This window comes from Halococcus saccharolyticus DSM 5350 (assembly GCF_000336915.1).
GTDB lineage: Archaea > Halobacteriota > Halobacteria > Halobacteriales > Halococcaceae > Halococcus > Halococcus saccharolyticus.
The window spans coordinates 115,017-202,192 of record NZ_AOMD01000015.1; the positions used below are offsets into that span (position 1 = coordinate 115,017).

General features: G+C 65.4%; 91 protein-coding genes, 1 tRNA gene and 1 other RNA gene (1 of these 93 only partly in view). 60 read left to right on the forward strand and 33 right to left on the reverse strand.

The window, feature by feature from the left end:
* Together C449_RS05250 and C449_RS05255 are read right to left on the reverse strand one after the other, a co-directional pair.
* Nucleotides 1-72, reverse strand: the 5' portion of a protein-coding gene (locus C449_RS05250; protein ID WP_006076926.1) for a hypothetical protein. The gene continues 393 nt to the left of window position 1, outside the view; 72 of the gene's 465 nt are visible here — the first part of the coding sequence; the start codon lies at nt 70-72; its stop codon lies off the left edge, out of view.
* Nucleotides 73-179: 107 nt separating this feature from the next.
* Nucleotides 180-1,442 carry an MgtC/SapB family protein gene (locus C449_RS05255; RefSeq protein WP_049913927.1) on the reverse strand — a complete coding sequence of 421 codons (1,263 nt, stop codon included), beginning with the start codon at nt 1,440-1,442 and terminating at the stop codon, nt 180-182.
* 138 nt (nt 1,443-1,580) lie between these two features.
* On the opposite strand from C449_RS05255, the gene thiC reads away from it, so the two are divergent.
* The 4 genes from thiC (at nt 1,581) to C449_RS05275 (ending at nt 4,330) form a co-directional block, all read left to right on the forward strand.
* Nucleotides 1,581-3,032, forward strand: coding sequence for a phosphomethylpyrimidine synthase ThiC (thiC, locus tag C449_RS05260; protein ID WP_049913910.1), 1,452 nt, complete (start codon nt 1,581-1,583; stop codon nt 3,030-3,032).
* A 112-nt stretch (nt 3,033-3,144) separates the two neighbouring features.
* On the forward strand, nt 3,145-3,588 hold the full coding sequence (locus C449_RS05265) for a hypothetical protein (protein WP_006076929.1): 444 nt from the start codon (nt 3,145-3,147) through the stop codon (nt 3,586-3,588).
* A gap of 93 nt (nt 3,589-3,681) precedes the next feature.
* A complete protein-coding gene (locus C449_RS05270; RefSeq protein WP_006076930.1) occupies nt 3,682-4,215 on the forward strand; it encodes a cob(I)yrinic acid a,c-diamide adenosyltransferase in 534 nt (177 codons plus the stop codon).
* A gap of 40 nt (nt 4,216-4,255) precedes the next feature.
* Nucleotides 4,256-4,330, forward strand: a tRNA-Val gene (locus C449_RS05275).
* Nucleotides 4,331-4,425: 95 nt separating this feature from the next.
* Here C449_RS05275 and C449_RS17735 read toward each other — a convergent pair.
* Entirely contained in the window at nt 4,426-5,319 is an 894-nt protein-coding gene (locus tag C449_RS17735; RefSeq protein WP_152415657.1) for a hypothetical protein, read from the reverse strand.
* 108 nt (nt 5,320-5,427) lie between these two features.
* On the opposite strand from C449_RS17735, the gene C449_RS05280 reads away from it, so the two are divergent.
* Entirely contained in the window at nt 5,428-6,324 is an 897-nt protein-coding gene (locus C449_RS05280; protein WP_080504899.1) for an IS5 family transposase, read from the forward strand.
* A 160-nt stretch (nt 6,325-6,484) separates the two neighbouring features.
* Here C449_RS05280 and C449_RS05285 read toward each other — a convergent pair whose 3' ends face one another.
* From C449_RS05285 to C449_RS05305, 5 genes are all read right to left on the reverse strand, one after another.
* Nucleotides 6,485-6,784, reverse strand: a complete 300-nt coding sequence (locus C449_RS05285; RefSeq protein ID WP_049913911.1) for a MazG nucleotide pyrophosphohydrolase domain-containing protein — start codon at nt 6,782-6,784, stop codon at nt 6,485-6,487.
* Nucleotides 6,785-6,919: 135 nt separating this feature from the next.
* A complete protein-coding gene (gene sucD / locus C449_RS05290) occupies nt 6,920-7,789 on the reverse strand; it encodes a succinate--CoA ligase subunit alpha (protein ID WP_006076933.1) in 870 nt (289 codons plus the stop codon).
* Entirely contained in the window at nt 7,786-8,931 is a 1,146-nt protein-coding gene (gene sucC / locus C449_RS05295; protein WP_006076934.1) for an ADP-forming succinate--CoA ligase subunit beta, read from the reverse strand. The genes sucD and sucC overlap by 4 nt, the downstream gene beginning before the upstream one ends.
* Nucleotides 8,932-8,972: 41 nt before the next feature.
* A complete protein-coding gene (locus C449_RS05300; protein WP_006076935.1) occupies nt 8,973-9,176 on the reverse strand; it encodes a hypothetical protein in 204 nt (67 codons plus the stop codon).
* Between the two features lie 37 nt (nt 9,177-9,213).
* Complete coding sequence (locus C449_RS05305; protein ID WP_006076936.1) at nt 9,214-9,873, reverse strand: glycerophosphodiester phosphodiesterase; 660 nt, start codon at nt 9,871-9,873, stop codon at nt 9,214-9,216.
* Nucleotides 9,874-9,997: 124 nt separating this feature from the next.
* On the opposite strand from C449_RS05305, the gene C449_RS05310 reads away from it, so the two are divergent.
* The 10 genes from C449_RS05310 (at nt 9,998) to C449_RS05355 (ending at nt 21,724) form a co-directional block, all read left to right on the forward strand.
* Nucleotides 9,998-10,981, forward strand: a complete 984-nt coding sequence (locus C449_RS05310; protein ID WP_006076937.1) for an NADPH:quinone reductase — start codon at nt 9,998-10,000, stop codon at nt 10,979-10,981.
* A 42-nt stretch (nt 10,982-11,023) separates the two neighbouring features.
* Nucleotides 11,024-11,731: an SDR family oxidoreductase gene (locus tag C449_RS05315; RefSeq protein ID WP_006076938.1), complete on the forward strand. Its 708-nt coding sequence runs from the start codon at nt 11,024-11,026 to the stop codon at nt 11,729-11,731.
* Nucleotides 11,732-11,794: 63 nt separating this feature from the next.
* Nucleotides 11,795-13,156: a sodium-dependent transporter gene (locus tag C449_RS05320; protein WP_006076939.1), complete on the forward strand. Its 1,362-nt coding sequence runs from the start codon at nt 11,795-11,797 to the stop codon at nt 13,154-13,156.
* 99 nt (nt 13,157-13,255) lie between these two features.
* The gene (locus C449_RS05325) at nt 13,256-14,812 is read left to right on the forward strand and encodes an acyl-CoA carboxylase subunit beta (protein ID WP_006076940.1); all 1,557 of its coding nucleotides are present in this window, start codon (nt 13,256-13,258) and stop codon (nt 14,810-14,812) included.
* Entirely contained in the window at nt 14,812-15,105 is a 294-nt protein-coding gene (locus C449_RS05330) for a hypothetical protein (protein WP_006076941.1), read from the forward strand. The genes C449_RS05325 and C449_RS05330 overlap by 1 nt, the downstream gene beginning before the upstream one ends.
* A 221-nt stretch (nt 15,106-15,326) precedes the next feature.
* Complete coding sequence (locus tag C449_RS05335) at nt 15,327-17,444, forward strand: PQQ-dependent sugar dehydrogenase (protein WP_006076942.1); 2,118 nt, start codon at nt 15,327-15,329, stop codon at nt 17,442-17,444.
* A gap of 215 nt (nt 17,445-17,659) precedes the next feature.
* Complete coding sequence (locus tag C449_RS05340; RefSeq protein ID WP_006076943.1) at nt 17,660-17,956, forward strand: helix-turn-helix domain-containing protein; 297 nt, start codon at nt 17,660-17,662, stop codon at nt 17,954-17,956.
* A 29-nt stretch (nt 17,957-17,985) separates the two neighbouring features.
* On the forward strand, nt 17,986-19,833 hold the full coding sequence (locus C449_RS05345; protein WP_006076944.1) for an ATP-binding protein: 1,848 nt from the start codon (nt 17,986-17,988) through the stop codon (nt 19,831-19,833).
* A 360-nt stretch (nt 19,834-20,193) separates the two neighbouring features.
* The gene (locus tag C449_RS05350) at nt 20,194-20,553 is read left to right on the forward strand and encodes a 4a-hydroxytetrahydrobiopterin dehydratase (protein ID WP_006076945.1); all 360 of its coding nucleotides are present in this window, start codon (nt 20,194-20,196) and stop codon (nt 20,551-20,553) included.
* A gap of 244 nt (nt 20,554-20,797) precedes the next feature.
* Nucleotides 20,798-21,724, forward strand: coding sequence for a biotin--[acetyl-CoA-carboxylase] ligase (locus C449_RS05355; RefSeq protein ID WP_006076946.1), 927 nt, complete (start codon nt 20,798-20,800; stop codon nt 21,722-21,724).
* A gap of 10 nt (nt 21,725-21,734) precedes the next feature.
* Here the strand turns inward: C449_RS05355 and C449_RS05360 are convergent, their stop codons facing one another.
* From C449_RS05360 to C449_RS18075, 4 genes are all read right to left on the reverse strand, one after another.
* A complete protein-coding gene (locus C449_RS05360) occupies nt 21,735-22,220 on the reverse strand; it encodes a universal stress protein (RefSeq protein ID WP_006076947.1) in 486 nt (161 codons plus the stop codon).
* A gap of 50 nt (nt 22,221-22,270) precedes the next feature.
* Nucleotides 22,271-23,308: an amidohydrolase family protein gene (locus tag C449_RS05365; protein WP_006076948.1), complete on the reverse strand. Its 1,038-nt coding sequence runs from the start codon at nt 23,306-23,308 to the stop codon at nt 22,271-22,273.
* Nucleotides 23,309-23,586: 278 nt separating this feature from the next.
* Nucleotides 23,587-24,834: an HD domain-containing protein gene (locus tag C449_RS05370; RefSeq protein ID WP_006076949.1), complete on the reverse strand. Its 1,248-nt coding sequence runs from the start codon at nt 24,832-24,834 to the stop codon at nt 23,587-23,589.
* A 78-nt stretch (nt 24,835-24,912) separates the two neighbouring features.
* Nucleotides 24,913-25,062, reverse strand: a complete 150-nt coding sequence (locus tag C449_RS18075) for a hypothetical protein (RefSeq protein ID WP_161606440.1) — start codon at nt 25,060-25,062, stop codon at nt 24,913-24,915.
* 246 nt (nt 25,063-25,308) lie between these two features.
* Here C449_RS18075 and C449_RS05375 point away from each other — a divergent pair, with 246 nt between their 5' ends.
* The 7 genes from C449_RS05375 to asd all read left to right on the forward strand — a co-directional run bounded on the left by C449_RS05375 (nt 25,309) and on the right by asd (nt 30,921).
* A complete protein-coding gene (locus C449_RS05375) occupies nt 25,309-26,160 on the forward strand; it encodes an SDR family oxidoreductase (protein WP_006076950.1) in 852 nt (283 codons plus the stop codon).
* A gap of 98 nt (nt 26,161-26,258) precedes the next feature.
* Entirely contained in the window at nt 26,259-27,287 is a 1,029-nt protein-coding gene (cofD, locus tag C449_RS05380) for a 2-phospho-L-lactate transferase (protein WP_006076952.1), read from the forward strand.
* On the forward strand, nt 27,287-28,063 hold the full coding sequence (locus C449_RS05385) for a tRNA-dihydrouridine synthase (RefSeq protein ID WP_006076953.1): 777 nt from the start codon (nt 27,287-27,289) through the stop codon (nt 28,061-28,063). The genes cofD and C449_RS05385 overlap by 1 nt, the downstream gene beginning before the upstream one ends.
* Nucleotides 28,060-28,914 (forward strand): triphosphoribosyl-dephospho-CoA synthase, encoded by an 855-nt coding sequence (locus C449_RS05390; RefSeq protein ID WP_006076954.1) that lies wholly within the window; start codon nt 28,060-28,062, stop codon nt 28,912-28,914. The genes C449_RS05385 and C449_RS05390 overlap by 4 nt, the downstream gene beginning before the upstream one ends.
* The gene (locus C449_RS05395; RefSeq protein WP_006076955.1) at nt 28,911-29,528 is read left to right on the forward strand and encodes a DUF447 domain-containing protein; all 618 of its coding nucleotides are present in this window, start codon (nt 28,911-28,913) and stop codon (nt 29,526-29,528) included. The genes C449_RS05390 and C449_RS05395 overlap by 4 nt, the downstream gene beginning before the upstream one ends.
* Nucleotides 29,529-29,579: 51 nt before the next feature.
* Nucleotides 29,580-29,771 (forward strand): 30S ribosomal protein S17e, encoded by a 192-nt coding sequence (locus C449_RS05400; RefSeq protein WP_006076956.1) that lies wholly within the window; start codon nt 29,580-29,582, stop codon nt 29,769-29,771.
* A 112-nt stretch (nt 29,772-29,883) separates the two neighbouring features.
* Entirely contained in the window at nt 29,884-30,921 is a 1,038-nt protein-coding gene (gene asd / locus C449_RS05405) for an aspartate-semialdehyde dehydrogenase (protein ID WP_006076957.1), read from the forward strand.
* A gap of 904 nt (nt 30,922-31,825) precedes the next feature.
* Here asd and C449_RS05410 read toward each other — a convergent pair.
* Nucleotides 31,826-32,857, reverse strand: a complete 1,032-nt coding sequence (locus tag C449_RS05410; RefSeq protein ID WP_006076958.1) for a D-2-hydroxyacid dehydrogenase — start codon at nt 32,855-32,857, stop codon at nt 31,826-31,828.
* Between the two features lie 83 nt (nt 32,858-32,940).
* On the opposite strand from C449_RS05410, the gene C449_RS05415 reads away from it, so the two are divergent.
* The 6 genes from C449_RS05415 to C449_RS05435 all read left to right on the forward strand — a co-directional run bounded on the left by C449_RS05415 (nt 32,941) and on the right by C449_RS05435 (nt 37,668).
* Complete coding sequence (locus C449_RS05415; protein WP_006076959.1) at nt 32,941-34,287, forward strand: NAD(P)/FAD-dependent oxidoreductase; 1,347 nt, start codon at nt 32,941-32,943, stop codon at nt 34,285-34,287.
* 335 nt (nt 34,288-34,622) lie between these two features.
* Complete coding sequence (locus C449_RS05420; RefSeq protein ID WP_006076961.1) at nt 34,623-34,835, forward strand: hypothetical protein; 213 nt, start codon at nt 34,623-34,625, stop codon at nt 34,833-34,835.
* Between the two features lie 39 nt (nt 34,836-34,874).
* Nucleotides 34,875-36,185, forward strand: coding sequence for a histidinol dehydrogenase (hisD, locus tag C449_RS05425; protein WP_006076962.1), 1,311 nt, complete (start codon nt 34,875-34,877; stop codon nt 36,183-36,185).
* 59 nt (nt 36,186-36,244) lie between these two features.
* A complete protein-coding gene (locus C449_RS18245; RefSeq protein WP_169316458.1) occupies nt 36,245-36,397 on the forward strand; it encodes a hypothetical protein in 153 nt (50 codons plus the stop codon).
* A 90-nt stretch (nt 36,398-36,487) separates the two neighbouring features.
* Nucleotides 36,488-36,856 carry a HesB/IscA family protein gene (locus C449_RS05430; protein ID WP_006076963.1) on the forward strand — a complete coding sequence of 123 codons (369 nt, stop codon included), beginning with the start codon at nt 36,488-36,490 and terminating at the stop codon, nt 36,854-36,856.
* 536 nt (nt 36,857-37,392) lie between these two features.
* A complete protein-coding gene (locus tag C449_RS05435; RefSeq protein ID WP_006076964.1) occupies nt 37,393-37,668 on the forward strand; it encodes a ubiquitin-like small modifier protein 1 in 276 nt (91 codons plus the stop codon).
* Between the two features lie 15 nt (nt 37,669-37,683).
* Here the strand turns inward: C449_RS05435 and C449_RS05440 are convergent, their stop codons facing one another.
* Entirely contained in the window at nt 37,684-38,409 is a 726-nt protein-coding gene (locus tag C449_RS05440) for a nucleoside phosphorylase (protein ID WP_006076966.1), read from the reverse strand.
* 96 nt (nt 38,410-38,505) lie between these two features.
* On the opposite strand from C449_RS05440, the gene C449_RS05445 reads away from it, so the two are divergent.
* Nucleotides 38,506-39,675 carry an enolase C-terminal domain-like protein gene (locus C449_RS05445; protein WP_006076967.1) on the forward strand — a complete coding sequence of 390 codons (1,170 nt, stop codon included), beginning with the start codon at nt 38,506-38,508 and terminating at the stop codon, nt 39,673-39,675.
* Nucleotides 39,676-39,723: 48 nt separating this feature from the next.
* On the opposite strand, the gene C449_RS17745 is transcribed toward C449_RS05445, so the two are convergent.
* Nucleotides 39,724-40,704 (reverse strand): laminin G, encoded by a 981-nt coding sequence (locus tag C449_RS17745; protein ID WP_169316459.1) that lies wholly within the window; start codon nt 40,702-40,704, stop codon nt 39,724-39,726.
* A gap of 112 nt (nt 40,705-40,816) precedes the next feature.
* On the opposite strand from C449_RS17745, the gene C449_RS05455 reads away from it, so the two are divergent.
* From C449_RS05455 to C449_RS18250, 5 genes are all read left to right on the forward strand, one after another.
* A complete protein-coding gene (locus C449_RS05455; protein WP_049913912.1) occupies nt 40,817-41,320 on the forward strand; it encodes a CBS domain-containing protein in 504 nt (167 codons plus the stop codon).
* A gap of 87 nt (nt 41,321-41,407) precedes the next feature.
* Nucleotides 41,408-42,277, forward strand: a complete 870-nt coding sequence (locus C449_RS05460) for an MBL fold metallo-hydrolase (RefSeq protein ID WP_006076970.1) — start codon at nt 41,408-41,410, stop codon at nt 42,275-42,277.
* A 103-nt stretch (nt 42,278-42,380) separates the two neighbouring features.
* On the forward strand, nt 42,381-43,175 hold the full coding sequence (locus C449_RS05465; protein WP_006076971.1) for an SDR family NAD(P)-dependent oxidoreductase: 795 nt from the start codon (nt 42,381-42,383) through the stop codon (nt 43,173-43,175).
* 78 nt (nt 43,176-43,253) lie between these two features.
* Entirely contained in the window at nt 43,254-44,351 is a 1,098-nt protein-coding gene (locus C449_RS05470) for an aminopeptidase (protein WP_006076972.1), read from the forward strand.
* Between the two features lie 157 nt (nt 44,352-44,508).
* Nucleotides 44,509-44,679, forward strand: coding sequence for a hypothetical protein (locus tag C449_RS18250; RefSeq protein ID WP_169316460.1), 171 nt, complete (start codon nt 44,509-44,511; stop codon nt 44,677-44,679).
* Between the two features lie 22 nt (nt 44,680-44,701).
* Here the strand turns inward: C449_RS18250 and C449_RS05475 are convergent, their stop codons facing one another.
* From C449_RS05475 to C449_RS05480, 3 genes are all read right to left on the reverse strand, one after another.
* On the reverse strand, nt 44,702-45,733 hold the full coding sequence (locus C449_RS05475; RefSeq protein WP_241430080.1) for a matrixin family metalloprotease: 1,032 nt from the start codon (nt 45,731-45,733) through the stop codon (nt 44,702-44,704).
* Nucleotides 45,734-46,101: 368 nt separating this feature from the next.
* An RNA gene (gene rnpB / locus C449_RS05690) (RNase P RNA component) lies at nt 46,102-46,536 on the reverse strand.
* Between the two features lie 41 nt (nt 46,537-46,577).
* Nucleotides 46,578-47,732 (reverse strand): nicotinate phosphoribosyltransferase, encoded by a 1,155-nt coding sequence (locus C449_RS05480; RefSeq protein ID WP_006076974.1) that lies wholly within the window; start codon nt 47,730-47,732, stop codon nt 46,578-46,580.
* Between the two features lie 118 nt (nt 47,733-47,850).
* Between C449_RS05480 and C449_RS05485 the strand changes: the two genes are divergently transcribed.
* The 6 genes from C449_RS05485 to C449_RS05505 all read left to right on the forward strand — a co-directional run bounded on the left by C449_RS05485 (nt 47,851) and on the right by C449_RS05505 (nt 54,708).
* Nucleotides 47,851-48,537: a helix-turn-helix domain-containing protein gene (locus tag C449_RS05485; RefSeq protein ID WP_152415659.1), complete on the forward strand. Its 687-nt coding sequence runs from the start codon at nt 47,851-47,853 to the stop codon at nt 48,535-48,537.
* 128 nt (nt 48,538-48,665) lie between these two features.
* Nucleotides 48,666-50,576, forward strand: a complete 1,911-nt coding sequence (locus C449_RS05490; RefSeq protein WP_006076977.1) for an ABC transporter substrate-binding protein — start codon at nt 48,666-48,668, stop codon at nt 50,574-50,576.
* Nucleotides 50,569-50,733 carry a hypothetical protein gene (locus C449_RS18080; RefSeq protein ID WP_161606441.1) on the forward strand — a complete coding sequence of 55 codons (165 nt, stop codon included), beginning with the start codon at nt 50,569-50,571 and terminating at the stop codon, nt 50,731-50,733. Before C449_RS05490 ends, C449_RS18080 begins: the two co-directional genes overlap by 8 nt.
* Nucleotides 50,730-51,716: an ABC transporter permease gene (locus C449_RS05495; protein ID WP_006076978.1), complete on the forward strand. Its 987-nt coding sequence runs from the start codon at nt 50,730-50,732 to the stop codon at nt 51,714-51,716. Before C449_RS18080 ends, C449_RS05495 begins: the two co-directional genes overlap by 4 nt.
* Nucleotides 51,716-52,627, forward strand: coding sequence for an ABC transporter permease (locus tag C449_RS05500; RefSeq protein WP_006076979.1), 912 nt, complete (start codon nt 51,716-51,718; stop codon nt 52,625-52,627). Before C449_RS05495 ends, C449_RS05500 begins: the two co-directional genes overlap by 1 nt.
* Entirely contained in the window at nt 52,624-54,708 is a 2,085-nt protein-coding gene (locus tag C449_RS05505; RefSeq protein WP_006076980.1) for a dipeptide ABC transporter ATP-binding protein, read from the forward strand. Before C449_RS05500 ends, C449_RS05505 begins: the two co-directional genes overlap by 4 nt.
* A gap of 27 nt (nt 54,709-54,735) precedes the next feature.
* On the opposite strand, the gene C449_RS05510 is transcribed toward C449_RS05505, so the two are convergent.
* Nucleotides 54,736-56,325 (reverse strand): Hvo_1808 family surface protein, encoded by a 1,590-nt coding sequence (locus C449_RS05510; protein WP_006076981.1) that lies wholly within the window; start codon nt 56,323-56,325, stop codon nt 54,736-54,738.
* Nucleotides 56,326-56,402: 77 nt separating this feature from the next.
* Here C449_RS05510 and C449_RS05515 point away from each other — a divergent pair, with 77 nt between their 5' ends.
* Entirely contained in the window at nt 56,403-56,975 is a 573-nt protein-coding gene (locus C449_RS05515; RefSeq protein WP_006076982.1) for a cysteine hydrolase family protein, read from the forward strand.
* Nucleotides 56,976-57,013: 38 nt separating this feature from the next.
* Here C449_RS05515 and C449_RS05520 read toward each other — a convergent pair whose 3' ends face one another.
* Nucleotides 57,014-57,472 carry a PaaI family thioesterase gene (locus C449_RS05520; protein ID WP_006076983.1) on the reverse strand — a complete coding sequence of 153 codons (459 nt, stop codon included), beginning with the start codon at nt 57,470-57,472 and terminating at the stop codon, nt 57,014-57,016.
* Between the two features lie 94 nt (nt 57,473-57,566).
* Here C449_RS05520 and C449_RS05525 point away from each other — a divergent pair, with 94 nt between their 5' ends.
* On the forward strand, nt 57,567-58,004 hold the full coding sequence (locus C449_RS05525; RefSeq protein ID WP_006076984.1) for a DUF4385 domain-containing protein: 438 nt from the start codon (nt 57,567-57,569) through the stop codon (nt 58,002-58,004).
* A gap of 256 nt (nt 58,005-58,260) precedes the next feature.
* On the opposite strand, the gene mvaD is transcribed toward C449_RS05525, so the two are convergent.
* Entirely contained in the window at nt 58,261-59,232 is a 972-nt protein-coding gene (gene mvaD, locus C449_RS05530) for a phosphomevalonate decarboxylase MvaD (RefSeq protein ID WP_006076985.1), read from the reverse strand.
* Nucleotides 59,233-59,806: 574 nt separating this feature from the next.
* Between mvaD and C449_RS05535 the strand changes: the two genes are divergently transcribed.
* Nucleotides 59,807-60,436, forward strand: a complete 630-nt coding sequence (locus C449_RS05535) for a DJ-1/PfpI family protein (protein ID WP_049913930.1) — start codon at nt 59,807-59,809, stop codon at nt 60,434-60,436.
* Between the two features lie 65 nt (nt 60,437-60,501).
* On the forward strand, nt 60,502-61,185 hold the full coding sequence (gene nth / locus C449_RS05540; RefSeq protein ID WP_006076987.1) for an endonuclease III: 684 nt from the start codon (nt 60,502-60,504) through the stop codon (nt 61,183-61,185).
* A 197-nt stretch (nt 61,186-61,382) separates the two neighbouring features.
* Here nth and C449_RS05545 read toward each other — a convergent pair whose 3' ends face one another.
* Complete coding sequence (locus C449_RS05545) at nt 61,383-61,871, reverse strand: DUF7321 family protein (RefSeq protein WP_006076988.1); 489 nt, start codon at nt 61,869-61,871, stop codon at nt 61,383-61,385.
* 92 nt (nt 61,872-61,963) lie between these two features.
* On the opposite strand from C449_RS05545, the gene C449_RS05550 reads away from it, so the two are divergent.
* From C449_RS05550 to C449_RS05585, 8 genes are read left to right on the forward strand one after another with little or no spacing between them, the layout of a single operon-like run.
* Nucleotides 61,964-62,842 carry a DUF7319 domain-containing protein gene (locus C449_RS05550; RefSeq protein ID WP_006076989.1) on the forward strand — a complete coding sequence of 293 codons (879 nt, stop codon included), beginning with the start codon at nt 61,964-61,966 and terminating at the stop codon, nt 62,840-62,842.
* A 59-nt stretch (nt 62,843-62,901) separates the two neighbouring features.
* A complete protein-coding gene (locus C449_RS05555) occupies nt 62,902-63,591 on the forward strand; it encodes a plastocyanin/azurin family copper-binding protein (RefSeq protein ID WP_049913915.1) in 690 nt (229 codons plus the stop codon).
* A complete protein-coding gene (locus C449_RS05560; protein ID WP_006076991.1) occupies nt 63,591-63,977 on the forward strand; it encodes a DUF7318 family protein in 387 nt (128 codons plus the stop codon). Before C449_RS05555 ends, C449_RS05560 begins: the two co-directional genes overlap by 1 nt.
* A gap of 3 nt (nt 63,978-63,980) precedes the next feature.
* Complete coding sequence (locus C449_RS05565; protein ID WP_006076992.1) at nt 63,981-64,871, forward strand: hypothetical protein; 891 nt, start codon at nt 63,981-63,983, stop codon at nt 64,869-64,871.
* Between the two features lie 3 nt (nt 64,872-64,874).
* Complete coding sequence (locus C449_RS05570) at nt 64,875-65,687, forward strand: cytochrome b (protein WP_006076993.1); 813 nt, start codon at nt 64,875-64,877, stop codon at nt 65,685-65,687.
* Between the two features lie 4 nt (nt 65,688-65,691).
* Nucleotides 65,692-66,492, forward strand: coding sequence for a cytochrome b (locus C449_RS05575; protein WP_006076994.1), 801 nt, complete (start codon nt 65,692-65,694; stop codon nt 66,490-66,492).
* A gap of 4 nt (nt 66,493-66,496) precedes the next feature.
* Nucleotides 66,497-66,874 carry a DUF7315 family membrane protein gene (locus tag C449_RS05580; protein ID WP_006076995.1) on the forward strand — a complete coding sequence of 126 codons (378 nt, stop codon included), beginning with the start codon at nt 66,497-66,499 and terminating at the stop codon, nt 66,872-66,874.
* Nucleotides 66,867-67,139, forward strand: a complete 273-nt coding sequence (locus tag C449_RS05585) for a DUF7314 family protein (protein WP_006076996.1) — start codon at nt 66,867-66,869, stop codon at nt 67,137-67,139. Before C449_RS05580 ends, C449_RS05585 begins: the two co-directional genes overlap by 8 nt.
* A 368-nt stretch (nt 67,140-67,507) precedes the next feature.
* Here C449_RS05585 and C449_RS05590 read toward each other — a convergent pair whose 3' ends face one another.
* Together C449_RS05590 and C449_RS05595 are read right to left on the reverse strand one after the other, a co-directional pair.
* The gene (locus C449_RS05590) at nt 67,508-68,371 is read right to left on the reverse strand and encodes a 2-oxoacid:ferredoxin oxidoreductase subunit beta (RefSeq protein WP_006076997.1); all 864 of its coding nucleotides are present in this window, start codon (nt 68,369-68,371) and stop codon (nt 67,508-67,510) included.
* On the reverse strand, nt 68,368-70,134 hold the full coding sequence (locus tag C449_RS05595; protein WP_006076998.1) for a 2-oxoacid:acceptor oxidoreductase subunit alpha: 1,767 nt from the start codon (nt 70,132-70,134) through the stop codon (nt 68,368-68,370). Before C449_RS05595 ends, C449_RS05590 begins: the two co-directional genes overlap by 4 nt.
* Before the next feature lie 191 nt (nt 70,135-70,325).
* Between C449_RS05595 and C449_RS05600 the strand changes: the two genes are divergently transcribed.
* The 4 genes from C449_RS05600 to C449_RS05620 all read left to right on the forward strand — a co-directional run bounded on the left by C449_RS05600 (nt 70,326) and on the right by C449_RS05620 (nt 73,562).
* On the forward strand, nt 70,326-70,967 hold the full coding sequence (locus tag C449_RS05600) for an FAD-dependent oxidoreductase (protein ID WP_049913916.1): 642 nt from the start codon (nt 70,326-70,328) through the stop codon (nt 70,965-70,967).
* A gap of 336 nt (nt 70,968-71,303) precedes the next feature.
* Entirely contained in the window at nt 71,304-71,927 is a 624-nt protein-coding gene (locus tag C449_RS05610; RefSeq protein WP_006077001.1) for a hypothetical protein, read from the forward strand.
* A gap of 4 nt (nt 71,928-71,931) precedes the next feature.
* Entirely contained in the window at nt 71,932-72,495 is a 564-nt protein-coding gene (locus tag C449_RS05615; RefSeq protein ID WP_006077002.1) for an NUDIX hydrolase, read from the forward strand.
* Between the two features lie 125 nt (nt 72,496-72,620).
* A complete protein-coding gene (locus tag C449_RS05620) occupies nt 72,621-73,562 on the forward strand; it encodes an alpha/beta fold hydrolase (RefSeq protein WP_006077003.1) in 942 nt (313 codons plus the stop codon).
* Nucleotides 73,563-73,586: 24 nt separating this feature from the next.
* Here the strand turns inward: C449_RS05620 and mce are convergent, their stop codons facing one another.
* The gene (mce, locus tag C449_RS05625; RefSeq protein WP_006077004.1) at nt 73,587-73,973 is read right to left on the reverse strand and encodes a methylmalonyl-CoA epimerase; all 387 of its coding nucleotides are present in this window, start codon (nt 73,971-73,973) and stop codon (nt 73,587-73,589) included.
* 249 nt (nt 73,974-74,222) lie between these two features.
* Here mce and C449_RS05630 point away from each other — a divergent pair, with 249 nt between their 5' ends.
* The gene (locus tag C449_RS05630) at nt 74,223-75,698 is read left to right on the forward strand and encodes a sodium:solute symporter family protein (RefSeq protein ID WP_006077005.1); all 1,476 of its coding nucleotides are present in this window, start codon (nt 74,223-74,225) and stop codon (nt 75,696-75,698) included.
* Nucleotides 75,699-75,764: 66 nt separating this feature from the next.
* Here C449_RS05630 and C449_RS05635 read toward each other — a convergent pair whose 3' ends face one another.
* The 4 genes from C449_RS05635 to C449_RS05650 all read right to left on the reverse strand — a co-directional run bounded on the left by C449_RS05635 (nt 75,765) and on the right by C449_RS05650 (nt 81,246).
* A complete protein-coding gene (locus C449_RS05635) occupies nt 75,765-77,447 on the reverse strand; it encodes an acyl-CoA mutase large subunit family protein (protein ID WP_006077006.1) in 1,683 nt (560 codons plus the stop codon).
* A 329-nt stretch (nt 77,448-77,776) separates the two neighbouring features.
* Entirely contained in the window at nt 77,777-79,078 is a 1,302-nt protein-coding gene (locus C449_RS05640) for an MFS transporter (RefSeq protein WP_049913932.1), read from the reverse strand.
* A 483-nt stretch (nt 79,079-79,561) separates the two neighbouring features.
* Complete coding sequence (locus C449_RS05645; protein WP_006077008.1) at nt 79,562-80,617, reverse strand: S66 family peptidase; 1,056 nt, start codon at nt 80,615-80,617, stop codon at nt 79,562-79,564.
* Between the two features lie 41 nt (nt 80,618-80,658).
* Nucleotides 80,659-81,246: a GNAT family N-acetyltransferase gene (locus tag C449_RS05650; protein ID WP_006077009.1), complete on the reverse strand. Its 588-nt coding sequence runs from the start codon at nt 81,244-81,246 to the stop codon at nt 80,659-80,661.
* A 99-nt stretch (nt 81,247-81,345) separates the two neighbouring features.
* On the opposite strand from C449_RS05650, the gene C449_RS05655 reads away from it, so the two are divergent.
* Entirely contained in the window at nt 81,346-83,370 is a 2,025-nt protein-coding gene (locus C449_RS05655) for an AMP-binding protein (RefSeq protein WP_006077010.1), read from the forward strand.
* Nucleotides 83,371-83,424: 54 nt separating this feature from the next.
* Here the strand turns inward: C449_RS05655 and C449_RS05660 are convergent, their stop codons facing one another.
* The 3 genes from C449_RS05660 to C449_RS05670 all read right to left on the reverse strand — a co-directional run bounded on the left by C449_RS05660 (nt 83,425) and on the right by C449_RS05670 (nt 85,305).
* Nucleotides 83,425-83,982: a GNAT family N-acetyltransferase gene (locus C449_RS05660; protein WP_006077011.1), complete on the reverse strand. Its 558-nt coding sequence runs from the start codon at nt 83,980-83,982 to the stop codon at nt 83,425-83,427.
* A 71-nt stretch (nt 83,983-84,053) separates the two neighbouring features.
* Nucleotides 84,054-84,761: a hypothetical protein gene (locus C449_RS05665; protein WP_006077012.1), complete on the reverse strand. Its 708-nt coding sequence runs from the start codon at nt 84,759-84,761 to the stop codon at nt 84,054-84,056.
* Between the two features lie 124 nt (nt 84,762-84,885).
* Nucleotides 84,886-85,305 carry a TRAM domain-containing protein gene (locus C449_RS05670; protein ID WP_006077013.1) on the reverse strand — a complete coding sequence of 140 codons (420 nt, stop codon included), beginning with the start codon at nt 85,303-85,305 and terminating at the stop codon, nt 84,886-84,888.
* A gap of 284 nt (nt 85,306-85,589) precedes the next feature.
* On the opposite strand from C449_RS05670, the gene C449_RS05675 reads away from it, so the two are divergent.
* Nucleotides 85,590-85,826, forward strand: coding sequence for a DUF7123 family protein (locus C449_RS05675; RefSeq protein WP_006077014.1), 237 nt, complete (start codon nt 85,590-85,592; stop codon nt 85,824-85,826).
* 382 nt (nt 85,827-86,208) lie between these two features.
* The gene (locus C449_RS05680; protein ID WP_006077015.1) at nt 86,209-86,742 is read left to right on the forward strand and encodes a GNAT family N-acetyltransferase; all 534 of its coding nucleotides are present in this window, start codon (nt 86,209-86,211) and stop codon (nt 86,740-86,742) included.
* A gap of 54 nt (nt 86,743-86,796) precedes the next feature.
* On the opposite strand, the gene nadE is transcribed toward C449_RS05680, so the two are convergent.
* Nucleotides 86,797-87,176, reverse strand: a 380-nt coding sequence (gene nadE / locus C449_RS05685; RefSeq protein WP_006077016.1) for an NAD(+) synthase, incomplete at its 5' end; no start/stop codon positions are given.

Below are 87,176 nucleotides of genomic sequence, written 5' to 3' on the forward strand. Positions count from 1 at the left end.
GACTGCGGCGACCCACCACGGTCGACCCACGAGATCCGTCACGATCTCGTGTCGCGTGTGACGCCAGTTCATGTCGTATAACTCACACCGGAACGTAATAAAACCTCGCGACCATCACGTGGCTGAACTAACGTCGCCGACGGACGAACGGAGATACCGGATAGAGCGGGATCGTCCTCTCACAGCGTCAGGACGACCGCCGCTGCGAGCGATCCGGTGAGGAGGATGCCGCTCCAGAGTGCGACTCGTGTGGCGAACTGCCGACTTGGGCCGGCGGCGGTCAGCGCGGCCTTGACACCGATGCTCGACGCCGTAGCGAGCAGGACGGCGATCACGGCGGTCTCGTAGCCGAGACTTCCTGTCCGATAGAGCGAGACGGTCGAGGCGGTCGCGCCGGCCGAGGAAACCAGTCCCGAGAGGACGGCGGTGACGTAGAAGCCGACCTCGCCGAACTGAGCTTGGGCGAACCCGCCGGCGAGGACCACCACTGCGAACATCGCGCCGAACGCGAGCACGTTCCGGAGCGAGAAGGGACTGTCGAGATCCATCGTCACCTGTTCGTCCCAGTCGGCGGTGACGGCCGCGATCGCGACGCTTCCAACGACGACGATCGCGAGCGGGACGACTGCGCCGACGAGCACGTTCGGGAGGGTGAACGCGAGCACGATCGCGAGGTTCCGCAGTGCCATCGCCGCGTCCGCGAGCAACACGGCGGCGACGGCGTAGGAGGTCATGGTCGGGCGCTGCCGAACCGAATCCAGCATCGTCCCGACCACGGCAGTCGAGGAGGCCAACCCCCCGAAAAAGCCCGTGACGGCGATCCCCCGGCCCCCATACGTTCTGACGATCGCGTAGTTCACGATTCCGATGGCGGCGACCGCGACCACCATCAGCCACACCACTCGGGGTTCGATCGCAACCGCGAGTTCGCCCGAGCCGATCGTGACGTCGCCGGTCGGCAGCAGCGGGTAGATCACGAACGCGAGAATGGCGAACTCGGTGGTCGAGCGGAGCTCCTCGCGCGAGAGCCCGCCCGCAAAACTGTGGAGTTCGCGCTTCAGTACGAGGAGAAGCGAGGACAGGACGGCGACGGTCACGCCCTCGATGACGTAGCCGGCGGCGGTCAGCGCACCGACGCCGTAGGCCACCAGCATCGAGACCGAGGTCGTGAGCGAGAGTCCGAGGTCCTCGTCCCGGAGGCCCTGCACCGCGAGCACCGCTCCCTGGACGATGACGAGCAGACCGCCGATCGCCAGCAGCCCCTCGCGATCGAGGGTGGTGAACACCGCGCCGAGCAGCGTGATGAGCGAGAACGTCCGGATGCCCGCGGGCTTGTCCGACCACTCGCGTTCGAGACCGAGAAACAGCCCGAGCGCGCCCGCGAGCGCGATCCTCGCGACGGGACTGTCGAGCGAGACGGCCACTTGAGCGACGAGGCTCACGCTTCGGCGTTCCTCCGCCGGCGTATAAACGTCCGTCGGCCTGTCGCTCGGCTTCAGCATTGTCGTGATCATCGCTGCACCGCCGCTCGCCCACGACAGCCGTCACGCTTATTACTGGATAGTATAACCTAGTTATCGATGGCACGAGCCCGAACGCAGCTTCGATCCGCCCGCGAGGGCACGATCACCCCGGCGATGGAGCGGGTGGCCGAGCGCGAGAACCGCGATCCCGAGTTCGTCCGCGAGCAGGTGGCCGCGGGCGAGGCAGTGATCCCGGCGAACCACGCCCACGAGGGCCTCGATCCGATGATCATCGGCCACGAGTTCGCCACGAAGGTCAACGCCAACATCGGCAACAGCGAGACCACGAGCGACCGCACCGAGGAACTCAGAAAACTCCACGCGGCGGTCCACTACGGCGCGGACACCGTGATGGACCTGAGCACCGGCGAGGATCTCGACACGATCCGCGAGGCGAACGTCGATCATTCGCCGGTGCCCATCGGAACGGTACCGATCTACGAGGCGGTCAAGCGTGCGGAGAGCCCCGAGGAGATCACTCACGAACTCCTGCTCAACGTGATCGAAAAGCAGGCCGAGCAGGGCGTCGACTACATGACGATCCACGCGGGCGTCCTGATGGAACATCTCCCGCTGACCGACGGCCGGGTGACGGGAATCGTCTCGCGTGGTGGCTCGATTCTCGCCCAGTGGATGGAGGAGAACGCGATGCAGAATCCTCTCTACACCGAGTTCGAGGCAATCTGTGAGATTTTCGCCGAGCACGACGTCACGTTCAGCCTCGGCGACGGCCTCCGCCCCGGAAGTTTGGCGGACGCGAGCGACGAGGCCCAGTTCGCCGAGTTGGATACACTCGGCGAACTCACCCGGACCGCGTGGGATCACGGGGTCCAGGTCATGGTTGAGGGGCCGGGCCACGTGCCGATGGACCAGATCCGGGACAACGTTGAGCGCCAGCAGGAGGTCTGTGACGGCGCGCCGTTCTACGTGCTCGGGCCGCTGGTGACCGACGTCGCACCGGGCTACGACCACATCACGAGCGCGATCGGCGCGACCGAGGCCGCCCGCGCGGGGGCGGCGATGCTCTGCTACGTCACGCCCAAGGAACACCTCGGACTGCCCGACGCCGAGGACGTTCGGGAGGGCCTCGCAGCCTACCGGATCGCGGCCCACGCCGGCGACGTAGCGAACGGGCTGCCCGGCGCGCGCGACTGGGACGACGCGCTCTCGCAGGCTCGGTACAACTTCGACTGGCGTGAGCAGTTCGATCTCGTGCTCGATCCCGATCGCGCCCGGAGCTCGCACGATCAGACTCTGCCGGGTGACAACTACAAGGAGGCACGCTTCTGCTCGATGTGTGGCGTCGAGTTCTGTTCGATGCGGATCGATCAGGATGCACGCGACGCCGACGGCGAGATGGGTGCGCTCGATGCGGGCGTCGATCTCGACGCCTCGCCGGCTGCGGCGGTCAACCTCCCGCCAGTGGGAACCCACGACACCAGCGCGGTGCCGGAGCTACCTGATCTCGATGGGGCGGTCCATAGCGACGGCGAGCCGGCGGACGACTGATTCACTGTCACTTTCGTTCTCCAACGTCGGCTGTCGCTTCGAGTGAGACACGCCGGATGACAGCATATGCAGCCACAACCCTTAGAAGCGGTAGAGAGTGTGTTACTGTTCTATGACGGAGACTCCAGAAACGAGTCCGATCGAGGAGCGCGACGAGAACGACCGAGAACTGGAAGAGCGCAGGGCGGACGAAACGGAAGCGCCGGTGGCCGATGGGCCACGGGCCGCCGACTTCGAGACGGTGACGGCGGAGCTGGCCGACGCGTTCGATATCGACGGCCGACGGGGCGAGACGATCACCGATCTCCGGACGACCGAGACCGACGACGGACGTCAGGTCGTCGCGACCGTCGAGAAATCCCGGTCGACGATGGTCACTCACCGTCTCGACGACGCGAAACGGAGCGGAAAGCGCGTGGGTGGCGGTGCGGCGATCCTCGCGTTTCTGGCCGGCGTGGCGTACGCAGTGTTCGCCGCACGACGACTGCTCGGGAGCGATGGCGACGAGACTCGTGAGGACGAGACGCCGCCCGAGGAGATCTCACTCGACGAGTAGCGGTCGACGCCCGTAGTGCTCACATTCGTGGACGAAACGCCCGGACGACTGCCGACCGACAGCGTATAAGTCGCCAGCGGTCGTTGTCGCGCCATGACGATCTACACGGGCCGGGGCGACGAGGGTCAGACCGATCTCCGGACGATGGATCGCGTCTCGAAGGCCAGTCCACGAATCGAGGCCTACGGGACGGTGGACGAAGTGAATGCGACTGTCGGGCGAGTCCGACCGACGGGTTACGACGATGTGGACGAGCAGCTCCGCGCGATCCAGAACCACCTCCATATCGTGCAGGCCGACTTCGCGAACCCCGACCCGGACACCGAGGACCCGCAGATGACCGCCGAGCGCACGGACCGTCTGGAGGAGTGGATGGACGCCTACGACGACGAACTCGAACCCCTCCAGTCGTTCATCCTCCCCGGCGGTGGCGACGCGGGCGCGCGCCTCCACCACGCCCGGGCGGTCTGCCGGCGGGCCGAGCGCCGCGCGGTCGCGCTCGCGAGCGAGGAGGAAATCAACGAGGCCGCGGTGGTTTACCTGAACCGCCTCTCGGACGCGCTGTTCACCCTGGCGCGCGTGGTGAACCAGCGCGACGGGGTGGCAGAGGAAGCGCCCGAGTACTGAAGACAACGTTTATACTTCGAGGTCGGGAACTGATGGATGCGGGTCGGTGATCTAGGCCGGTTATGATACCTCCTTCACACGGAGGAAGTCGGCGGTTCAAATCCGCCCCGACCCACTTCTGACGGCGCGACACGACGAGCGAAGCGAGGAGCCTGTGCTGCCAGAAATGGTCACGAAGGATTTGAGTCCGCAGAACCAGGGAGCAAAGGGCTACTTCCGGTCTTCATTGTCGGAGATATCATAATAATAGTCGGTGTGTAGAGCTTGCTCCCACCGGAGGAGACACAGAAGATTCAATATAATAAAGAATTGACCTAGTGGCTTTTCTTCTCCGTGATAGAGCCCATTCCGCCAATTCTGAATCACTCCATATGCCTGATCTGGTCCAGCACCTTCGCTGAAAGCAGCAACTTCGTGCCTAAAGTCTACTAAAATGTCTGAAAAACTACTCCGCACAACCTCTCTTTCTACGTGGAGCAATAATGCGCCAATGCTGCTAACATAGGTATCTTCGTCCTCACTATATGTATAATATTCCTCACCCTGACTAAGTCGTCGGATTCGTCCCTCTGGCTTCAGACGACCATCAAAACAGATATCTTCTCGTGATATTTCCTTCAAGAATGCTTCCAGCGAAGCGTACACTAAATAGTTGGCTAACAAGTGTGAGTTTGCACCGAGAAATGACTCCTCTTCTGGAGCGGACATTATACAACTAAGGACGGTAGACATCTTAACCATTTGATCAAAGTATTGCGTTCCTTCTGACCCTCTGGGGCGGACTTGTCTATAACTCTCTCGCCAGTATTCACGGTGATCTTCAGTAATCTTGGCTTGCCCGACCCGAGTCAACGGAATAGCTAACTTCAGAAGTTTCTTTGGCGAAAGCTCACCAATATCCTCAACAGAATTATCAAAGGACAGAAGAACGTTGTCTGTCGGGAATTCGTTAGAATCGAAAACGGAGGAAACGCCATTCGTGATACCCCATTTCAAGGGATAATCGACGCTCTCCTGATCTCCGATCCGAATCTCTAATCTCGAATCAGAGGGGTATCTTTGATGATAATTGTGGTACCGACGTTCAATCTCTTTCCACTCCATGATACTGATGACACTCGCATCAGTGTGTCTTTAATCGGCTCTGTAGTTTCGCTAGACGCGAAGGCTACGACTGCGTTATTGCCGTAGAAAGCGAAGAGACGGATTGGTTTGACATCCGAAATCCGTCTCTTCACGCGTGTTACGGTGGCTAAAGCTAAATCAGTTGTCGCTAATCCGAACGAACCCGCCGACCCCGAAGGGGGTGGCGGGTTCGCCGAATGGGCCATGCTCACGCTGCATGCACTTCGCATCGAACTAGGCAAATCCTACCGCGTCGCGGTGGATTTGCTCAGCGAGATGCCGGGTGTCCTCAACGAAATCGGTCTCACGCGTCTCCCACACTACACCGTTCTCCGCACATGGTTTGAGCGGATTCCAACCGAGACCTGGCGTGCGTTTCTCGGCGCGTCAGCCGAGAAACGCACTGGCCATGCTGCCATCGATTCGACCGGCTTTGACCGTGACCAGCCCAGCCGCCACTACGCCAACCGCACCCACTACCGCGTCCGGGCGCTGAAAGTCACCGCTCTCGTGGATGTCCAAACGCTGTATATCACCGACATCCACTCGACCACCTCGAAGAAACACGACGCGAAGATCGGCCCGCAGGTCGCCCGGCGCAACGCCGGCGACCTGCGGAGCCTCGCAGCCGATCGAGGCTATGACGCGAAAGCCTTCCGCGACGAACTTCGTGAAAACGGCATCAGACCGCTGATCAAGCATAGGATCATGAACCCACTCGATCACGCCCATAACGCCCGCATGGACGGTGATCGATACCACCAGCGTTCCATGTCAGAAACCGTCTTCTCGTCAATCAANGCCCATAACGCCCGCATGGACGGTGATCGATACCACCAGCGTTCCATGTCAGAAACCGTCTTCTCGTCAATCAAGCGCACGCTCGGCGCAGCCGTGCGTGCGCGAAGCTGGTGGTTGGAGTTCCGTGAAATGCTGCTGAAAGCCACCGTCTACAACCTCCGACGGAGCGTCCGATACACGTGAAATCAACCGCCGTGTACCGAAACTACAGAGCCCTTTAATCCAATGAACCAACATTCCTTCGAGCGAACCGTTGAGTTCGCCGGCTTGTGGTTGCCACCACCATCGCTCATCGAACGTTTGCACGATACGTCGTGCTCCGGTATGACTTCGATGACCGGGACTACGACGAGGGGTCTCCCGACTCCTCGATTCGCTGCTCGTATTTCTCCAGACTGGCGTCGAGCGCTTCGCTGGCGTCGATACCGGCCGAGTTCCCCATCTGGAGGGCCGTGAAGAGGACGTCCCCGAACTCGTCGGCAGTCACGGTTATCTCGCCTGGCGAATCCCCGTACTCTGCGGATTCGATGGCGTCTTCCGCTATTTCGCCGATCTCCTCGACCAGGTTCAGCAGTCGGAACTCGGTACTCATGTCGAGATCGTGTTCGTCCACGAACGTGGCGACTTTCTGTTGTTCGTCCATGAACCCCTCGACAGCGGCGAGCGACAAGAATTCAGGGGGTTCGAGCCGGTGTCCGGGTGGACGGTTTCTCGACGGAAACCTCGCCCCGTTCCAGGGGCCGTCTTCACTCTGCTCCCGGAAGTACGGGTATCTTGGTTACAGCAGCTCTTCGACGTTGTCGGCCACTTCCTCGGGCGTGTCGCCGACCGGGACGCCGGCCTCCGAGAGCGCCTCGATCTTGCTCTCAGCGGTGCCGGCTCCCGACCCGCTCACGATGGCTCCGGCGTGGCCCATCCGCTTGCCGGGCGGGGCAGTCCGGCCCGCGATGAACCCCGCTACGGGGGTGTCCATGTTCGCATCGATGTATTCGGCGGCTTCCTCCTCGTCGCTACCGCCGATCTCACCGCACATCACGATCGCGTCGGTCGCTGGATCGTCCTCGAACAGCGAGAGGGCGTCCACGAAGTCCGTTCCAATAATGGGATCGCCGCCGATCCCGATGGCGGTGGTCTGGCCCAGGCCGCGGTCGGTGAGGTTGTCGACGACCTGGTAGGTCAGCGTGCCCGATCGGGAGATCAGGCCGACGTTGCCCGACGAGAAGATGTTCCCCGGCAGGATGCCGAGCTTCGCCTCGCCCGGCGTGATGACGCCGGGGCAGTTCGGCCCGATGAGGTGGGTGTCGGTCTCGGAGAGGCGCTTGTACACCTTCGCCATGTCCTGAGCCGGAATGCCCTCGGTAATCGCCACCACCAGATCGACAGGAGAGTCGAGTGCCTCGAAGAGGGCGTCGGCCGCGAACGCGGGCGGGACGAGCACCACGGAGGCGTCGGCGTTCTCGGCTTCTGCGGCCCGACTCACCGTATCGTACACCGGCACACCGTGGACCTCTTCACCGCCGCGACCCGGGACCGCGCCGGCCACCACGTTCGTGCCGTACTCGATCATCTGGCCCGCGTGGAACTCGCCCTCGCCGCCGGTGATCCCCTGGACGACAACACGGGTATCGTCGTCGACGAGCACGCTCATCGGCTCTCACCTCCGGCGTGCTCGACGGCTTTCTGTACTGCGCCTTCGAGCGTCTCCTCCACGTCGAGTGCGTCTGTATTCAAGATCTCCATGCCCTCCTCCGCGTTGGTGCCCGCCAGCCGCACCACGATTGGCTTCGGGAGTTCGTCGAACTGTGCGATCGCGTCGTTGATCCCCTGGGCGACCTCGTCGCCGCGGGTGATCCCGCCGAAGATATTGAACACCACGCTGTCGACGTTCTCGTCGGAAAACACCATGTCGAGTGCGTTCGCCACGCGCTCGGCCTTCGCGCCGCCGCCGATGTCGAGGAAGTTCGCGGGCGCGCCGCCGTAGTAGTCCACCAGATCGAGCGTGGTCATCACGAGACCCGCGCCGTTACCGATGATCCCGACGTTGCCCTCCAGACGGACGTAGTCGAAGCCGTACTCGTTGGCCTTCGCCTCCAGATCGTCCTCGGCAGCCGCTTCCTCCATCTCGGCGAGGTCGGGGTGGCGAAAGAGCGCGTCGTCGTCGATGTTCATGACCGCGTCCGCACAGATCACCTCGCGGTCGCTCGTCACCATCACGGGGTTCACTTCGGTGTCCTCCGCGTCACTGTCCTCCCAGAGGTCGTACAGCGTCGAGAGCACGCCCGCGACGTCGCTGGCGACGTCATCCTCGACGCCGGCGTCGTACACCGCGCGCCGGGCCTGGTAGGGATGGAGCCCGAACGCAGGATCGACGTGCTCGCGCGCGATCGCCTCGGGGCTCTCCTCGGCGACTTCCTCGATGTTCACGCCGCCCTCCGAGGAGACCATCGCCACCGGCTTGCCCTCGCCGCGGTCCATCGTCACGCCGACGTAGAGCTCGTCGACGAAATCGACCGCGGCCTCGACCAGCACGCGATCGACGGTGTAGCCCTTGAGATCCATTCCGAGAATGGAATCGGCGGCCTCGCGAGCCTCGTCGTCGCTTTCGGCGAGTTCGATGCCGCCGGCCTTGCCGCGGCCGCCGACGTGGACCTGGGCCTTCACTGCGACGGGATACCCGATCGACTCGGCCGCCGCGAGCACCTCGTCGGTGCTCTCGGCCAGCTCGGCGTCCGGCGTCGGCAGTCCGGCCTCGGCGAAGACCTCCTTTGCCTGATACTCGTGAAGTCGCATCGCTTCGAGAGGGGGGTGCCGGCCGCTTAAATCCCGCCGATTCACTCCTCGATGTCGGCGTACAGCCGCACCAACCCACACTCGGGGCAGAGATGGGCAGCGGTACCGGTGTGCTCGTCGATACCGATCCGATCGAGCAGCCCGCCATCCCGATCGGTTTTCACGAACACGTCGTACTGGCCGCCGGCCGTGAGCTTCGTTTCCGTCATCGACACGTCACAGTCCGGACATCGCCGCTCGTTCATGCGGATCTCTCCAGTCCGCCGTTAGTTAAAATCGGTGTCAGAGCACGTCCGGCGAGTCGGCGATCACGCCGTCGACGCCCGCCCGGCGGAGGCGCTCGATGGCGATCGAGGTGTCGATGGTCCAGACGTTCACGTCCATCCCCGCGTCGTGGGCGCGGTCGATCGCGTCAGTTAGGAGCCAGTGGCCCCAATGGGGGTGGATATACGCACAGTCGAGCGCGAGCGCGTCGTCGAAGTCTTCATCGGCTCGGAGGCCGAAGAGGTAGGCGAGTTCCACAGTAGGGTCGTCGGTTTCGAGCGCGTCGAGCGTCGGCGCATCGAACGAGGAGACGATTACCTCGTTTTCCACTGTGGAGGCTGCCGCGGCCGCTTCGGTGGCGATACCGTGCTCCTTGCAGTCGATCACGATTCCGGTGTCTCCGGGGATCGCGTCGGCAGCGTCCGCGAGCGTCGGCACGCCGGTTCCCGTGTCGAGCACGTCGAGATCGGCGAGTTCGGCCGCCGAGAGTTCGTCGACCCGGCCGGTGGCGTCGGTGACTCGATCGACGGTCTCGTCGTGGATCACCACGAGTTCGCCCGAGCCACACCGCCGGACGTCGAGTTCGATCATGTCCGCGTTCGGGACCGCACGCTCGATCGCGACGAGCGTGTTCTCCGGATGACAATCCGCAAAACCCCGGTGGGCGATCAGCCGCATCGATTCCCGTTCCGGGTGCGGGAGCCAAAGACCTGCCGGAAGCAGGCCGGTGACGGAAGCGAGCCCGTGGTGGAGGCGGACCGCTCGGGAGTAGATTTTTGCTGTGCCTCGGTGACTGTCCGGTATGCGTGCCGTTCGCTTCCACGAATACGGCGGTCCCGACGTACTGACAGTCGACGAGATCGACCGACCCGATCCGGCAGGCCACGAGGTTCTGGTCGAGGTCCAGGCTGCCGGTGTCAACCCCGTCGACACCTACTTCCGCGAGGGATCGTACGAACCGTTCGAGCTACCGATGACGCCTGGGGTCGATCTCGCCGGCGAAATCGCTGCCGTCGGCGAGTACGTGGACGGGTTCGACGAGGGTGATCCCGTCTACGCCACCGGCCTCGGCCGGAACCACCACGGCGGCTACGCCGAGTACGCGACCGTTCCCGAGGACCGGATCGTCCGTCTTCCCGACGGGGTCGACGCGACCGCGGCCGGCGGCGCGGGCGTCGCCGCCGTCACCGCGTGGCGCGCGCTGATCGACCACGCGGGGCTCGAACCGGGCGAGACTTGCCTCGTCCATGGCGGTTCCGGCGGCGTGGGCCACGCCGCGGTCCAACTGGCCGCTGCAACCGGCGCACACGTTGTCACGACCGCCGCGCCGGAGTACCACGACCGGCTGCACGAACTCGGTGCGGACACAGTGTACGATTACTCGCGTGATGATCTCGCCGCCGTCGTCCGCGAAGCGAGCGCCGAGGGGGCCGGCGCTACCGGCGAGGGTGTCGACGTGATCCTCGACCACCGTCTCGACGACTACCTCCAGTTCGACGCCGAGGTCGCCGCGACGGGCGCGCGGGTGGTCGGCATCGGCGAGAACGATCCCGCGGTGGGGCTCGAAAACGACGGCGTCGCCCGAAGCAAGGACGTCAGCTACCAGTTCATGAGCATGTTCAACACGCCCGATCTCCGGGTGGGACTCCGTCGCATCGCCTACCTCATGGCCGAGGACGATCTGACGATCGACGTGGCGAGAGAGTACGGGCTCGACGAGGCTGACGAGGCCCAACGCGCCGTCTTGGAGGACAGCTTCCTCGGTAAACTCGTGCTCGTTCCCTGAGTCGGGATTGCGTTTATACGCCTTCGCCGCCTCCATCGAGTCATGTCGACCGACTTCGACCTCGGCGATCGAGTCGTACTCGTCACCGGTGCGAGCGGCGCGCTCGGCAGCGGGATCTGTGAGCGCTTTCAGGAGGCTGGCGCGACCGTCTGTGCGACCGATCTCGTTGCGCCCGACGACGATGACTCGCTGCTCGACGCCGACGACGTGGATTTCTACGAGGCCGATTTCACCGACGAGGCCGACGTCGAGCGCGTCGTCGAGGCGGTCGTCGACGCCCATGGAGAACTCGACGCGCTCTGTAACATTGCCGGAACGTGGCGCGGCGGCCAGCCGATCGACGAGACCGACACTGACGAGTTCGGAACGGTGTTCGACGTCAACCTGAAGACGATGTTCCTCGGCTCGAAGCACGCCATTCCCCATCTTCGCGAGTCCGACGGCGCGATCGTCTCGGTATCGGCGAAATCCTCGCTCGACGGTGGCGAGGGCGACGGTCCCTACCGCGCGGCGAAGGCTGGTGTCCGGCTGCTGACCGAAACGATCGCCGAAGAGAACCGAGGCGAACTGCGCGCGAACGCGATCATGCCGAAGGTGATCGACACGCCCGCGAACCGCGACATGCTGCCCGACGCCGACCACGAGTCCTGGCCCACCCCTGCGGAGATCGCCGAGGTCGTGCTGTTCCTGTGTAGCGACGCCGCCGGTGTCACGAGCGGTGCGGCGGTCCCTGTGTATGGGGAAGCGTAACGGGACACATGGCAACAAACGATTCGCGGAGTTTTTGAACCGGGACGCGAAATCCCGCCAGTCATGGCAGAACGCGAAACCTGGGCGACGAGACTCGGCTTCCTCCTCGCGGCGATCGGTAGTGCAGTGGGGTTGGGCAATATCTGGCGTTTTCCGTTTCAGACCTCGGCGAACGGTGGCTCGGCGTTCCTGATCGTTTACCTCCTCGCGGTGTTGGTGATCGGGCTGCCGGCGATCCTCGCGGAGTTCGTGATCGGCCGGCGGGCGAACACCAGTGCGATCGGGGCCTTCCGGAAGCTCGGCCGGCCGAGGTGGTGGTTCGTCGGCGCGGTCGGCGTGATCGCGGCCTTCTGGACCCTCTCGTACTACAGCGTGATCGGCGGATGGGTGATCCGATACATCGGCGGCAGCGTCACCGGCAGCGCGCTCGCCGCGCCCGAGGGGTACTTCGGGGCGATCTCTGTAGGACTGTCCTCGATCGGCACCCACGCGGTCTTCATGCTGATCACGATCGGAATCGTCGCGCTCGGGATCGAGGACGGTATCGAACTCGCGACGAAGGTGATGGTTCCCGCGATCGTCGTCATGCTGGTCGGGCTCGCGGTGTTCGCGGCGACGCTGCCCGGCGCAGGCGGGGGCTACGCTTTCTTCCTCGACCCCGACTTCGATGCCGTGATTTCGAACCTCGGAAGCGTGCTCCCCGCGGCGTTCGGTCAGGCACTGTTCAGCCTCTCGCTCGGGTTCAGCGTGATGATCACCTACGCCTCCTACCTCGGTGAGGACGACAGCCTCCCGGTCGACGGGTTCTCGATCGCGGTCTCGAACACCGCCATCGGCGTGCTCGCCGGGCTCGTGGTGCTCCCGTTGCTGTTCGCCCAGGGGATCGAAGCCGGCGGGGGTGGTCCCGGGGCGGTATTCGTTGCCATCCCGACCGCGCTTGCGGAGCTGCCCGGCGGCGGGCTGGTGGGTCAGGCGGTCGGGGTCGTCTTCTTCGGCGTCATTCTGATCGCGGCACTCTCGTCGGCGATCAGCCTGCTCGAAGCCGTCGTCGCCTACCTCGTCGACAACTACGGGTTCTCTCGACTTCCGACTGCGGCGGGACTCGGTGGAGTCATCTTCGTCCTCGGGATCCCCTCGGCGTACGACACCGCGTGGCTCAGCTGGTTCGACGGGATCGGCGTCACGCTTCTCCTCCCGCTCGCCGTGCTGCTTGCGGTGCTGTTCGTCGGCTGGGTGCTCGGCCGCGATGCGATCGACGAGCTCCGGACGGGATCGACGGGCGGCTCGCTCGCACCGATCTGGCTCTGGTGGCTCCGGACGGTGGTCCTCGCGGTGGTGGTGGTGGTCGTCCTGCTCAACTTCAACGACCTGTTCCTCACGCCCGAGGCGGGCGATTACTACATCGTCCCCGGACCGCTCCGATAGCTTCGCTCGGGCATCACGACCGCTCCGCGTCGTCCACCGGAATCCCTTTTCGGATGCCCTGCCACCGGCCCGTATGCACGGTGCCGAGGGCGTGAAACCATGACGGACGATCACGAGGATCCGATCGAGGAGCTCCGGGCACGGAAGCGCGCCGCCGAACTCGGCGGCGGCGAGGAGCGCATCGAGTCCCAGCACGAGAAGGGGAAGATGACCGCGCGCGAGCGGATCGACTACTTCCTCGACGACGACACCTTCCACGAGTTCGATCAGCTCCGAACCCACCGGAGCACGAACTTCGACATGGAGGAGCGAAAGATTCCGGGCGACGGCGTCGTCACAGGATATGGCGACGTCGACGGCCGGACGGTGTTCGTCTTCGCCCACGACTTCACGGTGTTTGGTGGATCATTGGGCGAGGTGTTCGCCCAGAAGGTCTGCAAGGTGATGGACGAGGCGATGGAGGTCGGCGCGCCGATCATCGGCCTGAACGATTCGGCGGGCGCACGCATCCAGGAGGGGATCGACTCCTTGGCCGGGTACGCCGAGGTGTTCCACCGAAACCAGCAGGCCTCGGGGGTCGTCCCCCAGATCTCGGCGATCATGGGGCCCTGCGCCGGCGGTGCGGTCTACTCGCCCGCCATCACGGATTTCATCTTCATGGTCGAGGAGACTTCTCACATGTTCATCACCGGTCCGGACGTGATCGAGACCGTCACCGGTGAGGAGGTCTCCTTCGAGGAGCTCGGTGGCGCGTCGACTCATACCGGCGAGAGCGGCGTCGCCCACTTCTCTGAGGCCGACGAGAAGCAGGCACTCGACGATATCCGGCGGCTGCTCTCGTATCTCCCCCAGAACAACGTCGAGGACCCGCCGCGCGTCGACCCGTGGGACGATCCCGACCGCCAGGACGACGAACTCAAAGATCTCGTTCCCGACGCACCCAGAAAGCCCTACGACATCACCGCCGTTATCGAGCGGATCGTCGACGAGGGGTCGTTCTTCTCGGTCGCGGATTCCTACGCTCGCAACCTCGTGACCGCGTTCGCGCGGCTCGACGGCCGGCCAGTGGGCGTGGTCGCGAACCAGCCCCGAGTCAACGCCGGTACGCTGGATATCGACGCCTCGCTCAAGGGATCGCGGTTCGTCCGGTTCTGTGATGCGTTCAACATCCCGCTCGTGACGTTCGTCGACGTGCCTGGCTTCATGCCCGGCACCGACCAGGAGAAAGGCGGGATCATCAAACACGGCGCAAAACTCCTGTATGCGTACTCTGAGGCCACGGTTCCCCTCCTCACCGTTATCACCAGAAAGGCCTACGGCGGCGCGTACGACGTGATGGCGTCGAAACACATCGAGGCCGACGTGAACTACGCGTGGCCCACCGCCGAAATCGCGGTGATGGGGCCCCAGGGTGCGGTCAACGTGCTCTACGACGACGAACTCGACGCGGCCGACGACACCGAGGCCCGCCGGGAGGAGCTGATCGACGAGTACCGAGACACTTTCGCGAACCCCTACACGGCGGCCGAGCGCGGGTTCGTCGACGACGTGATCGAACCCCACACCACCCGCCCGATCCTGATCGACGACCTCGAAATGCTGTCGAACAAGCGAAAGACCGGTCCCGACCGGAAACACGGGAACATTCCGCTGTAATGGCAACCGATCAATCCGCCGACGGACGGGATCGGATGGCGGAACTCGCGGCTGCGATCCCCGACGACGCCGACTCGGGCGAGGCTGCCGCGATCGCCGCGGCGCTCGGGGCGCATCTCCGCGACGAGGCCGCCGCGGCCGCCGAGGCAGCGACGGACGAGGAACCATCGTGGGAGGGGGATCGATGGCGGTTCGCGGGGCGCGTCTCGCAGTTGCAACACCGCGACGTGCGCGTTCCGCTCGACGCGCCGACCGATCCGTGGGCCGCCGCCGGACGGACCAACCGTCTGTAGTGCGGTCGAACGCGGTCGAGCGGTGACGAGGGCCGCCTGCCGCTGCTGCCATTACGGCCGGAACCGCGGTTTCTTTGAGGGGACATGACGAACCGGCAGCAAATGTGCCGTCGCCACACCGAACGGTCGGACGAGTCGTACCTGCACTCACCACCGATGCCCATTGGGAAATGTGATCGCTCACAGCTCGCGTGGACTGACCGCTATCCGTTTGCCGACCAATGACATCGCCGAATCGGTCGGCCGCCACTTCGTCGCGCCGTCGATTCCTCTCACTCACCGCGGTCGGCACGTTTGCTGGCGTCGGCGGGCTCGCAGGTGCCGAGGCCCAATCCCAACCCGAGGTCATCCGGCTCGGTGGCGAGGTCGCCGGCTGGCAGGGCCGTGCGCCCGAGCCGATTACGGGCGAAACCAACCCCACGCTGGACCTCGAACCGGAGACCGACTACCGCGTGGTCTGGGAGAATCTGGATGGGATAGGGCACAACTTCGCACTACTCGATTCCGAGGAAAACGTGCTCGAACGCACTGAGGTGATGAGCGAGGAGGGCGACACCCAATCCTTCGAGTTCACCGCGCGCGAGGAAATGGCGGAGTACGTCTGCGAGCCACACATCACCTCGATGCAGGGCTCGATCAGCTTCGGTGGCGGAGCGGGCGAGGGAACAACTCGAACGACGAGCGAGGACGACGATTCCGAGTCGTTCATCCCAACGGGGGCGACGGTGCGCGTCGAGACGGTCGCCGACGGCGACCTCGCTGCGCCGCTCGATTTCGAGATCGCCGCGGAGCAGCGGGATCGACAGTTCGTCGTCGACCGGGCCGGCCAGGTGTACGTCAACGAACCCGACGGCCTCCGCGAGGAGCCGTTCGTCGACGTGAGCGACCGGCTGGCCGAGATCACCGGCGAGATGGGGCTACTGGGTCTCGCCTTTCATCCCGATTTCGACGAAAATCGCCGGTTCTACCTGCGCTACAGCGCACCACGACGCGAAGACACTCCTGAGAACTTCGATCACACCGAGGTGCTCTCGGCCTTTCGAGCGAGTGAGGACTTGGAGCGGGGCCTCCCCGACTCCGAACGGACGCTTCTCGAAATCCCGTCGCCGTACGACACCCACAACTCCGGCGCGATCACGTTCGGTCCCGACGGGTATCTCTACGTGGGAATGGGCGACGGTGGCGGTGGCCACGACCGAGGGATTGGCCACGTCGCGGACTGGTACGAGCGCTTCGACGGCGGCAGCGGACCTGACGTGGCCGGAAACGGCCAGGACGTTACCGAGAACCTCCTGGGATCGATTCTCCGGATCGACGTCGACGGCGAGGAGGGGGACACGCCCTACGCGATCCCCGACGACAACCCCCTCGTCGGCGAGGACGGCTTCGACGAGCAGTATGCGTGGGGGTTTCGCAACCCGTGGCGAATGGGATTTTCGAACGGGAGGCTGTTCGTGGCCGACGTCGGCCAGAAGGGGTTTGAGGAGGTCAGCGTCGTCGAGAGCGGTGGCAACTACGGCTGGAACGTCCGTGAAGGAACTCACTGTTTCGAACCGGGTCCCGAGGGCAGCAAGACGCCACCCGAAGAGTGTCCCGAACGGACCCCGCCCGATGTCCGTGGTGGCGAACCACTGATCGATCCGGTCATCGAGTACCCGCACAGCTACGAGGATCGAGGCGTCGGCTCGGCGGTCATCGGCGGCTACGTCTACGAGAACGACACGATCGGGTCTCTTGAGGGCAAGTACGTTTTCGGCGACTATCGGAAACCGGTGGAGACCGACGAGCCGACCGGGTCGCTGTTCGCCGCCACACCGACCGACGACGGACTCTGGGACCTCGAGGAACTCGTGGTCGAGAACACCGAGAGCGGTCTGCTCGGTAGTTTCGTCCTCGCGTTCGGACGAGACGACGCTGGCGACCTCTACGTGCTCACGACTGACGACCCAGGTGCCGAGAACGAAAGCGGCGCGGTCCATCGTATCCGCCAGTCAGCGACGTCCACGCAGGCCCCGACCACAACCACGAACACCACAAATACGCCCTCCGAAGCCACAGGTGTGAACACGAGTGGAGGGACCAGTACGATGGCTGTCCAAACGCCGAGACGAACCTCCGCCGCGACGACCACGACGGACGCGATCGCGACAAACACGACGAGCAGCGAGACGAGCGATCCGGGAACCGACCGAACGAGTACGACGGCGGCCGGCGCGAACACCGCGGAAGCGACCGCTGGGACGAGCGGATCATCGGGTCCTGGCTTCGGCGTGCTCGCCGGTCTCGCCGGACTCGCGGGCGTCGCTGTACACCGTCTCATGGGGCGCGACGACACGTAGTCGCCCGCCGTTGCCCGTATCCGCTGACCGTGGCGACGGTCAGTTCCAACGGACTGTGAGGATGTGTCCTTCCAAGCCGTGATGATTGGTACGCTTCGCACGATCTCGTCTGGTCGCCAAGGACGTCACGCTCACCGCGATCGTGCGTCGCCTGCTCGCCCCGTCGAAAACCGGCTTCACAGCGGCTCGAACCGCGGGCGGATCGGCGATCCGGGATGGAAGGTCGCGCCGAGATCGACGCCAACGTCGTCGTGGTCGCGCCGGTCGCCAGGCTCACCGACCGCCAGCGCGAGGTCGTGGCGACGGCCGCAGAGCTGGGCTACTACGACGTCCCACGGACGGCCACGCTGGCCGACGTCGCCACGGTTCTCGGTGTTGCGGCGTCGACGGTCTCCGATCACCTCCGAAAGGCCGAGAGCGCGATGATGAGTAGCGTCGCCGAACCGCCTTCGTCGACCAGTCCGTCGACCCGTAGCGCGCGGTCGGTCGACGACTCCGAACCGAAGGTATGAGTAGGGCGACCGCGGAACCCCACTCACGAATGTTCGAGAAGGTCCTCGTCGCCAATCGAGGGGAGATCGCGATCCGGGTGATGCGCGCGTGTGAGGAACTCGGCGTCGATACCGTGGCGGTCTACTCCGAGGCCGACTCGGATGCGGGACACGTCCGGTACGCCGACGAAGCCTACAACATCGGTCCCGCCCGCGCGGCCGACTCCTACAACGATGGGGAGGCGGTCATCGGGGCGGCCGAGAAGGCCGACGCCGACGCGATCCACCCGGGATACGGGTTCATGGCCGAGAACGCCGACTTCGCCGCCCGTGTCGAGGAGACCGAGGGAGTCACCTGGATCGGCCCGTCCAGCGGCGCGATGGAGCGCCTCGGCGAGAAGACCCACGCCCGGCAAGTGATGGGTGAGGCCGACGTTCCGATCGTTCCCGGCACCACCGAAGCCGTCGAGGAGCCCGAACAGGTCCGCGAGTTCGGCGAGGAGCACGGTTTTCCCGTCCTCATCAAGGCCGAGGGCGGCGGTGGTGGGATGGGCCAGAAGGTCGTCCGCGGTCCCGACGAGGCCGAAGAACAGCTCGAAACAGCGAAACGTGAGGGAGAGGCGTACTTCTCGAACGATTCGGTCTATCTGGAGCGGTTCCTCGACAACGCTCGCCACGTCGAGGTCCAGATCCTCGCCGACCAACACGGCAACGTCCGCCACCTCGGCGAACGGGACTGCTCGCTCCAGCGACGCCAGCAGAAGGTCATCGAGGAAGGCCCCAGCCCCGCGCTCACCGACGATCTCAGGGAGAAAATCGCCGAGGCCGCCCGACGAGGTGCCGACGCCGGCGACTACTACAACGCCGGGACATTCGAGTTCCTCGTCGAGGACGAGGATCGCAACGACGACGGGCTGCTCGACGCCGACACCGACTTCTACTTCCTCGAAGTGAACACGCGGATCCAGGTCGAACACACCGTCACGGAAGAGCTCACCGACATCGACATCGTGAAGTGGCAGCTCCGGGTCGCCGCCGGCGAGGAACTCACATTCGCACAGGACGACGTCGAACTCGAAGGTCACGCGATGGAGTTCCGGATCAACGCCGAGAACGCCGCCAACGACTTCTCGCCCGCCACTGGCGGGGGGTTCGACGTCTACGACCCGCCGGGCGGCATCGGCGTCCGGGTCGACGACGCTCCCCGGCAGGGCGACGATCTCGTCACCGCCTACGATTCGATGGTCGCGAAGCTCATCACCTGGGGCGCAGACCGCGAGGAGTGCGTCGCCCGCGGGAAGCGCGCGCTCGCGGACTACACGATCGAGGGCTTCCCGACGATCGTCCCCTTCCATCGCCTGATGCTCACCGATGACGTGTTCCTCGACGGCAGACACACCACGAAGTACCTCGACGACGGCCTCGATCCCGAGCGGATCGACGCCGCCCAGGAGAAGTGGGGACTCGAAGACTCTTCGACGGACACGGGCGACGAAGAGGTCACGCGACGCGAGTTCGTGGTCGAGGTCAACGGCAAGCGCTTCGAGGTCGACCTCGAAGAGCGCGGCGCGCCGCCGATCCAGGCCGGCGGCTCCAGTGGCGGGGGCGGCAACACTCAACAGCTCGATTCGGCGGGGCCGAGCGACGGCGACAGCGACGACGCCGGGAGTGCGAGCACCGCCGAGGGCGAGCAAGTCACCGCCGAGATGCAGGGGACGATCCTCGACGTCAACGTCGAGGCCGGCGACGAGGTGTCCGCGGGCGACGTGCTCTGCGTGCTCGAAGCCATGAAGATGGAAAACGACGTAGTCGCCTCCCGTGGCGGCACCGTCGCCGAGGTCGCTGCGAGCGAGGGTGAGTCTGTCGACATGGGCGACGTGCTCGTTGTGCTCAACTAGGACCCACTTTTTTACTTCACCCCCGTTGCTCGCTGCGCTCGCAAGGGAGTTCACAAAAACCTGGACTAAAAACACCAGCTCACTCGCGTTGCGCGCTCGTTCGCAGTACAACTGCTGGTGTCGACCGCAACCGCTACCGCACCGCCGAAGCCCTCGCGCCCTAACGGGCGCTCGCCCTTCATCCGCCAGGAGAGCGACGCTCTCCTGAGCCTCGACTCACTCCGTTCGTCGAGACGCCAGGCCCGCACTGCAACCGCCGCCGTACTATCACCGCACCGCCACAGCCACCGCTCCGCAACCGCACGGCCGCCGTCCGGCGTGGGGCGAGCATACAAGTCAACTCGCTGCCAACCGTACTCCATGGCCGAATCCGAACTCGCCGAGCGCGAGTGCATCGCGTGTACGAGCGACGACGATCCACTGACAGGCAAGGAGATCGACGAGTTCTACGCCAACATCGACGGGTCGGTGTGGGAGGTCGTGGACGAGCACCACCTCGAAGGCACTTACCACTTCGAGGACTTCCGGGACGCCCTGGAGTTCACCTACGAGGTCGGCGAACTCGCCGAAGAGGAGTGGCACCACCCAGACCTCCACCTCTCGTGGGGCGAAGTCATCGTCGAGATGTGGACTCACAAGATCGACGGGCTATTTAAAACGGATTTCATCATGGCCGCCCGGATGGATCGCATCCACGAAGAGTACGCGCCCGACGAGTGACGGACCGGGAACGCCGAGACGCCGCGATCACTGTCGGTATCGCGTTCGGTGTCGGGCTGTGCCGCTGAAAGGGTGCTGCGTTCCGGTCGAACATGCGGACACAGCTCGCGATGCAGATCGGCACCGCGATCGGCTACTTCCTCGTCGCCGACCGCGACGACCGCTCGGCTGACGAAACGACGAACTCCGCGTAGACGATCCGCGTCGCACACCGATTTATGTCCCGACGATCGTAATCGCCAGTATGCAGGAGACCCGCCGCGAAGTCCTCGACGCCATCGCCGACGGCCCCATCTCCGGCCCTGATCTCGCCGCGAGGCTCGACGTCTCGCGCGCGGCGGTCTGGAAACACGTCGAGGCGCTCCGCGAGGCCGGCTTCGGGATCGAAAGCGACGATTCGGGATACCGACTCGATGGCGTCCCCGAGTACGGCGGCGAGGCGATCGAGTTCGATCTCGGTGCACCCTTCGAAATCGAGTATCACGACAGCCTGCCGAGTACCAACGCTCGGGCGCGCGAACTCGCCGCCGAGGGTGCGACCGATGTCGCGGTGGTCGCCGACGAGCAGACCGGCGGTCGGGGGCGGCTCGATCGGGGCTGGGTCTCGCCACCCGGCGGCGTCTGGCTGAGCGTACTCTGTCGGCCCGATCTGCCCCCGGCCCACGCACCGATCCTGACGCTCGCGGCGGCGGTTGCGGCTGCCGAGGCGGCCCGTGAGGCCGGCGTCGACGCCCGGATCAAGTGGCCGAACGACCTCCTCGTTCCCGGGGCGGACAGCGACGAAAAGCTCGCAGGCATCCTCACCGAGATGGAGGGCGAGGCCGATCGTGTCTCGTGGGTCGTCGTCGGTATCGGGATCAACGTCCGCGAAGACGGGCTTCCCGAGGGAGCGACCGGCTTGCTCGCCCACACCGACGCAGTCGATCGACGGATCTTCGTCCAGCGCCTCCTCGAACGGTTCGACACGCTTCGAGACGACCCCAAAGCGGTGATGCCGGCGTGGCGTGACCACGCACTCACGCTCGGGCAGCGGGTGCGAGTCGAGACCACGACCGACGAGATCGTTGGCGAGGCGGTCGACGTCGAGTTCCCCGGCAGTCTGGTCGTCGAGACCGATGACGGTCGTGTCCGCGTTCACACCGGCGACTGCGAGCATCTCCGGCCGGCGTAGAAAGCACCCGTTATCGACCGTTCTCCGTCCCGTCGGTCGCTTCGTCCGGCGAGGATTCGTCCGTTTGCTCCCCGTTGACTCGCACCGTGAGCACGGGTACCGACGAGGTACGAACGACCCGCTCGGCGACGCTGCCGAGCAACAGTCTGTCGATACCGCCGCGACCGTGGGTTCCCATCACGATCAGGTCACATCCCTCGCTCTCCGCGTACTCGACGATCTCCGTGCTCGGCGGGCCATCGACCAGCACACGCTCGATCGGGACGTCCCCGACGCGCTCTTCGGCTCGATCGAGCGCCGCCTCGCCCTGTTCGTTCAACATCGACCCGAGGCCCTCGATCGCGGTGTCGGCCGGTAACCCGGCATACCCTGCGGTGTTGACCACGTAGATTGCATGGAGTTCTGCATCGTGGATCGCCGCGAGTTCGGCAGCGTGATCGACCACGCGGTCCGCTCCGGGCGAGCCGTCGGTCGGCACGAGGATGCGATCGTACATGACGTCTGTGTCGACTTCGACCCCAGTCCTGTTAACTGTTCACGCCGGAATCAACGTTCCGCGGTCCTCGATTCCGGCAACACCACGCGTTCGACGTCGCTGACACCCGCCCGGCGGACGACCGCGCGGACAGGATCGCGCGCGCCGTGGAGATTGTTCGAGTCGCCGTCGAGCACGAGCATGCGCGCCTCGCGGCCCGGCTCGACGATGCCACAGTCGAAATTCAGGATGTCGGCCCCGTTGATCGTCGCCATCCGGAGCACCTCGTGTGCCGACACGTCCGTGAGCTTCGCCGTGAACTCCATCTCGCGGAACATCGACGGACTGTCGAGCATCGCGTTGTCAGTCCCGAGCGCGACTGTCGTCCGGTCCGTGAGCTCCTCGATCGGCCCGAGTCCGACCCCAGTCACGAGGTTCGAGCGTGGACAGACCACCACTGGACATTCCTCACGCCCGACACGATCGAGGTGGTCGGGTTCGGCGTGGACCATGTGGACCAAAAAATCGGGATCGAGATCGAGCGCGGGATCGATGTCGTGGGGATCGCGCTCGCCGGCGTGGATGCCGAACAGTTTGCCTGCCTCGCGGGTTGCCGCGCGCTCGCGGGCGAACTCGTCGTCGCGCGCGCCGCTCGCGCCGTACCCGTCGCTCGCTTCCATCGCCGCGACCGATCCGCGGCCGAGCACCGTTGCGTCGAGGGCCGATCCCGTGAGTGCCTCCTCGATCGCGCGAACCCCCTCAACGTCGCCCTCGCGGAACTCGCAGAACGCGCCCGTCCCGGTCTCGCGCATGAAGGCGATCGTCCGGCGCATGGCCGCGACGAGTTCCTCTCGACTCGTCTCCCGGAGGAGCTGGTGTTTCAGCCCGTCGGGCGGCGCGACGAGCTCGTCGAGCGAGAGGCCGCCGCCGGCCTCTTTCGCGATCGAGTCGCCGATGTGAGTGTGGGCGTTGACGAACGCCGGCAGGACGATGTTCGAGGAATCGACGGTGGCTTCCTCGATCGCGACGATTTCGTCGTCCTCGATCACGACCCGTCCCTCGATCGGTTCGAGTTCCCGCCCACAGAGAATCGTTCCCTCGATGATCATGTTTGCGCTCGGTCGTCGGCGGTCTTGAATCACACTGTCGATCACGAACCGGTCCAACGGTGAGCGGTTGGCGCGCGGGAGCACGCGAAGCGTGCGACTCGCGCGAGGGATGAGCGGAGCGACGTGAGCGAAGCGAACGGAGCGAGCGAATCGGCTGGGGAGGATGTGGCTTGCGGTCTCTCGTTTGCGTCGTGATTCGCTACAGACGAATCGTCGTTGTCACCGGATCCTTCGGTCAGTTGCTCGACTGCCACCGGCCGAGAACCCGTTATCTATCGTCACTCGGTCGAGAACTCGTCGAGCGTCGCGTGAATTCCTGGCCTGACGTCAGAGACGAGCGTGCCGTCGATGTCGAGGCCGAGCACCGAGACGGCGGCGGTGCCCACCTGTTCCGTGGCGTCGCCTGGCGCGTACACGCCGAGCCGCCACTGATCGCGCTGCGTCGTATTGAGCGCCTCGACGAGCGTCGACTGGCGACCGAGCGGCCGGATCTCGCCGCTCACCACCACCCGCGAGGAGGACTCGGTCATGCTCGGGCGCGCGGGCACGTCGAGGATCACGTCGCCGGCGTCGACCGCCGCCTGGTCGGCGATTGCTCGCTCCCACTCGCGGACGGTCGCGTGATCGGCGTCCACGATGTCGTCGGGCGTATCGCGGAGTTCGGCCCAGACCGCGCGCTTGTAGAGGTCGCGCCGGCCCAGCCGTGCGGCGTCCGCCGCGGTCCGGTCGTGGCTCCGGAGCGCCACGAGGAGGTCGTGGTCGTCCATTCGGCGGAGTGCCTCGGCGTCGATTGAGCTATTTTCGTCACCGTTGCCGCCGTCGAGCAATCGCTCGGTCGCGCGCCGGAGCATCGCCTTGCCGATCCTGGCGACGGGGTGGCTGTACACTGTGGGATTCATCAGCGCCCGCGCGAGCAGCAGCGACTCCGCGGTCTGGACGTTGCCCTCTGCGAGCGCGAGCTCGTCGTCGACGAATCGGAGCTCCCGGACGAGCCGGCCGTGGTCCACAGTGCCGTACGGCACGCCGGTGTGGTGAGCGTCCCGAACGAGGTAGTCCATCCGATCGACGTCGAGTTCACCCGACACCAACTGTCCGAGCCGGCCCTCGCCCGCGACGAGGCCCGCGATCCGGTCGGGATCGAGGTCGTGGGCTTCGAGGATTGTGGCGACCTCTCCAGTCGAGAGGAGTTCGTCGACGTCGTCGTGGAACTTCCCGGTACGGCGGTGGACGAGGGCTTCGAGGTTGTGGCTGTAGGGGCCGTGACCGACATCGTGGAGCAGCGCGGCCGCCCGGACACGCTCGGCCTGGCGACCCTCGATACCGAGCTGGGAGAGGGCGCGGTCGGCGAGGTGAAATACGCCGAGACTGTGCTCGAAGCGGGTGTGGTTGGCGGAGGGGTAGACGAGATCGACAGTCCCGAGCTGGCGGACGTGGCGGAGGCGCTGGACTGTCGCGGTGTCGAGGAGCTCCCGCGCGACGCCCGCGACCTCGATGTGATCGTGGACGCTGTCCTTGATCGTCTTCATCGGGAGCGACTTCAACGCGTTCGGTGAAAAAGTTGCGCGCCTGGCCCCTCGCCACCGTCTCGGTCGCAGTGCGTTCGCTCAGTCGATGTTCGCGATCGCCTCGTCGATGTCGAACGCCTCGGTGGTTTCGCTGCCGTCCTCGCCGCGCTCGACTTCCTCTTGGCCCTCGTCGATCTCGACCTCCGGGCCTTCCTCGTCGATGAACTCCGTGTGGACGCCCCAGGGCATTCACTGCCACCCCGTTGGCATGGACGCTGCTTCTCGCCCCGTGGTGGATCGCTGCGGGAGTTTCGAGCTCATGATTTGGTTGCTGGGACGTCACAGTAGTCGACGTGGCGATTTATACCCATCGAGACCCCGAACGCCGGTACTGTCGCTGCTCGTGAGCTACCCGGCGGTCCGTTCGTTATCGTCGCCTGGCGTTCGGTCCGACACCTCGAACAGCCTTATGCTCGATCCGCACCACGCGGGAGTATGTCCGACGTGGCTGCTCCGGATCTCGACGGTCGCACGGCGTTCATCACTGGGACGACGCGCGGGATCGGCAAGGCGATCGCGCTCTCGCTCGCCGAGCACGGCTGCAACGTCGTCTCGACTGGGAAGACCGTCGACGACACTGACGCCGATCTCGACGGGACGATCCACGAAACCGCCGCCGAATGTGAAGACCGTGGTGTCGCTTCCCACGCCATCCAGCTCGATCTCCGTGACGCCGACGAGGTCGCGGCCGCCGCCAGTGAGGCGATCGACGTCTTCGGCGAGGTCGATATCGTCGTCAACAACGCCAGCGCGATCGAAATCGCCAGCGTCGAGTCGATGCCTGCGAACCGCTTCGATCTCATGACCGAAGTCAACGTCCGTGGGACGTACCTCACGTCCCGCGCGTTCGTCCCGCATCTGCGCGAGATCGGTGGTGGGCAGATTTTGACGAACGCACCGCCGGTGACGATGGATCGCGGACCGGGAAAGGCCGCCTACGCGTGGTCGAAACTGGGGATGACGTTCGTCACGCTCTCGCTTGCCGGCGAACTCGAAGGCGACGGGATCGCGGCCAACGCGTTCTGGCCGGTGACCGCGATCGACACCCGCGCGACGCGATACTTCGGCATGGGCACCGAGGACGACTGGCGCTCGCCCGCCATCGTCGCGGACACGGTGCTCGAACTCCTCGATCGCGACATCGAATACACCGGCAACGCGGTCTACGACGAGGAGATCCTCCGCGAGGCTGGCGTCGACGATTTCGCCGAGTACAACCTCACCGAGGGTGATCCGGCACCGCTGTCCGCACGGATGTTCGATCCCGATTACGAACGGCCGGCGTAGCGAATTGCGATCCCGGATCGCTTCCAGACCGCCGCACACGATGCGCAGACGATGGGACGAGCACAAGCGTTTACTCCACTCACGGCTCACGCCGAGCTATGGTGACGTTTCTCTCCGGGGGCACAGGGACACCAAAACTGCTCCCCGGAGCCGAGTCGGTCTTCGATCCCGCCGACACCACCGTTATCTGCAACACCGGCGACGACGTCGCAATCGCGGGCCACCTCGTCTGCCCCGATCTCGACACCGTCCTGTTCGAGCGCGGCGGCGTCCTCGACCGCGAGCGGTGGTGGGGGATCGAGGGCGACAGTACCGAAACCCACGACGAACTCCGCGCGCTCTCAGAGGAAGCAGGGTTCGACGCCGGCCCACGCTACCTCTCCGACGAGCGACAGATCGAAGGACGAGACCTCGCGCGCTGGCGACGGTTCTCTGGCGTGGGGGAGTTCATGACCATCGGCGATCGTGACCGGGCTGTCCACCTCTTCCGAACGAGTCTGCTCGACGAGGGTCACTCACTCACCGAAACAACCGAACGGCTCGCCGACGCCTTCTCGCTCGATGTCTCGCTCCTGCCGATGAGCGACGATCCGGTGGCGACGATCATCCACACTCCCGAGGGGACGATGCACTTTCAAGAATTTTGGGTCGCTCACGGCGGCGAGCCGGCGGTCGAGGACGTCGAGTTTCGTGGGACGGACGACTTGGAACGCGGCGGTCGAAACGACAGTGCGGCCCCGACGGCCGCGGTACGCGACGCGCTCGCCGAGCCGGTGGTGATCGGCCCGTCGAACCCGGTGACCAGTCTTGGACCGTTGCTCGCACTCGACGACGTTCCCGAAGCGCTCGCCGAAACGACCGTGGTTGCGGTCTCGCCGTTCGTCGGCGAGGAACTCTTCTCGGGACCGGCGGCGAAGCTAATGGCGGCAGTCGGCGTCGAACCGAGCACCGCCGGCGTCGCCGAATCCTACCCGTTCGCCGACGCGTTCGTGATCGATGACGCCGATCCCACGGATCTCGGCCGGCCGACGGTGACGACCGATATCACGATCGACGACGGAGAGGACTCGACGCGCGTCGCGCACGCGGTCGAGGAGGCTCTCGAACTCGGCCGGGAGGTGCCCTGATGTTCGAGCCCCGACTCGCGCTCGCGAGCCTGAGCGGCGAGTCCGACGCTGCGTGGGCGCGCGCGGTCGAAGAGCACGTTGGCGCGGCCTTCCTCGGCGGAATCGCACTCGACGAACCCTCTCGGCGAGCGGCACGCCAGCTCGTTGCCCGCGACCGCACCGAGTTCCTGCCCGACGACCCGATCGCGTTCGTCGATTCCCATCTCGACGCGCTCGACGACGTGCCGCTCCGTCCGGGGGTCAACGTCCGGAGCGCATCGCGCGCGCCGATCCGCGAGGTCGCCGGGGTCTGTGCCGACCACGACGCTCTTATCGAGATCAACGCCCACTGCCGCCAGGACGAGCTGTGCGCGGTCGGCTGTGGCGAGACCCTCCTTCGAGAGGCCCACCGGCTGTGCGAGTACGTCGAGACCGCCGCCGAGACGGGCGCGACGGTGAGTGTGAAAGTCCGCGCCGAGGTACCAGGCGTCTCGCTCCCCGACACGGCACGGTGGGTCGCGGCCGCGGGGGCCGGCGTGATCCACGTCGACGCGATGGACTCCGAGCCGGTGATCGCCGATGTCGCGGGCGCGACCGACGCGTTCGTGATCGCCAACAACAGTGTCCGCGACGCCCCGACCGTCCGCGAGTACCTCGATCACGGGGCTGACGCCGTGAGCGTGGGACGGCCGAGCGACCGACCGGCGGTGCTGAAGCGCGTGCGACGGGCGACCGACGAGTGGTTCGCGGAGCGGGAGGAAGCGTCAGAGCGGATCGAGCCGGGTGCGAGCGGATGAGAACGCCGGCCGAGAACGCCCAGCTGGCGCTCTTGCTCGAAGTCACCGCGACGCCCAAGCCAGGCAACGTCGACCGCGCCCGCGAGTACCCCGACCTCCGGTTCGAACACTTCATGGCCGGCGCGGTCGGCGCGAACGAGGGGCTCAGGGCCGCTGCCGGCGACCCCATTGGGGAGTCGTTCGAGCGCGCCATCGAGGGGATGGCCGACCAGCGCGGCGGCAATACCCAGTTCGGCGCGCTGTTGTTGCTCGTCCCGCTGATCCGAGCGGCGAGCGACGGAGACGGTGCGTCATCCGGGAGCGAGGAACTGACGCCGGAGCGCGCCGCACACGTCGCGGAAGCCACCACGGTCGCCGACGCCGCCGCGTTCTACCGAGCGTTCGAGCACGTCGATGTCGCAGTCGACGACCCGCCGGCGGACATGGAAGCCCTCGATGTCCGTCGAGGAGCCGACGCCGTGCCAGCGATCGAGAAACGAGGGATGACCCTGTACGACGTGTTCGAGCGGAGCGCCGATCGGGACGACGTCGCTCGCGAGTGGGTATCGGGGTTTCCCCGAACGTTCGCCGCGGCCGACCGCATCGCCGCACTCGACGGCCTAGTGTCGGACCGCGCGGCGCGGGTCTTCCTCGAACTGCTCGCGGACGAACCCGATACGCACGTCGTCACGAAATACGGCGAATCGACTGCACAGGAGGTTTCAGCGGCCGCCGCAACGGCGTTGGATGGCGATACCGATCCCGACGCTCTCGCCGACGATCTCGTCGAGCGCGGCGTGAATCCAGGGACAACCGCCGACCTCGTCGCCGCCGGACTGTTCGTCGCGCTCGAACGCGGGCTCGACGTATGACCGAGCCAAGTGGAACCGCAACCGACGCCGAATGGCCTGTCGCGCTCCGGGGTGTAACCGAGTCCGTGGTGGCGACGCTCGGTCCCAACGGACAGTGGAACTTCGCGGCACTCGGCCTCCATGCCGGCGATCCAGTGACCGCTCGCACGTGGGGTGCGACACGGACCAGGCGCAACTTCCACGAGGAGGGCGAGGGCGTCGTCCAGTTCCTCACGGATCCGGTGGTGTTCGCAGAGAGCGCGCTCTCGATCCTCGAACGCTCTTCGCCTACTCATCCCGCGGCCGACGCGTGGGTGCGCGTCGCGGTTGAGCAGGTCGATGCGGGCGAGTCAGGAGGTACATCGTGGGCCGAATGGGAACTCACGCCCGTCGACTCGGGCGTCGAAACCGAACGCGTGCCGACCACCAACCGGGGCTACGGGGCGGTGATCGAGGCGACAGTCGCGGCCTCGCGGCTCGACGTCGACGCCTACGACACCGACGAACTCCGCGCTCGCCTCGATTATTTCTCAGAGGTGGTCGAGACCTGCGGCGACGAGCGCGAGCGCGAGGCGATGCGGATGGTTCGTGATCTCACAGCTTGGGACAGGAGACGGAACGACACGGATGAGTGAGCGAGCGGGCGAGAGCGGGCCGTTTATACCCCACGACCGACACCATCCGGCATGGCGATCAAACCGGCCTACATCAAGAAGACCGGCACACAGCTACTCGAACGGTATCCCGAGGCGTTCTCGACCGACTTCGAGCACAACAAGGAGAGCGTGACCGCGCTCACGAACGTCACCTCGAAGAACGTCCGCAACCGCATCGCGGGCTACGTCACCCGCAAGCGCCAGGGGAACGCAGCGGCCTGAGTCGGGATCGGAACCCGATACAGAGACAACGAAGACACCTTCTTACACGGTCGAACGGCGGTGTTTGTGCCGACCAGAACGGTTTTCACCCACGCTTTCCCTACCCTCGGCAATGTCTTCCACACGCGTCGGTGTTCTCGGAGCCACCGGGGCCGTCGGGCAGCGGCTGATCCAGCTTCTCGATCCCCACCCCGAGTTCGAGATCGCGACCCTGACCGCGAGCGACGACAGCGCCGGCAAGTCCTACCGTGAGGCGGCGAAGTGGCGTATCGAGACGCCGATTCCCGATGACGTCGCGGAACTCGTAGTAGAACGGACCGATCCCGACGCCGTCCCCGACGACGTCGATCTCCTCTTCTCGTCGCTGCCCTCCTCGGTCGGCGAGCGGGTCGAACCGGGCTTCTGTGAGGCGGGGTACGTGGTTTCGTCGAACTCCTCGAACGCGCGGATGGCCGACGACGTGCCGCTGACGATCCCGGAGGTCAACCACGACCATCTCGATCTCCTCGAAGTCCAACGCGACGAGCGCGGTTGGGACGGAGCCCTCGTGAAGAACCCCAACTGCTCGACGATCACGATGGTACCGACGCTCGCGGCGCTCGACTCGTTCGGTCTTTCTACTGTCCACGTCGCCACGATGCAGGCGGTCTCGGGCGCGGGCTACGCGGGCGTGAGCTCGATGGAAATCCTCGACAACGTGCTCCCGCACATCGGTGGCGAGGAGGAGAAAATGGAGACCGAGACCCGCAAACTCCTCGGCTCGTTCGACGGCGCGGAGATCGATCTCCATGATGTCGACGTCGCGGCCTCGTGCAACCGGGTGCCGACGCTCGACGGCCACCTCGAAAGCGCGTGGGCCGAAACCAGCGAGGCCCTCACTGCCGACAACGCGATGGCCGCCATGCGGGACGCCCCCTCGCTTGACCTCCACAGCTCGCCCGACCAGCTGATCGAGGTTTTCGAGGACCCGAACCGCCCGCAGCCCCGCCTCGATCGGATGGTGGGCGGAGGGATGAGCGTCGCGGCGGGCGGCGTTCGCGAGACCAGCGATGGGGTGCAGTACAACTGTCTCGCGCACAACACGCTGCGCGGGGCGGCCGGCGCGAGCGTGCTCAACGGCGAGTTGCTGGTCGAAGACGGCTGGTTCTGACCGGATTGACATTTTCTGAACAGTAGCATCGAACAACATCCTTGGCGGGAATAGCCGAAAAATAACTTGTTCCGTCACAATATTGAATATGATGCCAGTGGCGTTATTCAGACATGAAGTATAGGTCCGATTTTGAAGAGATTGAAAGTGTGTTTGAAGAGAAAAGTGAGGATTACGGTCCCCATCATCCGAGTCGGAGATCGGCTCGAACCCATCTGGTGAGTGCATATAACCTACACGTCTTTCATAGCGAAGTACTGGACACAATGGGAAAATCGACCGAGGACAGACATAAAATTCAATTACTGCTGCTCAATCAGAGTGTTAGTGCTTCGTACTCCTTATATCAGTTGGTGCGAAACCATTGCTACACCACCGCCTACGGACGAATTCGGTATCTTTGGGAGCTCTATCTGATACTACAGCAACTGAATCGGAGGAAAGGGCGTACTGGAAACAGGTATCAGGAGATTCGTAAGACACTCAATGAAGATGAGTTTGGGAAGTACGAGACGCTTCCCCTGACAGAATACCTTTCAGATATACGAGATACAGTAATTTGCGACTTGCGCGACGAACACGCTCTATACGGGAAAATATACGATCACATTAGTAATGTCGGCTCTCACCCACACTCGATCAAGTCATCTGGAAACGACGATCAGTGGAATATCGTCTCTGAAAGAGACCTCTTCAGACTTGGTCTTATCTTTAACTTCGGACAGGCCGCTCAATTTGTCCGTACATTCTCAGATATACGAGAGCGGAATGCAGTTCGTAGAGAAATGGACCACATATTTGCGCAGATAGAACGTACAGGATTGGCGCTACCAAAATTCTTAGAAGACGACATAGAGTTTGCTATGACCTGAAAAAATCCAACTTATGATTCATATTAGTGGTCTTAAATCACCTGGTTCCGGAGATTCTCGTATTTCCCTGTGTTCTCGACTCGCCGAAGGTTCTCGGCCACGATATCTGCAAGTCGTTCGTAGTACTCTGGCGTGTGGCCCGCGTTGTGCGGCGTGATGAGTACGTTCTCGAACCCCCATAGTGGATGATCCTCGGGGAGGGGTTCGGGATCGGTGACGTCGAGACCCGCGCCGCCGATCGCATTCGATCGCAGCGCCGACACGAGGGCGTCGGTGTCGATCACGGGCCCGCGCGCGACGTTCACGACGACGGCGTCGGGCGGGAGGGTGTCGAACTCCGCCGCGCCGATCATTCCTTCGGTTTCGTCGGTGAGCGGAACCGCGAGCACGAGATGGTCGGTGCGGGCGAGCGCGTCGTGGAGGTCGTCGGTGCCGAGGACTTCGTCGGTTGGACCACCCCGCTCGGGCGAGTGGCGGATGCCGATGGTGTCGATGTCGAATCCTTGGAGTCGCTCGACGACGCCGCCGCCGAGCGCGCCGAGACCCACGATTGTGACTGTGGATCCGGCGAGTTCGCGAGTCGGGTAGGCGCGCCACTCGCGGCGCTGCTGGCGTCGCCATCCCTCGTGATGACGACGACAGAACGTGAGGAGGAAACCGAGGACGTGCTCGGCGATGTTCGGGGCGTGGACTCCCGAGGCGGTCGTCACGCTCACGCCGTGGTCCTTGAACGCCTCGGTCGGCAGGTGGCCGTAACCGGCGTACGAACACGCGAACAGCCGGAGGTTCTCGGCGCGATCGAGTACGGACGGCTCCACGGTCGAGCCGGTGGCGACCGTCGTGCGCGCGAGCAGATCGCGCTCTTCGTCGGGCGTTGCAGCGCGTCGAACGTCGTACTCCGGCAGGCGCTCGCGCAGCGCCGCCGCGTACTCCGCCATCGGCATCCCGTGGACACCTCGCCGGAGTACGGCGATATCGGGGTTCGATTCAGTCACGATATCCGCCTCGTTGTCGCTCGTCTCGACACATGAGATCCCGTTCGACCGCACCTCGTATAAGTCCACTCGGGCTGTGAGTGTCGTCCCGACACCGCTCGTCGCGGGCGAAAAACGGGCAGACCTTTATTCCCCGCGGCGTCCCGGTTGTCATGGAGCGGATCGACGTGGCGGTGGTCGGCGGAGGTCCGGCGGGGACGGCGGCGGCGTGGACGGCCGCGAGGCAGGGTGCCGACGCGGTCGCCTTCGAGAAGGGCGTCCCGCGGGCCGACCGTGCGGACCTCGGGCCGGACTCGACCGACGCCGCTGGCATGTTGGACTACTGGGTCGACCTGATGGATCTTCCCGAAGCGATCCCCGACGAGGTGATCCTCCGCGATCTCGACGGCGCGACCTTTGCGGGACCGAACGAACGAATCACGATCCGCGACACCGGAATGGACGCGTCGTATCCCGAGTTCGGGTTCACCTTCCATCGCGCGCGCTTCGACGACTGGCTCCGCGAGCGCTGCGAGGCCGCCGGCGGAGGCTACCGGGTCGGCAACGGGATCAGGGACGTCGCGATCGACCCGCAGGACGGCCACACGCTCACGCTGCGCGACGGCCACGAGATCGAAGCCGAGTATCTGATCCTCGCCGACGGGCCACAGCGGACGATCACACGGGGCGTTCTCTCCGAGTTCGTCGCCGAGGCCCGCCTCGAAAATCTCGCTTCGAACCGTGCGAACCACATCGCCTACCAGGAGTATCGGGAGTTCCCGCCCGAACTGTTCGACGACGATCACATCAAATTCTGGTGGGGCGCGATGCCCGGCCACACCGCGTACCCGTGGGTGTTCCCGAACGACGGCACGGTGGCCCGCGTGGGGCTGACGATGCCGATCGGGCTCGACCTCGACGACGTGGCTAACCGGGACGCGTACCGCCTCCTCCGGCCCGACGACACGACCGTACCGCCAGGCAAGGAGTACGTCCGACGACTGCTCGAAACCGAGTACCCCGGCTACGACCTCGATGACTTCCCGCTGGTCGAGGATCGCGGCAAGCGCGGCGGCGTCGAGTCCTACCCCATCTCCTCGACTCGCCCGATCGACTCTCCCGTGGACGCGAACGTTGCGATCGTCGGCGGTGCGATGGGTGCGACCTCGGCGTTCCACGAGGGTGGCGATCACGTCGCGGTTCGGACCGGCAAGATCGCCGGCGCGCTCGCGGGGGCGGGCGCACTCGGGGCGTACAACCGCGAGTGGAAGCGTGCGGTCGGCGAGGAGGTCCGCCGGAACGTCGCGATGGCCGACGTCGTCCGCGGGTTCGAGCCGGACGACTGGGATCGCACGTTTCGGTCGATCGGCCGAACGCTCGACGACGGTCGCTACAGCACGCTCAGGACGCCGTTACTGGGATACGGTGGCCTCTCGGTGCTCGCTCGCTATCAGCGTGCGAAGCTCGGCTACCGGAACGGCGGGTACGTCCAGCTCGCCGAATCGGAGTACGCGATCTGAGCCGCGAAGGTTTAGTTCCGCCGCCACCACCGTCGAGTGCGTGCCGTAGTCCCCGCCCGAGTACGTCCACGAGGACGCGATGACCGTGCGGCGAACCCCGGCGCGCAACACGAGTCGCACAACGCGCGACTGACGGTGGAACCGGCGCGAGCCGGCGACACGGGTCGCGTCACGCGCGACCGACCGCGAGGCCGGCACCGCCGGCCGAGGATGGTCACCCACGACCCGCCCGGCATAGGGTTTACCGGCCGAGACGGCACGCTGCCTGCGATGACGCCGGCCGTTAGTGTTCCGGGCGACAGCTTCATTCCCACGAGTAGCGTAGCGTCGCTCGAATGGATCGCAGCCGATTCGTGACGCTCTCCGCTCTCGCGTTCGGACTGATTTTGGTGAGTTTCGTGATCCTCGGTTTCAGCCGGCTCGTCCTTCCCTTCCGGACTGCACGATTGCTCGCCGGCCCCGTCGGCCTCGTCGCGTTTGGCCTGGTTTGTTATCTCTTTGTGCGAGCGGCGCTTTCGGCACTCGGCCTCGCCGAGATCGAGGAGTGAGACCCCAAACCGTTTTCGCGCCGGCCGCGAACCCCCGATATGAACGTGAACGCCGTCGCGGAGCTCGCGCCCGACGAGCGCCGCGCGCTGTTCGATCGCGACGCCGGGATCGCGGCGATCGAGTCCGACGTGACAGCAATCGTCGATCGCGTGCGCGAGGAGGGCGACGTCGCGCTCCGGGAGTACGCCGAGGAGTTCGACGACGTCACTGTGGGTTCGCTCGACATCACCGACGAAGCCGAACGCGCGTACGACGAGATCGACGACAACCTCCGAAACCCGATCGAGACCGCCGCCGCCAATATTCGAGAATTTCACGAGCGCCAGGTCCCCGACGACTGGCGCGAGTCGTTCGACGGCCGCGAACTCGGCCAGCGCTATCGGCCGATCGAGCGGATCGGCGCGTACGTCCCAGGTGGTTCGGCGGCGTACCCCTCTAGCGCGCTGATGACCGTTGTTCCGGCAAAGGTCGCGGGCGTCGAACAGGTGGCAGTGACGACGCCACCCGCCGATGAGATCAACCCCGCGACGCTCGCGGCACTTCACGTCGCGGGTGCGGACGCGATCTACCAGGTCGGCGGCGCGCAGGCGATCGCGGCGCTCGCGTACGGCACCGAGACCGTCCCCCGAGTGCAGAAGATCGTCGGCCCCGGAAATCGGTGGGTGACCGCCGCGAAGGCTGCCGTGAGAAACGACTGCGAGATCGACTTTCTTGCCGGCCCGAGCGAAATCTGCGTGCTCGCCGACGAGACTGCGGAGCCGCAGTTCGTTGCCGCCGATCTGCTCGCCCAGGCCGAACACGATCCGAACGCATCGGTCGTCGCGGTCACCGATGACGAAACGCTCGCGGGACGGATCGTCGCCGAGGTCGAGGATCGTCTTGCGGGCCGCGAGCGTGAGGACACTATTCGTGGGGCGCTCGAAAACGACGCTAGTGGCGTGTTCCACGCGCGCTCGATGTCCGAGGCCGTCCTCTTCTGCGAGGAGTACGCCGCCGAGCACCTCTCGATCCAGGCTGCCGAGGACGAGGCGCTGCTCGACCGGATCGCGAGTGCGGGCAGTGCGTTTCTCGGCCCCCACTCACCGGTGGCGGCCGGCGACTATGCTGCCGGGCCGAACCACGTCCTCCCGACCGGCGGACACGCGAAGATCGCCGGCGGCCTCTCCGTCGACAGCTTCCTCCGGTCGACGACGGTTCAGCGACTCGACGCCGACGCGCTCGACGCGATCGGCGACACGGTGACGACGCTCGCTGCAGCCGAGGGGCTGGAGGCACACGCCGAGAGTGTCGCGCTCAGGCTCCGCGAGTCCGAGAACGCCGCCCGAGACCCCGATCGGCTTCGCGAATAGCTGAGCACCACGAATCCGCAAGGCGTACGGTTAGATAGCTGTACCCCGTACTCTCGCGTATGTCCGGGGAAGAACGAACACAGGTGACCGTCAGCCCCGAAACTGCCGAGAAGCTTGCAGTCCTCGCCGACCAACACGACTTCGAGACGCGTGGCGACGCGGTCGGCTACGCGGTCAACCGAGTCCTCATCGACGACGAGATCGACTACTGACGCGGACGAGTCGCTGCAGCCGACTTCACACTGAGTTTGTCGCAGTGTTTCGGCGTCATCGTTAACCACCTGGGGACGAAACGAACTACCATGAGCACGGGCGCGACCACCGACGGGGAGTCTATCCCCGAGATCGAAGTCTCGGAGTCGGCTGCCGACGAGGCGCTTTCGCTTCTCGACGGCGAGGGGATGGACACCGACATCGCCGGGCTCCGGCTGTTCGTCCAGCAAGGCGGCTGTGCCGGCCTCTCGTATGGAATGCGCTTCGACACCGAACCCGAGGGCGACGATCAGGTGTATGAACACCACGGCCTTCGGGTGTTCGTCGATCCCGCCAGCATGAACTACGTCGGCGGCAGCGTTCTCGATTTCGAGGGCGGCCTGCAGGGCGCTGGCTTCCACGTCGAAAACCCCAATGTCGTCAGCGAGTGCGGCTGCGGCGAGAGCTTCCGCACCTGAAAGCCCTCGGAACTGCGCGGGCCACCGGTTCGCGCATCCGGCCTCACTACGTTCGGCCGGACGCCCGACGGCGGTTCCTCGCCCTTTTCATGTCCGCCGGGAGAGCAAAGCTCTCCCGAGCCCTGACTCGCTCCGCTTGTCAGGACACCAGGCCCGCATTGCGCGACCCCCGCTGTCGCGTCTGCTCACGGGCGCTCCGCCCGTTCGCACGGGCCGAGGCGCTACGCGCCTCGTGGCGGCACGCGCTGAAGCCCCCCGTCCCTCCCCGTGCGGCCGCGATAAACGCGGCCGCGTGGCTTCCTTCCGCTCCGCCACCACACAGCTTCTGCACCGCTCCGCACAGCACCGCCGAAGCCCTCGACTACTCGCTCCGCTCGCAGTCTCGCCCTTCATCCACCAGGAGAGCTTCGCTCTCCTGAGCCTTGACTCACTTCGTTCGTCGAGACGCCAGGCCCGCACCGCGACCACTTCCGCACCGCAGCCACCACTCACGCGAGCGTCGAACCCTCTTTGTGGCCCCCGTTCGTAGGTAACCCATGCACTGGAAACTCTTCGCGACGCTCGCCGAGGCCGCCGGCGAACGTGAGGTCGATGTCGAGGTCGAACCGGATGCGAACCTCGGCGACGCGCTCGCGGCGCTGTTCGATCGGTACCCCGCCCTCGAAGACGAGATCATCGAGGACGGCGAGATCCGCGATCACATCCGGCTGCTCAGAAACGGCGAGGACCCCTTCGTCGCCGGCGACGGCCTCGACACCGCTCTCGACGAAGGCGACGAACTCGCCGCGTTCCCGCCAGTCAGTGGTGGTTGAACCGGGAACCTCCTCTTAAAGATCGGTAGCCGCATCGAGCGCGATCGCGATCGCGCGCTCGACGTTGTCTTTCGCCTTCTTGGGTAGCTCCTCGCCTTCGGTCTCGCCCTTCTGCGTGCCCGCGACGAGGTTGCCGTCGACGGTACAGAGTGCGCCCGCTCGCAGCCCCTTCCGGCGCGCGAGCGTGAAGATCGCGGCGGCCTCCATCTCAACCGAGAGCACACCGGCGCGCTCCCACGCCTCGATGTACTCGTCAGTCTCGGCGTAGAAGGCGTCATCGGAGGCGATCGGCCCGACGTGGACGGGCTCGGAACGCGTCCCGGCCGCTTCGACCAACCCCGAGAGTACGTCGTAATCCGGGACGGCGGGCACGGTGTCGCGCTCGTACCGCTCTGTCGTCCCTTCGTCCTTCGCTGCTCCCGTCGCGACCACCACGTCGCCGACCTCGATGTCGGCCTGAAGTGCACCCGTCGTCCCAACTCGGATCAGGCTCTCGACCCCGACGTTCGCGAGCTCCTCGACCGCGATCGCGGCCGACGGACAGCCGATTCCTGTCGAACAGATCGTGACCGGACTCCCCTCGTATCTAGCGTTCACGATCTTGTACTCGCGGTTCTCGGCGACGACCTCGCTCTCCTCGCAGTGGCCGGCGATCCGATCGACCCGGCCCGGATCGCCGGGCAGGAGCGCAACATCGTGGAGTTCGCCCGACTCGACAAGCAGGTGTGGCTGTTTGGCCATACCGTCGTCTCCTCGCTCGGGGGAGAAAAAACGGTCTATCCGTGTGCTCGGAGCGAGTGCCGGCCACTTTTTCAGGGGGCGCGTCGAACCGCGGGTATGGCGCTCGAAATCACTCGGATCGAGACCATGGAGTTCGCCTACCCGCTCGAAGACGTCGGCTCGGACGAGGGGTTCAACCTCGCCTACGAGCCGGGAACGACCACCGAGCGGCGGCTGTTCGCGATCGAGGTTCACACCGACGGCGACGTGACGGGACGGTTCGTCGGCGGCAACTCGCCTGCCTTCGCCCAGATCCACGAGGTCGCCGACTACCTTATCGGGAAGGACCCGCTCCGCCGCGAACGCCACTGGAGCGAGATGAAACGCGGCCTCCGGAAGTACGATCGGATGGGAATTGGCCCCGTCGACATCGCGCTCTGGGACCTCGCGGGCAAACACTACGACGCGTCGATCAGCGAACTCCTCGGTCGCTACCGCGATCGGCTGCCGGCGTACGCCTCGACCTACCACGCCGACGACAACGGCGGGCTCGACTCGCCCGAGGCGTACGCCGAGTTCGCCGCCGAGTGCGCCGAAATGGGGTATGGAGGATTCAAGATCCACGGCTGGGGCGGCAGTGACGAAGCCCGGGACATTGACCGCGAGGTCGCCACCGTCCGCGCGGTCGGCGAACGCGCACCCGACGAGATGGATCTGATGATCGACCCCGCCTGCGAGTACGAAACCTTCGCCGACGCGCTGAAGGTCGGTCGCGCGTGTGACGAACAGGAATTCTTCTGGTACGAGGACCCGTTCCGCGACGGCGGTATCTCCCAGGAAGCTCACAAGCGCCTCCGCCAGCGGATCGACACGCCACTCCTCCAGACCGAACACGTCCGGGGGCTCGAACCCCACGTCGACTTCATCGCAAGCGAGGCGACCGATTCGCTGCGAGCCGATCCGGAGTACGACGGGGGGATCACGGGCGCGATGAAGCTCGCGCACGCCGCCGAGGGGTTCGGTGCCGACGTCGAGATCCACTCGCCGGGTCCGGCCCAGCGCCACTGCATGGCTGCGATTCGGAACTCGAACTACTACGAGATGGCGCTGGTCCACCCCGACTGCGACAACACCGCACCGCCGATCTACGAAGAGGGGTACGACGATCAGCTCGATACCATCGACAGCGATGGGACCGTTCCTGTTCCCGATGGACCCGGACTGGGTGTCGACTACGACTGGTCGTACATCGAAGATCAGATGAAGGGCGGCAGAACCTACGAGTAACGCAGCGTCAGCGTCCGACGATCAGCAGTCACGGGGCGGCCCGACGTCTCACTTCGAATCGGAGTCGAGTGCGGTCGCCGGACGGGAGTCACGCCGACGAGCGACGAGCGCGGCGACACCGAATACGACGACCAGCAGGAGTCCGAAGACGAACGCCAGCGTACTCAGGCTGAGGTTCGACAGGATTCCACCACTCTCGCCCGAGGCACCGGTCGTGTTCGTCTCGTTTGCCGTGGTGCCGGGTGTCGTCGTCACATCAGTCGCGATCGTTCGCGGTGGCTCGGTCGTCGCTTCCGTTGTCGTCGGCGTTTGAGTCGCCGTCGTGGTGTCTGTCGAGGCCGGTGTGGCCGTCTGCGTTTCTGTCTCCGTCTGCGTGGCCGTCTCCGTCGGCGTTGGTGTCGGCGTCGCGGTCGGTGTGGGTGTCGGCGTCGGTGTATCTGTTGGCGTCGGGGTTGGCGTAGGGGTCTGGGTCGTTGTCGGCGTCGGCGTCGGGGTCGGGGTTGGGGTTGGCGTAGGCGTTTCCGTCGTTGTTGTAGTCGTGGTCGTCGTCGGTGGCGTTTCCGAGAACGAGCCTGGATCGACTTCCTCGCCGTTGACGAGAACGGTTACCGGGCCACCGCTGACGCTGAACGACGTAACCTCTCCGGCGAACTGGAAGCTGTCTTCGCCGCCCTCAGCGGTCGAGCCGGTGGCTCTGGTGCCGGAGGCTTCGTCGGGGACCACCGCGTCGTCTTCGGTGTCCGCTCCGCTCCCTGGCTCGATCCGCTCGCTCACCGTGATGGTGTAGTTCGCCCGTTCGTCGCTGGTGCTTTGAATGGTGATCGTGTTCGACAGCTGGGATGACTGTGCGTAGCCCGATCCGAGCTGGGCGACAGTCTCCCCGGAACTGCTCGACTCGATCGGCGCGTTCGCATCTACCGAGGGCTGGACTCCATCGTGGTCGGCGGTCGGGGCCGCGACGGCCGGCATCGTCGTCACTACGAGGACGCAGACTACAACCACGATCACCGACGAAACGGACGAAGACATCGTCTGCTTCGCAGTAGCGACGAACGGCTAAATAACCCTGCGGTCGTGACTCGGTGAGAACCGCCCAGTACCCACCGGAACAGTTAGCATCGTCCATGGAGTGATTCCAGCCATGAGCCTTCGTGCTCGTGACATCATGACGACCGACGTGAAGACGGTGCAGCCGGACGAGGACGTGAGTGACGTCCTCACCCGGCTGGCTCGGGCGTCGTTCAACGGGTTCCCGGTCGTCGACGACGAAGATCACGTCGTCGGGATCGTCACGCAGGGCGATCTCGTCGATCTCTTCCAGCCCAGCGACCGCACGCTCTGGATCCCGATCGGGTTTCCGCCGTTCATCAGCTCGATCGACTACGCGGTCGATATCTCGTGGAACGATCTCGACGTCGGGATCGATCTCGCCAAACACGCCGGCAAACCCATCAGCAGCGTGATGACCGAGGACGTCGTGACCGTCGCTCCCGACGACGATCTCGACCGGGTTCTCGAACTCCTCGCCGACGAGAACCGCGACATCAATCGCCTCCCCGTGATCGAAGACGAGCGACTCGTCGGTATCATCGCTCGGGAGGACCTCCTGCGGACGCTCCGGGACGAGCGCGAACTCGCCTCCTGACTGGCACGAACGCGCTTTCGGCCAGCTTCCTGTGGCCTGTCTTTTCGACCCACAGTATATTGACGTGGACGTCGAAGTCTGGGCAGTATGGTACACTCGACGTGGGGCGACTGGTTCGTGCGCGACGAGATCGAGGCCACCGAACCGCAGGGACTCTCGGTGTGGTATCTCGGCTGCAACGGCTACGTCCTCCGCACCGCCGAGACGACCGTCTACCTCGACCCGTACTTCGGCGACGGTACTCCTCCGAGAACGATCCGGATGATTCCGGTTCCGATCGATCCCGCGGATGCGACGCTGTGCGACGCCGTTCTGGTCACGCACGAACATATCGATCACACCCATCCACCCTCGTACGGTCCGCTCGTCGAGGACTGTGGAGCCGAAATCCACGCACCGAGCGCGTCCTACGAACGGCCCGACTACGACGGCGATCTCCGCGCGCCCGACGACAAACGCCACATCATCGAGCCCGGTGACGAGTTCGATGTCGGCGATCTCACCATCCACGTCCGGGGCGCGAACGACCCCGACGCCATCGAACCAGTGAGCTATGTCGTCGAGCACGACGCTGGTACCTTCTTCGCGGCGGGCGACTCCCGACCGGCTGACGCGTTCACCGATGTCGCCGGTGAGTTCGATCTCGATCTCGGCGTGCTTGCCTTCGGCTCCGTTGGCAACATCGTCCACACCGAGGACGACCCCACCGAAGCCCGCCCGACGGAGTGGTACAACGACGGCGACCAGGTCGCGACCGCCGCGAACCAACTCGAACTCCATCGGTTGGTCCCCGTCCACTGGGACATGTGGCGCGGTGTCGGGGCCGATCCGGACGCCATCGCCGACCACGTCGCTTCCTACCGCTACCCGAACGTCGTCGAGACCGTCCGGATCGGTGACCGACTCGATGTCGGCGAGCCGGGTGTCGTCCCGCTTCGGGACGTCCGGGAACACTGAGCGTCGACGGCTTGGCCTACCGCGAGGATCAACCTCCCACTGACGACCCGACTTTCCATCGACGGCGGGTGTATTAAGCCGGTGGCGGCCGAGACCACCGAACATGGGCACCGCAAGCTTCGATTTCAGCGACGAGACCGTGATCGTCACCGGAGGCAGCGCCGGTATCGGCCGTGCGATCGCACTCGGGTTCGGCGAGGCGGGTGCGACGGTCGTGAACGCCGACGTGCGTGAGGACCCGAAGATGGAGGGCGAGGACGTCCCGACCCACGAGAAGATCGAAGAGTCGGGCGGCACAGGTGAGTACGTCGAGACCGACGTGTCCCAACCTGACGAGATCGAATCCGTGGTCGAAGCCGCCCGCGAGTTCGGCGGCGTCGACGTGATGATGAACAACGCCGCCGCCCAGCGACCGGGCACCTTCCTCGATGTCGATCAGGACACCTTCGATCTGCTCCACGACACCAACGTCCGGGGGTACTTCTTCGGCACACAGGCCGCCGCACAGGACATGATCGACCGCGGCGAGCCGGGCTGTATCGTCAACACTGCCTCGATCTCCTCGGAGGTCGCCCAGCACGACCAGGTTCAGTACGACTCCACGAAGGGCGCGATCAAGATGATCACCAAGGGAACGGCGCTCGAACTCGCCGAGCACGACATCCGGGTGAACGCGGTCGCGCCGGGCCAGATCGCCACCGAGTTCACCGAGGGCTGGTCAGAGGAAGCCCAACAGGCCGCCGGCGAGGGCGGTGAAGGGTTCATCAAGCCCGTCCCGCTCGGCCGGGTCGGTCATCCAGACGACATCGCGGGCGCGGCGCAGTTCCTCGCGAGCGACGAAGCGTCGTACATCACCGGCGACATGGTGTTCATCGACGGCGGCTGGACGGCGATCTGACTTCGGTCGGCCGGCTTCTCGAAATGCACCGATCCGACCGACCGCGGAGATTTTGTCAGCGCCGCGCGACGTCCGGACATGGACGATCGAATCCACGAACATGCGGCGGTACTAGTCGACTGGAGCGCACGAGTCGAAGCAGGCGACGACGTCGTGATGAGCGTCTCGGAGGGGACGCACGATCTCGCGGTCGCGGTCGCCGAGAAAATCGGTGAACGTGGTGCGAACCTAGTGACGACCTACGGCTCCGCGGAGCTGAATCGCGCGTATCTCCGGGCCCACGACGGTGAATTCGACGACGATCCCGACCACGAGCTCGCGCTGTTCGAAGAGAGCGACGTGGTACTCTCGCTCGGCGGCGGCCGGAACACGGCGGCCCAGATTGACGTGCCGGGCGAGGTGCGTGGTGCGTACTCGAAAGCCCGCGAGCGCACACGCGAAGCGCGAATGGACACCGACTGGGTTTCGACCGTGCACCCCACTCGATCGCTCGCCCAGCAGGCCGGGATGAGCTACGAAGCGTACCAGGAGTTCGTCTACGACGCCGTGCTCAGAGACTGGGAGGCGCTTGCCGACGAGATGAGCGAGATGAAGGAGATCCTTGACGAAGGCAGCGAGGTTCACCTCCGTAGCCAGGACACCGATCTCACGATGTCGATCGAGGGCCGGACTGCGGTGAACTCCACGGCATCGGTTGCCGACGACAGTCACAACCTCCCGAGCGGCGAGGTGTTCACCGCGCCGCAGGCGACAACGGGCGAGGTCCGCTTCGACGTGCCGATGACGATCCGTGGGACGCGCATCGAGGACGTGTGGCTCGAATTCGACGACGGCGAGGTGGTCGACTACAACGCGGCACGCAACTCCGAAGTGATCGGCGAACTCCTCGACACCGACGAGGGCGCGCGCCGGCTCGGCGAACTCGGGATCGGGATGAATCGTGGCATCGACCGCCCCACTGACAACATCCTGTTCGACGAGAAGATGGCCGAAACCGTCCATCTCGCGCTCGGCCGCGCCTACGACGCCTGCCTCCCTGACGGCGAGTCGGGCAACGACAGCGCGATCCACACCGACTTGATCACCGACGTGAGCGACGACTCGACGCTCGCCGTCGACGGCGAAATCATCCAGCGAAACGGCACGTTCCGCTGGGAGGACGGGTTCGAGGGATAGCCGACACCGGGTTTGGCGATCGGTGCGAGCGACTGGTGGACCGTTTTCGGCGGCGATTCGTGGGGCTGGCGTGATCGATCGGGGACCGGTCCGCGATCACTCTTGGAGAAAGTATTTAACCGTTGTGGCCGATCCCTCAGGTAGGAGCTGCCGTCGGATGAGCTATCTCGATCGACTCAGGCGACGCGTGGGCGAGGCCGACCGCAACGACGCGGAGTACGAGTGCACTGGCTGTGGAGCGGGATTCGACAGACGCCGGCAGGTGTGTCCGGAGTGCGGGGGCTACTCGATCAGGCGACGTGAGTGGAGCCCAGCATCGGTCCGGTGAGCCCGGCTACGGGAGCGTTCGATCACTCCCACCAGTCACTTCTGCGTTCTTCGTCGCTTGTCGACGCTCGGAGCGGTGGCGGGTACGCCGCCCCGTCGCCGGGTTCGAAGCCGAATCCGAGCGCGAGGTGGCGCGCGACGTGCCATCCGGTTGCGTCGGTGTCGACGTCGGAGAGGGCGATGTCGACACGGGTGTAGCGTTCGATCGCACTGTCGCCGTCGGGATCGGTACCGTAGACCGAGCCACATGATCCCGAGCCGTCCCCGCAGGGCGGACCGTCCTGGAAGTAGATCACCACGTCGGCGTTCTCGAACGACGAGACGCGTTCGAAAGAGACGTTGTCGGGAACTCGACCCGCCGCGCCGCGGTCGTAGTAGTCGAGCGCGTGGTCGATCTGCTCGCGGACTGCGGCACGCTCGTCGGCCGGGACGGCGTCGAGATCGGCGAACACCGCGAGCGTCGGGTCGGCCCACGGGAGCGTGCGCTCGCTCGCGTTGGGCTCGGGCAGCATCGTGAGCGACGCCCGCGATCGCATCAGTTGGGTCGGTTCGTCGCTGTGATCCAGCCCGAGCGTGTGGCCGAGTTCGTGTTTGAGCACCTGGACGGTCGATTCGTTCGAGAGATCGTCGAGGATGCGAACGTCGACCGTGTCGGCGGCCTGGGGCGGACTGGTGATCCGTGGTGCACAGCCCGCGGCCGTTTCGACCTCGCCACAACGGTCGAGCGATCGCTGGAACGTCACCCGGAGGTCGGGATCGGTCGCGTTCGGCGCGAGTGTGAAGTTTACCTCGAAGTCGAGATAGCGCTCGTCGTTGCGTTCCCAGTACGAAAGCGCCTCGCGCACTAGGGGGTCGAAGGCTCGATCGGTCTCGCCCGGATCGACCGCGACGGTCAGTTCGTCGTCGGGGTAGGGGTTGTCGGGATCGCCCGCGTAGCCGGCGAGTTCGTCGGGGAGCGCGCCGCCTGCGCAGCCGGCGAGAACCACGAGACACACCACCGCGAGCGCGCGGGCGATCCCGGCCATCATCGGGAGGTGGAGCGACGCGGGTATCATGTTTGCGGCGTGGTTGCGGCTGCGGTGCGGGCCTGGCGGATCGAGGGCGAGGCGCGCGAGCGAAGCGAGCGCGATTCACCGTGAACGAGCGACTGTAGGGAGCGAGTGAGCGGGCGTTTTTAGTCCAGGTTTTTGCGGGGAGGGATACCCGCAGCGCGCCATGGGCGCGCGAGGATACCCCTCTTCGTAAAACGCTCTTGTGAAGCACATTGTTGGTAACGACCGAGTTGCTCGAGTGGGGTTCCCTGAATGGGTGAACGAGGTAGCGAAACTAGCGAATCAATCGCCTTCTGATTCGCTCTTCAAAGAACGAAACTGTCCGATAGCGCTCCACCAACAATCTCCTTCAGAAGAGCGTCGTAAAAAGTGGCTGGGGAGGAGTAAGCCCCCTTCTGTTCGTCCCGGCATTCGGCTGAGCGTCCGCATCCCTGCCGGGCTACCGTGCGGCTCGCGCCGCGTGGTGCGGACTTGCACCGGTGAGGATTCGCCGTTCCATCGATCCCTGCTCTTCGTTCCTCAGTGGGGTCTCCCTCGCCTCGCGGCTCGGTTCGCGCGCTCGCGGACTGGCTCGCGGGCGATGCCCGCTCGCTCGTTCCGGGGCGCGATGCGCCCCGTGCCGCTCGCGCCGAGGAGGCGGCTTCGCCGCCTCCCGCACTTCACAGGTCCGAGCAGGACGTGTCGTTGCTGTTCCAGTGCCGACGGTCTCCCGTCCCGGGGTTTCCCCGGTCACCTGCCCGGCGGTGGGGGGACTTTCCTCGCGTGCGCGCCTGCCGGCGCGCCGCGGTGGCCAGGCTCTCCCTGCCGATCGACGCTACGCTGCCGATCGATAAAGATGGTTCGAAAATCAGGACAACACGTCGAATCCAACAACGTCGGCGTCCTCGCGGGCACGGTCGATTGCTGCATCGAGATCGAAGTCTCGCACTACCTCGCCGTCGCGAATCAGCGGTTCCAACAGCGCATCGCCGTCCGCTGGATCCTCACGGTCGGCGAGTGCGACTTCGTGGCCACCTTCGGGAGTGCGATAGACCTGTTTCTTCCCTGAGAGCTTGCCCCGCTTTGCGGCGGGCTCGCCGTCGACCGCGACGATGTCGAGCGCGAAGTCGACTGGGTCAGCGTTCGAGACGTAGCCACCGACACCGAAGCCGGCGGCGACGTCGCGGAGTTCCCGGAGATCGGCGGGACCGAGGCCGCCGCTCACGAACAGGTCGACGTCCGCGCGGCCACGGGCGTCGAGTTCCCAGCGCACCTCCCGCAGGATGTGGCGGATGTCGCCCCGTCGCGAACTCGTGGTGTCGATCCGGACGCTGTCGAGGCGATCGCCGAGTGCGTCGGCCGCGCGGAGCACTTCGTCGACCTCGTCGGAGTAGGTGTCACACAGTGCGATCCGTGGTACGTCCGCGGCGACAGCGTCGTCGAACGCCCGCCATGCGTTCTCTTGGTTGCCCTCGCCGAAGCAGATCACGAGCGCGTGCGGCATCGTCCCGCTGGCATCCCGACCGAGCAGCTCGCCGGCGGCCACGTGGGAGAACCCGTCGAACCCGCCGAGCAGCGCGCTGCGTTCGACCACTGCCGCGATCGATGGATGGACGTGGCGAGCCCCAAAGCTCACGACCATCGACTCCGGGGCTGCCCGGCGCGCGCGGAGCGCGTTGGTCGCCATCCCCGACGCCTGGGAGAGAAATCCGAGGAGTGCAGTTTCGAACCGAGCGAATTCGAGGTACGGCCCCTCGATGCGCATGACGGGACCGCCGTCGAACAGCTGGCCCTCGGAGAGAGCGTCGACATCGACGCCCCGACCTACGAACAGTTGTGCGGCGTCCTCGATCCCAGCGAAGGCCTCGAACGCGCCCGTGGGGAACTGATCGGCCGTCACCTCGGCCGTGACGTGTGGGTTCCGGTCGGCGTGTTCGAGGGTCTCGACCGTGCGCTCGAAGTAGGCGTCGGTCGCCCCACCCTCGCGGATGGTCTCGGGCGGAACGATGTCGAAGGCGGCCATGGACGACCAATCCGGCGGCCGGGCAAAAGCGTAGTGTTGCGAAGGGATGGTGAGGCCCCACTCGAGATCCGTAGGGCTAAGTACGGATGGTGGATGCAACGGGTAGGAGGGGCCTACCATCCTCACGATCGAGTTCGAGACCGAACCAACCGGGACGCTCGCGAAGCTCGCGCCCGCGATCGGTACCGACGGGAGCATCGAACTCGACAACGCGTTCTACGTTGAGGACGGGACGTGGCTCGAATCGCTGACGCTGGCCGCAACATCGCCGATCGATCTCGACGCCGAGATCGATGCGATCCCCGGCGTGTCGCTGTTTCACAGCGAGGCGATGCCGACCGGGCCGACCGGTATCGACCACCGTCGCGCCATCGTGTTCGCGAACGAACCGTACCCGTTCCTCCTCGAACTCGTGTTGCGCCACCGGGCGATCCCCAACCGTGTCGTGCTCCAGAACGGCACGGCGACGGTGATCGCCACGGTCGGCGAGTGGGACGACTTCCGCTCGATCGCCGACGACGTCGAGGCAAAACTCGGTCGGTTCGACGTGATTCGGGTCAACGAAACCGACCGCCCGGGCGAGCCCCTGGATAGCGGCCGGCTGGCTGACGTCCTGCTCTCGAAGCTCACCGACGACCAGCTCAACGTGCTCGAAACCGCCTACTCGATGGGATATTTCGCCGTTCCCCGCGACGCTTCGGCCCAGACGGTCGCCGACGAACTCGGGATCCAGCAGTCGACGTTCAGCGAGCGCATCCGGACCGCCGAACGGGCGTTCCTCGAACTGGTCTTTTCTCCTCGATGAGCGGTCGCTGGCTGGTCGGTGTGGATCGGACGGCTCGATCCCCCTGATCGACGATCATACTTAAAGAACGATGATGTTCACCGCCGTTCGTGAACATCGACTTGGAGATACCCCCGCTACGAGTGGCCATGGCAGATGATGGCAGACGAACCGATTCGCCGACCACGACCCGCCGAGAGTGGCTTGGGGCGGTCGCCGCGGGAGCCGCACTCGGAACGGCCGGGTGCCTCAATGGGGGCTCCGGCAGATCGGACCGCGAGACACGCGTCCCGTCGGGTGTTTCCGCGACGGTCGAGACCAAGTACTGGCACGACTGGCCGACCATCGAGGCCGACGCGCCGCCGATGGAGTACACCGCGCGTGCGGGGGCTGCGCTCGATCCCGTCACCCTCGAGTTCTCGACGGAGGACGACCCGTGGATGCGCGAACACGCGTTCACGGTCCAGCGTGCGTTCACCGATCTCGGGGTACCCACGACGCTGAACAACCGCCCGCTGAACCAGCTCTACGCACAGAGCTGGACCACGGCCGGACTCGAAAACATGGTCTCGATGAGCACTCACGGGCCGGACCCCCAGCGCGGGCTCGATCCCAATCCGCTGATGATGCGCCGTCACAAGTCGAGCCCGTCGAACTACGACAACTACTGGCACCCGACGCTCAACGAGATTCTCGACGAACAACGCCGCCTGACGGGCGACCGCGAGGCCCGAAAGCGCCTCGTCGACCGGGCGCAGCAGATCTTCGCCCAGGACGTCGGCGCGCTCATCTCGCTGTTCCCGGACGTCATCACGGCCGCCAACGAGCGGAAGTGGGACGGGTACGTATCGACGCCGGGCAACGGGCCGACCGGCGACGCGTTCCAGTGGTCGGAAGTCAACCTCCAGCCTGCGGCCGGCGATCGGTCGTTCGTGAAGGGGACGACTATCTCGATGAACTCGCTCAACCTGCCGTGGGCGGCCGGCGGTGCGGAGTCAAAGCGGCTCACCTACATCTACGACGGACTGTTCGACGCGTCGCCACAGCTCGACGTGATCCCCGCGCTCGCGACGAGCGCGGAGTTCGTCGACGACACCACTGTCGAGATGTCGCTCCGGAAGGGCGTCATGTGGCACGACGGGAAACCGTTCACCGCCGAGGACGTGAAGTTCACCGTCGATTTCTACTCCCAGAACTCCTCGACGAGCCAGGCACCCTTTTACGAACCGATCGATTCCATCGAAGTACTCGACGACCACGCGGTACGGTTCAGTCTCAAACGGCCGGATGCGGCGTTTCTAACCCAGCGGGTGGTCCGGAGCGCGATCATTCCGAAACACCGCTGGGAGGACGTCGACAGCCCGACCCAGTACAGCCCCGCGAACCCGATCGGCACCGGCCCCTTCGAGTTCGAGAGCTGGTCTCAGAGCAGCAAGTTCGTCGTGAGTCGCAGCGACGGCCACTGGATGTGGGACGACGAGTGGCGCGCCGAGCATCTCGGCGACGCCGCGGCCGCCGGACCGGGGATCGACCGCGTAATCTGGGTCAACGTCGGGAACATCAACGCACTGATCGGCGGGATTCAAAGCGGCGACATCGACGCGATCGCCGGTCGGCTGTCGAGTCAGCAGGCCGAACGCGCCGCACGGCCCGCCGGCGTCGAGAAGATGGTCGCGGACAACTTCGCACCGCTGGATACGAAACTCATGTTCTCCGCCCCGCTGATCCGCGACAAGGAGTTTCGAGTCGCGCTCGCGAAGGCCGTCGACAAAAAGGGGTTCGTGAAGCAGGTCCTCCAGGGCCGCGCGACCGTTCCGCCGGGCGAGAACTTCATTTCGGACATCATGCAGTGGCACAACCCCGACACTCACGACTACACGTACGACGTCGAGGCGGCACGATCGATCCTCGAACGCGCCGGCTACACGTGGGACGACAACGGCAACCTCCAGTTCCCGAACGGGCCCGCGTGGGGCGCGTTCGTCGAACGGGTACAGAACGGCAACTGCCACCGGCGGCGGGCCGCCCTCGACCAACGGAACTTCGCCACCGATGACTGAGAACGCATTCACTGGAGACGTCACCGTCGGCGGCTCCGCACACGACGCGATCACCACCGAACAGTACCGTTTCGTCGAACGTTCCGGTGCCGTCGAACGGCACCGACTCGTCGAACCGTATCCGACGATCATCGCCTGCGAGGAGGTGGGCGCGTGAGCGAGTTCCAGCGATTCCTCGCCAAGCGGATCGGGATTTCGGTGGTGCTCACGCTGGTCGCCGTCTCGGTGATCTTCTTTACGCTCCGGTTGCTGCCGGGCAGTCCGTTCACGCAGCTGGTGGCGTCGGGCAACCTCACCGACCAGCAGATTCAGGAGATCATGCAGCTCTACGGGCTGAACAGGCCGCTCGGCGAGCAGTATCTCGCCTACCTCCGGAACCTGCTCACATTCCAGTTCGGCTTCTCGATCCGCCAGAGTCGGCCGGTCTGGGCCATCCTCGGGCCGAAGCTGCTCAACACGCTGGTGTTGCTCGTCCCGGCGCTGGTCTGTACTGCCTTCTTGAGTACGGCGCTCGGGATGGTCGCGGGCTGGAATCGCGGCTCGTGGCTCGAAACCGGCAGCATCGTTGCGACCACGTTCTTCCGGTCGACGCCGGTGTTCATCACCGCGCTCGGGTTCATCATCGTGTTCGCGTACACCTTCGATCTCGTGCCGGCGTTCGGGATGCGCGACATCACCGTCACCCCGAGCGGGATCGGGGCGTACTTCTCGCTCGATTTCCTCCATCACTACCTCCTCCCCTTTACTGTGGCGGTGCTCTACTACAGCGGCGACTTCTTGCTGCTCGCCCGCAACGGCATCGTCGAGCGGAAAGGCTCGGCGTTTCTCAAACTCCATCGCGCGAAGGGGCTCTCGGAGACCGAACAGCTCTGGCGTGCCGGCCGGAACTCGCTGCTGCCCGTGCTGACCTACTTCGCGCTCCGGCTCGGGATGGTGTTCCAGGGTCTCATCCTGCTCGAAGTGGTGTTCGGCTGGCCCGGGATCGGCCGCCAGCTCGTCACCTCGATCGCCCAGCAGGACTATCCCGTGGTGCAGGCCGCGGTGTTCCTGATGGCGCTCGCGGTCATCGTGATGAACCTCGTGGCCGACGTGCTCTCGGCGTACTTCGATCCCACGGTTTCGATGGGAGGTGGGAGCTGATGTCCGTCGAGTTCTCGCGGCCGACCGGCGACTGGCTGCGGACGAAAGTCGGTCAGGCCCGCGACCAGCTCCGGTTCATCGCCGAGGACCGCCCGGCGCTCGTGAGCATGGTGATCCTCGCGGGCTTTCTGTTTCTCGGCGTGTTCGGCCCGGTGATCGCTCCCCACGACCCGATTCGCTACAGCGTGCTCTCGGCGGAAGGGGTCATCATGCGGCTGCATCCGCCGACGCTTGCGGCCCCGTTCGGCACCACCGCCTACGGCAAGGACGTGCTGAGCCAGTTCCTTGCCGGAGCCCAGCCGACCCTGATCGTGGGGTTGTTCGGCGGGGTGGCGACCGGCGGGATCGGCTTCCTCGTCGGGCTGGTCAGCGGCTACTACGGCGGCTGGGTCGACGAGGTCCTGATGCGGCTCACCGACCTCACGTTCTCGCTGCCGTTCATGCCGATGGCGCTGCTGTTGCTCACCTTCATCCAGCCCAACATCTGGATCATCACGCTGATCGTCGCGGCGTTCCTCTGGAAGATGCCGGCCCGCGTCGTGCGTTCGGAGGTGCTTTCGGTCCGCGAGCGGACGTTCGTGAAGTCAGCCCGTGCGAGCGGCGCGAGTGACCTCCGGACGATGTTCGTCCACGTCGCACCGAACGTCCTGCCGATCGGGTTCCTCTACACGGCATACGGCGTCGCGTGGTCGATCGCGGCCCAGGCCAGCCTCGCGTTCCTCGGCTTTGGCGATCCCACGACGACGAGCTGGGGCCGGATGCTCAGGCAGCTGTTCGCCTCCGGAAGCATCCGGGTCGCGTGGTGGTGGGTGCTCCCGCCCGCACTCGGAATCGCCGCGGTCACGACATCGGTGTTCCTCGTCGGTCGTGCCTACGAGGAAGTCATCAACCCCGAGATCAACAACCAATGAGTCTGCTCGAAGTCGAAGATTTGACGGTCACGTACGGTACCGACGACGGTCGCGTTCACGCCGTCAACGGCATCTCCTTCGCGATCGAGGAGGGGATCAACTACGGCCTCGCCGGCGAGAGCGGGTCCGGGAAATCCACTGCCGCCGAGGCCGTCCTCGGCCTGCTGCCCGGCAACGGCCGGATCGACGCCGGGACGGTGCGGTTCAAGGGTGAGGACCTCCTGGAGCTGTCCACCGACGAGCGCCAGGACGTCCTCTGGGAGGAGATCGCGTACATCCCCCAGAGCGCGATGGACGCGCTCGATCCGTCGATGAGCTGTGGCGCGCAGATCCGCCAGGCGATCGACAAACACCGAAACGTCTCGACCACGAACGCGCGCGATCGGGTGCGCGAACTGTTCGAGATGGTCGGTCTCGATCCCGACCGGGCCGCCGACTACCCCCACGAGTTCTCCGGCGGGATGCGCCAGCGCGTCACCATCGCGATGGCGCTCGCGCTCGAACCCGACCTGATCGTGGCCGACGAGCCCACCACGGGCCTCGACGTCATCGTTCAGGACAAGATCGTCGACACCATCCTCGACATCCAGGAGCGCATCGACAGTTCGCTCCTGCTCATCACCCATGAGATCGGTGTCATCGCCGAGACCTGCGAGGAGCTCTCCCTGCTCTACGGCGGGAAGGTGATGGAACAGGGCAGCGTCGACAACGTCCTTCTGAACCCCACCAACCCGTACACGATGGGGCTGAAGAACTCCTTCCCCGAGGTCGACGAGCTCGGCGACGATCCGGTGGCGATCCCGGGCTCGCCGCCCGACCTCGGTCAGCCGCCCGAGGGCTGTGCGTTCGTCGATCGGTGTCCATTCGCCACCGAGGAGTGCGAGCGCACGCACCCGCCGCTGGTCGATCTCCCGAACCGCAACCACCGCTCGGCGTGCCACCACGTCGACAGAGCCGCACGGATGCGCAATGCGGCGGACGATCCCGAGACGTGGGGGATCGAGCCCGCCGACGACGAGCACGAGCAAGGAGATACGGCGGAGATCCTGCGCGTCGACGGCCTGGAGAAGTGGTACGGCACGTCCCAGCCGCTGCTCGATCAGCTCCGCGGCGAGGACCCGCCACAGGTGAAAGCCGTCGACGGCGTTTCCTTTTCGGTGCAGCGATCGGAGATCCTCGGCGTCGCCGGCGAGAGCGGCTGCGGGAAGTCGACGCTCGGCGAGACGATCTCACTGCTCGAAGACCCGACCGGTGGCGAGATCGTCTTCGACGGGCAGACCGCCGCGGAGTACAAAAACGGCGGGATGAAGGAGTTCCGGCGGAAGCTCCAGGTCGTCTTTCAGGACCCCTTCGACTCGCTCAACCCGCGTCAAACCGTCGGTCAGCTCGTGACCGAGCCGCTGACGATCCACGGCCTCGCCGAGGGACGGCGCGAGGAAGCCGCGAGCGAGACGCTCGAACGGGTCGGACTGACACCGGCCGACGCCTTCCTCGATCAGTACCCCCACGAGCTGTCGGGCGGCCAGCGCCAGCGCGTCGCGATCGCGCGGGCACTGGTGGTCGATCCCGACTTCCTCGTCTGTGACGAGCCCGCGTCGATGCTTGACGTCTCGCTCAAGGTCAACCTCCTCACGCTGCTGCGCGACCTCGCCGACGAGGACGACATCGGGATCATCTACATCTCACACGACCTCGCGAGCCTCGCCCAGGTCACCGACCGGCTCGCGATCATGTATCTCGGCCGGGTGGTCGAACTCGGGGCGACCGACGAGGTCGTTGCGAACCCGAACCATCCCTACAGCGCGGCGCTGCTCGCGGCCTCGCCCGAAAAGGATCCCTCGGCCGACCGCGATCGCGTGCTGCTCGACGGCGAGCCGCCGGATCCGGTCGATCTCCCCACTGGCTGTGTGTTCGCCCCGCGCTGCCCGAAGGTGAGCGAGGAGTGCTGGGAGGGCGAGCCGGCACTCGACGAGGCGGGCGGCGAGGGCCACACGGCGGCGTGTTACTTCCCGGTCGAGGATGCGCTCGACGCCGATTTCGAGGCGTCCGACGCACCCTCGGAGGAATCGTTTTCGGACTGACCGAGCAGCCGGTGGTTCGGGGCTGTCCTAGCTGGCGGCCCCGTCGTGGACCGCATCGAGGTCCTCGACCGTCGGCGCGTTGACGATCGTCACGGTGTTGCCCTCCTGGCGGATCGAGAACGCGTCGGCGAACGGCGATGCCTCCCTGACCTGCCAGACGTTGCCGGCGTCACCGGTCGGCTGGCCACCCCAGTGGGCGAGTAACTGCTCGTAGCCGGCCACGAACTCGCGGGCCTCGGCCGGCGAGTCCCACGCCAGTTTCCAGACGTAGCCTGTCCGGTTTCGCTGCTGGTAGACGAACATCTTGTCACCGTCCCAGCCGTTGGTGTAGTTGAGCCCGTAGTTGAAGGGATCGGTCTGGTTGACGCCGCCGATTCCGCCGTTGAGGAACTCGCGGGGCGAGACGGTCGAAGAGCGGTTGTAGTCGTCGTAAAGGGTGTACGCGAACATCGACGTGAGTCCCGATTGGCCGAGCACGGCGTAGTCGGGTCGGCCCGGACGGTCGAGTTCGACGCGCGACCACTCGTCGGCGCTCGTCTCGCTGATCGAGACGTTCGTTGGGGCGTCCTCGCCGTACTTCTCGGGGTGGATCACCTGCTCGGTGCTCGCAGGCAAGTCGTCGTAGAGTGCGTTCACAGCCTCCCAGCCGCCTTGCTGGTGGATGGCATCGACGAAGCCCGGGCCATCGGCGTACGGGAAGAAGCTGAGGATGTACACGCCGAGGTGGAGACTGCTGCCGGCGCTCCCGCTTCCGCTGGTGCCGTTGTCAGCACTCTCCGAGTCGAAATCGAGGCAGCTCCACTCCTCACCACACCGGTCGTCGTACTGGCGCTGGACGTAGTTGGCATCGCCCTCGACGAGCCCGTTTCGGCTGTTGTACGCCTCTCGAGTCCCCGGATTGCTCGACGTGAGATCGAACTGCTGGTCCTGGAGCGCGTGCACCAGCTCGTGGGCGAGCGTCGAGCGGTTGAGTCGCGGTGTCTCGGACGACGAGACCACCACGATGGAGTCCTGCGTCGGGCTGTAGTACCCGAGGACGTTCTGACCGCGGTTCGACTGCTGGACTGCGAGCGAGTTCTCGTCCTCGCCGATCAGGAACAGTCCCTCGAACTTCGTGTTGTCGAACGTCCGAAACGCCGGTGCGGCGTCGCCGCTGACTCCGCTGCTCGGTCGCTGCTGGAACTCCTCGCGCGAGATCACCTCGACCGGCACCGTCTGGTTGAACTCGAGCTGTCGGATCCGTTCCAACCGGGCCATCGTGCGGTTGACGACCGCCCGTCGCTCGGTCACGTTGAGACCGTCCTCACCGGCGACCGGTACCGACTCGTTGTACCAGTAGCCACCCTCCCACCCGAGTACGTCCTCGGACGGATCGGCGAGGCTCCGTACCGCCTGTTGACTGCTCTCGGTGGACGAGTCGGCACCGGTCGACCCGTCGGTTTCGCTGGCCGTTCCGGCCGCGGCGTCGGTCGCCGGCGTGGTGGTCGCCTCATCGGACGTGGGTGACGCTTCCGGTGCGGTGTCGTTGCCGGCCGATCCGTTGCCGGCGGTGAAGGGCACGCTACAGCCGGCGAGAACCACGAAGACGGCGAACAACAGGGCGGCGAGCTGTCGCATATTCGGGTGACGGAGGCGACGGACAAAAAGGACCCGACCGGAGAAACTGACTTCCGGAAACCGGCCTTGCATTACGCATGGAGTTCGATCCCGACCGAACCGCCGTCGTAGTGGTCGACATGCAAAACGGGTTTTGTCATCCCGAGGGCAGCCTCTACGCTCCGGGGAGCGAGGAGGTCGTCGATCCGATCGCGGACCTGCTCGACGACGCCCGCGACGCCGGCGCGAGTGTCATCTTCACGCGGGACGTCCACCCGCCCGAGCAGTTCGAGGACACCCACTACTACGACGAGTTCGACCGCTGGGGCGAGCACGTCGTCGAGGGGTCGTGGGAGACCGAGATCGCCGATGGGCTCGACGTTTCCCCCGGGGATCACGTGGTCGAGAAACACACCTACGACGCCTTCTACGAGACCGAGCTGGAGGGGTGGCTCGACGCCCACGGGATCGACGATCTCGTGATCTGTGGGACGCTCGCCAACGTCTGCGTACTTCACACAGCCGGCAGCGCCGGCCTTCGGGATTTCCGTCCGGTGCTCGTCGACGATGCGATCGGGTATATCGAGGAGGATCACCACGAGTACGCGCTCGATCACGCCGACTGGCTGTTCGGCGAGGTCACGGAGCGCACCGACATCACGTTCGGATAGAAGAGCACTCCCGGTCGAACACCACACGTGGACGTGAATCAGCCCCGGAACAGCCGATAGGCACCCTGCCCCGTGGCGACCGGCTTCATCTCACCGTCGGGAGCCTCGCTCTCGACCGTCACCGTTGAAACACCGACGGTCGATCCCGCACGGATCACGTCGGCAGTCGCGATGAGATCGCCGCCGGCCGGTCGGAGGTAGTTCACGTTGAGGTTGATGGTCGCGACACCGTCGCTCATCGGGTCGTCGAGAGCGGGCCGGAGCGCGATCCCACCGGCAGTGTCGATCAGCGTCGCAGCGATCCCGCCGTGGATGTCCGAAGTCGCGTCGTCGTCGCCGTTCGGTCGCGTGTTCGTGAGCTTCTCGTCGAAGGGGATCGTCATCACGAGCCGATCGTGTTCCATCGATTCGACCTGTGTCCCGAGCCACGACAGGTAGCCGTGGTCGTCGATGTACGCCTGCAGGAAGGCGGCCGCGTCGTCCGTCTCGTCGATCATGGAGCCACCGCGAGCGCCAGCGGTTAGTAGCCACCGGTGCGTGAGACGTCACGGCAGGCAACAGCGTGAGGATGGAGCGGCCACAACGACCGTCGTGACCGACGATCCCGAATACGACCTCGATTTTCGCGCTCACCCTGAAAAATACGAGATCGGTCGGGGTGAGGAAGGAGTGTTCAAGATCGAACCCTACAAGAGCGAACTCCTCCCGTTGTGGGGGTACACGGACCGCGAGACCGCGGACGAGTCGGGCGAGGCCATCTACGAGCGGTATCTGGAATACCGGGCGGCTGGCGAGTTCCCGGGGATGGACATGGCGCGGAAGTACCTCCAGATGGGCTACACCCGATCGATGCGCTACGCTCGGTATCCCGGCGGCCAGAAGTACGCTGACGGCGAGGAACGCGAGCCCGAACACTGGGCCGACCACGACAAGCGCGAGGCCGCGCTCGTCTACGAGGTCTGGTGGAACCGAGTCGAGAACGACGACGAGTACCAACGGCTGGAGGCACAGCATCGAGAACGCGACTGACTCGGTATTGTCGAGAGCGACGTGACGCTGGTCAGAATCTACCTCTTATCGCGACAAACCGATGAGAAACTAGTGTGTGGTCCGGAACGCCCGCACTCACCCGAAACAACTGAGAACCGCAGGCCACACCCTCCCCAGCCGATTCGCTCGTTCGTTTCACTCACTCGCTCATCCCTCGCACGAGTCGCGCGTCTTCGACGCGCTCCCGCGCGCCAACCGTAACCGCTCAGCACCGCAGCCGCATCCGTCGTCAGTCTCAGAACAGCGCTTCGGACTCGTCGAGGATGCGTGCAGGGCCACCGACTTCCCAGACGCGGGTGTCGACGCCGCAGTCGGCCACACGCTTCTCGACGCGCTCGACGTACTCGGCGGTGGTGTTGACGTAGACGCTCGCGCCCGTGTCGGTCGAGAAGTAGACTGGAACACCCGATTCCCGGAGGTCGCGGACCGCGGCGAAGATTTCGAGGGTTGCAGGCCGCCAGTAGACCCAGCCCGCGGGGCCGGTCATTGTGGTCGCGGCGAGCGAGAGCGAGTCGTGTTCGGCGAGTTCGAAGGTGCGGTCGAAATCGCTCTCACGGAGCGCGTCGCGCATCTCCGCGAGTTGGCCGTGGACGTGGGCGAGCCGTGCCTCGAACATGTGGCTCTCGGCGGCCTCACGGTGGGCTTCTTCGGTCTCCTTGTACGCGGGCACGAGCGCCGCCACGATACGGAGATCGTCTTCGAGGTCGCTCTCGATCCGCTCGGATCGACAGTCGATGTCGTTGCGTCCCGTATGCAGATCCGAGAACCCGCCCGTGACCGCTCGCGCCGACGACGCCGACCCGCGCCGCGCGACCGTCGAAACTTCGGGCAGGGTGAGATCGAGGCCCGCCGCCGTCGTCAGGGCCATCGCCGCCGCCGCGAAGCCCGACGACGACGAGCCAAAGCCCACGTTCGTCGGGAAATCACTCTCACTCTCGAAGCGCACGGGGGCTTCGACATCTGCGAGTTCACGCACGCGCGAGACGACGCTCTCGATGCGCTCGCGGCCCCGTCCCTCCACGGTCTCGCCGTCGACGACGTACCGATCCTCGTCGAGCGACTCGTCGAACTCGACGGTGGTGGTAGTGTTGCTCGGGGCGGTGCAGACGCTGATCGAGTCGTGGTACGGCAGTCGTAGCTCTTGGTCGACCATCCCGTGGTACTTGACGAGTCCCTGAATCGGGTGGGCGCGCGCGGTGGCTTTCATACCTGCGAAGCGGCCGACACGCGAATAAACGTCCCGAAACGGTGCGCTCCACTGGTGGTGCTGCCGGTGGGACACCCCTTGCTTTTGGTTGCGGTGGCGCGCGGGAGCAGTGCGGGACCGAAGGTCCCGCAGACCGTGCGAACGGGTGCTTCGCGCCCGTGAGCAGACGCCAGAGGCGCGACTCGTGCGAGGTCTGCGCGAGCGGTGCGAGGCGCGACCGGAGGGAGCGCCTCGATGCGAATAGCGCGAGACCTTCGGTCTCGCGAACCGTTCGAGCGGGCCTTCGGCCCGCGAGAAGACGGCGAACGGAGTGAGCCGTGAGCGCAGCGAGTGCAGGCTCGTCAGAGCGAAGCTCTGACGGCGGATGACCGAGAGAGCGAACGAAGTGAGCGATCGAGGGAGTCGGTTGGGGAGGCGTGTGGACGTTGTGGTACGATAGCGGAGCGGTGGCGGTTTCTCATATACGCCGGCACTCGCGGTTCGTTGTTTGTTTCGACCGCATCAAACCGGCGTGAACGATCGGCGGAATACCGGGTGGCTCAACGCTTTTCTCCCGGGCCGACGATTCGACAGCATGACCTCCGCGAACCCGATCGAATCGGCCGCAATCGTGCTCTACGAGGGGTTCGACGAACTCGACGCGATCGGCCCGTACGAGGTGTTCCAAAACGCCGCCGAAGCAGGGGCCGATCTCGACGTTGCACTCTGCACGCTCGAACCCGCAGACAGGGTGACGGCGAGTCACGGTCTCGTCATCGAACCCGACGCTGCGTTCGACGATCTCGCCGCCGACCCCGATCTCGTCGTGGTTCCCGGTGGCGGGTGGAACGATGGAGCCGAGCACGGCGCGCGGGCCGAAGTCGAACGTGGTGGGCTTCCGGACGCGATCGCGGAACGATATCGCAACGGCGCGGCTGTCGCGTCGGTCTGCACCGGCGGGATGATCCTCGCTGCGGCCGGTGTCCTCGACGGCCGGCCAGCGACCACCCACCACGGGGCGATCGACGATCTCTACGAGACGGCGGCAGAAGTGATCGATGCGAGGGTCGTCGACGATGACGACGTGCTCACCGCCGGTGGCGTCACCTCAGGGATCGATCTCGCGCTGTGGCTCGTCGAACGGGATCTGGGTACTGACACCGCCGATACGGTCGCCCGCGAGATGGAGTACGAACGCCGCGGTGAGGTGTATCGAGCCGACTAACTCCTTCCGGGTGGGACGTCGACGGAACCGAACGTCTCAAACCACACTCGGTCGGATGCCTCGGCATGGGAACCCCGCTCGATTCGCGTGAGGCACAGGCCGCCGAGGTCATCGACCGCCTCGCAACCGAGTACCCCGACACGACGATTTCGCTTGACTTCTCCACCCGGTTCGAACTCCTCGTTGCGGTGATCCTCTCGGCACAGTGTACCGACGAGCGGGTGAACGAGACGACTGCCGACCTGTTCGAAACCTATTCATCGCCGGAAGCGTTCGCGAACGCACCCCAGGAAGAACTCGCCGAAGCCCTGAACTCGATTACCTACTACAACAACAAAGCGAGCTACATCCGCGAATCAGCCCAGATCGTTGTCGACGAGCACGATGGCGAAGTTCCGGACACGATGACCGAACTCACCGACCTCCCCGGTGTGGGGCGAAAGACCGCGAACGTCGTGCTCCAGCACGGTCACGATGTCGTCGAAGGAATCGTCGTCGACACCCACGTCCAGCGGATCACCCGGCGGCTCGGGCTCACCGACGAGAAACGTCCCGAGAAGATCGAGACCGATCTGATGGCGTTCGTGCCCGAGGATCGCTGGCAGGCGTTCACGCACCTGTTCATCAGTCACGGTCGGGCGACCTGCACCGCGCGAAACCCCGACTGTGCCGACTGCACGCTCGAAGACATCTGTCCGTCATCGAAAGCCGATTCGGCCGTCGATCTCGCCAGCGGCGAGGCGTGGTGAACGACGGCCACCGATCGATCGTTTGTTTCGAACGATTGCGTGCCGTTTCGACCGAAAACGGATGAACGGCCGGCGGGGGTTTTTGCGGAGTATCCCGAAGCGATGGATGCAGCCAGTCCCGGGCTGCACTGCTGCGCGTGGCATCAGCCGATCGGTCCGGACCGGGACCGATCGGTTTTCACTCGACGAGACTCGATTCAGAACAGATAGCGGAGCGCGTACCTGGCCATCCCCACGATGTACGCCAGCAGCCAGAAGATCACGTAGCCGAACACGCCGATCCGGAGCCGGCTCCGCCAGTGATCCATCCGATCGGAGCCGATTTCGTCGAGCAGCACGTCCTCGTTGTAGTCGTGATAGAGGTTGTGCTCGCGCTTCGCGCGAAATATCCTGACGATCCCCGTGAAGCCAAACGCGAGCATTGCGTACGCCTGTAATCCCAAGATGGCGTGGAGCGCCGACGCACCACCCAACTGCTGGAACAGACGGGGCAACATCCACACCAGCAGGGGGATCGTCGTGAGCGCGAGGCCGGTGACGATGAACTTGAGATGGTAGGTCAGCACGCCCCACGTCACCTTCTCGGTGTCGATCATGATCCACGCACCGTAGAGAAAGCAGGGAAAGCTCGCCGTGACCAGCACCGCGACGATCGTCGCCACCGTCGCGTCGGCCAGCCCGAACATGGGAGAACTCGCCGCCGTGGGCGCTAAAGGTTGCCGAAACCCGCTCACGGGCGGTCGGAAAGCCTAACCCGGCCCGTGGCGTAGGTTGGGTGATGGCCGATCCTCGATCCTCGTCGTCGAGCGACGACGGGACCGCGGATGCGAGCGACCGCCCGGCGGACCGAGCCGAGGCTTCGGACGACGAGACGGCCGAACTCCGCCGACAGGTCGAGGAAACCTACGACTTCGAGGAGTTCGGGCCGCGGGACATGGCCGAGATGAGTCCCGAGGAGTGGGACGCCGCCTTCGACGAAGAGGCATGGATCACGGGCACGGAGCTCCTCGATCGCGTCGAGTCCGATCTGCTGAGTCGGGTTGCCGACCGGGAAGTGTTCGCCCGGATCGAGCGCGTCGACGATGGATTGCTCGCATACTCCGACGAGGGGTACGCCCACGTCGCGCCCGACGGCAGCGTCGAGGGCCGGGGAACCGTGCTGCGTGACGTCAAACCCACGGTCGCGCTCTGCTCGATGGACGACTACGACGTACCGAAGCCGCCCGACGGCGACCCGCTTCCCGATCCCGCGACGGTGCCGGAGGGGGGCGGCGAACTCGGTAACTGGATGCTACAAACCGTGGCCGCCGCCCAGCTCCTCGTCGGTCTCGGGTTGATCGGGGCGTATCTCGTGCTCTCGAGTGTCAGTACGATCGCCGCGCCCGTGCTCGGCCTGCTGTTCGTGGTGTTTTCGCTGCTGCTCTTCCTCCAAGTAGCGAACGCCCGGCTCTCGGACAAGTTCCGGGCGGAGGAGTACCGCGACCGGCTGCGTGCGGTCGGCGTCGGCTCGGGCGAGCGTCCCGATGTCCTGCCGGAGAAATACCGTGACGCTGACGGCGGACAGCCGGCCGGTGCGATCGCCGACACCGAGGCCGACGAGGAACGTTCACAGGGGGCCGACGGACGCGACGCCGAGGACTCCCGCCCGTCGGCATAGTGGCCACGGGCCCCGCATTCGGTGGACTTATGCGAAGCCAGACCCGAGTGCGGACACACATGAACAGGCGGGATTTTCTGCTGGCGACAAGTGTCGCGGCCGGCGGCACAGCCGCCAGCGGGGCGGCCGCCGCACAGCAGGGCAACGCCTCCGGTGGCAGCAACGAAACCGGGGGCGGCAACGCCACTGGCGGCAATCAAAGCGCCGGTGGGAATCAGAGCAGCGGTAACGCGACCGGTGGCAACGCAACCGGTGGAAACCAGAGCGCGGGCGGTGGCGGTGGTGGTGGCGGCACGACGACGACAGTACAGGTCGGTACCGGCTCGGGAACCTCCTTCGGTCCCGAGGAAGTCACCATCGCACCCGGTGGCACCGTCGTCTGGGAGTGGACCGGCGAGGGCGGCGCACACAACGTCGTCGCCGAGGACGAATCGTTCAACAGCGGGAGCCCGGAGGAAGGCAGCGGCATTACCTTCCAGCACACCTTTCAGGAAACCGGTGAGTTCCCTTATTACTGTGCACCCCACGAGGCCGTTGGGATGGTTGGCACCGTCATCGTGCAGGAAGGTGGCGCGAGCAGTGGCGGCGGTGGCGGCGAGGAGGAAGTCGATCCTGAGGAGATGGGCGTGGCGTTTCAAGCACACTTCGTCGGGATTGCCACTCTCCTGATGATGGTGATGTCGTTGATCTACACGTTCTTCGCCGTGAAATACGGTGAATCGCCGAACGCGAATGGAGGGAACAACTGATGAGTTCCTCCGGGAGCACGTACGGCGACATCCACCGGTACGAGCCGGCCCGCGAGAGTACCGCGGCCGCGATCGCGATCGTCCTCCTGACGGTGGTCGAGGTGGTGTTCGTTGGACTGTTCGCCTACGGCCTCGTCAGTGGATGGGGGACCGACGAACTCGGCAACATGTATCTCGGCGCGGCGCTCGCGATCGTGTTCGTGGATCTCGCCTTCATTCTCTCGCTCTACCGCAAGGAGTTCCTGCCGGACGTGATGATCGTCAAAAAACGCCGCCGGAAGTGGGAGGACCTCTACATTCGCGAGGAACAGCAGACGGGGACGAGCGCCACCGACGGCGCGTGGGACTCCGTGAAACGTGCAGTCTACCCCTACTACAAGCGATAAACCATGCCAGAAAACGAAGACCGATATCCAGCCGAGTCCGGACGAAGACGGTTCGTGAAGGGTGTCGTCGGTGCCTCAGCGCTCGGCGCGACCGGGATCTCGACCGCGCTCGCGACCAATCTCACCACCACCTCCTCAGGGGCCGGTGGCGGGGCGATCCAGTACTACGGCATCGAGAACACCGACGGGCCGGCTCCGCGTGGGTTGCCACAGATCCCCGTCGAGATCGACGACGAAGGCAATCTCAAAGGGATCTGGCCCGAAGTGAAGACGGAGACGGTCAACAACGAGGAGGTCCAGATCGCGGAGATGCAGCTCGGTGGCACCACCTACTCCAGCGAGTGGTTCCAGTACTGTGGCGTCCAGACCTACCCGGGTGTTCGGCCCGACACCGATCAGAGCAACTTCTTTCGGTCCGCCTCCTCGTCGAGCTACGATTGGCAGAGCGACATCGAAACCGGGGCACAGCTCACCGTTAGTGACTTCGACGACTACGAGACGTGGGGCAACGACATCGGCGAGAGCGGGATCGGCAAACCGGCACAGGCGACGTGGCGCTCGCAGGACCTTCCACCGCAGGAGACGATCCCGATTCAGGTCCTCAGAAGCACACGGATCGAAGAGATGGCGAAATCCGCCAGCGACCCGGCGGTTCGGGAGTGGCTGCAAGCCAGCACCGACCAGGGATTCATCGCGTGGCTCAACAAGTGTACCCACTTCTGTTGTGTCCCAGGGTTCAAGGAAACCGCCGAGTTCGGCGCGGCGAACTCGGTGTACTGTCCGTGCCACCAGTCGGTGTACGATCCGTTCAGCATCGTTCAGCGGCAGTTTACGTCGCTGCCGCGGCCCGAAGACACCGGGAGCAGCGAGTCCAGCTCCGGCGGTGGTGAGTGATCGATGAGTCTCGAACGTAGCGACGACCACGATCACGAAGGGTGGATGGAGCGAAAGGATCTCACGCCGATCGAGTCGACGTATCTCACCGTTCTGCTCTGGCTCGACAAGCGGTTGCGGCTGGTCGACTACCTCGAAGTCCTGGAGAACCTCTACTACAAGGTCAACCTCCAGATGCCGAAAAGCCACACCGAGCAGTACAACCTCGACAACAAGTTCTGGTACTGGTATCCGCTCTACGCGCTCGGGAGTTTCTCGACGATCGCGTACGTCGTCGCCGCCATCTCGGGCGCGCTGCTCGGCTTCTATTACTCGCCGGCAGCGGCGTCGGGGGCCTGTACCATCGACGGCGCATCGGTGGCGTACTGTTCGCTCACCGCGATCATGACCGACATCAACTTCGGGTTCATGCTCCGGTCGATTCACCGGTGGGCGGCGCAGGTGATGACCGCCGCCGTGTTCCTCCACATGCTCCGGGTCTACTTCACCGGCGCGTACAAGGAGCCCCGCGAGCTCAACTGGATCCTCGGCATCGTGCTCATCTCGCTCACGATGGTGTTCGGCTACACCGGCTACCTGCTGACCTGGGACCAGCTCGCGTACTGGGCGGGCCAGATCGGCGTCGAGATGAGCCTCTCGATCCCGCTGATCGGCGAGTGGGTCGCTCAGCTCATCTTCGGCGGGTTCTCGCTCGGTCAGGCAACCCTGATGCGGATGTATATCCTCCACGTGTTCTTCCTGCCGTTCGTGGTGACGGCGCTCATTGCCGTGCACATCGGCATCGTCTGGATGCAGGGCATCGCGGAACCCCACTAAGACAATGACCCGAGACAACGCCACCGACACGGACGAATCGAACGGGACCGACACGGGCGAGGGCGTCGCCGCCGACGGTACCGGCATCGTCGCGCCCGACGACGAGACCCCGACGTGGAGCGAGCGCAAGGAGCGTACCCAGGGGCTCTCACGGCTGACCTACGAGTACTTCGAACGGTCGCGCCGCGAGGACCAGGACCTCCGTACGGAGTCGAGCTACGTCGAGCGCGACGTGCTCGCGTTCCCGACGTGGCCCCACGAGATGGTCCGCAACCTCGCGCTGACGAGTTTCTTCGTCGGTCTGATCATCTTCCTCGCGGCGACGCTGCCGCCACACCTCGGCGCGCCCGCGAACCCGAGCCAGACGCCCGCGATCATCCTGCCGGACTGGTATCTCTACTGGTCGTTCGGCCTGCTGAAACTCGGGCCGTTGAACCCCGACCTCGCCGTCCTCGGTGGGAGTAAGCTCCTCCAGGACTCCACGTACGGCGTGCTCGCCAACCTCGTGGTGGTCGGGTTCATCGCGATCGTTCCCTTCCTCAACAAGGGGAGCGCGCGCCGGCCGGTCGAACAGCCGTTCTGGTCGGCCGTCGGCGTGTTCGGCGTGGTGTTCGCTGCGATGATCAGCACGCTGGCGATCAAGAACCTCGTGCCGGCGTGGATCGACACCAAGCTCCTGTTCGATCTGACCTTCCTCCTGCCGTTCGTGGCGGGGTTCATCACCTACGGCATCCTCCGGGCGATGCGTGAGGGGTACATGTTCGACCTGAACCGGCGGTACTACCGGCTCCGGCCGCCGCGGTAGCGTCGTGGGTTCAGACACCGGTTCCGGTTCCGAGGCCGACGGCAGCGACGGCGGGAACAGGGGCCGCGAGATCGTCGTCCCGCTGCGGACCTACAAGGCGGTCACGGTGTTCTCGACGCTGGTCGCAATCGTCTGCGTGCTGCTCGGGTTCGCCTTTCTCGACGCTGCCACTGCCGAGGCTGGCCCACTGCCGGTGTTGTTCGATCTGCTGCCATCGGTCGGACTCCCGGTCGGCTCGGACGTGGTCTCGCTCGTGCTCGTTCTGATCGGACTCGCACTCATCGGGCTCGGTGCCGGGGTGTACGTGCTCGGGACCCGCTTTCGCACCACGGGGATGCGGAACGCTCAAGACGACAGCGACGAACCCTCAGGCAATGAGTGACGAATTCGCCAAGGGGCTGGCGATGCTCACCGGCGGGCTGCTCGGCTGGATGGTGCTCTCGGGCTGGTACACCACCGAGAGCTTCGAGTCGACGAACCAGCTCATCGCCGAGCCACCGTCCGGCCTCGAGCTGTTCGGGACGCTTTCGCTCACCCTGCGGGAAGCCCTGTTCTGGTTCGCCATCGTCGGCGCGCTCGTCTTCTGGGTCCTCATCCCAGCGGGCCGCCAAGCGCGCATCGCGTGGAACGAACGCCAGTCGAGCTAACCTGCGTTTCGCGACCGACTTTCGACTCGAACTCCTTCCTTTTGAGCGACGGATGACCGCTGAACTGGCAGCGGCGGTGCGGGCCTGGCGTCTCGACGAATGCCAGAGCACGCTTTGCGTGCTCCGAACTCTCGTTCACTTCAGTTCACGAGAACGAAGTGAGTCAAGGCTCAGGAGAGCGAGGCTCTCCTGGCGGATGAAGGGCGAGCGAGTGAAACGAGTGAGGGCTTCGGCGGTGCTGTACGAAGCGGTTGCGGAAAGCGCCAGCAGTTCTACCGCTCGCTTCGCTCACGGAGACAGGTCTTTGCAGGGGATTCGAGGGAGCGAGCGAAGCGGGTGACCGAGAACCTCCTGTAAAAAGTAGGTGCTTAGTAGAACTCGCGGACGAGGTCGGTCGCGTCCTCGGGTGCGCCGTCCGGAATGTCGGCCATGTTCTCGTCGAGCCCGTGGCGCTCGTTGTACGGCACGGACTCCTCGTCCTGATAGATGACGCCCTGATACTCGGTGTCGTCGTCCATGATCTTCGCTTCGGCGGCGTCGCGATCGGTCGGGTCGTGGTCTTCCTCGTCGAGGTCGACGATCGTATCCCGGAAGTAGTCGTAGGTGTCGACGTCGTTGAACGTCACGCACGGGCTGTAGACGTTCACGAACCCGAACCCGTCGTGTTCGACCGCCTGCTGGACGATCTCGGTGTGGCGCTGGGCGTCCGACGAGAACGACTGGGCGATGAAGCTGCCGTCGGCGGCGAGCGCGAGTGCGAGCGGGTTGACCGGTGCCTGTTTCGGCCCGTCGGGCGTCGTCGCCGTCTCGAAGTCCTCGCGCGATGTCGGCGAGGCCTGCCCCTTCGTGAGGCCGTAGATGCGGTTGTCCATCACGACGTAGGTCATGTCCATGTTCCGCCGGACCGCGTGGACGAAGTGGCCCGCGCCGATGGAGTAGCCGTCGCCGTCGCCGCCCGAGACCATCACTTCGAGGTCGGGGTTCGCGCTCTTGACACCGATGCCAACCGGGAGTGCACGGCCGTGGACGCCGTGGAGCGCGTAGCTGTGCATGTACGTGCCGATCTTGCCCGAGCAGCCGATACCCGCCACCACGAACGTGTTGTCGGGATCGTTGCCGGTGTTGGCGAGCGCCTTCATCATCCCGTTCATCGTCCCGAAGTCGCCGCAGCCGGGACACCACGTGGGCTGCTTGTCGGACTTGAAGTCGGTGAATCTGACGTCTGAACTCATGTGGGGACCTCCTGGGCCGCGTCGAGTTTCTCGGTGATCCGCTCGGCCAGTTCGTCGGCCTTGAACCGCACGCCGTTGTACTTGTTTATCCGCTTGACCCGGGTAAGCGTGTCGCCTTCGACCACGTCGGCGAACTGCCCGGTCGCGTTGCACTCCACCACGATGACCTCGTCGGCGGCCTCGATCTCCTCGGTGAGGTCGGGCCGCGGGAACATGTACGGCACCGAAAGGAAGCGAATGTCGATGTCGGCCTCGTCGAGGAAGCCGATCGCCTCACGCATCGCGCCCTCGTTCGATCCCCACGAGAGCACGAGCGTGTCGGCATCGCTGTCGCCGAACTCGCGGTAGTCCCAGTCCTCCTCGTCCTTGGCGGTCTCGACTTTCTGGTTGCGTTTGTCGACCTGTTCGATCCGAACCTCCTGCTCCTCGGTTCGGCGGCCGAGCTCGTCGTGTTCGAGTCCGGTCGTCATGTGTGCCCCACCCGATGTTCCGGGCAACGTGCGCGGGCTGATACCGTCCGCGGCCGGGAAGTGAGGTTGGAACCGATCGCTGTCGTCGAGCCACGAATCGATCTCGTTCTCGTCGACGAGCTTGCCACGATCGATCTCGACACTGTCCATGTCGAACTCCTCGGGCTCGAACGTCTGTTCGGAGACCGCGAGCGCGAGATCGCCCACCAGGTAGACCGGGGTCTGGTACTTCTCGGCGAGATTGAACGCTTCGATCGTCTTGTGGAAACACTCCGACACCGTTGTCGGTGCGACCACGAACCGCGGAATCTCACCGTGACCGCCGTACAGGAGCATGTCGAGGTCGCCCTGCTCCTGTTTCGTGGGCATCCCGGTCGAAGGACCTGACCGCATCACGTCACAGATCACGAGCGGCGTCTCGCTGGTGGCGACGAGACCGAACGTTTCCGCCATCAGGTCGATCCCTGGGCCACTGGTCGCGGTCATCGAGCGCGCGCCCGCCCGCGCCGCGCCGAGCGCCATGTTGATGGCGGCGAGTTCGTCCTCGGCCTGCATCACGTGGCCGCCGTAGCGTTCGAGCCGGCCTTTCAGGTACTCCATCACGTCGGTCGCGGGGGTGATGGGGTAGCCCGAGTAGAACCGACAGCCCGCGGCGATCGCGCCCATACCGATTGCCTCGTCGCCGTTCAGCAGGACGTAGTCGTTGTCGGTGGTCTCGATGTCGTAGTCGAACTCGTCGTGGTCGAGCTCCTCGACGACGTGTTCCTCGCCGAACCGGGCAGCCTGGCGGTTGTTCTCGACGATCGACTCGCCTTTGTCGCCGAAGCGCTTTTCGAGCGCCTCGTCGAGGTTCTCGATCGGGAAGTTCGCGACCTCGCAGGCGGCCCCGAGCGCGACGATGTTCTGCATGAGCGCACCGCCGGCCTCCTCGGCGAGGCGTTTCAGCGGAACGGGGAGCCCGATCATTCCTTCGGGAGCCTCGAAGTCCTCCATCATCGTCCGCTCGCCGTCGTAGATGATGACCGAGCCCTCGTGGAGTTCGTCCATGTTCTCCTCGACCGTGCGCTGGGTCAGTGCGATCAGGATGTCGAGTCGATCGACGACCGACTCGACGCGCTCGGTCGAACTCCGGACCTTGTAGGCGGTGTATCCTCCGCGGATCCGCGAGGCGAAGTCCTTGGAGGTGAAGACGTGTCGGCCCGCCCGCGAGAGCGCCTGCGCGAAGATCTTCCCCGTGGAGTTGATCCCGTCGCCGGCCTCCCCACCGATGGCCCAGTTCAAATCGTCTGGCATGTGCTGGGTCCGGGTATGCTATCTGCGGACGAAAAGGCTTCGGAACGACCGTCAACATTGTCGACGACAGCGTATCCGTATTCGCTTGCGAGTACCTGATTCCAGCCGATCGGTTTCGTCACAGCCCCCGATACGACTCCTCTCAGCGGATGTATCGAAGTCCCTTTGGCAGGCCCACACCCAGCGTCGGCATGGAAGCGACACGAACTCGCGTGCGCGACAACCGGGTGGTCGGACCGGAAACCATCGCGCTCGATCTCGCGACGCCCGACGGGTTCGACGCCCGGCCCGGCCAGTTCGTCAAGCTCTCGCTCGATGTCGACGGCGAACGTCGCTCGCGGTTTTACACGCTCTCTTCACCCACGGTGGATGATACGTTCGAAGTCACCGTCGGTGTCGACCCCGACGGCGAGGTCGCCCCCTACCTCGCGGAGCTCGAAACCGGCGATTCGGTGACGATGGCGGGCCCGTTCGGCAGCGCACACTACGAGGACGAATCTCGGACGACGATCCTCGCGGGCGGTCCGGGGGTCGGACCCGCGATCGGGATCGCCGAACGCACCCTCGACGATGGCGGCGAGACAGCGGTGGTCTACCGCGACGACGATCCCGTCCACGAGGACCGACTCGACGCGCTCCGCGAGGCCGGTGCGACCGTCCACATCGTCGGTTCGGATGTTGATCTGACCGATCCAACGGCGGACGCACTCGCCGGTGACGCCGACGAACAGGTGTTCGTCTACGGGTTCGCTGATTTCCTCGACGCCGCGACTGACGCGCTCGCGGCCGCCGGCGGCGACCCCGACAGGGCAAAGATCGAGAACTTCGGTTAAACGTTTTTACTGCGGGGGATCGTGCTCGCTCCGCTCGCGCTCAACCCCTTGCAAAAACGTTTATCAAAAACCCCCGCTCGCTCACTTCGTTCGCTCGCGGTAGGGCTGTTGGCGCTCTCCGCAACCGCCACCGCACAGCACCGCCCGAGCCCTCAACGCGCGCTCGCTTCGCTCGCTCGCGCGTTTCGCCCTCGATCCGCCAGGAGAGCGACGCTCTCCTGAGCCTGCGGTCGCTCCGCGACCGCAGACGCCAGGACCGCACCGTCACCGCCCTGACCGACCACCGCGAAAATAAGCTCCCGACGGATAGATGGCGCACGCGCCCGAGTGTCGATCATGAGCCGACATCGGCCCGGATCGACGGCGACCCGCCGACGATACCTCGCGCTCGCGGCTACGATCGGCGGGTCACTCGCCGGCTGTCTCGGCGGTGACGGCGGCAGCGACAGCGAAGAGACCGGGACGATGGATACGGAGAAATCGGGTTCGGCTGCTGCCGACGAGACCACTACGGACGCCGCCGCGGCAATCGAATCGGCGACGCCAGGGACGACCACGGGCGGCGAGCTCGATCTTCGCGAGGCGAACGTCGTCGGTGTCGAGATCGACTCTACCGACGGTGGCTATCGTTTCGACGTGACGCTCTATCACGATGACGGCGGCGAGGACGGCTACGCGAACTGGTGGCAGGTCGAGACGCTTGATGGGGAGCGACTCGGTCGGCGCGACCTCCTCCATCCACACGGCACCACGCGATTCACGCGCTCGGAAACCATCGAGGTACCGGACGGAACGGAACGCGTCGTCGTCCGCGGCCACGACCAGACCCACGGCTATGGCGGCCAGACGATGCTCGTGACGCTCGAAACCGGCACGAGCGAGATCGTTCGGCAGGGCTCCGAGCCCCGGTTGTTCGATGGCAGCGGCTCCGGAGCAGCAACCACGACCAGCGACGGATGACAGGATGTCACGAATAACGACGGAAGACGACGCCCGTGCAGCGATCGCGGCCGAACGCGAGCGCCTGCGCGAACGGTTCGGCACGTTCGAGGCCACGGAGGCGTGTGTCGAGAACGACCCCGCGTTCTACGAACACGGTCTCGATCTCGTTCACGAGACTGGGATGCTCGCCGATGCTGGCGCGCTGGTCCGCGATTCGCGCGATCGTGTCCTGCTCGTTCGCCATCCCGACGCCCCTGAACTGTGGGGCACGCCAGGCGGCGGCTACGAGGCGGCCGACGATTCGCTCGCCGCGACGGCGGTCCGCGAGGTTCGCGAGGAGACCGGCGTCCGCTGTGCGCTGACGGACGTGCTCGCCGTCCGCATCAAAACCATCGAGCACAGCGAGGAGCCGCGGTCGTACCCGATGCTGACGGCCGAGTTCGCGGCCCACAGCAGCGACGAAGACTCCGGAGCGCGCTCCGAGCAGCCGGCATCGGCGACCGACGACGAGGAAATCTTGGAGGCGCAGTGGTTCGCCGAGCCGCCTGCGGCGCTCCACGACCGCACGCAGGACCTGATCGGATAGTAGCGCTCGCTGAATCTTGCCTACCACCCGGTTCGATCGTCGCTCGGAAATACGATGCCTGGTTGGCGTCCGGGGCGCTCCCCGGCCGCAGGAAGACTGATACGAACGGCGTGGCGACCAGCAGTATGGTCGACGTTGCGGGCACGATCGCGGGACTGTTCGGAACAAACGGGCCGGAGTCGGACGGATCGGCGATGCTCGACGTGGCTCGCGACATCCGGGCGAACCCCCGGACCATCGACTGCCGCGACGGACGCCAACTCGGGTACGCCGACTGCGGCGATCCCGACGGCGACCCGCTGGTGGTCTTCCACGGGTTCCCGAATTCGCGGGTGTTCGGCGCGCTCTTTGACGCGCCGGCACGCGAGCGCGGTCTCCGAATCCTCGCGCCCGAACGCCCTGGCCTGGGCGTCTCGGACCCACTCCCGGATCGAACGGTTGCCGACTGGACCGAGGACGTGGCCGACCTCGCCGACGCGCTCGATCTCGGCTCGTTTCCAGTGCTCGGGGTCTCTGGCGGCGGTCCCTACGCGGCGGCCTGTGCCGCATGTCTCCCGCGGACCGAGCGTGCTGGCATCGTCTGTGGCCTCGCGCCGCTCGAATCGGTCGAGTTCGGCGACCGCCTCCCGTTTTTGATCGCCGAGCACGCCCGCCCGTTGGCGACGCTCTCGCTCTGGTCCGACGGCCTCTCTGTCCGGCGAAACCCCGAGGAGTACCTCGCATCGCGTGCGGAGACGGCCGCCGACGTCGACGAAGAGCACTGGAAGGGCGAGATCGGATGGACGCTGCTGGAGAGCGGCCGTGAGGCAACGGCCCATCACGGCTACGGCCCGCTCGCGAACGAACTCGCCGTGTTCGCTGACGACTGGGGATTCGATCTCGATGCGGTCGACGTGCCGACCTATCTCTGGTACGGCAAAGCCGACCGAATCGTTCCGGTCTCGATGGGGCTTCACTACGCCGATCGGATTCCCACTGCCGAGGCACACGTCTATCCTGACTACGGCCATCTCTCGACCGTCGAGGAGAACGAGGCGGCGATCCTCGACGCGCTCGCCGGAGTGTAGCCCACGTCCTGTCGCTTGATCGCGTCAGTGCTCGACGAACTCGATCAGGACGCCGCCCGTCGATCCCGGGTGGAGGAAGGCCACGCTATGCCCCCACGCGCCCGGCCGCGGTTCGTCGTCGATGAGTTCGACATCGTGTTCGCGCGCCCGATCGAGCGCGGCCACGACGTTGTCGGTTTCGAGCGCGAGATGGTGGATGCCTGGCCCGTTGCGATCGAGATACTTGGCGATCGCACTATCGTCGTCGAGCGGTTCGAGGAGTTCGAAGTAGCCGTTCCCGCAGTCGAGGAAGACGACGCTCATTCCGTCGAACGTCTCTCTGTGGACGATCGGTGCGTCAAGGAGGTCGGTGTACAGTTCCGCGAGCGCGTCGGCGTCGTCGGTGGCGAGGCCGGCATGATCGAACTCCATGTCGGATGCTCGACGCCATGGGCGAAGTCGCTGGCGGTTTAGCGATACGCTTCTCTCGACGCTTGACTCCCACACCGCGCCGGTCGAGGGGAGGTGGTAGTGGGACGTTCCGTACTGGCGTAGCGGTTCCGACCGAAAGCTTGCAAATGAAGGCTGCGAACGTTTCCTTCGGACGGGCGGAACGGTCGGTGTGATACGCTTTTCGACGGTTGCCGGACGAACCGGACATCGACACGATGGAGTGCGTCGATGGCACCGTTGACCGATCCGCTGACGCTCACGATGGGCGGGTACTTCGTCGCGACACTGCTGATCGCGTGGTGGGCGGGTCGCGGCGCAGGGTCGGGGTACGTCGAGTTCACGCTCGCCGGCCGTGATCTCGGGCTACCGGTGTACATGATGACGTACTTCGCGACGTTCGCGGGTGGCGGCCTCACGATGGGGGTCGCCCAGCGCGCGTTCACCGCCGGCATCAGCGCCCAATGGTACGCGATGGCGGAGGGCTTGGCGTGGATGTCGATCACCGTGATCGTCGGCTTCCTCTACGCCTTCGACGTCGTCAGCGTTCCGGAACTCCTGGGTCGGGTCTTCGGCGATCGCACCAAGTACTTCGCTGCGATCTTCACCGTCGTCGGTCAGGTCGCGCTGACGACCGGCCAGACCATCGGGATGGCCTCGATTATCGCGACCGTCACCGACATCCCGCTCGGGGTCGCGTTCTGGGCAAGCGTCGTGGTGTTCATTGCGATCACGCTCTACGGCGGGATGAACTCGGTCGCGTGGGCCGACACCCTCCACGGCGTCCTGATCATCGTCGGGATGTTCGTCGCGATCCCGATTGCGGTCACCAACGCCGGTGGCATCGACGCGATCGCTGCGGGGGTGCCGTCGGGCCACACCAACTGGTTCGGCGTCGGGCTGATCCAGATCGGCTCGTGGTACCTGATGTACCTCACCGTCGCGGGGGCCCAACAGCAGATGCTCCAGCGGACGTGGTCCGCACGGAGCAAGCGCGTCGCAATGGCGGGCACCTTCCTCGCCGGCGCGGTCATCACGGGCTACGGCATCCTCACGGCCACCGCCGGCATGATTGCTACCGCCCAGGGCGCGCAGATCGAGTCGTCGATGGCGTTCGCGTGGACGCTCACCAACACGCTGCCGCCCGTGGTCGCCGGTCTCCTGCTCGCCGCCGCGGTCGGCTCGGTGATGAGCGGGGCAGACTCGTTCCTGCTCGCCGGCGCGACCACGTTCGTCAACGACCTCTACATCCCGCTTCGGGGTGGCCGGGAGGACCTCTCGGAGCGCCATCTCGTCGCGGTGACCCGCGCAACCATCCTTGCGTTCGGTCTGATCGCGGCGGTGATCGCGTTCAGCGGGGTCGAGATCATCGCGATCAATACCCTCGGAATGGGGATCATGTCGGTGCTGTTCGCCGGGATCGTGAGCATGCTCTGGGACGGCACGACCCGCGAGGCAGGGCTTCCGGGGTTCGTCGTGGGCGGGGTCGTGTTCGTGATCTGGGCGTTCGTCCTCGGCGAGCCAGCACTGTTCGGGCAGGGAACCCTGGAATCGGCCGTGCCGGCGACCGCGGCCGCGCTGGTGACCATCCTCGGGCTGAGCTACCTCGGCTACGGCGAGACGTTCGACCTCGACACTGTCCGCGACCGAGCCAGAGCCGAACGCGAACGCGCACGCGAACGACGGGTCACCTACGGCAACGACTGACCCGTCCGCCCGTCAGCCGCGACTGTTTTACCGTGACACGATCCGCTGGCTGCGGTGCTCGCGTGCTTACAGTGCAGCCCCGCCCTGGTGCTCGCCGAACACGTCCCGCATCGTATCACAGATCTCGCCCGTGGTGGCCTCGGCCTTCACTGCGTCGACGAGATACGGCATGAGGTTGTCGTCGCCCTCTGCAGCCTCGTGGAGGTCCGAGAGTGCGTCTTCGGCGGCCGCGTCGTCGCGCTCGTCGCGCACCTGTTGCAGGCGCTCGCGCTGGCGCTGCTGATCCTCCTCGGTAACCTCCTCGATGTCGACTTCCGGCTCCTCGTCGACCTCGTACTCGTTGACGCCCACGATCACGCGCTCACCCTCGTCGATCTCCTGTTGGCGCTCGAAGGCGACATCCTGGACCTCGCGTTGGACCCACTGATCCTCGACGGCCTGCAACATTCCACCTTTCCCGTCGACGGTGTCGAGGATGTCGAACGCCTCCTGTTCGAGTTCGTCGGTGAGGTTCTCAATGTAGTAGCTTCCCGCGAGCGGGTCAATGGTGTCGGCCGCGCCCGACTCGTGGGCGAGAATCTGCTGGGTTCTGAGGGCTGTGCGAACGCTCTCCTCGGTGGGGAGCGCAAGCGCCTCGTCCTTGCCGTTCGTATGAAGGCTCTGAGTTCCGCCGAGGACGGCGGCGAGCGCCTGGTAGGCCACCCGGACGATGTTGTTGTCGATCTGCTGGGCGGTCAGCGTCGAGCCTGCGGTCTGGGTGTGGAACTTGAGCTGTTTCGAGTCGGGATCGTCGGCGTCGAAGCGCTCGTCCATGATCTTCGCCCACATCCGTCTGGCGGCCCGGAACTTCGCGACCTCCTCCAGGATGTTGTTGTACGACGCGAAGAAAAAGGAGAGTTGGGGGGCAAAGTCGTCGACTGCGAGGCCGGCCTCCGTGGCGGCTTCGACGTACTCGATACCGTTGCCGAGGGTGAAGGCGATCTCCTGGGCCGCCGACGAGCCCGCCTCCCGGATGTGATAGCCCGAGATCGAGATGGTGTTGAAACTCGGGACCTCCTCCGCGCAGAACTCGAAGATATCAGTAATAATTCGCATCGAGGGCTCCGGCGGATAGATGTAGGTGTTGCGCGCGACGTACTCCTTCAGGACGTCGTTCTGAATCGTGCCCCGGAGTTCCTCGCGGTCGACGCCCTGGCGATCCCCGACCGCGATGTACATCGCGAGCAGCACGCTCGCGGGCGCGTTGATCGTCATGCTGGTCGAGACCTCGTCCAGGGGGATGCCCTCGAAGACGGTCTCCATGTCGTGGATCGAGTCGATCGCCACGCCGGACTTCCCGACCTCGCCCGCGGCCATCTCGTTGTCCGAATCGTATCCCATCTGTGTCGGGAGATCGAACGCCATCGACAGTCCTGTTTGGCCCTCGTCGATCAGATACTGGAAGCGCTCGTTGGTCTCGCGGGCGGTGCCCATCCCGGCGTACTGGCGCATCGTCCAGAGTCGCCCACGGTACATCGTGGGATACACCCCCCGAGTGTAGGGCTCCTCGCCAGGAAAGCCGACGTCCTCGCGATAGTCGCGCTCGCCCACGTCGTCGGGGGTGTAGAGTCGATCGATCTCGTGGCCCGCGGTGTCGGTCTCGAAGGTGTCCTTGCGCTCGCCGAACCGATCGAGGACGGGATCGAGGGTTTCTGCCTCCCAGTCCTCTTTGGCCGACCGGATGTCGGCGAGGTCGTCGGGGTCGAACATACCCCTTCGTAGGATCGACGCGACTTTAATCGTTGTTCGTCGGGACCGTAGTCGTCCCCGATCGCCTCGCCGACGGTAAAACCGTGAGCCACACCCTCCCCAACCGATTCGCTCGGTCGCTTCGCTTCCTCGCTCATCCACCGTCAGAGCGAAGTCGTTCGGGAGAGCGAAGCTCTCCCGTGATGACGGAAGACGCGGAGCGTCTTCCAAACCACTTCAACGAGCCTGCGCTCGCTTCGCTCACGCAGACCTCGCGCGTTCTGCGCGCCGTCGGCGCGCATTCATCGCGTGCCAACCGCTACACCGGAGATCGTGACTGGAATGACCCGCTACTCGTCCTCCTGCTCCGTCGCCGTCTCCACGTCGAAGTCCGCCGGTGTGGCCGCCGTGACGGCGGGGAGCCGCCGAAGTCGCGGACGCAGGAGAACGTAGATGGCCGTGAAGCCGAAGCCGCCCGCGGTCAGCGCCATCGTCGGCGTCGTTCCCAGCACCTCGGCGACCGCACCACCGACGAGCGATCCCAGCGGGAGCGTCGCCCCGGAAGCGGTGCCTTTCGTCGCCGAAACCCGCCCGAGCAGGTCAGTCGGGAACACCCGCTGGTTCAGCGTCGAACTGAGCACGCTCGAAGCGCCGACGGGAACCCATGCGAGCCCGAACAGGACGACGGTGAGCGCCAGCGACGACACAAGAACGGCCGCAAGCCAGCAGCAAGCACCCAGCCCGTGGACGAGAAGCATCCTGCCGTAGGGAACGGTCTCGAACCAGGGGCCGATGAACGAGCCGACGAGCCGGCCGATCCCGAGCGCGCCCAGCAGCAGGCCGTAGACGGCGGGGCCGCCGAGGCCGTCGCCGAACGCCGGCAGTATCGCCAGCGCGACGCCGGTCGTGAAGTTCGCCACCGCGGTCGTCAGTATCAGTTCGACGAACACCGTCCCACGGAGCACCCTGACGCCGTCCCGGAGGTCCGAGACGTACGAGCGGAGCACCGAACGAACAGTTGCAGGGGCCTGTTCGTTCCTCGGTTCCGTGCGCTCGTCGGTCCCCGTCGCAGTGCCGATCTTGATCCCGGCGAACAGCAGCGCGGCGACGGCGAACGTGGCCGAGTCGACGAGAAACAGGGTCGTCGGGCCGAACACGGCGACGAAGCCGCCGCCGAGTGCGTCGAACACCATATCCAGCCCGAGCGTCACGATCGAGAGCGCCGCGTTCGCACCGGGAAGACGCTCGTCGTCGACGATGCGGGGCAACAGTGCGGTCTCCATCGGAGCCATCAATAGCGACGCGAGCATCAACACCGGTGCGACGGCGAACAGGGCACCAACATGGAGGTGGCCCGTCGCCGCCGCCAGCGGCAGAGCCAGCACGACGGTGCCCTGGATCACCTGTGAGCCGACGAGGACGCGTTCGAGCGCCAGGCGGTCGACGAGCGGTCCGGCGAACACCTGCAACAGCCACGGCAGTAGTAATATGGCGTTCAGCGCGCCGGTGACCAGCGTCGAGCCGCTCAGCTCGAAGGCCAGCCAGAGCATCGCCACCGTGTAGAGGCTGTCCCCGGCGTTCGTGACGAACTGCCCGGCGAAAAAGCGCCGGAAGTCGGTGTTGCGCCACAGCATCCGGTCGAGGGCGCTCATCGGCGACCACCCCCGAGAGACGTCGGCACGGCTTCGGACGACGCCGGTAGCGCGGGCGAGCGGCTCCCACGCCAGCGGCTCGGGTATCGGCGCGGGCGGTTCGGTCGTGTTTCGAGAGTCGGTGCGTGGTCGTACGAGCGCCGGCACTGAGCCGGCGACTCGGTGGATATCGGCATATGCGTGCGTGGTCGAGAGGAAATGCAGCTACCGTGACGGTAGCGAAACGGACCCGAGTGCTGCGGCTATCGGGCCCGTCAGGCTGCGGGAGGCGAGAGAGGATCGAACACCGGACGAACCGTGGGCCGGCGAGTCATAGAGCGAGTCTTCCGGACGATTCACACGATCGGGTAAAAGCGTACTGATTCCACGTGAACGGGGACTGCTGCTGCCTGCGCCCACGATCCCGTCGGGCCCTCTGAAATGTCTACCGCGGTGGCTCCTCCCCGAGAACCAAAACGGACGACGATCAGCGACGCAGCCCTCTCACTCGACGACGATTCGCTCCTCAATCGGGTCGACGACCGCTCGGCCGCCGATCGGGAGCGGAACGGTCGGATTGGTGTGGCCGAAATCGAGATCGAACACCACAGGGATATCGGGGTTGTACCGTTCCAGTTGGCCGGCGATCGCTTCGCGCTGGCGGTCGCGGTACGCGGCGCGCTCCTCGTCGTCGGGCTCTTCGAGATGGCTTCTCGTAGCTGGTCGTCCGACGAGCACCGCGTCGAACCGATCGAGGAGACCGCGCTCGCCCATGCACATCAGGGTCCACTTCACGCGATCGGCGCTCGGCATGTCTTCGGCTGTCTCGATCGCGAGCACACAGCCGTCGAGCGCGTCGGGATCGGGCAGATAGCGCTCGGTCATCAGGTGCCACTCGACGATCGCGAGACAGCCGCCCCAGATTCGACCGTCGGCACGCTCCTCGCCGCCCCGCCACATCCAGCCTGGGTTCGGCTCGTACTCCGGTTCGTGGTCCGCGTACGCGTCGTTGCCCCAGTCGATCACGTCGTCAGTCCACTCGGAGGCGGGTTCGATCTCGCCGAGTGACCCCTCGAAGAAGGCCCGGCGGAGGGAGCGCTCGGTGAACTCGTGGAGGTGTCCGGACGTCGCGATCTGGTTCATCAACTGACCGCCGTTGTACGAGACGATCCCCAGGTTCCAGAGATAGAGCTGGAGATTGGTGTTGTCGCTCATCCCGTAGAATCTAGTGGGGTTCTCGCGGAGCACGTCGGGGTCGAGATGGGGAAGCACCCGAAGTTGATCGTCACCACCGATGGTCGCCACGATCCCCCGAACGTTGGGATCGCGGAAGGCGTCGTGAACGTCGCGAGCGCGCTCCTCGGGGTGAGCTTCGAGATGCTCGTTTCCCTTCTCGGCGGTCGGGTAGACGACAGGTTCGAGATCGAACGTCTCACGGAGGCGTTCGACGCCGAGATCGAGGACGTGTGGCGCGTCCGCCGCGCCCCCGCTGGAGGGTGCAACGATTGCGACGCTGTCGCCGGAACCGAGCGCGGGCGGCACGACGAACTCGGGGGGCATGGTCGCGTCTCGACGGTCGGGTCAAAAAGCGCTCCGGCCGTTCACCCGGTATCGTACTTGTAGGTCGCGTTCTCGCTGTCGATCCCGAAGTCCTCGGGGCTCTCCTCGACCGCGGGCTCGTCGTCCCCTGTTCCGTCTTCGGCTGCGTGTTTGAACCGCTCGCGCAGCTGGGACGGCATGGAGAACGCCTCGATCTCGACCCGCGTCGGGACGGCTTCGGGAACGCTGCCCTCACGTTTGACGTCGAGTCGTTCGGCGAGCTTGTCCGGGAGGTCGTCGGTTGCGACCCGCTCGAAGCCGAACTGTTCGAGGTACTGGGCTTCGTCGGTCAGCGAGTACACAGTAGTGAATCCCTCGTCGCCGGCACGGTCGACGAGCCGCTCGACGACATGCGCGCCGACGCCTTGGCCGCGCCACCCTTCGAGAACGCCGATCCCGGTGAGTTCGCAGAACTCCTCATCGTCGGTTCGGTGGACACGGAGCCGGCCGAACCCCGCTTTCTTGTTGCCGGCCTCGTCGACGGCGATGACGTAGTCCCGGGAGCGGAAGGCGGCGTCGTCGAGACTCATCGCTTCGATATGGTCCAGAAGCCAGACTTCCTCACGGTTTCTCGCGTTCCGGACGTACATACGTTCGGTTGGGTCGCCGGCCAGTAAAAGGGTTTCCGGGTATCGAGAACGAAAGACGATGGGGAAACTCCTTTCATGTCGTGCGGTGTCCCCTCCGGTATGGAGTCCCTGGGCGAGTTCGACGAGGTGGTTCACGAACCGACCGAGGAGTTCGTCGAATCCACGAACGTCCACGCGTTCATGCAGGAGCACGGGATCGACGACTACGACGAGCTGATCGCACGGACCTGCGGCGATACCGGGGTCGACGAGTCGGGCGTCGACTGGTTCTGGGACGAACTCGTCGACTATCTCGGTATCGAGTTCTTCGAGGAGTATGATACCATCCGCGACGACAGCGAGGGGCCGCAGTTCACCGATTGGTATCCCGGCGGCACGATCAACATCGCCCACAACACTCTCGATCGGTACGCCGACGGCGACACCGCCGACGACGTGGCCTGTGTCTGGGAGGGCGAACCCGGGACAGTTCGGGAGGTGACGTTCGCCGACCTCCACGACCAGGCGAACCGGGTGGCGAACTGTCTCGAAGAACACGGGGTCGAGACGGGCGACACCGTCGGACTCTACATGCCGATGGTGCCCGAGGTCATCGCCATTCTCTACGGCTGTTTCAAGATCGGCGCGATCGCGGTGCCGATCTTCTCGGGGTTCGGCGTCGATGCGACCGCCACCAGGATCGAGGACGCCGAGCCCACAGTGCTGTTCACCGGCGACGGGTTCTACCGCCGCGGCGACGAGGTCCGGCTGAAGGGGGCCGCCGACGAGGCGATCACGGAGGCCGGTCACGTCGAACACACCGTCGTCTACGACCGGCTGGGGCTGACGCCTGGCGAGGACGGTGGAGATGACGGCGATGCGGACGAGGTTCCGTGGGACGACGCGCGCGACGAGCGCTGGAACGAGGCGGTTGGTGAGCAGCCGAGCGAGTACGAGACGAAAGAACTCGACGCGTCCCAGGAGTCGATGCTGCTCTACTCGTCGGGGACCACTGGCAAACCGAAGGGGATCGTCCACACCCACGCCGGGGTTCTGATGCAGTGTGCGAAGGAGATCCACTTCGGGTTCGATCAGAAACCAGACGACAACTTCTTCTGGGTCTCCGATATCGGCTGGATGATGGGGCCGTGGACGCTGATTGGCAACCACGCCTTCGGTGGGAGTGTGGTGATGTACGAGGGCGCGCCAGACCACCCCGAACCCGATCGATTCTGGGCGATGATCGACCGCCACGACGTCACCCAGTTCGGCATCTCGCCGACCGCGATCCGCGCGCTCAGAAAGCAGGGTGATGAATGGATCGAGGGGCACGACCTGTCGAGCCTCCGGCTTCTGGGATCGACCGGCGAGCCGTGGGACCCCGAGTCGTGGCTCTGGTTCTACGAGAACGTCGGCGGTGGCGACACGCCGATCATCAACATCTCCGGCGGGACGGAGATCTGCGGGTGTTTCCTGATGCCGATGCCGATCCAGTCGCTGAAACCCTGCACGCTCGGCGGTCCGGGGCTCGGGATGAACATCGATATCGTGGATTCAGGGGGTGAATCGGTGGCCGACGCACACGAGAGAGGATTCCTCGTTGCGCGCGACTCGTGTCCCTCGATGACCAAATCGCTCTGGAGCGGCGACGAGCGCTATCTCGAAGAGTACTGGTCGAGCTTCGAGGACCCGCCGCTGTGGGACCACGGCGACTGGGCGCAGAAGGACGAAGATGGATTGTGGTTCCTCCACGGCCGGGCCGACGACGCGCTGAACGTCGCCGGGCGGAAAGTCGGTCCCGCCGAGGTCGAGGGCGCGATCATCGAACACGACGACACGAACCAGGCCGCCGCGGTCGGCGTCCCGGACGACACTACTGGTACTGCGGTCGTGGCGTACGTCGTGCTCGAAGATCACGCCAAGGCATCGGACGCACTCCGCGAGGAACTCCGTGAGCAGGTGGGTGCGGAGCTCGGCAAGCCGTTCAAACCTCGCGAGGTGCTTTTTGTGGATGAACTCCCGAAGACCCAGTCGGGGAAGATCATCCGGCGGGCGATCGCGTCGATCTATCAGGGCGAGGAGCTCGGCGACATGGACTCGATCGAGAACCCTGACGCGCTCGACGCCATCGAGCAGGCGCGATAAACTCTCCCGCTTTCCCCGCAACCCGTCTTCACGCCTTCTCGCATCCTCGCCCGTTTACTCGCCGTTCCCGCGCCATTCCTCACGGAGCAGGCCGTACTGGATCGTATCGCGGTACGCGCCGTCGATGAATCGATCCTTCCGGATGCGACCCTCTTCGGTGAAGCCGAGCGACTCCAACAGACCACGGGAGGCATCGTTGAAATCGAAGGCGATCGCTCCCACGGCGGGGTGGTCGTACGTCCGGAAGACGTAGTCGATGACGAGTGCGACGGATTCCCTGCCGTAGCCCTCGCCGTGGATCTCGGGGACGAGCCAGTAGCCGAGTTCCGGGCGTCGCCAGTCGGCGTCAGCCACGCTCACGACGCCGATCCGCTCCACGTCGTCCTCGTCCGGTTGGCCGGGACCGGCGTCGTCGCCATCGAGACAGACGAGAAACTGGTCGGTGTCATCGTCTTCGGTCGGTAGATCGATCTGCTCTTGATTTCTGAGCGGCGTGCCGAGCGGGTAGCGGATCTCCGGGTTGGCGGAACCGCGCTGGACGAACGGGAGGTCCTCTGATTCGAGGGTTCGAAGCGTGACGCGCTCGCCGCTCGTGATTCGTGGGCCGGGCATGACTCGACAGCGATCGCACAGCGTATAGCACTTTTCGGTGGCTGCTCGTCGACTCGGGTCGGCCGTCGAGATCAGCGGATCGCGGTTGGATCGACGATGGTTCCCTCGGGCGCACTCTCTGTCGCGATCGCGACGTCGCCGACGGTCCCAGCAGCCGGAAATACGACTGTCGCACCCGTAAGCAGCGGTGCGACGATACCGGCCGCGACGGTCTCTGGGTGGGTGAGTGACGCACGCACCACCACTGCGTCACCGGCCGTCAGTCCTGCTCGTTCGACGACGCGCCCGGCTGTATCGAGGAGTTCGGCGTGAGAAACCGACGACCCGTCGGCGGCGAGTACTGGATCGTCGGCCACGACCTCCGTCGGTGCGAGCGTCGGGTTCTCGCTCCAGACGTCGCGCTCGAAGTGTGCCGCTCCGGGATCGTCGGGCGAATCGCCGTAAGCGACGCGCGTGCCGCCGGGTGGGAGTTCGAAGTCGTCGATCGCGTCTGTCGGCGCGACGACCGCACGAGCGTCGATCGATGTGGGCGGATCGAACCGCGCGACGCCGCCGAGCGACGCCGTTCCGAGGAAGGCGAGCACTGCCGCGGCCTGCCGTCCGGCGATCCCGACGGTTCGCCCGCGGCGAACCCCGAGATGGCTGAGGAAGTTCCCGGTCTTCCACGCGTTCGTGAGGAGTCGGTGGTAGTCGTATTCCTCCTCCGGATCGCCCGCCACGCGGAGGGCCGGGTTGTCACTCCGACGGTCGCGTGCGAGCAGCCCGCGCAGCGTGTCCATGCCCGTGATTCGGCTGCGTGGCCCAAAACCCCGCCGGCTGCGGCGGCGGTGCTGTGCGGAGTGACTGCGGGTGACACTATGGATTTACCGTGAGCGAAACGAGCGTGAACCGCGAAGTAATAATCTACTGATCGATGATCTCGCCCACCGCGAAGTTGGATTTCACTTCGGTGACTTCGACCTTGACACGCTCGCCGATCTCCGCCCCGGGGACGATGATGACGTAGCCTCGTTCGACGCGCGCGATCCCGTCGCCCTGCTTGCCGATGTCCTCGACCTCGACGTAGCGCATCTCGCCGATGTCGACTGGCGGCTGGGGCTCCGAGGACGGACGACTTGATGCCGAGTGTGACTCGTTCGATCCCGCACTACTCGACTCGGCGTCGGTGCGCTCGCGCGAGACGAGCGCCACGCGGTACACCTCGCCCGCCTCGACGGAGCCGGTGTCGATCTCGCGGCGCGGCACCTCGACGGTGTAGGTGTCGTCGTCTTCCGCAGTGACCTCGGCGTTGAACAGACACAAGAGCTTGTCAGAGATTTCCATCGGTAGGCCTCCGTTTGCGCCCGTTGGTGGCGAGCGGTAAAGAACTACCGCACGAACGACCGTCCCGGCCGCCACCGATCGCGGTCGATCGCGACCATCGACTTCCGTCGATCGAATCGCCCGATAATCGATTACCTCGCTGTACCACTCCTGCTCACGAGCGCCCCGACCAGGCTGGTCGTGGCCGTCCAGCGGAGCCAACACGCGACGAAAATCGGCCGACAGCGGTCGAATTACCCTGGTGTACCAAATCCGCTTTAGGGAGACGTGCCGTTCGTCCATTCATGGCAGCCAGCAGCGCGACGCCCGACCTCAGTCGAAAACAGCACCGGATCCTCGAGTACCTCCGCGAGAACGCCGGCACCCGGACGTACTTCAAATCTCGGCTGATCGGCGAGGAGCTCGACCTCTCGGCGAAGGAGGTCGGCACGAACATGACTGCCATCCAGAACGGCGAGTGTTCGCTCTCGGTCGAGAAGTGGGGGTACTCCTCGTCGACGACGTGGAAGGTCACCGCCTGAAAGCCCTCGGAACTGCGCGGGCCGATGGCCCGCGCATCCGGCCTCACTGCGTTCGGCCGGACGCCTGGCGGCGGTTCCTCGCCCTTTTCATGTCCACCAGGACAGCATTGCGCGACCCGCGCTGTCGCGCGGGCACGCGCTGAGGCCCTGCCCTTCCCCATGTTCGCGCGCCCGACGCTATCGCGCCGGTCCGCGCTCACGGCCACCGCACCGCCTCCGCTCCCCGCCTGCACAACTCTGCACCGCCCCGCAATCGCTACCGCCCCGCTACCGTACTGCCCCGCAACCGCCACCCCGATTGGCCGTCTCCACCGTGCGATCGCACGACTGGAGACGAACGGGCACACAAGTTTGATACCTCCGGCCGGAATCGACTCGTAGTATGCCCGGACCCGCATTCCTCGACGGCGATCACATCACACTTCGGACAATCGAAGAGGAGGACCTCGAATTCCTCCAGCGCATCATCAACGATCCCGAGGTCTGGCGCTCGCTCGGCGCGGTGACACCGGCGAACGCCGAACAGGAGCGCGAGTGGTTCGAGGGGATGACCGAGAGCGACGACATCTCGCTGCTCATCTGCGACGACGAGGAACCGGTCGGGACCATCGGTCTCAACGACATCAACGAGACCTGGGGCCACGCCGAGGTGGGCTACTGGGTGACGCCCGACGCGTGGGGCGAGGGCTACGCGACCGCGGCCACCGAACTTCTCGTCGGCTACGCGTTCGACCAGCGCCGGCTCAACAAGCTCGTCGCCAACGCCTTCGACTTCAACGCGGGTTCGCGACGCGTCCTTGAAAAGGTCGGATTCGTCGAAGAGGGCGTCCGCCGGGAGGAAGCGTTCGTGAACGGTGAGTTCGTCGACATTCACCGATACGGGCTGTTGGCCCGCGAATGGCGAGCGGACGATTGACAAGCTCGCACGGATCAGCGCACAAACGGCGTGATGTGGCTCCGATTTCACCGATCAGCCCAGTCGCGTCTCTAACTCGTGAAACGACTCGCCGCCCACCGGCCGATCGAACGCCGGTGTGGACGGCTGGTGGCGCTTGTGCCGTGTCGCGACGTGCATCTCGGCGTATTCGGCGACGGTTTCGGTGCTGATACCCAACTCGTCCGCGGTCCCCGCAATGCTCAGGTTCTCGTCGACGAGTTTGTGGAGGATGATGTCGAGCAGTCCGTAGGGTGCACCGAGATCGGTCTCGTCGGTCTGACCGACCCAGAGGTCGGCCGTCGCGGGTTTCTCGATGATCCGTGGCGGAACGTCGACGGCCGCGGCGAGCGCCCGGATTTCGGTTTTGTACAGACCGGCGAGCGGTCGGAGATCGGCAGCTCCATCGCCGTACT

Bases quoted from the DNA above. Each gene is read 5' to 3' on its own strand.
- C449_RS05470 (WP_006076972.1), top strand. From the start codon at position 43,254: ATGGACGATCGAATCCACGAACATGCGGCGGTACTAGTCGACTGGAGC.
- C449_RS05310 (WP_006076937.1), top strand. From the start codon at position 9,998: ATGCGTGCCGTTCGCTTCCACGAATACGGCGGTCCCGACGTACTGACA.
- C449_RS05270 (WP_006076930.1), top strand. From the start codon at position 3,682: ATGACGATCTACACGGGCCGGGGCGACGAGGGTCAGACCGATCTCCGG.
- sucC (WP_006076934.1), bottom strand. From the start codon at position 8,931: ATGCGACTTCACGAGTATCAGGCAAAGGAGGTCTTCGCCGAGGCCGGA.
- C449_RS05390 (WP_006076954.1), top strand. From the start codon at position 28,060: ATGAGAACGCCGGCCGAGAACGCCCAGCTGGCGCTCTTGCTCGAAGTC.
- C449_RS05675 (WP_006077014.1), top strand. From the start codon at position 85,590: ATGGCAGCCAGCAGCGCGACGCCCGACCTCAGTCGAAAACAGCACCGG.
- C449_RS18080 (WP_161606441.1), top strand. From the start codon at position 50,569: ATGACTGAGAACGCATTCACTGGAGACGTCACCGTCGGCGGCTCCGCA.
- C449_RS05415 (WP_006076959.1), top strand. From the start codon at position 32,941: ATGGAGCGGATCGACGTGGCGGTGGTCGGCGGAGGTCCGGCGGGGACG.
- C449_RS05650 (WP_006077009.1), bottom strand. From the start codon at position 81,246: ATGTACGTCCGGAACGCGAGAAACCGTGAGGAAGTCTGGCTTCTGGAC.
- C449_RS05340 (WP_006076943.1), top strand. From the start codon at position 17,660: ATGGAAGGTCGCGCCGAGATCGACGCCAACGTCGTCGTGGTCGCGCCG.
- C449_RS05285 (WP_049913911.1), bottom strand. From the start codon at position 6,784: ATGGACGAACAACAGAAAGTCGCCACGTTCGTGGACGAACACGATCTC.
- C449_RS05655 (WP_006077010.1), top strand. From the start codon at position 81,346: ATGGAGTCCCTGGGCGAGTTCGACGAGGTGGTTCACGAACCGACCGAG.
- C449_RS05350 (WP_006076945.1), top strand. From the start codon at position 20,194: ATGGCCGAATCCGAACTCGCCGAGCGCGAGTGCATCGCGTGTACGAGC.
- C449_RS05630 (WP_006077005.1), top strand. From the start codon at position 74,223: ATGGCACCGTTGACCGATCCGCTGACGCTCACGATGGGCGGGTACTTC.
- C449_RS18075 (WP_161606440.1), bottom strand. From the start codon at position 25,062: ATGCCCTGGGGCGTCCACACGGAGTTCATCGACGAGGAAGGCCCGGAG.
- C449_RS05600 (WP_049913916.1), top strand. From the start codon at position 70,326: ATGGAAGCGACACGAACTCGCGTGCGCGACAACCGGGTGGTCGGACCG.
- C449_RS05360 (WP_006076947.1), bottom strand. From the start codon at position 22,220: ATGTACGATCGCATCCTCGTGCCGACCGACGGCTCGCCCGGAGCGGAC.
- cofD (WP_006076952.1), top strand. From the start codon at position 26,259: ATGGTGACGTTTCTCTCCGGGGGCACAGGGACACCAAAACTGCTCCCC.
- thiC (WP_049913910.1), top strand. From the start codon at position 1,581: ATGGCACGAGCCCGAACGCAGCTTCGATCCGCCCGCGAGGGCACGATC.
- C449_RS05335 (WP_006076942.1), top strand. From the start codon at position 15,327: ATGACATCGCCGAATCGGTCGGCCGCCACTTCGTCGCGCCGTCGATTC.
- C449_RS05420 (WP_006076961.1), top strand. From the start codon at position 34,623: ATGGATCGCAGCCGATTCGTGACGCTCTCCGCTCTCGCGTTCGGACTG.
- C449_RS05475 (WP_241430080.1), bottom strand. From the start codon at position 45,733: ATGATACCCGCGTCGCTCCACCTCCCGATGATGGCCGGGATCGCCCGC.
- nth (WP_006076987.1), top strand. From the start codon at position 60,502: ATGGGAACCCCGCTCGATTCGCGTGAGGCACAGGCCGCCGAGGTCATC.
- C449_RS05615 (WP_006077002.1), top strand. From the start codon at position 71,932: ATGTCACGAATAACGACGGAAGACGACGCCCGTGCAGCGATCGCGGCC.
- hisD (WP_006076962.1), top strand. From the start codon at position 34,875: ATGAACGTGAACGCCGTCGCGGAGCTCGCGCCCGACGAGCGCCGCGCG.
- C449_RS05500 (WP_006076979.1), top strand. From the start codon at position 51,716: ATGTCCGTCGAGTTCTCGCGGCCGACCGGCGACTGGCTGCGGACGAAA.
- C449_RS05325 (WP_006076940.1), top strand. From the start codon at position 13,256: ATGACGGACGATCACGAGGATCCGATCGAGGAGCTCCGGGCACGGAAG.
- C449_RS05520 (WP_006076983.1), bottom strand. From the start codon at position 57,472: ATGATCGACGAGACGGACGACGCGGCCGCCTTCCTGCAGGCGTACATC.
- asd (WP_006076957.1), top strand. From the start codon at position 29,884: ATGTCTTCCACACGCGTCGGTGTTCTCGGAGCCACCGGGGCCGTCGGG.
- C449_RS05320 (WP_006076939.1), top strand. From the start codon at position 11,795: ATGGCAGAACGCGAAACCTGGGCGACGAGACTCGGCTTCCTCCTCGCG.
- C449_RS05370 (WP_006076949.1), bottom strand. From the start codon at position 24,834: ATGAAGACGATCAAGGACAGCGTCCACGATCACATCGAGGTCGCGGGC.
- C449_RS05435 (WP_006076964.1), top strand. From the start codon at position 37,393: ATGCACTGGAAACTCTTCGCGACGCTCGCCGAGGCCGCCGGCGAACGT.
- C449_RS05535 (WP_049913930.1), top strand. From the start codon at position 59,807: ATGACCTCCGCGAACCCGATCGAATCGGCCGCAATCGTGCTCTACGAG.
- C449_RS05620 (WP_006077003.1), top strand. From the start codon at position 72,621: ATGGTCGACGTTGCGGGCACGATCGCGGGACTGTTCGGAACAAACGGG.
- C449_RS05555 (WP_049913915.1), top strand. From the start codon at position 62,902: ATGAACAGGCGGGATTTTCTGCTGGCGACAAGTGTCGCGGCCGGCGGC.
- C449_RS05560 (WP_006076991.1), top strand. From the start codon at position 63,591: ATGAGTTCCTCCGGGAGCACGTACGGCGACATCCACCGGTACGAGCCG.
- C449_RS05385 (WP_006076953.1), top strand. From the start codon at position 27,287: ATGTTCGAGCCCCGACTCGCGCTCGCGAGCCTGAGCGGCGAGTCCGAC.
- C449_RS05305 (WP_006076936.1), bottom strand. From the start codon at position 9,873: ATGCGGCTGATCGCCCACCGGGGTTTTGCGGATTGTCATCCGGAGAAC.
- C449_RS05505 (WP_006076980.1), top strand. From the start codon at position 52,624: ATGAGTCTGCTCGAAGTCGAAGATTTGACGGTCACGTACGGTACCGAC.
- C449_RS05670 (WP_006077013.1), bottom strand. From the start codon at position 85,305: ATGGAAATCTCTGACAAGCTCTTGTGTCTGTTCAACGCCGAGGTCACT.
- C449_RS05665 (WP_006077012.1), bottom strand. From the start codon at position 84,761: ATGGACACGCTGCGCGGGCTGCTCGCACGCGACCGTCGGAGTGACAAC.
- C449_RS05375 (WP_006076950.1), top strand. From the start codon at position 25,309: ATGTCCGACGTGGCTGCTCCGGATCTCGACGGTCGCACGGCGTTCATC.
- C449_RS05510 (WP_006076981.1), bottom strand. From the start codon at position 56,325: ATGCGACAGCTCGCCGCCCTGTTGTTCGCCGTCTTCGTGGTTCTCGCC.
- C449_RS05455 (WP_049913912.1), top strand. From the start codon at position 40,817: ATGAGCCTTCGTGCTCGTGACATCATGACGACCGACGTGAAGACGGTG.
- C449_RS05330 (WP_006076941.1), top strand. From the start codon at position 14,812: ATGGCAACCGATCAATCCGCCGACGGACGGGATCGGATGGCGGAACTC.
- C449_RS05590 (WP_006076997.1), bottom strand. From the start codon at position 68,371: ATGAGTTCAGACGTCAGATTCACCGACTTCAAGTCCGACAAGCAGCCC.
- C449_RS05480 (WP_006076974.1), bottom strand. From the start codon at position 47,732: ATGGCCGCCTTCGACATCGTTCCGCCCGAGACCATCCGCGAGGGTGGG.
- C449_RS05490 (WP_006076977.1), top strand. From the start codon at position 48,666: ATGGCAGATGATGGCAGACGAACCGATTCGCCGACCACGACCCGCCGA.
- C449_RS17745 (WP_169316459.1), bottom strand. From the start codon at position 40,704: ATGTCTTCGTCCGTTTCGTCGGTGATCGTGGTTGTAGTCTGCGTCCTC.
- mvaD (WP_006076985.1), bottom strand. From the start codon at position 59,232: ATGAAAGCCACCGCGCGCGCCCACCCGATTCAGGGACTCGTCAAGTAC.
- C449_RS18245 (WP_169316458.1), top strand. From the start codon at position 36,245: ATGTCCGGGGAAGAACGAACACAGGTGACCGTCAGCCCCGAAACTGCC.
- C449_RS05395 (WP_006076955.1), top strand. From the start codon at position 28,911: ATGACCGAGCCAAGTGGAACCGCAACCGACGCCGAATGGCCTGTCGCG.
- C449_RS05610 (WP_006077001.1), top strand. From the start codon at position 71,304: ATGAGCCGACATCGGCCCGGATCGACGGCGACCCGCCGACGATACCTC.
- C449_RS05265 (WP_006076929.1), top strand. From the start codon at position 3,145: ATGACGGAGACTCCAGAAACGAGTCCGATCGAGGAGCGCGACGAGAAC.
- C449_RS05645 (WP_006077008.1), bottom strand. From the start codon at position 80,617: ATGCCCCCCGAGTTCGTCGTGCCGCCCGCGCTCGGTTCCGGCGACAGC.
- C449_RS05635 (WP_006077006.1), bottom strand. From the start codon at position 77,447: ATGTTCGACCCCGACGACCTCGCCGACATCCGGTCGGCCAAAGAGGAC.
- mce (WP_006077004.1), bottom strand. From the start codon at position 73,973: ATGGAGTTCGATCATGCCGGCCTCGCCACCGACGACGCCGACGCGCTC.
- C449_RS18250 (WP_169316460.1), top strand. From the start codon at position 44,509: ATGAGCTATCTCGATCGACTCAGGCGACGCGTGGGCGAGGCCGACCGC.
- C449_RS05640 (WP_049913932.1), bottom strand. From the start codon at position 79,078: ATGAGCGCCCTCGACCGGATGCTGTGGCGCAACACCGACTTCCGGCGC.
- C449_RS05570 (WP_006076993.1), top strand. From the start codon at position 64,875: ATGAGTCTCGAACGTAGCGACGACCACGATCACGAAGGGTGGATGGAG.
- C449_RS05515 (WP_006076982.1), top strand. From the start codon at position 56,403: ATGGAGTTCGATCCCGACCGAACCGCCGTCGTAGTGGTCGACATGCAA.
- C449_RS05400 (WP_006076956.1), top strand. From the start codon at position 29,580: ATGGCGATCAAACCGGCCTACATCAAGAAGACCGGCACACAGCTACTC.
- C449_RS05300 (WP_006076935.1), bottom strand. From the start codon at position 9,176: ATGAACGAGCGGCGATGTCCGGACTGTGACGTGTCGATGACGGAAACG.
- C449_RS05355 (WP_006076946.1), top strand. From the start codon at position 20,798: ATGCAGGAGACCCGCCGCGAAGTCCTCGACGCCATCGCCGACGGCCCC.
- C449_RS05365 (WP_006076948.1), bottom strand. From the start codon at position 23,308: ATGATCATCGAGGGAACGATTCTCTGTGGGCGGGAACTCGAACCGATC.
- C449_RS05550 (WP_006076989.1), top strand. From the start codon at position 61,964: ATGGCCGATCCTCGATCCTCGTCGTCGAGCGACGACGGGACCGCGGAT.
- C449_RS05680 (WP_006077015.1), top strand. From the start codon at position 86,209: ATGCCCGGACCCGCATTCCTCGACGGCGATCACATCACACTTCGGACA.
- sucD (WP_006076933.1), bottom strand. From the start codon at position 7,789: ATGAGCGTGCTCGTCGACGACGATACCCGTGTTGTCGTCCAGGGGATC.
- C449_RS05460 (WP_006076970.1), top strand. From the start codon at position 41,408: ATGGTACACTCGACGTGGGGCGACTGGTTCGTGCGCGACGAGATCGAG.
- C449_RS17735 (WP_152415657.1), bottom strand. From the start codon at position 5,319: ATGGAGTGGAAAGAGATTGAACGTCGGTACCACAATTATCATCAAAGA.
- C449_RS05465 (WP_006076971.1), top strand. From the start codon at position 42,381: ATGGGCACCGCAAGCTTCGATTTCAGCGACGAGACCGTGATCGTCACC.
- C449_RS05440 (WP_006076966.1), bottom strand. From the start codon at position 38,409: ATGGCCAAACAGCCACACCTGCTTGTCGAGTCGGGCGAACTCCACGAT.
- C449_RS05545 (WP_006076988.1), bottom strand. From the start codon at position 61,871: ATGTTCGGGCTGGCCGACGCGACGGTGGCGACGATCGTCGCGGTGCTG.
- C449_RS05430 (WP_006076963.1), top strand. From the start codon at position 36,488: ATGAGCACGGGCGCGACCACCGACGGGGAGTCTATCCCCGAGATCGAA.
- C449_RS05445 (WP_006076967.1), top strand. From the start codon at position 38,506: ATGGCGCTCGAAATCACTCGGATCGAGACCATGGAGTTCGCCTACCCG.
- C449_RS05660 (WP_006077011.1), bottom strand. From the start codon at position 83,982: ATGCCCGGCCCACGAATCACGAGCGGCGAGCGCGTCACGCTTCGAACC.
- C449_RS05575 (WP_006076994.1), top strand. From the start codon at position 65,692: ATGACCCGAGACAACGCCACCGACACGGACGAATCGAACGGGACCGAC.
- C449_RS05595 (WP_006076998.1), bottom strand. From the start codon at position 70,134: ATGCCAGACGATTTGAACTGGGCCATCGGTGGGGAGGCCGGCGACGGG.
- C449_RS05585 (WP_006076996.1), top strand. From the start codon at position 66,867: ATGAGTGACGAATTCGCCAAGGGGCTGGCGATGCTCACCGGCGGGCTG.
- C449_RS05315 (WP_006076938.1), top strand. From the start codon at position 11,024: ATGTCGACCGACTTCGACCTCGGCGATCGAGTCGTACTCGTCACCGGT.
- C449_RS05345 (WP_006076944.1), top strand. From the start codon at position 17,986: ATGTTCGAGAAGGTCCTCGTCGCCAATCGAGGGGAGATCGCGATCCGG.
- C449_RS05565 (WP_006076992.1), top strand. From the start codon at position 63,981: ATGCCAGAAAACGAAGACCGATATCCAGCCGAGTCCGGACGAAGACGG.